General features: G+C 37.4%; 110 protein-coding genes (1 of these 110 running past the window's edge). 46 read left to right on the forward strand and 64 right to left on the reverse strand.

From position 1 onward, the window contains the following. Nucleotides 1-22 precede the first annotated feature (22 nt). From KYH19_RS02830 to KYH19_RS02875, 10 genes are all read right to left on the reverse strand, one after another. Entirely contained in the window at nucleotides 23-520 is a 498-nt protein-coding gene (locus KYH19_RS02830; protein ID WP_121282557.1) for a hypothetical protein, read from the reverse strand. 420 nt (nucleotides 521-940) lie between these two features. After that, nucleotides 941-2,293 (reverse strand): cell wall metabolism sensor histidine kinase WalK, encoded by a 1,353-nt coding sequence (locus KYH19_RS02835; protein WP_219077473.1) that lies wholly within the window; start codon nucleotides 2,291-2,293, stop codon nucleotides 941-943. After that, on the reverse strand, nucleotides 2,294-2,971 hold the full coding sequence (locus tag KYH19_RS02840) for a response regulator transcription factor (RefSeq protein WP_219077474.1): 678 nt from the start codon (nucleotides 2,969-2,971) through the stop codon (nucleotides 2,294-2,296). Between the two features lie 428 nt (nucleotides 2,972-3,399). Then, complete coding sequence (locus KYH19_RS02845; protein ID WP_219077475.1) at nucleotides 3,400-3,936, reverse strand: SRPBCC family protein; 537 nt, start codon at nucleotides 3,934-3,936, stop codon at nucleotides 3,400-3,402. 60 nt (nucleotides 3,937-3,996) lie between these two features. Next, complete coding sequence (locus tag KYH19_RS02850; protein WP_219077476.1) at nucleotides 3,997-4,392, reverse strand: group III truncated hemoglobin; 396 nt, start codon at nucleotides 4,390-4,392, stop codon at nucleotides 3,997-3,999. Further along, the gene (locus KYH19_RS02855) at nucleotides 4,376-4,816 is read right to left on the reverse strand and encodes a hypothetical protein (protein ID WP_219077477.1); all 441 of its coding nucleotides are present in this window, start codon (nucleotides 4,814-4,816) and stop codon (nucleotides 4,376-4,378) included. The genes KYH19_RS02850 and KYH19_RS02855 overlap by 17 nt, the downstream gene beginning before the upstream one ends. Before the next feature lie 64 nt (nucleotides 4,817-4,880). Next, nucleotides 4,881-5,306 (reverse strand): aspartyl protease family protein, encoded by a 426-nt coding sequence (locus tag KYH19_RS02860; RefSeq protein WP_219077478.1) that lies wholly within the window; start codon nucleotides 5,304-5,306, stop codon nucleotides 4,881-4,883. Between the two features lie 58 nt (nucleotides 5,307-5,364). Beyond that, nucleotides 5,365-7,170: a S41 family peptidase gene (locus KYH19_RS02865; protein ID WP_219077479.1), complete on the reverse strand. Its 1,806-nt coding sequence runs from the start codon at nucleotides 7,168-7,170 to the stop codon at nucleotides 5,365-5,367. A 72-nt stretch (nucleotides 7,171-7,242) separates the two neighbouring features. Beyond that, complete coding sequence (locus tag KYH19_RS02870; protein ID WP_219077480.1) at nucleotides 7,243-8,049, reverse strand: AraC family transcriptional regulator; 807 nt, start codon at nucleotides 8,047-8,049, stop codon at nucleotides 7,243-7,245. A 147-nt stretch (nucleotides 8,050-8,196) separates the two neighbouring features. Further along, complete coding sequence (locus KYH19_RS02875; RefSeq protein ID WP_132394941.1) at nucleotides 8,197-9,135, reverse strand: malate dehydrogenase; 939 nt, start codon at nucleotides 9,133-9,135, stop codon at nucleotides 8,197-8,199. A gap of 147 nt (nucleotides 9,136-9,282) precedes the next feature. Here KYH19_RS02875 and KYH19_RS02880 point away from each other — a divergent pair, with 147 nt between their 5' ends. Then, nucleotides 9,283-9,735, forward strand: coding sequence for a lipocalin family protein (locus KYH19_RS02880; protein WP_132394940.1), 453 nt, complete (start codon nucleotides 9,283-9,285; stop codon nucleotides 9,733-9,735). 582 nt (nucleotides 9,736-10,317) lie between these two features. On the opposite strand, the gene KYH19_RS02885 is transcribed toward KYH19_RS02880, so the two are convergent. After that, nucleotides 10,318-11,013, reverse strand: coding sequence for a DUF6624 domain-containing protein (locus KYH19_RS02885; protein WP_219077481.1), 696 nt, complete (start codon nucleotides 11,011-11,013; stop codon nucleotides 10,318-10,320). Between the two features lie 554 nt (nucleotides 11,014-11,567). Here KYH19_RS02885 and dnaE point away from each other — a divergent pair. Together dnaE and trxA are read left to right on the forward strand one after the other, a co-directional pair. Then, complete coding sequence (dnaE, locus tag KYH19_RS02890; RefSeq protein WP_219078861.1) at nucleotides 11,568-16,001, forward strand: DNA polymerase III subunit alpha; 4,434 nt, start codon at nucleotides 11,568-11,570, stop codon at nucleotides 15,999-16,001. Between the two features lie 155 nt (nucleotides 16,002-16,156). Continuing rightward, a complete protein-coding gene (gene trxA, locus KYH19_RS02895) occupies nucleotides 16,157-16,477 on the forward strand; it encodes a thioredoxin (protein ID WP_132394938.1) in 321 nt (106 codons plus the stop codon). A 133-nt stretch (nucleotides 16,478-16,610) separates the two neighbouring features. On the opposite strand, the gene KYH19_RS02900 is transcribed toward trxA, so the two are convergent. Both KYH19_RS02900 and KYH19_RS02905 read right to left on the reverse strand, forming a co-directional pair. Next, the gene (locus KYH19_RS02900; protein ID WP_219077482.1) at nucleotides 16,611-17,891 is read right to left on the reverse strand and encodes a PepSY domain-containing protein; all 1,281 of its coding nucleotides are present in this window, start codon (nucleotides 17,889-17,891) and stop codon (nucleotides 16,611-16,613) included. A gap of 8 nt (nucleotides 17,892-17,899) precedes the next feature. Next, nucleotides 17,900-20,422 carry a TonB-dependent receptor gene (locus KYH19_RS02905; protein WP_219077483.1) on the reverse strand — a complete coding sequence of 841 codons (2,523 nt, stop codon included), beginning with the start codon at nucleotides 20,420-20,422 and terminating at the stop codon, nucleotides 17,900-17,902. A gap of 375 nt (nucleotides 20,423-20,797) precedes the next feature. On the opposite strand from KYH19_RS02905, the gene KYH19_RS02910 reads away from it, so the two are divergent. The 5 genes from KYH19_RS02910 (at nucleotide 20,798) to KYH19_RS02930 (ending at nucleotide 26,748) form a co-directional block, all read left to right on the forward strand. Further along, on the forward strand, nucleotides 20,798-22,015 hold the full coding sequence (locus KYH19_RS02910) for a PQQ-dependent sugar dehydrogenase (RefSeq protein WP_219077484.1): 1,218 nt from the start codon (nucleotides 20,798-20,800) through the stop codon (nucleotides 22,013-22,015). A 186-nt stretch (nucleotides 22,016-22,201) separates the two neighbouring features. Beyond that, nucleotides 22,202-23,119, forward strand: coding sequence for a DUF58 domain-containing protein (locus KYH19_RS02915; protein ID WP_219077485.1), 918 nt, complete (start codon nucleotides 22,202-22,204; stop codon nucleotides 23,117-23,119). Nucleotides 23,120-23,187: 68 nt separating this feature from the next. Further along, nucleotides 23,188-23,649 (forward strand): redoxin domain-containing protein, encoded by a 462-nt coding sequence (locus tag KYH19_RS02920; RefSeq protein WP_132394933.1) that lies wholly within the window; start codon nucleotides 23,188-23,190, stop codon nucleotides 23,647-23,649. Nucleotides 23,650-23,653: 4 nt separating this feature from the next. Next, nucleotides 23,654-24,172, forward strand: a complete 519-nt coding sequence (locus KYH19_RS02925) for a thioredoxin domain-containing protein (protein ID WP_219077486.1) — start codon at nucleotides 23,654-23,656, stop codon at nucleotides 24,170-24,172. An 839-nt stretch (nucleotides 24,173-25,011) separates the two neighbouring features. Continuing rightward, entirely contained in the window at nucleotides 25,012-26,748 is a 1,737-nt protein-coding gene (locus KYH19_RS02930) for a thiamine pyrophosphate-dependent enzyme (RefSeq protein WP_219077487.1), read from the forward strand. A 232-nt stretch (nucleotides 26,749-26,980) separates the two neighbouring features. Here KYH19_RS02930 and KYH19_RS02935 read toward each other — a convergent pair whose 3' ends face one another. The 3 genes from KYH19_RS02935 to KYH19_RS02945 all read right to left on the reverse strand — a co-directional run bounded on the left by KYH19_RS02935 (nucleotide 26,981) and on the right by KYH19_RS02945 (nucleotide 30,045). Beyond that, nucleotides 26,981-27,451: a hypothetical protein gene (locus KYH19_RS02935; protein ID WP_132394930.1), complete on the reverse strand. Its 471-nt coding sequence runs from the start codon at nucleotides 27,449-27,451 to the stop codon at nucleotides 26,981-26,983. Between the two features lie 132 nt (nucleotides 27,452-27,583). Beyond that, entirely contained in the window at nucleotides 27,584-28,714 is a 1,131-nt protein-coding gene (hppD, locus tag KYH19_RS02940; RefSeq protein WP_219077488.1) for a 4-hydroxyphenylpyruvate dioxygenase, read from the reverse strand. 164 nt (nucleotides 28,715-28,878) lie between these two features. After that, nucleotides 28,879-30,045 (reverse strand): homogentisate 1,2-dioxygenase, encoded by a 1,167-nt coding sequence (locus KYH19_RS02945; protein ID WP_219077489.1) that lies wholly within the window; start codon nucleotides 30,043-30,045, stop codon nucleotides 28,879-28,881. Nucleotides 30,046-30,565: 520 nt separating this feature from the next. Between KYH19_RS02945 and KYH19_RS02950 the strand changes: the two genes are divergently transcribed. The 3 genes from KYH19_RS02950 (at nucleotide 30,566) to KYH19_RS02960 (ending at nucleotide 33,280) form a co-directional block, all read left to right on the forward strand. Continuing rightward, nucleotides 30,566-31,564 carry a fumarylacetoacetate hydrolase family protein gene (locus tag KYH19_RS02950; RefSeq protein WP_219077490.1) on the forward strand — a complete coding sequence of 333 codons (999 nt, stop codon included), beginning with the start codon at nucleotides 30,566-30,568 and terminating at the stop codon, nucleotides 31,562-31,564. Between the two features lie 198 nt (nucleotides 31,565-31,762). Further along, nucleotides 31,763-32,650 (forward strand): flavin reductase family protein, encoded by an 888-nt coding sequence (locus tag KYH19_RS02955; RefSeq protein WP_219077491.1) that lies wholly within the window; start codon nucleotides 31,763-31,765, stop codon nucleotides 32,648-32,650. 24 nt (nucleotides 32,651-32,674) lie between these two features. Continuing rightward, nucleotides 32,675-33,280, forward strand: coding sequence for a YdeI family protein (locus KYH19_RS02960; protein WP_219077492.1), 606 nt, complete (start codon nucleotides 32,675-32,677; stop codon nucleotides 33,278-33,280). Here KYH19_RS02960 and KYH19_RS02965 read toward each other — a convergent pair whose 3' ends face one another. The 13 genes from KYH19_RS02965 to KYH19_RS03025 all read right to left on the reverse strand — a co-directional run bounded on the left by KYH19_RS02965 (nucleotide 33,281) and on the right by KYH19_RS03025 (nucleotide 45,136). After that, complete coding sequence (locus tag KYH19_RS02965) at nucleotides 33,281-33,826, reverse strand: C40 family peptidase (RefSeq protein WP_219077493.1); 546 nt, start codon at nucleotides 33,824-33,826, stop codon at nucleotides 33,281-33,283. Nucleotides 33,827-33,940: 114 nt separating this feature from the next. Further along, complete coding sequence (locus tag KYH19_RS02970) at nucleotides 33,941-34,303, reverse strand: DUF4870 domain-containing protein (RefSeq protein WP_132394923.1); 363 nt, start codon at nucleotides 34,301-34,303, stop codon at nucleotides 33,941-33,943. A gap of 51 nt (nucleotides 34,304-34,354) precedes the next feature. Further along, entirely contained in the window at nucleotides 34,355-35,056 is a 702-nt protein-coding gene (locus KYH19_RS02975; protein ID WP_219077494.1) for an SDR family oxidoreductase, read from the reverse strand. Between the two features lie 329 nt (nucleotides 35,057-35,385). Beyond that, nucleotides 35,386-35,637 (reverse strand): hypothetical protein, encoded by a 252-nt coding sequence (locus tag KYH19_RS02980; RefSeq protein WP_219077495.1) that lies wholly within the window; start codon nucleotides 35,635-35,637, stop codon nucleotides 35,386-35,388. A 31-nt stretch (nucleotides 35,638-35,668) separates the two neighbouring features. Next, nucleotides 35,669-37,450: an aromatic amino acid hydroxylase gene (locus KYH19_RS02985; protein WP_219077496.1), complete on the reverse strand. Its 1,782-nt coding sequence runs from the start codon at nucleotides 37,448-37,450 to the stop codon at nucleotides 35,669-35,671. Nucleotides 37,451-37,941: 491 nt separating this feature from the next. Next, nucleotides 37,942-38,454 carry a GtrA family protein gene (locus tag KYH19_RS02990; protein WP_219077497.1) on the reverse strand — a complete coding sequence of 171 codons (513 nt, stop codon included), beginning with the start codon at nucleotides 38,452-38,454 and terminating at the stop codon, nucleotides 37,942-37,944. An 82-nt stretch (nucleotides 38,455-38,536) separates the two neighbouring features. Beyond that, nucleotides 38,537-39,226, reverse strand: a complete 690-nt coding sequence (locus KYH19_RS02995) for a CAP domain-containing protein (RefSeq protein ID WP_219077498.1) — start codon at nucleotides 39,224-39,226, stop codon at nucleotides 38,537-38,539. A 191-nt stretch (nucleotides 39,227-39,417) separates the two neighbouring features. Continuing rightward, a complete protein-coding gene (locus KYH19_RS03000) occupies nucleotides 39,418-40,182 on the reverse strand; it encodes an SDR family NAD(P)-dependent oxidoreductase (RefSeq protein ID WP_132394916.1) in 765 nt (254 codons plus the stop codon). A gap of 86 nt (nucleotides 40,183-40,268) precedes the next feature. Continuing rightward, nucleotides 40,269-40,676, reverse strand: a complete 408-nt coding sequence (locus KYH19_RS03005; RefSeq protein ID WP_219077499.1) for an AraC family transcriptional regulator — start codon at nucleotides 40,674-40,676, stop codon at nucleotides 40,269-40,271. A 141-nt stretch (nucleotides 40,677-40,817) separates the two neighbouring features. Next, a complete protein-coding gene (locus KYH19_RS03010) occupies nucleotides 40,818-41,684 on the reverse strand; it encodes a DUF6252 family protein (RefSeq protein WP_219077500.1) in 867 nt (288 codons plus the stop codon). A 353-nt stretch (nucleotides 41,685-42,037) separates the two neighbouring features. Beyond that, the gene (locus KYH19_RS03015) at nucleotides 42,038-43,681 is read right to left on the reverse strand and encodes a glycine--tRNA ligase (RefSeq protein ID WP_219077501.1); all 1,644 of its coding nucleotides are present in this window, start codon (nucleotides 43,679-43,681) and stop codon (nucleotides 42,038-42,040) included. A gap of 304 nt (nucleotides 43,682-43,985) precedes the next feature. Then, nucleotides 43,986-44,903 carry an IS3 family transposase gene (locus tag KYH19_RS03020; protein ID WP_132404431.1) on the reverse strand — a complete coding sequence of 306 codons (918 nt, stop codon included), beginning with the start codon at nucleotides 44,901-44,903 and terminating at the stop codon, nucleotides 43,986-43,988. Continuing rightward, nucleotides 44,846-45,136: a transposase gene (locus tag KYH19_RS03025; RefSeq protein WP_132404428.1), complete on the reverse strand. Its 291-nt coding sequence runs from the start codon at nucleotides 45,134-45,136 to the stop codon at nucleotides 44,846-44,848. Before KYH19_RS03025 ends, KYH19_RS03020 begins: the two co-directional genes overlap by 58 nt. Before the next feature lie 236 nt (nucleotides 45,137-45,372). On the opposite strand from KYH19_RS03025, the gene KYH19_RS03030 reads away from it, so the two are divergent. The 11 genes from KYH19_RS03030 to KYH19_RS03080 all read left to right on the forward strand — a co-directional run bounded on the left by KYH19_RS03030 (nucleotide 45,373) and on the right by KYH19_RS03080 (nucleotide 55,522). Further along, on the forward strand, nucleotides 45,373-46,293 hold the full coding sequence (locus KYH19_RS03030) for a glycerophosphodiester phosphodiesterase family protein (RefSeq protein ID WP_219077502.1): 921 nt from the start codon (nucleotides 45,373-45,375) through the stop codon (nucleotides 46,291-46,293). Between the two features lie 87 nt (nucleotides 46,294-46,380). After that, nucleotides 46,381-47,088, forward strand: coding sequence for an ATP-binding cassette domain-containing protein (locus KYH19_RS03035; protein WP_219077503.1), 708 nt, complete (start codon nucleotides 46,381-46,383; stop codon nucleotides 47,086-47,088). Between the two features lie 4 nt (nucleotides 47,089-47,092). Next, nucleotides 47,093-47,635 carry a hypothetical protein gene (locus KYH19_RS03040; protein WP_219077504.1) on the forward strand — a complete coding sequence of 181 codons (543 nt, stop codon included), beginning with the start codon at nucleotides 47,093-47,095 and terminating at the stop codon, nucleotides 47,633-47,635. A 212-nt stretch (nucleotides 47,636-47,847) separates the two neighbouring features. Then, nucleotides 47,848-48,378, forward strand: a complete 531-nt coding sequence (locus tag KYH19_RS03045) for a hypothetical protein (protein ID WP_219077505.1) — start codon at nucleotides 47,848-47,850, stop codon at nucleotides 48,376-48,378. A 205-nt stretch (nucleotides 48,379-48,583) separates the two neighbouring features. Continuing rightward, nucleotides 48,584-49,240 (forward strand): porin family protein, encoded by a 657-nt coding sequence (locus tag KYH19_RS03050; protein ID WP_219077506.1) that lies wholly within the window; start codon nucleotides 48,584-48,586, stop codon nucleotides 49,238-49,240. 432 nt (nucleotides 49,241-49,672) lie between these two features. Further along, a complete protein-coding gene (gene gldF, locus KYH19_RS03055) occupies nucleotides 49,673-50,398 on the forward strand; it encodes a gliding motility-associated ABC transporter permease subunit GldF (protein WP_219077507.1) in 726 nt (241 codons plus the stop codon). Further along, complete coding sequence (gldG, locus tag KYH19_RS03060) at nucleotides 50,398-52,083, forward strand: gliding motility-associated ABC transporter substrate-binding protein GldG (RefSeq protein ID WP_219077508.1); 1,686 nt, start codon at nucleotides 50,398-50,400, stop codon at nucleotides 52,081-52,083. The genes gldF and gldG overlap by 1 nt, the downstream gene beginning before the upstream one ends. Nucleotides 52,084-52,116: 33 nt before the next feature. Then, nucleotides 52,117-53,241 (forward strand): DNA polymerase III subunit beta, encoded by a 1,125-nt coding sequence (gene dnaN / locus KYH19_RS03065; protein ID WP_086545224.1) that lies wholly within the window; start codon nucleotides 52,117-52,119, stop codon nucleotides 53,239-53,241. A gap of 90 nt (nucleotides 53,242-53,331) precedes the next feature. Next, nucleotides 53,332-54,009 carry a DUF4397 domain-containing protein gene (locus KYH19_RS03070; protein ID WP_219077509.1) on the forward strand — a complete coding sequence of 226 codons (678 nt, stop codon included), beginning with the start codon at nucleotides 53,332-53,334 and terminating at the stop codon, nucleotides 54,007-54,009. A 59-nt stretch (nucleotides 54,010-54,068) separates the two neighbouring features. Continuing rightward, nucleotides 54,069-54,770: a DUF4397 domain-containing protein gene (locus KYH19_RS03075; RefSeq protein WP_219077510.1), complete on the forward strand. Its 702-nt coding sequence runs from the start codon at nucleotides 54,069-54,071 to the stop codon at nucleotides 54,768-54,770. Between the two features lie 65 nt (nucleotides 54,771-54,835). After that, complete coding sequence (locus KYH19_RS03080) at nucleotides 54,836-55,522, forward strand: DedA family protein (RefSeq protein ID WP_121282604.1); 687 nt, start codon at nucleotides 54,836-54,838, stop codon at nucleotides 55,520-55,522. Here the strand turns inward: KYH19_RS03080 and KYH19_RS03085 are convergent, their stop codons facing one another. The 8 genes from KYH19_RS03085 to dnaK all read right to left on the reverse strand — a co-directional run bounded on the left by KYH19_RS03085 (nucleotide 55,523) and on the right by dnaK (nucleotide 66,901). Continuing rightward, nucleotides 55,523-56,479 carry a zinc dependent phospholipase C family protein gene (locus KYH19_RS03085; RefSeq protein ID WP_219077511.1) on the reverse strand — a complete coding sequence of 319 codons (957 nt, stop codon included), beginning with the start codon at nucleotides 56,477-56,479 and terminating at the stop codon, nucleotides 55,523-55,525. Nucleotides 56,480-56,518: 39 nt separating this feature from the next. Further along, nucleotides 56,519-57,640 carry a suppressor of fused domain protein gene (locus tag KYH19_RS03090; protein WP_219077512.1) on the reverse strand — a complete coding sequence of 374 codons (1,122 nt, stop codon included), beginning with the start codon at nucleotides 57,638-57,640 and terminating at the stop codon, nucleotides 56,519-56,521. Between the two features lie 11 nt (nucleotides 57,641-57,651). Further along, nucleotides 57,652-58,872 (reverse strand): DUF3999 family protein, encoded by a 1,221-nt coding sequence (locus KYH19_RS03095; RefSeq protein ID WP_219077513.1) that lies wholly within the window; start codon nucleotides 58,870-58,872, stop codon nucleotides 57,652-57,654. Further along, nucleotides 58,862-61,240: a DUF2339 domain-containing protein gene (locus tag KYH19_RS03100; RefSeq protein ID WP_219077514.1), complete on the reverse strand. Its 2,379-nt coding sequence runs from the start codon at nucleotides 61,238-61,240 to the stop codon at nucleotides 58,862-58,864. Before KYH19_RS03100 ends, KYH19_RS03095 begins: the two co-directional genes overlap by 11 nt. A gap of 656 nt (nucleotides 61,241-61,896) precedes the next feature. Continuing rightward, complete coding sequence (locus tag KYH19_RS03105; RefSeq protein WP_193422628.1) at nucleotides 61,897-62,928, reverse strand: Atu2307/SP_0267 family LLM class monooxygenase; 1,032 nt, start codon at nucleotides 62,926-62,928, stop codon at nucleotides 61,897-61,899. Nucleotides 62,929-62,995: 67 nt separating this feature from the next. Beyond that, nucleotides 62,996-63,295, reverse strand: a complete 300-nt coding sequence (locus tag KYH19_RS03110; protein WP_219077515.1) for a hypothetical protein — start codon at nucleotides 63,293-63,295, stop codon at nucleotides 62,996-62,998. Nucleotides 63,296-63,443: 148 nt separating this feature from the next. Further along, entirely contained in the window at nucleotides 63,444-64,364 is a 921-nt protein-coding gene (locus KYH19_RS03115; RefSeq protein ID WP_219077516.1) for a M28 family peptidase, read from the reverse strand. A gap of 680 nt (nucleotides 64,365-65,044) precedes the next feature. Beyond that, the gene (gene dnaK, locus KYH19_RS03120; protein ID WP_219077517.1) at nucleotides 65,045-66,901 is read right to left on the reverse strand and encodes a molecular chaperone DnaK; all 1,857 of its coding nucleotides are present in this window, start codon (nucleotides 66,899-66,901) and stop codon (nucleotides 65,045-65,047) included. Between the two features lie 308 nt (nucleotides 66,902-67,209). Here dnaK and KYH19_RS03125 point away from each other — a divergent pair, with 308 nt between their 5' ends. Then, nucleotides 67,210-69,945, forward strand: a complete 2,736-nt coding sequence (locus KYH19_RS03125; RefSeq protein WP_219077518.1) for a TonB-dependent receptor — start codon at nucleotides 67,210-67,212, stop codon at nucleotides 69,943-69,945. Nucleotides 69,946-69,985: 40 nt separating this feature from the next. Here KYH19_RS03125 and KYH19_RS03130 read toward each other — a convergent pair whose 3' ends face one another. The 3 genes from KYH19_RS03130 to KYH19_RS03140 all read right to left on the reverse strand — a co-directional run bounded on the left by KYH19_RS03130 (nucleotide 69,986) and on the right by KYH19_RS03140 (nucleotide 75,003). Then, a complete protein-coding gene (locus KYH19_RS03130; protein ID WP_219077519.1) occupies nucleotides 69,986-71,131 on the reverse strand; it encodes a PepSY domain-containing protein in 1,146 nt (381 codons plus the stop codon). Nucleotides 71,132-71,135: 4 nt separating this feature from the next. Continuing rightward, nucleotides 71,136-73,616 carry a TonB-dependent receptor gene (locus KYH19_RS03135; RefSeq protein WP_219077520.1) on the reverse strand — a complete coding sequence of 827 codons (2,481 nt, stop codon included), beginning with the start codon at nucleotides 73,614-73,616 and terminating at the stop codon, nucleotides 71,136-71,138. 151 nt (nucleotides 73,617-73,767) lie between these two features. Then, the gene (locus KYH19_RS03140; protein WP_219077521.1) at nucleotides 73,768-75,003 is read right to left on the reverse strand and encodes a glycosyltransferase; all 1,236 of its coding nucleotides are present in this window, start codon (nucleotides 75,001-75,003) and stop codon (nucleotides 73,768-73,770) included. Between the two features lie 150 nt (nucleotides 75,004-75,153). On the opposite strand from KYH19_RS03140, the gene KYH19_RS03145 reads away from it, so the two are divergent. Further along, entirely contained in the window at nucleotides 75,154-75,735 is a 582-nt protein-coding gene (locus KYH19_RS03145; protein WP_132394891.1) for a tRNA-(ms[2]io[6]A)-hydroxylase, read from the forward strand. A 41-nt stretch (nucleotides 75,736-75,776) separates the two neighbouring features. Here the strand turns inward: KYH19_RS03145 and KYH19_RS03150 are convergent, their stop codons facing one another. From KYH19_RS03150 to KYH19_RS03165, 4 genes are all read right to left on the reverse strand, one after another. Beyond that, a complete protein-coding gene (locus KYH19_RS03150; protein WP_219077522.1) occupies nucleotides 75,777-76,871 on the reverse strand; it encodes a DUF3810 domain-containing protein in 1,095 nt (364 codons plus the stop codon). Between the two features lie 191 nt (nucleotides 76,872-77,062). Then, nucleotides 77,063-77,455, reverse strand: a complete 393-nt coding sequence (locus KYH19_RS03155) for a type II toxin-antitoxin system VapC family toxin (RefSeq protein ID WP_219077523.1) — start codon at nucleotides 77,453-77,455, stop codon at nucleotides 77,063-77,065. Continuing rightward, nucleotides 77,440-77,649 (reverse strand): hypothetical protein, encoded by a 210-nt coding sequence (locus KYH19_RS03160; RefSeq protein ID WP_207908363.1) that lies wholly within the window; start codon nucleotides 77,647-77,649, stop codon nucleotides 77,440-77,442. The genes KYH19_RS03155 and KYH19_RS03160 overlap by 16 nt, the downstream gene beginning before the upstream one ends. A gap of 82 nt (nucleotides 77,650-77,731) precedes the next feature. Continuing rightward, entirely contained in the window at nucleotides 77,732-79,066 is a 1,335-nt protein-coding gene (locus KYH19_RS03165) for a dihydroorotase (protein WP_219077524.1), read from the reverse strand. Nucleotides 79,067-79,359: 293 nt separating this feature from the next. Between KYH19_RS03165 and KYH19_RS03170 the strand changes: the two genes are divergently transcribed. The 4 genes from KYH19_RS03170 to KYH19_RS03185 all read left to right on the forward strand — a co-directional run bounded on the left by KYH19_RS03170 (nucleotide 79,360) and on the right by KYH19_RS03185 (nucleotide 82,063). Then, the gene (locus KYH19_RS03170; RefSeq protein ID WP_132394887.1) at nucleotides 79,360-80,706 is read left to right on the forward strand and encodes a DEAD/DEAH box helicase; all 1,347 of its coding nucleotides are present in this window, start codon (nucleotides 79,360-79,362) and stop codon (nucleotides 80,704-80,706) included. Between the two features lie 98 nt (nucleotides 80,707-80,804). Beyond that, the gene (locus KYH19_RS03175; RefSeq protein WP_132394886.1) at nucleotides 80,805-81,077 is read left to right on the forward strand and encodes a hypothetical protein; all 273 of its coding nucleotides are present in this window, start codon (nucleotides 80,805-80,807) and stop codon (nucleotides 81,075-81,077) included. Between the two features lie 101 nt (nucleotides 81,078-81,178). Next, nucleotides 81,179-81,514 (forward strand): gliding motility protein GldC, encoded by a 336-nt coding sequence (gene gldC / locus KYH19_RS03180; protein WP_121282622.1) that lies wholly within the window; start codon nucleotides 81,179-81,181, stop codon nucleotides 81,512-81,514. Between the two features lie 150 nt (nucleotides 81,515-81,664). Beyond that, nucleotides 81,665-82,063, forward strand: a complete 399-nt coding sequence (locus KYH19_RS03185; protein WP_132394885.1) for a hypothetical protein — start codon at nucleotides 81,665-81,667, stop codon at nucleotides 82,061-82,063. Here the strand turns inward: KYH19_RS03185 and KYH19_RS03190 are convergent. From KYH19_RS03190 to KYH19_RS03200, 3 genes are read right to left on the reverse strand one after another with little or no spacing between them, the layout of a single operon-like run. Then, a complete protein-coding gene (locus KYH19_RS03190) occupies nucleotides 82,060-82,569 on the reverse strand; it encodes a lipocalin family protein (RefSeq protein ID WP_132394884.1) in 510 nt (169 codons plus the stop codon). The two genes, KYH19_RS03185 and KYH19_RS03190, sit on opposite strands and share 4 nt — an antisense overlap. A 57-nt stretch (nucleotides 82,570-82,626) precedes the next feature. Next, nucleotides 82,627-83,016, reverse strand: coding sequence for a hypothetical protein (locus KYH19_RS03195; protein WP_219077525.1), 390 nt, complete (start codon nucleotides 83,014-83,016; stop codon nucleotides 82,627-82,629). Nucleotides 83,017-83,033: 17 nt separating this feature from the next. After that, nucleotides 83,034-83,513: a methylated-DNA--[protein]-cysteine S-methyltransferase gene (locus tag KYH19_RS03200; RefSeq protein WP_219077526.1), complete on the reverse strand. Its 480-nt coding sequence runs from the start codon at nucleotides 83,511-83,513 to the stop codon at nucleotides 83,034-83,036. Between the two features lie 362 nt (nucleotides 83,514-83,875). Here KYH19_RS03200 and KYH19_RS03205 point away from each other — a divergent pair, with 362 nt between their 5' ends. The 4 genes from KYH19_RS03205 to KYH19_RS03220 all read left to right on the forward strand — a co-directional run bounded on the left by KYH19_RS03205 (nucleotide 83,876) and on the right by KYH19_RS03220 (nucleotide 87,348). Continuing rightward, a complete protein-coding gene (locus KYH19_RS03205; protein WP_219077527.1) occupies nucleotides 83,876-84,541 on the forward strand; it encodes a heme exporter protein CcmB in 666 nt (221 codons plus the stop codon). Nucleotides 84,542-84,611: 70 nt separating this feature from the next. Next, the gene (gene ccsA, locus KYH19_RS03210; RefSeq protein WP_219077528.1) at nucleotides 84,612-85,274 is read left to right on the forward strand and encodes a cytochrome c biogenesis protein CcsA; all 663 of its coding nucleotides are present in this window, start codon (nucleotides 84,612-84,614) and stop codon (nucleotides 85,272-85,274) included. 1 nt (nucleotide 85,275) lies between these two features. Then, on the forward strand, nucleotides 85,276-85,494 hold the full coding sequence (locus KYH19_RS03215; RefSeq protein ID WP_219077529.1) for a CcmD family protein: 219 nt from the start codon (nucleotides 85,276-85,278) through the stop codon (nucleotides 85,492-85,494). A gap of 432 nt (nucleotides 85,495-85,926) precedes the next feature. Then, nucleotides 85,927-87,348 carry a Glu/Leu/Phe/Val dehydrogenase gene (locus KYH19_RS03220; protein WP_121282630.1) on the forward strand — a complete coding sequence of 474 codons (1,422 nt, stop codon included), beginning with the start codon at nucleotides 85,927-85,929 and terminating at the stop codon, nucleotides 87,346-87,348. Nucleotides 87,349-87,685: 337 nt separating this feature from the next. Here KYH19_RS03220 and KYH19_RS03225 read toward each other — a convergent pair whose 3' ends face one another. The 3 genes from KYH19_RS03225 to KYH19_RS03235 form a co-directional block, all read right to left on the reverse strand. Next, a complete protein-coding gene (locus KYH19_RS03225) occupies nucleotides 87,686-89,068 on the reverse strand; it encodes a hypothetical protein (protein WP_219077530.1) in 1,383 nt (460 codons plus the stop codon). Nucleotides 89,069-89,249: 181 nt separating this feature from the next. Next, nucleotides 89,250-91,307 (reverse strand): hypothetical protein, encoded by a 2,058-nt coding sequence (locus KYH19_RS03230; protein ID WP_219077531.1) that lies wholly within the window; start codon nucleotides 91,305-91,307, stop codon nucleotides 89,250-89,252. A gap of 62 nt (nucleotides 91,308-91,369) precedes the next feature. Then, on the reverse strand, nucleotides 91,370-92,050 hold the full coding sequence (locus KYH19_RS03235; protein WP_219077532.1) for a hypothetical protein: 681 nt from the start codon (nucleotides 92,048-92,050) through the stop codon (nucleotides 91,370-91,372). 256 nt (nucleotides 92,051-92,306) lie between these two features. On the opposite strand from KYH19_RS03235, the gene KYH19_RS03240 reads away from it, so the two are divergent. The 10 genes from KYH19_RS03240 (at nucleotide 92,307) to KYH19_RS03285 (ending at nucleotide 100,354) form a co-directional block, all read left to right on the forward strand. Next, nucleotides 92,307-92,741: a cytochrome c maturation protein CcmE gene (locus KYH19_RS03240; protein WP_132394877.1), complete on the forward strand. Its 435-nt coding sequence runs from the start codon at nucleotides 92,307-92,309 to the stop codon at nucleotides 92,739-92,741. An 8-nt stretch (nucleotides 92,742-92,749) separates the two neighbouring features. After that, the gene (locus KYH19_RS03245) at nucleotides 92,750-95,215 is read left to right on the forward strand and encodes a heme lyase CcmF/NrfE family subunit (RefSeq protein ID WP_219077533.1); all 2,466 of its coding nucleotides are present in this window, start codon (nucleotides 92,750-92,752) and stop codon (nucleotides 95,213-95,215) included. A 4-nt stretch (nucleotides 95,216-95,219) separates the two neighbouring features. Next, nucleotides 95,220-95,984 carry a Rossmann-like and DUF2520 domain-containing protein gene (locus KYH19_RS03250; protein WP_219077534.1) on the forward strand — a complete coding sequence of 255 codons (765 nt, stop codon included), beginning with the start codon at nucleotides 95,220-95,222 and terminating at the stop codon, nucleotides 95,982-95,984. 40 nt (nucleotides 95,985-96,024) lie between these two features. After that, nucleotides 96,025-96,357 carry a 2Fe-2S iron-sulfur cluster-binding protein gene (locus tag KYH19_RS03255; RefSeq protein ID WP_029275355.1) on the forward strand — a complete coding sequence of 111 codons (333 nt, stop codon included), beginning with the start codon at nucleotides 96,025-96,027 and terminating at the stop codon, nucleotides 96,355-96,357. Between the two features lie 72 nt (nucleotides 96,358-96,429). Further along, on the forward strand, nucleotides 96,430-96,672 hold the full coding sequence (iscX, locus tag KYH19_RS03260) for a Fe-S cluster assembly protein IscX (RefSeq protein WP_088300868.1): 243 nt from the start codon (nucleotides 96,430-96,432) through the stop codon (nucleotides 96,670-96,672). 74 nt (nucleotides 96,673-96,746) lie between these two features. Further along, entirely contained in the window at nucleotides 96,747-97,274 is a 528-nt protein-coding gene (locus tag KYH19_RS03265; RefSeq protein ID WP_219077535.1) for an HAD family hydrolase, read from the forward strand. 387 nt (nucleotides 97,275-97,661) lie between these two features. Further along, entirely contained in the window at nucleotides 97,662-98,492 is an 831-nt protein-coding gene (locus tag KYH19_RS03270) for a universal stress protein (RefSeq protein WP_219077536.1), read from the forward strand. A gap of 105 nt (nucleotides 98,493-98,597) precedes the next feature. Beyond that, nucleotides 98,598-98,987 carry a hypothetical protein gene (locus KYH19_RS03275; protein WP_219077537.1) on the forward strand — a complete coding sequence of 130 codons (390 nt, stop codon included), beginning with the start codon at nucleotides 98,598-98,600 and terminating at the stop codon, nucleotides 98,985-98,987. A 70-nt stretch (nucleotides 98,988-99,057) separates the two neighbouring features. Continuing rightward, nucleotides 99,058-99,624 (forward strand): nucleoside triphosphate pyrophosphatase, encoded by a 567-nt coding sequence (locus KYH19_RS03280; protein WP_132394871.1) that lies wholly within the window; start codon nucleotides 99,058-99,060, stop codon nucleotides 99,622-99,624. A 52-nt stretch (nucleotides 99,625-99,676) separates the two neighbouring features. Beyond that, nucleotides 99,677-100,354, forward strand: a complete 678-nt coding sequence (locus tag KYH19_RS03285; RefSeq protein WP_219077538.1) for a hypothetical protein — start codon at nucleotides 99,677-99,679, stop codon at nucleotides 100,352-100,354. 495 nt (nucleotides 100,355-100,849) lie between these two features. On the opposite strand, the gene KYH19_RS03290 is transcribed toward KYH19_RS03285, so the two are convergent. After that, on the reverse strand, nucleotides 100,850-101,764 hold the full coding sequence (locus tag KYH19_RS03290; protein WP_132394869.1) for an exopolyphosphatase: 915 nt from the start codon (nucleotides 101,762-101,764) through the stop codon (nucleotides 100,850-100,852). A gap of 325 nt (nucleotides 101,765-102,089) precedes the next feature. Continuing rightward, nucleotides 102,090-102,806, reverse strand: a complete 717-nt coding sequence (locus tag KYH19_RS03295; protein WP_219077539.1) for a DUF72 domain-containing protein — start codon at nucleotides 102,804-102,806, stop codon at nucleotides 102,090-102,092. Between the two features lie 501 nt (nucleotides 102,807-103,307). Here KYH19_RS03295 and KYH19_RS03300 point away from each other — a divergent pair. Further along, complete coding sequence (locus tag KYH19_RS03300) at nucleotides 103,308-104,258, forward strand: DUF3829 domain-containing protein (RefSeq protein ID WP_219077540.1); 951 nt, start codon at nucleotides 103,308-103,310, stop codon at nucleotides 104,256-104,258. Between the two features lie 65 nt (nucleotides 104,259-104,323). Here the strand turns inward: KYH19_RS03300 and dnaJ are convergent, their stop codons facing one another. From dnaJ to KYH19_RS03325, 5 genes are all read right to left on the reverse strand, one after another. Then, complete coding sequence (dnaJ, locus tag KYH19_RS03305; RefSeq protein WP_121282646.1) at nucleotides 104,324-105,487, reverse strand: molecular chaperone DnaJ; 1,164 nt, start codon at nucleotides 105,485-105,487, stop codon at nucleotides 104,324-104,326. Between the two features lie 89 nt (nucleotides 105,488-105,576). Further along, nucleotides 105,577-106,158 carry a nucleotide exchange factor GrpE gene (locus KYH19_RS03310; RefSeq protein WP_132394864.1) on the reverse strand — a complete coding sequence of 194 codons (582 nt, stop codon included), beginning with the start codon at nucleotides 106,156-106,158 and terminating at the stop codon, nucleotides 105,577-105,579. Between the two features lie 128 nt (nucleotides 106,159-106,286). After that, nucleotides 106,287-106,970: a cell division ATP-binding protein FtsE gene (locus KYH19_RS03315; RefSeq protein WP_029278680.1), complete on the reverse strand. Its 684-nt coding sequence runs from the start codon at nucleotides 106,968-106,970 to the stop codon at nucleotides 106,287-106,289. A gap of 1 nt (nucleotide 106,971) precedes the next feature. Continuing rightward, nucleotides 106,972-107,175 (reverse strand): hypothetical protein, encoded by a 204-nt coding sequence (locus KYH19_RS03320; protein ID WP_039476747.1) that lies wholly within the window; start codon nucleotides 107,173-107,175, stop codon nucleotides 106,972-106,974. Between the two features lie 68 nt (nucleotides 107,176-107,243). Continuing rightward, nucleotides 107,244-108,260 (reverse strand): acyl-CoA reductase, encoded by a 1,017-nt coding sequence (locus KYH19_RS03325; protein ID WP_219077541.1) that lies wholly within the window; start codon nucleotides 108,258-108,260, stop codon nucleotides 107,244-107,246. A gap of 79 nt (nucleotides 108,261-108,339) precedes the next feature. Between KYH19_RS03325 and KYH19_RS03330 the strand changes: the two genes are divergently transcribed. Beyond that, nucleotides 108,340-108,690 (forward strand): 4Fe-4S dicluster domain-containing protein, encoded by a 351-nt coding sequence (locus KYH19_RS03330; RefSeq protein ID WP_025143125.1) that lies wholly within the window; start codon nucleotides 108,340-108,342, stop codon nucleotides 108,688-108,690. Nucleotides 108,691-109,072: 382 nt separating this feature from the next. Here the strand turns inward: KYH19_RS03330 and KYH19_RS03335 are convergent, their stop codons facing one another. Further along, nucleotides 109,073-109,525, reverse strand: coding sequence for a universal stress protein (locus KYH19_RS03335; protein ID WP_219077542.1), 453 nt, complete (start codon nucleotides 109,523-109,525; stop codon nucleotides 109,073-109,075). Nucleotides 109,526-109,634: 109 nt separating this feature from the next. On the opposite strand from KYH19_RS03335, the gene KYH19_RS03340 reads away from it, so the two are divergent. Both KYH19_RS03340 and KYH19_RS03345 read left to right on the forward strand, forming a co-directional pair. Next, complete coding sequence (locus KYH19_RS03340; RefSeq protein WP_219077543.1) at nucleotides 109,635-110,420, forward strand: C40 family peptidase; 786 nt, start codon at nucleotides 109,635-109,637, stop codon at nucleotides 110,418-110,420. Between the two features lie 11 nt (nucleotides 110,421-110,431). Beyond that, nucleotides 110,432-110,854: a hypothetical protein gene (locus tag KYH19_RS03345; RefSeq protein WP_219077544.1), complete on the forward strand. Its 423-nt coding sequence runs from the start codon at nucleotides 110,432-110,434 to the stop codon at nucleotides 110,852-110,854. Here KYH19_RS03345 and KYH19_RS03350 read toward each other — a convergent pair. The 6 genes from KYH19_RS03350 to hisB form a co-directional block, all read right to left on the reverse strand. Continuing rightward, complete coding sequence (locus KYH19_RS03350; RefSeq protein WP_219077545.1) at nucleotides 110,851-111,750, reverse strand: WD40 repeat domain-containing protein; 900 nt, start codon at nucleotides 111,748-111,750, stop codon at nucleotides 110,851-110,853. The genes KYH19_RS03345 and KYH19_RS03350 overlap by 4 nt on opposite strands. 82 nt (nucleotides 111,751-111,832) lie before the next feature. Further along, a complete protein-coding gene (gene hisIE, locus KYH19_RS03355) occupies nucleotides 111,833-112,435 on the reverse strand; it encodes a bifunctional phosphoribosyl-AMP cyclohydrolase/phosphoribosyl-ATP diphosphatase HisIE (protein WP_219077546.1) in 603 nt (200 codons plus the stop codon). Nucleotides 112,436-112,543: 108 nt separating this feature from the next. Beyond that, nucleotides 112,544-113,299 (reverse strand): imidazole glycerol phosphate synthase subunit HisF, encoded by a 756-nt coding sequence (gene hisF / locus KYH19_RS03360; protein WP_219077547.1) that lies wholly within the window; start codon nucleotides 113,297-113,299, stop codon nucleotides 112,544-112,546. A 91-nt stretch (nucleotides 113,300-113,390) separates the two neighbouring features. Next, nucleotides 113,391-114,140, reverse strand: coding sequence for a HisA/HisF-related TIM barrel protein (locus KYH19_RS03365; RefSeq protein WP_219077548.1), 750 nt, complete (start codon nucleotides 114,138-114,140; stop codon nucleotides 113,391-113,393). A gap of 1 nt (nucleotide 114,141) precedes the next feature. Continuing rightward, entirely contained in the window at nucleotides 114,142-114,735 is a 594-nt protein-coding gene (gene hisH, locus KYH19_RS03370) for an imidazole glycerol phosphate synthase subunit HisH (RefSeq protein WP_219077549.1), read from the reverse strand. Between the two features lie 199 nt (nucleotides 114,736-114,934). Next, nucleotides 114,935-115,343 carry the 3' end of a bifunctional histidinol-phosphatase/imidazoleglycerol-phosphate dehydratase HisB gene (gene hisB / locus KYH19_RS03375; RefSeq protein ID WP_219077550.1) on the reverse strand. It continues 725 nt past the right edge of the window, so the window shows 409 of its 1,134 coding nt (coding positions 726-1,134); its start codon lies off the right edge, out of view — the gene reads right to left on this strand; it ends in the stop codon at nucleotides 114,935-114,937.

A 115,343-nucleotide genomic window follows, 5' to 3' on the forward strand; every position in this document is an offset into this window, starting at 1 on the left:
ATATAAAGTTTGAAGGTGATAATTAAGAATTTACTTCTTGCAACTGTGTTTCGTGTATTTTTGTGTCAATTAAGTTTTCGCTCGCATGAACTGTCAATGCATTTAATTGAATTACTGCACAGCCTGCCCGTTCCGTTAATATTTTAGGGTCGATGCTATATTTGTTGATTGGCGTAAAATTGTATTCTTTTAAATAGGCAATGCATTCTACATCAAAAGCTTCGATAAAGTTTTTGAAAGCCGCTACTGTACTTCCGTAAAAGTATTCGATTCCAATCGTATTAATCTGAGTAGGATACTTTGCTTTGGCTTGATTTATTTGCTGATAAAATTCGTCGCTCACATTTTCATAATCGCGGCTGCGGCGACTCAACATTAACATATCAGTGATCGAATCTGATAGTTTAAAGGCATGGACAAAAATGATGTTCAGACTTTCATTTTTTTGATGTTGAACTAACGCATCAATAATTTTAATGCTTTCTAATTTGAAGTCGGTTGGAACTAATACTGTTTTCATCGCTATATCTTGTTTAAATGAATTGAAATATTATTTATACAAGTTTAGCAGGATGTTATTATAGCGAAATAAGAGTGAGATTAGAACGAGATTAGAGTGTACTCCTTTTTGGAGTTAACGGTTTATTGGTTCATTTGTCAATAGTTCATTTGTGCGATAGAGACGCACGTGATTTTTATGATGATTGCTCTATTGATAAATTGTTCAATTGTGAGGGAGTGTGTACTTAAATACTTCCGCTCGGCTATCAGAACTAAAAACCTTAATGTTCTTAATTTCTTAATGATCAATGAATATAGGGTGAAAGGGGAATAATAACCATGAGCAACATCGAATTAAGCAATGGGCAGTGAAAAACTAAGCTATCAACCAGGAAATAGTTTACAAATGACCAATGAACTAACGAACCATTAAAACAAACTAACTCTTAATTGGCAATAAAACCTTAATCTCTGTTCCAACACCTTCTTGTGATTTAATACCGATACTGCCCCTGTGCAAACGAATGATATTGAGCGAAAGTGGTAGGCCAACACCATAACCTTTAAAATCGGAAGTGTTCGATGCCCTGTAGAAAGGTTCAAATATGTGTTGAATATCTGTTTGTGGAATACCGATGCCCCGATCGGTTACAGCAATAGAAAGCATATTCGCATTACTTTCTATACTAATGCTCACCAAATTCTCATTAGAATATTTGCAGGCATTATTTACAATATTGCTGATGGCCAGCTTTATCAGGTTTTTATTTACCCTAAGCGAAAGCAGTTCCTCATCGTCCGGAAGTTTGCTGAAATCGATCTCTATTTTACTGTTGGGATGTACCTGGTTTACTGAATCTTTAATTTCCCATAACAGTTCGTCCATTCTCACTTCTTCCCAGGGTTGGTTTTTTCCATTGAAACCAGATTGTGCCAAACCTAATAAACTGGTTAAGATATGTTCCAGCCTTTCTGCCTCATTTTTGATTTTTGCTAATGCTTTTTCCTGTTTAGCCCTATCTTCTATGGTTTTCATGGCGAGTTCTACCTCTCCACTAATGATGGTTAAGGGTGTTCTCAGCTCGTGTGAGGCATTACTGATAAAATTATTCTGCGTTTCGAAAGCTGTTTCCAAACGGTTGAGCATGTTATTGAAGGTTTGGGCCAATTGCGACATTTCATCATTTCCTTTTTTAACATCTAATCTTAAGTGTAAATTTTCAGCCTTTATTTTTTTTACACTTTTAATGATGTTTCGAAGCGGCATTAACATGTAATTGGAAAATTTCCATCCTACCACAAATGATAAGATTACAGAAAGAAAAAAGCCAATAATTAAAATTCTTTGCAGGTCTTTTAACTCCCGGAAGCCTACAGGATCATTTGCAGAAACAATAACGAGATATCCTCCGTTCGAATTTTTAAAGAATTTACCGGCATAGAAGTGATTTTCGGTGCGGTAGCGGGCTACATAACCGGACTTTATCCGATTATAAAAACTTGCGGGTAATTCGCGGTCTAGTTTATTGGTTGGTTTGCCTGCATCAATGATATATTCTTTTTCAGATGGCAAACGTTCCAGGTACCTATTGCGCATTTTTGCATACACTTTGTTGTTGTCATCTTCATATAGTTTAATTTGAGCAGCAATGTTAACCCTGGCTTCCAGGCGTTTATAAAAATCTTCGAAGGCGAAGTCGTTAGAAAAATACCAAACAAAACCACTTAATAAAGAAATAATAATTGCCGATAAAATGGCAAAGAGTAAAGTGATTTTTTTTGCTATCTCCATTTATTTTTCCCTTAATATATAACCTAAGCCTACGGCAGTATGGATAAGTTTTTGATCGGCATTTTTATCTATTTTTTTGCGAAGGTAATTAACATAAACATCAACCACATTGGTGCCAAGGTTAAAATCGATATCCCAAACGTTTTCTAAAATGTCTATCCTGGATAAAATTTTAGATTTGTTTTTGGCCATGTACTCAATTAGCCGATATTCTGTTGCTGTAAGTACAATTTCCTGTTGGTTTCGTTTTACCGTTTTTGCGCTTAAATTAATCTGGAGGTCTCCTACAGAAATAACCTGATCTTGTGAAGCCGAGCCATGATATCGCCTCAATAGCATTCTGACCCGCGCAAAAAGTTCAGCAAATTTGAATGGCTTTATTAAATAATCATCTGCACCATTATCCAGTCCGTTTACCACATTTTCGGTCGTACCCAAGGCCGTAAGCATAATAATGGGCGTATTTGGTTTTTGTTCTTTAATGATTTTGCAAAGTTCCAGTCCATTTATTCCGGGTAGCATGATGTCAAGAATAATCAGGTCGAACTGATTTTCTAAAGCCATCTGTTTCCCGATTAAACCATCAGGAGAAATACTTACGGTAAATCCCTCATCAGTTAAACCTCTCGAAATTACAGATACAACGCTCGGTTCATCTTCTACTAGTAATAAATTCATTTGTTAGCAAGTAATCTAAAAAATAGGGAATTACAAAATCTTAATAGGTAGTTAGTGGGTTTTTAATGTTTTTTAACGCAAAGCCGACACAATTGTTTGAATTATTGCAAATTGAAGCAAAAATAGCCTCTCGAAGAGAGGCTATGGATATTATTTCTCTTTTTTTTTAACCACAAAGATCACAGAGTGTAGGCACAGAGGACACAAAGTTTTTATGGTTTATTCGTCATCTTGATCCGATAGCTATTGGATCAAGTGAAGCGGAATGGAGATCTATCAAAGACAGATTTTGCTTCGCAGAGCCTTCGGGTTCTCGACTGCGTTGCACTCCGCTCGAAATGACGCCCTGCATGGGAGCTATACAGTATTTTCTACACTTTAGCCCCTGACTTCGGACGTCCGTCTTTCTGACTACTGAAAATGGAAGTTTAATCAAACCCCTTCTCTGATTTTTCTTTCAGGGATTTTAAACCGTTTTCAAAATCTTTGCCGATCATTTGATCCATAAATAAACCAAACCATTTATTGATTATTCCTTTGCTTTCGCCGCTCATTGTCCAGGTTACTTTATTTCCGTTTCCGGCTTTCTCTATATCGAAACGGGTATCTGCGATACTCTCCATGGGTTTGATAAATTTTAATTCCATATCAACCATCTTATTTGCATCTACTTTGTTAATCAGCATTTGTCCGGTGCCGCTTTTTTCTCCATTCCATTGATAAAGGTGACCAGGCTGAGCCGCAGTTCCAGTAATGGTGATCTTAGCTTGTGGATCCATTTTCGACCAGGCGTTCCACTTGTAGAATTCATTATAATCGGCAATGTTTTTGTAAATAACACTGTCTGGTGCTAGAATCGTGATCGTCCGATTAACGGAGTAATTTTTTGGTAGGAAAAAACTGCCTCCAATAATGATTATTGCCAATACGGCAATAATACCGAGTAAGATTTTGAGAAATTTCATAACAATTTAGTTTGGTTAACTAATTTATTAAGAAAGCAAGATAAATCAAAGTGAAATCAACTAAACAATTTTGATTTTCGACTGCGGGGAATTGATTTTAAAATGCATCAAATCAGCAATAGATTGGGCTTTTTGTTTAATCAGCTCTGCATTGGGACCTTCAAATAAATCGTCGACGTTATGGAAAAAGAGATTTTTCCATGTCTCAAATTGCTCGTGCTGTAGTGGAGTTCGTTCGTTCAATGCAAAATGGCTAAGCATGGGATTGCCTTTATAAATGGCCTTTCCGAAGAGAATGCTTTCCCAGAAATCGTACATTTTTGGAAGGTGGTGCGACCAATCTACCTTAGCTATGTCAGTGAATATTGGTCCAATCTGTTTGTTAAGCGCAACATTTTGATAAAACGTATCCACTAAGGAGATGATATCTGCTCTATTATCAATGTCTTTTTTCATCGTACAGTGATTTTAAACTTAAAAAACCCAAAACAATCAATGACAGGAATTTTATGGTGTCGATAATGATGTATAAAATATGGTGATAACTTTTGATTGGAGCATTACCTGCCAAAACCAGTTTTGCCCTTTCATCGAGCAATGGTAATAGCCAAAAAGTGTCTGCCATTAAAAGTATGGTAACCAGGAAAAGTAGAATACTACGGCTATTTTTTAAAGGTACGGGCAAGGAGCAGGCTAAAATGATGATAGCCAATACGATTTCAACTTTATTAAGGGCCTGGAAAACCAATTGACCGATTCCTAAACCAAGTGGAATTGTAATCCCCGGAGCCTGAAATTTTAAAGGCGCTTCCAAAAAACTAATTCCAGCGAGGAGCCCCGCCCAGAAAATAATACAGAAAATTCCAGTTAACTTTTTCATTTGATTGCAAATATCAGTTAAAGTGATACTTCAAAAATGACTTGCATCACAAAATGGTGATTTTTTACCTGTAAAGCCGCAATTGAAGTTTATTGTAATCGATAATCGCTTTGTACTGCATTAAAATATCGCCACCAATAATGCCCATAATAGGAGGGTGGCCGAACTGTTGATAAGTGTCGCTAACCGATTGCAGGTCGAAAGCAACGGTTTCGTAGGCTTTGATTTTTAAGGTGCCGATTTTTACCTCGGGTATAGTGGCCTGGATGGTTGTTGTGGTGGTGAAAAGGGTAGCTGCGTTTATCTCGTCTGATACCTGAAGCGTTTCTGATAAGTGTTGTTCAATTAAAGATTTATCGAAAACACTCCGCGATGCACCAGTATCCAGAACAGCAAGGTGTTTTTCTTTAAAAACAATAATTTCCACCAAAAGGTGGAAGCCGTCATCTTGTAAATTGATCAGTTTTAAGGGGATAGAGATGGCTTTCATAGCAAATATTTATCTGCCTAAAATAGGCTAATTACCCGAAAACCGTGTCAGAAGTTGGTTATTTGTTTTTAATGAGTTTTTTAACAAACTCCATTTCAGTATCGTAACCGTTTAAATATTCTTCAATTTTAGGCTGAACTTCGTAATCTGGCATTATACCATGACCGAATGGAATGCCGTTTTGTTTTTCTTCAACAACAAATTTAATAAGCGGAATACGGCCAGTTAATTTGGAATTAGGTAAAGTATAATGGATAAAATAGCCACTGGTATTTCCGTAATATCCACCGCCTGTTTCTTCGCCTATAAAATGCGCCTTCGTGTAGTTTTTCGCCAATGCAGCAAATTCCGAACCACCAGAAAAAGATAAACCACTGATTAGGATGTACACGTCGCCCATAAAATGATTTACCTGTGGAGTATCACTTTTATATTTTCCAGGTATGTCCAGATAACGCCCATCATTGCTGCGGTAAAATTCGCCCCTCAGTTCTTTCTCGAAATCATCCTGCGAACTTTTATCACGATATTCGGTATAATCGAGAAAGGAATAGGTAAAGGATGGAATTTCTGCATATTTGTATTTAAGATATTCTTTATCGATCAGGTACGACATCAGGTGATCTTCCATGCCTTGTGCACCGCCTTCGTTTTTCCTGATATCGACAACAAGGTGCTGTATTTTATGAGCTGCAATGTCTTGGAAACCATTTGCCAGAAATTCCTTAAAACCCTTTCTCCCGTCTTTGTAATTACTGGTCGAAAATGTATTCACCGTTAGCGTTGCTGTGCTGTTCAGCGTGTCGATCTTTAATGTGGCAGACTCTTTATAGCCGTAATTGAGGATAGATTTTGTTTCTTTTGATACAAATTTGCCATACTGTTTAAAACTCGATGCTGGTATCTGGCTAAAGCTAATCTTTTCGCTGGTTTTAGGGTTGATTAGTTCAAGATTAAATGCATTGGGCTGTTGTTCGAAAAAACGCAGGTAATATTTGGAGAAGGCCGTTTCTATCCAGCGGTATTTGCTTGTGGTATTGTAACCATCAGCTGGTTCTATGGTTAGAAATTGCTGCATGATGGTTTCAATACTATTTCCGTTAATTTTGGAAATCAGCATTCCTTTGGTTTTATAATTATCCAGATCATTCAGGATATAAACCCTTTTGTCTAGAATCTTTACTAAAAAAGGAAAGTACCTGCCGTTTTGCCTGATGTAATTATTCGTTTCCTCAGCAGGCTGAATCGCGCTATGTCCTTCTTTGGTATAGTTAACCACGGGAGCAACAAGCTGATAAAAATCCAAAGCGGTCATTTTATCCCTTATCTTGCTCTTTTGTACATTGCAGAGACTGTCGAATTGGGTATAGGTATTGTACCAAAGGCCAACATGTGTTTCTATAAAAGCATTTTTCAGGATATTAAAATCTTGCTCGAGGTCTTTGCAACTTAACTGTTTTAACTTTTTGGGCGGACTTTGAATCAAAACCGAATAATTACCTTCCTTTGCATTAGTTGTATCAGCTAAGGGTTTAACCGTGAGGGTGAAATTAGCTGTGCAATCGGGCGAGAAAACGATTTTTTCGCTGCCAAACCTGCCATTTGGCGAATCTACATCCTGTATGGTTTTTCCGTTATAATCTTTCAAACGGATTGTAACATCAATCCCTTTTTGTTCAACGGTTATCGAATAATAAAAGTCTTTCTTTAGCAGGAAACTGAATGAGGTTTCTTCGCCTTGCTTTAACGTTAAATCGGCTGTTACTTTGTCTACTTTAAGCGGAATCAGGTTTTTGCCAACCTGAGCATTTGCGGAAAGACTAAAAAATAAAAAAACAAGGATGGCGATGCTATCTTTTTTCATTTGTGTTTGATTGTGATAGCAAAAATAAAGCTTAAATGCCTGACGCTGTTGTACGATATTGCAATTGCTGGTTTAAGCCCTTTTATACTCGGAAGGTGTTACACCGGTAAAGCGTTTGAAGTGCCTTGATAGGTGTGCCACATCATAAAAGCCCGTTTCGATGGCAACATCCATCAAATCTGTTTCTTTGGTGATGAGTTTTTTACATTTTTCTATCCGCTGTAGCAGGATGTAATTGTTGGGTGTTAAACCTGTTTCGTGTTTAAATAAGCGCAGGAATTTATATTTATCCAATCCAAAACGTTTTGCAGTATCTGTTAAAGAAAATTTTTCCATCAGGTTTTCGCTGATAAAACTTTGAAACAGTGCTGTTTTTTTATATTCAAAAGGCAAGTTAATAGCATAACGCGCAACCAGTTTCTCTAAAACGCTAAGCAGTTTCTTTTCGAGGTTAACTTCCGGATTGTTAAAATGGTTGGATAAGTAATAAAAATTGCTGAAAATGTCCTGATCGTAGATGATCTTATCTTCAAAAAAAACGTCGCGGCCCTTGTTTAAGGTTTTGAGTACATCAGGCGAAACGTAGAAAGTGAAGAAAGAATTGCCCAGTTTATTATCGCAGGGAGTTGCATGCACTTCGTGTGGATTGGTGATTGAAAGTGTACCAATCGGTGCCTGTAAAAATTTATCGTTAAGTTTTGTGTAGAAAGTCTGATTTAAAATCAGTGCAATATTAAAGGTATCGTGTGTGTGGAAAGGGAAATCAATGGTGTGCTTTTTGGCGTTTAACAATTCCAGACCATCTAAAATGGGTATTTTATGGTAGGTGCTGATGTTGTGGGTATCAGCTAATATGTTATCTACACCTTTGATATTCAATTTTAAATTGTTTAAAATGAAGGGGCTTAAGATAGAATCGTCATCTCGACTGAAACGCAGTGGAATTGAGAGATCTATCTAGACGGATTTCTCTAGTTAGATTTCCCGACCTCGTTGCACTACGCTCGAAATGACGATTCTATAATGTTAAACCAGTTTCATTTCAGCCAGTACACTATTCATATTTCTTACTGCATCGGCACTTTTATTAAATGAGGCCTGCTCATCTTCTGTTAGTTTAAAATCAATAATTTTTTCCCAGCCGCTACGGCCAATAATTACCGGCACACCTAAGCAGATATCTTGTTGTCCGTATTCTCCTTCAAGCGAAACGCAACAGGTGAACAATTTTTTCTCATCACGTAAAATGGCTTCAACCAATGCGGCACCTGCAGCACCAGGTGCATACCATGCCGAAGTTCCGATTAAACCCGTTAAAGTAGCACCGCCAACCATAGTATCAGCAGCAACTTTATCGAGCGTAGCTTTATCCAACAAATTGCTTACCGGTAAACTTTGGTAAGTGGCTAAACGGGTTAGCGGGATCATGGTGGTATCGCCGTGACCGCCAATTACAAAACCCTGTAAATCGTTCGGGTTGCAACTTAAAGCCTGGGATAAATAGAACTTGAAACGTGAACTATCTAAAGTTCCGCCCATACCAATAATACGATGTTTAGGTAAACCTAACGATTTTAAGGCGAGATAAGTCATGGTATCCATCGGATTACTGATCACGATAAAGATCGCCTCTGGAGAGAATTTTAAAATATTTTCGGCAACGCCTTTAACAATACCCGCATTAATGCCGATCAGCTCTTCGCGGGTCATTCCTGGTTTACGTGGCAAACCCGAAGTAATAACTACCACATCAGAACCAGCGGTTTTGCTGTAATCGGCAGTTACCCCTGTAATTTTCGTGTCGAAGCCCAAAAGGGTAGCAGTTTGCATCATGTCGATTGCTTTACCTTCGGCAAAACCTTCTTTAATATCCAATAAAATAAGTTCGTTCGCTAATTCTTTGCGGGCAATATTATCTGCACAAGTGGCACCAACTGCGCCTGCGCCAACAACCGTTACTTTCATATATTTATATTTTTAGTGGTTTGCTATCGTTAATCTCTATCGAAGGTAGAAATAAATATAAGGTTTAAAAACGCTTTTCAAAACTTTATAATTTAATCGCGGTTTACTTAGTAAATACAAAACAGCGATTTTTTGTTCTAACAAATTATGGAAAACAAACCCATTTCTAATATCGATTACAAAGCCTTTGAGGGTAAATGGTATTCTTTATATTCTATCCCCACCTTAATGGATAAACATTGGAAGCAAACCACCGAAACTTATACGTTGGCGGACGATGATCATTTTGATGTGTACACCACTTACCATAAAGATGGAAAACCAGAAGAAAAATCGATTACTTCAAAGCTATTTTTTGACGAGGAAAAAGCTAATGGTGACATGAAAGCCCAGTTTTTATGGCCTTTTAAGATTGGTTATTGGATTATAGAACTGGCTGATGATTATAGTTATGTAGTGGTTGGGCATCCCGATGAAAAATACCTCTTTATCATGGCCCGTGAACCTAAAATGGAAGCCGATTTGTTGGTGCATATTATAGAACGATGCAGGCAGAAAGGATACGAGGTGAGTGAGTTGGTGAGCCAGGAGCACTTTTAAACAGTTTTCAGTTGGAGGTTTCAGTTTCGCATTAATAAAATGTTTGTCATTCTGAGGGATAATTTATTGGATAAAAATCAATAGAAATGACAGTATTAATCTACGCGTAAAAATCTCTCTGGTTACCGTCATTTCGAGCGGAGTGCAACGCAGTCGAGAAATCTAACTAAATAGATCTCTCCATTTCGCTGCGCTACAGTCGAGATGACGATTTTTCTATTGGGGCTGTCAATGGCAGCACAGCGAAGAATCTAATAATCATTTTAATTTCTAAAGATTTAACAATTCGGTATGGAAAGCAATTGCAGCAGCATCTAGGTTAATTCAGTCCCGCCACCGCTTCTGCCGATTGAAAAAATCGGCATCCCGCTACGGTCGGGTTTAGGTGGCGCCGACTGTGCTACTATCTGTTGTAAATAAACCCGATTGCAGTGAACATTCCGATCCTTCATCGGAATAAAACGAAAAGCGGGGCTGGAAACCGCCATGAAAAACCGAACCACTCATTTCCAAAAAATAAGAGGATAAAAAAAGGTCAAAATGATGATGAGTTCGGTACTAATGCTTTGAAAAGCCCTATCTTTAATTGGATGGTTTTGTAATTTTCTTGATCTCGTCCAGCGTATATACTTTATAAACAAAACCAAATCGCCTGGTGTTCTCTTCAACTGTTGTATCGAAACCTGCCTTCTTACGTCTTTGGTTTACATTTTTAGCATCTTTGATAGGGATAACATATTGGAAAAACTCCTTTTTACCTGTTTTGGAGTTAACAATCTGCAGAGAATAAACTTGTGTGCCATAAATCTGTTCCTTCCCTTCATTGCTTAGTTTTCTATCCAGCATCATGGCGGCATATTTAAAAGGTAATTCCCCACTTTTGCCCGCTTTTTCAATCAGCGGGTAATATTTTGGAATATTGCCAGGATTATGCTGTATTACATAAAACACTGTGGTATTTGCTGGCTCGCCAACAAGTGTTTTTCCGGGATAACCATATTTTGCAACAATGGCTTCAACTTTTTTAAGGTGAATGGAATCTATTTCCTTCATTATCATCCATTGACTTTTTTGAAGTACCTCTTTCGAAGAATTAAATAATGCTGCAATAGTGTCTTTGCTTTTTTCAGAGGTTTCTGTGTCTCCAAATTCTCTAATACCTTGATCAAGTTGTAAAATAGAATCGAGTTGCTTTTTTAATTCTATATTAATCTGCTTTTGCGCAGATGCCATTGAGATGGTTCCAAAGATGAAGATAGAGAGTAAAATGAATTTCATGGCGTATGTTGGCAATTTTGACTTTTAGTATATTCCTAAAATAATAGTTTTTTGATTGATATCTTTCTTGTTAAGCAAGTTTAACTTAATTTAACAAGCCGCTGGCATATCTTCCTCATTAAAAATGTTAAATACAAGATTAATTAACGCCCCCACTTAGATGCATTCAGGTGACTTAGGTGGTCAATATTATTTAGAAAAGACGGGTTCGGTGCTTTTAGGTTATGAAAGTCCCGCTATCCGCTTCAAAGCCTTGGCTCGTTCCTCACCTGCGGGTTTTACGCTGCTATCGGGTTTATTAAACAAAAGTCAGTTGTTTTAACATCCAGACCTCTCAAGGTTTTCAAAACCTGCGAGGTTTATTGCCTAATCCTCGTTTGCAAACGAGGACTATTTTAAGTTCTGTGTACATACTTTTGCATTGCAATAACGGAATATGTTTTCTTCTTTTCCACCACATTTTGTTGATAAAACGATGACAGCATCAACCCTCAAATTCCCTATTTTTGAAGAACCGTTATTATTCTACAACGGTTAATTCTTTGCCGCACAATATGTACTTAATTTTTGATACTGAAACCACGGGTTTGCCCCGCAATTACAATGCACCGATTACCGATACGGATAACTGGCCGCGTTGTATACAAATTGCCTGGCAATTGCACGACGAGATGGGGAGATTGGTTGAACATCAGGATTATCTGGTTAAACCAGAGGGATTTAATATCCCGTATGATGCCGAACGGATCCATGGAATCTCTACTGAACTGGCAGCCGAACAAGGTATCGGATTCGACGAAATGCTGGCCAAGTTTAACGAAGTTTTAAACAAAGCCAAATTTGTTGTAGGCCAGAATGTTGGCTTTGATGTGAACATTATGGGTTGCGAATTTCACCGTTTTGGTGTAGCCAACCGCCTGGCCGAAATGCCTGTTTTAGATACTTGTACAGAAGTTACCGCGCAGCTTTTACAATTGCCTGGAGGTAGGGGAGGTAAATTTAAACTGCCAACTTTAACTGAGCTGCACGCTTATTTGTTTGGTGCTCCTTTTAACGAAGCCCACAATGCTACTGCCGATGTGGAGGCAACCACGCGTTGTTTCCTGGAGCTGGTAAAAAGAGAGGTTTTCAAAAAAGAAGAACTGCTTGTTGATGTTGAATATTTCCCGCGTTTCAGGGAAGTAAATCCTGGCACTATTGAAGGTGTTGGTTTAAAACACATCAACCTAAAAGCTGCATCTGATGAAATCCGCAAACGCCAGCAAAAAACGGAAGGCAGCGGAATTTCTAAACAAACGCTGGCAGGTAATAAACAAGAACTTGCGGCGGCCACTTTTGTGCATTTGCATAACCACACCCAGTTTTCGGTTTTGCAAAGTACCATCAGTATCCCCGATCTGGTAAAAGCGGCAGCTGCACAAAAAATGCCTGCGGTAGCCATGACCGATCATGCGAATATGATGGGGGCTTTCCACTTTGTTAACAATGTTTTAAACCATAACAAAGCTGCCGAAGCTAAAAACGCAGCCGCTATTGAAGCGGGCGAGCGCCCAACTGAAGTAGTAATGACGCCTATTGTTGGGGTAGAATTTTTTGTTTGTAATAATCATTTAGACCGCACAGCAAAAGACAACGGTTACCAGATGGTATTGTTGGCGAAGAACAAAAAAGGCTATCATAATTTAGCTAAAATGTCGTCTATTGCCTATACCAAAGGTTTTTATTACGTTCCGCGTATCGATAGGCAGGTAATTGAACAGTACAAAGAAGATATTATTGTGCTTTCGGGAAACCTTTCGGGAGAGATTTCGAATAAAATATTAAACCTCGGCGAAAATCAGGCAGAAGAGGCTTTACTTTGGTGGAAAGCTCAATTTGGTGATGATTTTTACGTAGAGGTAATGCGCCACAACCAGGAAGATGAAGATCGTGTAAACGAAACTTTAATTGCCCTGGCCAATAAACATGCGGTTAAACTTGTAGCCACCAATAATACCTATTACATTAATAAAAAGGATGCCAACGCCCACGATATTTTACTTTGTGTAAAAGACGGTGAAAAACAGGCTACGCCGATTGGTCGAGGTCGCGGTTACCGTTATGGATTGCCAAACCAGGAATACTATTTCAAATCGGGCGATGAAATGAAGGCGCTTTTTGCCGACCTGCCCGAGGCGATCCTGAATATTCAGGAAATTCTTGATAAAATTGAAATTTACAAACTTGCCCGCGAGGTACTCTTACCGAAATTCGATATTCCTGAAGAATTTTTGGTTGCCGAGGATGAAGCCGATGGTGGAAAGCGCGGGGAGAATAAATTTTTACGCCATCTCACTTACGAGGGTGCCAAAAAACGTTATGGTACGTTAACCCCCGAAGTAACCGAACGTTTAGATTTTGAATTACAAACCATTGAAAAAACAGGTTATCCGGGTTATTTCCTGATCGTACAGGATTTTATTGCTGAAGCCCGCCGGAGAGACGTTTCTGTAGGTCCTGGGCGTGGTTCTGCTGCCGGTTCGGTGGTTGCCTACTGCCTGTGGATTACCAATATCGATCCGATTAAGTATGATCTCCTTTTTGAGCGTTTCTTAAATCCCGATCGTGTATCCATGCCCGATATCGATATCGATTTTGATGACGAGGGCCGGGGCCGCGTAATGGAATACGTAATCAATAAATACGGTTCCAGCCAGGTAGCGCAGATTATTACCTACGGAACCATGGCAGCAAAATCTTCTATCCGGGATACTGCCCGTGTATTGGATCTGCCACTTTTCGAGGCCGATAAAATTGCCAAGCTAATTCCGAATATGAAGCTGGCCAAAATCTTTACCCTTGATGAAAAGAGCTTAAAAGATGCTTTGCGCCCGGATGAATATGAACGTGTAGTAGAATTAAAAAACTTAGGCAGTTTAAAAGATTTAAGTGCCGAAACCATACAACAGGCACAAATTTTAGAAGGATCGTTAAGAAATACGGGTATCCATGCCTGCGGAGTAATTATTACACCGAGCGATATTACCAATTTCGTTCCCGTATCCGTAGCCAAAGATTCTGATCTATATGTTACCCAATTTGATAACTCCGTTGTAGAAAGCGCAGGTTTACTAAAAATGGACTTCCTGGGGTTAAAAACCTTAACCCTGATTAAGGATACTGTAAAACTGGTAAAGAAACGACATGGCATCGACCTTAATCCGGATGATTTCCCGATTGATGATGTAATGACTTACGAGCTTTTCCAGCGTGGCGAAACCATCGGTATCTTCCAGTACGAGAGTCCGGGTATGCAGAAGTACATGAAAGAGCTTAAGCCAACGGTTTTCGACGATTTAATTGCGATGAACGCACTATATCGCCCGGGACCGATGGAGTATATTCCAAGTTTCGTTCGCCGTAAAAATGGTGAAGAGGAAATTAAGTACGATTTGGATGCCTGCGAAGAGTATTTGAAAGAAACCTACGGGATTACGGTTTACCAGGAACAGGTAATGCTTTTATCGCAGAAACTGGCCGGATTTACAAAAGGTGAGGCCGACGTACTGCGTAAGGCGATGGGTAAGAAACAGAAAGACGTTCTGGATAAAATGAAACCAAAATTTGTGAAACAAGCGGCCGAAAAAGGTCATGATGCCACAACTTTAGAAAAAATATGGAAAGATTGGGAAGCATTTGCATCCTACGCTTTCAACAAATCGCACTCTACCTGTTATGCATGGATTGCCTATCAAACGGCCTACTTAAAAGCACATTATCCTGCTGAATATATGGCTGCGGTACTTTCCAATAACATGAGTGATATTAAACAGGTGGCTTTCTTTATGGAAGAATGTCGCCAGATGAGTGTTACCGTATTAGGTCCGGATGTTAATGAATCTGATCTTAAATTTTCGGTTAATGCCAAAGGCGAAGTTCGTTTTGGAATGTCGGCAGTAAAAGGTGTAGGTGAAAAAGCGGTAGAAAGTATTATTGAAGAAAGACTGGCAAATGGGCCTTACAATACTGTGTACGATTTTGCTAAGCGCTCTAATACCCGGATTGTAAATAAAAAGGCTTACGAGAGTTTTGTATACAGTGGGGCCTTCGATGCATTTGGCGGACACCGGGCGCAGTATTTTTATATCGGCCCTAATGATAAAATGAATGGCATTGAAAAGATTATTAAATATGCCAACGATTTTCAGAACAATGAAAGCACTTCGCAGGCTTCGCTTTTCGGTGGATCAAAAGCTGATCTGATTTTAGAGCCAAGTTTGCCTGTTTCTCCGGAGTGGGCTTTAATGGACAGGTTGAAATATGAAAAAGATGCGATCGGGATTTTCCTTTCCGGTCACCCGTTGGATAACTATAAACTCGAACTCGATAAATTCTGCACCCATGGCGTTAGGCAGCTTAGTATCATTAACAAGGTACGCATGGGCGATAACAATGAAGAGGTTCTGGCCGAATTCGAAAAACTTAAAAACCGTGAGCTTTGCGTAGGTGGCTTAGTGGTAGTGGCATCGCAACGCATTACCAAAACCGGTAAGCCTTTCGGAACTTTTGTTTTCGAAGACTATGAAGACGCCAGCGAAATGGCCTTGTTTGGTGAAGATTTTCTAAAATTTAAATCGTTTTTAACCGAAGGGTATTTCCTGCAAATCAGGGGAAGAGTAGGCGAACGTTTTGGAAAAGCAGGCGATTGGGAGTTTAAAATTACTGCAATCAACCTGATGTCCGAATTGCGGGATAAATTAGCGAAGAGTTTAACGATCCAGGTACCTATTGAGCGGGTTAACGATCAGTTAATGCGGGAAATTGAGGCGATATTAGCAGACAATAAGGCAAACTCCGAACAACAGAACTGCCAACTTAACTTCGCTGTTTTTGATAGCGAAAAGCAGATTATGCTCGATTTACCTTCGAAAAATTTAAAAATAAACCCCAACAACAAGTTCTTAGAACAATTGATGGGAATGAATGTTGTAAATTACAAGCTGAACTAGCGTTTGGTGTTTGGCGCTTGGCGTTTTGGGTTTATCGAACGCCTAGCGCTGTCCGCTTGGCGCTCACCGCTTTTACCAAAATAATGTCAAATTGACATTACAGATGTTATGGCATTACAATTGAATACATATATTTGAACATAAAAAAAATAATTATGGCATTAGAAATCACAGATGCAAACTTCGAGGAGCTTGTATTAAAATCAGATAAACCCGTATTAGTAGATTTTTGGGCAGAATGGTGTGGCCCTTGTCGCATGGTTGGTCCGGTAGTAGAAGAAATCGCAAAAGAATATGATGGTAGAGCGGTAGTTGGAAAAGTAAACGTTGATAACAATCCTCAAATTTCAATGCAGTTTGGTATCCGTAACATCCCGGCTTTATTATACTTTAAAGATGGTCAGGTTGTAGATAAACAAGTTGGTGCTGTTCCAAAATCAGTATTGGCTGAGAAATTAAATAAACAGATCGCTTAAGTGAGGTAAATTCAAAACCAATACTTAATATATTAAAAAACCTCGGAATCAATCATATTGGTTCCGAGGTTTTTTATTTAATAGCTGACTGAGATAGTTACAATCACTGAATATCTATCGTGCTGCTACCTGATCACACCAGTTCTTTTTCCCGATGCTGGATTTTTTTTGCCAGATCGGAAGTAAGTGATTCAGGTTGTTTTTCTTTTTTTACAGTTTTCTTCTTTTTGAATTTGCGTCCATACCACACTAAAAATCCGGTTATTGGAAGGCTCGCACCAATAAGCGTAACTAAGAACGCCAATACTTTACCTGGAAAACCTAAAATACTGCCTACATGGATATCATAGTTCATTTTACGTAGTTTTTCACTGGCTGATGCCTTTTCATAAGGAACAGAATAAGGATCTAAACGTTTAATTTGTTGAAGCGAATGCTGATCAAAACTATAACTTGCTCTATTATAAAACTGACCCTTACTCGGGTAAACTGAAATATCGATTACTGCTTTCGCATTTGAAGTATCGGGAAAGCTGTAATAAAATCCCATAGATTTAGGATTTTCCTTAATCACAATAGCCCATGCGGCATCAATAGCTTTCGAAGGCGTATAATGTTTTCCTTTTTGTAAGGAATCTGATTCTATTTTTTTGAATTCCGATAATTTTTCTCCTCCGGAAGATACCCAATAAAGGCCTTCGCTATACCATTTAATGCCGTAAACCATACCCGTAAGCGCAATTGCAGCAAGAAACAACAAAGCGTAGAAGCCCAGTACATTGTGTAAATCTAAATTTAGCCTTTTGAAGGAAGCTCCCCATTTAATTTTAAAACTTTTGTCGCGGGTTGATTTATTCCATTTTTTAGGGTACCACCAAATTAATCCGGTAATGAGTAATACCACAAAAATCAATGTGCCATAGTTAACAATTGGCCTGCCGATTTTTGGAGACATCCACAGGAAACGATGGCCGTTTAATATGAATCTGAAAAAATCAGTTTCTCCCTTTTGATGTACGGTTTTGCTAATCACCTCGCCGGTATAAGGATTGATTTTTAAAACGGTGTTTCCGCTGCGACGGTCGGTGGTGCCGGCCTTGCGTAAACTTAACGTAATTGCTGTTCCCTGTTGGTAGTTGGCATAGGATGGAACCAATTTGGGGCTAGCTTTTGCAGCAATTGCAGTGAGCTGGCCAGGTGAAAGTACTGGTTTGTTTTGCCATTTAACTTGTGTTTTTGGCTCGAGCAAACCAGTAATTTCTTCATTAAATACCCAAATACAGCCAGTTATACATACAATCAAAACGATTACGCCAGAGGCTAAACCTAACCATAAATGAAGCCAGTTATTAATTCTTTTAAATAACGTATCCTTTGACTTTTTCTTAGTTGCTGCTTGTTTGGTCGTATTCATTTTTTAGCTTATTTAAACTTATAAGTCACACTTAATCTAGCGTTTCTTGGAACTTCGTAGATGTAGGTATAGTAGGAAACAGCTGTTGCAGTAGGGGCCGCAACAGCTGTGTACGAACCTTGTGTTAACAATCTGCGATCTAGCAAATTGTTGATTAATAAGGAGATGTTAAATTTGCCTTTCTCATAACTTGCTCCGGCATCAAAACGGTAGTATTCTGGCAACTGAAAAGGAACTGCGATACTGCCTGCATTTCTTCCGATTTGAATTTGGTAACCACCATTTAAACCAAAGCCATTTAAAATGGAGCCTTGTTTTTTAAAACGATAAGATAACCAGCCATTTGTAATATGTTTAACAGAACCGGCAACAGGGCGGTCGATGTATAAAGGATTAGTATCTTCTGTTACTTTTGTCTTTGTATAAGCATAGTTAAGAATTAGGTTTAAGCCGTTAACTATCTCTCCGGCAATATCTAACTCAAAACCTCTGAAACGCTGCTCACCTAGCTGTACGCTAATGTTAGTAGGGTAATTCCCTGTTCCTGATGGAAGTGCCAATCCCCTTCTCGGATCTGCTGCAAGCACATTTTTCTTTGTAATCTGATAAATTGCAGCAGTTGCATTCCATTTGCCATCTAACCAGTCTTTTTTCAGCCCAAGTTCAATGTTATTTCCTCTAACAGGTTTAAAGGTGTTTCCTTCAAAATCCTGACCACCCTGAGGTAAAAAACTCTGGTCATAAAGCGTATATGCAGAGAAGTCCTTTAAGATGGAGTAGCTTAAACCTAATCGTGGACTAAATGCATTGTCGGAGATTTGGGTTAATGCTGTTTTTCCCACGGTAACGGCATGTGTAAAGCGGCCAGCCAGGGTTAAACGCAATTTCTCATCGAGCATTCTAATTTCGTCCTGTAAGTAAATTCCTGTGTAGGTTAAATTGGTTAAATATGGAAGGTTTGCTGGTAAACCCGAACGGACCTGAATACTTTTTGAACGATCGAATACTGGAATATTAGCAGTTGGAATGCCATAAGTTGGGTTATAAATATTAAAAACTGTGGTTCCTGCTAATTTCAAGTCAGGTTCTTGTACACTTGCAAAATCACCCCAGGTTTTTAAATTTCCAAAATCAACGCCTGTCATTACGCGGTGTATAACGGATCCTGTGGTTACATCTCCCATAATGCTTACCTGTGCATTTTTATTAATTGCCAATTCTTCACTGATGTTCAGGTATCTTTTCATGTCACCATTTGGTGCAATTGTAGATGGCCATGGTGTGCCACCTTTTAAACCATAACTAACATAAGCTACCTGAGCATTAAGTTTCCAGGTTTGATTTAACTTATGGTTAAAATATAAGGTTATATTATGGTCAGACAGTTTATTTGGGTCAAGTGCCGGATCTCCAATAAAAAAGCTGGGATCGGTATCTCCCAATCCTTTTGGCGAAAAGCCATAGGTTGAGAGGGCTTGTGCTTCAACATGTTGTGTGGTGTACTCAGCCGTAATTATGGTATTGCTATCTATTTGGTAACTGATAACCGGAGCAATAATATATTTATCGGTATAGTTATATTTGTTATAACTTCCTTTTGTTTGTGCGGCAACATTTAACCTATATAATAGTCTTCCATCTTTAGAAAGTTTGCCGTCCAGATCAACCGCCACACGGGCCAGGTTGAAACCTCCACCACTTAAGCTCACTGAACTTTTGTTTTGCCCCGTAGGTTTTTTGGTTACCACATTATAAATTCCGCCTGGCTCGCCATTGGCCATCATAAAGCCAGATGGCCCTTTAATAAATTCAATCCGATCGATGGTTGCTGCGTCATCAGCAAGCGGGCCCCATGGCATTTTCATGTTCATCCCATTTCTGAATGCTGGAATCGTAGTGCCACGGGTAGAAATGTTTGCATATTGAGCATCCCAATGGCCAGTACGTACAGTACCACTAACATTTCGTGTAACACCATCTACTATATCAAATACTTGTTGATCTGCAAGAAGTTTATCTGTAACCACCCGGATATTTTGTGGAACCTCGATTAGGGGAGACTGTAGCCTAAGTGAAGAAGACACCTTATCTACTTTATATTTTTTTGTATTGGTGTTTATTTGTACGGTCTCCAATTCTAAGCGATTTTCATTTAAAGAAAAATCAGCTACTACAACAGCCCCATCTGTTACTGTAATCTGTTTTTCTTTGGGATATAATCCAACTGCAGAAACAACGAGGGTATAAGTGCCTGCAGGAACTCTTCTAATATGGTATTCGCCGTCCTCATTGGTTAATGTTCCAAATTTTGTACCCTTCAATCCGATTGAAACCTGGGAAGCCACACTTCCATCTGATGTGGTAATTCTGCCGCGAACAGCGCCATATTTCTGATCTTCCTTTAAAATAGAAGAATGAGTGCCTTTTTTTAAATGTAGCGTAGCCTCAGATCCTGTTGAATCTGGTAAAGCGTTGGCAACGAACGCAAAAGTGCACATTGCACCAAACAGTAAAATTTTTTTAAATTGCATTACTTTTAATTGACGTTAAAGGTGTACTGGGTTTTCCTGGTCAGCTACACGGGGACCAGCCGTGTAGCTTTTTTTTGCAAAGGTAGATCTATTTAGATTAATTACAAATAAGGAGTTGTTTTTTATGGATAAAAATATGTGATATCCATAAAATTGAGCTTACACTTTAAAGATCGTCGGGTTGTAGTTAGACAAGTGTTACTGTGCTAAAATCCATATTATCAGAAAATTAAACAAGAAATCGGCTTAGTTTAAGTTTAAAAGAAGACCAATGCCTAAAGGCTTGTAACATATTTAAAACCGAAGTTCATTTGATGGATTTGGGTTTTTTATTGCAAACATAATTTTGTTTCTTTAATCAAAAAACTGACAATCATGTTTACTCACTTAGTTAAAAATAAAACTTTAGCGATTTTATTAGGAGGCCTGGCCTTAAACTGTGCAAATATTGCCTGTGTATCAGCACAAAACCCTGTTGAAACCAATGAACCCTCGGCTGATTACAAGCCTGCATTTGCCGGACAAACCAGAATTGCAGGCATAAAAACCAAAACGCCTCTGGATATTACGGTCATCAATGAAAAATTGGAAAATCCATGGGCAATTTCGGTGCTTCCCAATGGTGGTTTCCTGATCACCCAAAAACAGGGCACGATGGTAATCCTTACTCCGGAAGGAAAATTAAGTAAAAAAATCACAGGTTTACCAAAAGTAGATCCATCTGGTCAAGGTGGTTTATTGGATGTAACTTTAGATCCAAACTTTGCAAAAAATAGAATGATTTATTGGGCTTATTCAGAGCCACAGGATAAAGGCGTTTTATTGGCCATTGCCAAAGGTAAACTGGCTGCAAACGAAACTTCGATAGAAAACCAGACCATTATTTACCGTGCTACGCCTGCTTATACGGGTAAACTTCAGTACGGATCGAGAATTGTTTTTGATAAAAACGGAAATTTATTTGTAAGTACAGGCGAACGTTCTGGTAACGATATCAGGATACAGGCACAATATTTAAATTCTTCATTAGGTAAAATTTTGCACCTTACCCCAGAGGGAAAAGCGGTTGCAAATGGTCCATTTGCTGGTAAAGCCGATGCCCGACCTGAAATTTATGCCTATGGACTCCGTAACCCGGATGGTTTGGCCATTAATCCCTCGACAGGCGATTTATGGGAGGCAGAGTTTGGACCAAAAGGTGGTGATGAGGTAAACATCATTAAGCCGGGTAAAAATTATGGCTGGCCAATTATTACCTACGGAACAGAGTATAGTGGTAAAAAAGTTGGAGATGGTATTCAGCAGAAAGAAGGAATGGAACAACCGGTTTATTACTGGAATCCAAGTATTTCACCTGGTTGTATTGCGTTTTACAACAGTAATATCATAGCCGAGTGGAAAGGCAATTTATTTGTAGGTGGTTTGGGTGGTTCGCACATTATCCGTTTGGTAATTAAAGATGATAAAATTGTTGGTGAAGAGCGCTTGCTCGAAGGTAAAGGCGAACGTTTCCGCGATATGGTAGAAGGTAAAGACGGAGCGCTTTATTCAGTAACCGATAACGGACATTTATATAGGATAGCGAAGAAATAATTTTTAAGACCTATAAGATTTTAAAAACCTTATAGTCTTTTAATCGGGTTATTTAGACCTCGCAGGTTTCACAAACCTGCGAGGTCTTTTTTTATCATTTTAAATCGGTAGGTTTTGCCTTTGAAAACTTCGGAAGTCTTGGCTAATTTTCATTTTTTTTAATAAATCTTTTATTAGCTTTACGATATGCAGGCTGTAAACTACGAGAACGAAACAAGCTATGGTAATTTAGAATTGCTGGCCCAGCAAGTGGTAGAAGGTTTTATTACGGGTTTGCATAAAAGTCCCTTCCATGGCTTTTCGGTTGAGTTTGCAGAACACCGCCAGTATAATAATGGCGATAATGTTAAAAGTATCGACTGGAAATTATACGCTAAAACTGATAAGCTTTACAGCAAACGTTTCGAAGAAGAAACCAACCTGCGCTGTCAGTTTGTGATTGATGTTTCCTCATCAATGTACTTTCCCGAGCCGAAAAATAATAAACTTATTTTCTCGATACAGGCTGTGGCATCTTTAATGTACCTGTTGAAGAAACAACGCGATGCATTTGGTTTGAGTTTATTTACGGATGAAATATTGTTAAACTCTCCGGCAAAATCGACTACGGTTCATCAAAAATATTTATTTACCCAATTAGAAGAACTGCTTCACAAACCGAAGATAAGTGCACAGACTAATTTAAGCGAAGCTTTACACCAGGTGGCAGAATTGATCCATAAACGTTCGTTGGTGATTATTTTTAGCGATCTGTTTAATACACAGACCAGTGCCGATAAAACTGATCAGTTTTTTGATTCCTTACAGCATTTAAAATTCAACAAACACGAGGTTGTGGTTTTTAATGTGGTTGATCAATCAAAAGAGGTAGATTTTAATTTTGAAAACCGACCATATCAGTTTATTGACATGGAAACAGGCGAAACCATTAAAGTACATACCAATCAGGTAAAAGAGAATTATACAACTGTAATTTCCGCTTATCGTAAGCAAATTGCGCTAAAATGTGCTCAATATAAAATTGACTTAATTGATGCCGATATGAACGAGGGGTTTTTCCCAATCCTTCAGTCTTATTTGATCAAACGGCAAAAATTAGGTTGAAATTTTGTTACAAACAACGCAGTTTTAGCGATGTTTATTAAGTAATTTAAAATTTTAAACTTCCTATTATGTTAGAAAAAGGCGCAATAGCACCAGATTTCGAGTTGAATGCTACTCCCGACCAGAAAATAAAACTTAAAGATTTTAAAGGTAAAAATGTCATCCTGGCTTTTTATCCTGCAGATTGGAGTCCGGTTTGCAGCGACCAAATGGCACTTTATAACGAAATGCTAAAATATTTCAGCAAATATGATGCACAAATTTTTGGTGTTTCTGTAGACAGTGTCTGGTGCCACCTTGCTTTCGAAGAAAACAGAAAACTACATTTCCCGCTACTGGCTGATTTTGAACCAAAAGGTGCTGTGTCTAAAGCTTATGGTGTATATGATGATGAAGTTGGTGAAAGTAAACGGGCACTGTTTGTGATTGATAAAGAAGGAAAAATTGCCTGGAGTTATTTATCACCAGTAGCCGTTAACCCTGGTGCCGATGGTATTTTGGATGCATTGGAAGAACTAAGTAAGAAATAAAGCGATGAGTGTATTAAAACCCGAAATAAATAGTCAGGATCATATTCAAGGTGATGATTCGGCAAGTATTACCATTGTTGAGTTTGGTGACTACCAATGTCCATACTGTGGAGATGCTTATCCCATCATGAAGGAAATTGAAGAAACTTTTGGTCATCAGATCAGATTTGTTTTCCGCCATTTTCCTTTGACAAATGCGCATGAGTTTGCTTTTCCGGCTGCTATTGCTGCAGAAGCGGCAGGTTTACAGGGTAAGTTTTGGGAAATGCACGATGCACTTTATGAAAACCAGTATCGCCTGGACGGTGAGCTGTTCGACGAACTGGCCGAAACGATTGGTTTAGATTTAGAGCAGTTTCAGAAAGATAGTGCTTCAGAAGAGATTAAACGAAAAATAGAAGATGATTTTGACAGTGGTGTCCGCAGTGGTGTAAACGGAACACCTTCATTTTATGTAAACGGAACCAAGTTTGACGGAGGTGCAACCGATTTGTACCAGATGCTCAAGGAAAGTACAGAGTGATTTTAAAGAAGTGGCTGTCTCATAAATTGTAATTCGCTTCTAATTTGTCACGTTGAGCCAGTCGAAACGCCTTATGAGACATCTCAAATAGGTCCTTCGAATCTGCTACCATTGACGTTGTTTTACAAATTATTATTAATCAGGATTTTAACTACTTTCGCATTTCCATCCAGCTAGGCCATAGTACGGTATCTCCGTTCTACTTAAATCCGGCCTAATAAATTTTTCGGGCTGCACTGCTTAAGCCAGCCTACTAGCTTAGAAAGAAAAATTTTCAGCCGGTGTTTTTTGTTTCTTTTTGACACCAAAAAGAAAGAGCCCTTCGGCGGCGGCAAGCCGAGGCAAGACAGCGCGTAGGATAAGAAAAGACAATTGTACGTCACTCATATTGATTTTAAACAATTAACTAATCCTCAGGATGACAATTTTATATTATGATACAGCTTCGACGACTATTATTAAAAATATCTATAAGAAACCTTCAAAATATTTCACTAATTCGAACTGATGTATTGGCTAATTTAATAAAAAAACCTCATGTATTTTGCAATACATGAGGTATCAGATAAGGGTAACCGGAAAACTAAAAAACTAATTATGAGTTTTTAGAATTTAACAAAAATGAAATCGCTTCGTATTTTGTTATATCAAAGGTGCACTTCATTTATGAAGTTTTAGTGAAGAAACTTCATGCTGCTATTATAGCTTTACTTATGTTACAATTGATGATATAAAGTCTTTGCAAGGTCAGATTGGTTCTTTTCTGTTTTAGTTTAAAACAATATATCATCTTCCGCTATTTATTAGCTATATCAAATCCATCATTAAAAAATACTTTCATGGGTAAAAATGTTGCAGAACAACTAGTTGAAATGCTGGTTGAGGTTGGCGTAAAAAGAGTTTACGCCGTTACCGGAGACAGTTTAAATTATTTTAACGATGCTGTAAGAAGAAATGGCAAAATAAAGTGGATCCACGTACGCAATGAAGAGGTTGGTGCTTTTGCAGCGGCCGCCGAAGCTGAACTTGATGGCATTGCCTGTTGTGCGGGTAGCTGTGGTCCGGGCCACGTGCATTTGATTAACGGCCTTTACGATGCACACCGATCACATGTTCCGGTAATTGCCATAGCCTCTACCATACCAACAGGAGAATTTGGAATGGACTTTTTTCAGGAAACAAATACCATAAAATTATTTGATGATTGTAGTTACTATAACCAGGTAGCCACCACTGCCGAGCAAGTACCAAGAATGTTTCAAACGGCTGTTCAGCATGCCGTTCATAAAAAAGGTGTTGCCGTTTTTGGTTTGCCTGGGGATGTAGCACAACTGGATGCGGTGGAGAGCGTAACTGCTATGCAATTGTTCAACAATAAGCCAGTAATCCGCCCTTCAGACCAGGAGCTGAAAGATTTATCAGACCTGCTTAATGGTGAAAAGAAAATTATGCTTTACTGTGGCATAGGTGCCGCCGAAGCACATGATGAAGTGGTAGAATTAGCAGGTAAATTAAAAGCGCCTGTGGGGTTTTCGTTCAGAGGTAAAATGGGCATCCAATATAATAATCCTTATGAAGTGGGAATGACAGGACTTTTAGGACAGCCATCTGGCTATCATGCCATGCACGAGGCTGATGTAGTGCTTCTGCTGGGAACTGATTTTCCTTACGTGAATTTTATGCCTGTAAAAAATAAAATTGTACAGATTGATGAAAAACCCGAGCGTTTGGGCAGGAGGGCTAAACTTACCATGGGTTTATGTGGGAGCATTAGCGATTCGATAAAAGCGTTATTGCCACTTCTTACCGAAAAGAAAGATGAAGGTTTCTTAAAATCTCAATTAGAATTTTATCAGAAAGTGAAGGAAGCACAGCAGGTTTATGTTAAAGATCAGGGTGAGGAAAATAAAATCCAACCCGAATTTGTAGCTGAAACCATAAATCGTTTAGCAGCAGATGATGCCATTTTTACGGTAGATACGGGAATGTGTTGCGTTTGGGGAGCACGTTTTATAGATGGAACAGGCAAACGTAAAATGCTGGGATCTTTTAACCATGGTTCTATGGCTAATGCCATGCCAATGGCTATCGGAGCGGCATTGGCGCATCCACAACAGCAAGTAATCGCACTATGTGGCGATGGTGGCTTATCGATGCTTTTGGGCGATCTGGCAACCATTAAACAATATAACCTGCCTATAAAATTGATTGTTTTTAACAACAGGGCACTGGGAATGGTGAAGTTGGAAATGGAAGTTGATGGTTTACCAGATAATGAAACAGATATGATTAATCCTGATTTTGCATTGGTTGCGCAGGCCATGGGCTTTAAAGGAATAACCGTAGCCAAGCCTGAAGAAGTAGAAACAGCAATCAGTCATGCATTGAATGAAGATGGACCAGTTTTGTTAAATGTGATGACCAATCCAAATGCTTTGGCCATGCCGGCAAAAATAGAATGGGCGCAAATCAAAGGCATGACAGAATCCATGACAAAATTAATGCTCGGCGGAAAAATGAGCGAAGTTTTGGATACGATAAAATCGAATTATAAACATTTGGGCGAAGTTTTGTAGTTTAGAAAAGTTTCGTCATTCCCAACTTGATTGGAATCTTAATGCATGTTAATGTTTCATAAGCATTAAGATTCCCGCCTGCGCGGGAATGACGAGCTAAATAAAAAAAACGTCATCTCGACTGAAGAGCAGCGGAATGGAGAGATCTATCTAAACAGATTTAGCTTCGCTGTGCACTTTGTGGTTCTCAGCTTAGTTATATATCGCTCGAAATGAAGACATTAATTAAAAGTTATTTTCTCTTATAAAGTCCTTGCAGCTGTGTTAACGCAGCTATCAATTTCTCTTCATCGCCTGCTAAACAATAATATTTTATTCCGTTTTTATCATTATCAGGCTCTCCATCGCGTTTAGTAAAAACCGGGTAGATTGATTTAATATTTGCGCTATTCTGTTCCGGACTAACCTTGAACCCGTTCCATGTCTGTATTTGAGATGTGTAGCTATTTTCTTCTTTGGCATGATCTGAACTGGCAAATGTTTTTCCAATTGTAAAAATGCCAAAATTCATTTCCTCATCGATATAAAATGAGTTAGCAGTAATTTTAAACTCAGTCGACGTGCCGTTGTGTAAAGTAATATTCGTTCCACCGATAGCTTTTGCCAGCAGTTGGTTGATGGTTTTGACAATTTCGGCCTTTGGTTGCGCGAAGCCGCTGAATGATGCTGCCAGTAATAAAACCAGCGTGATTTTTGTTCTCATAATGATTAAGGTTTAAATATTTGTGTGTAACTAAATTTAGTTATTTTATTGGTTCAATTACATACCTAAAAATGAGTAAATAAAAAAGGCAACCAGATCACTGATTGCCCTTAGTTTAAATTACGGATGGTATTACAAATTACCCCTTAATTCCTGCTCACGCTCTAACGATTCGAATAGTGCTTTAAAATTACCGGCACCAAAACTCTGCGCACCTTTACGCTGAATAATCTCGAAGAAAAGGGTAGGGCGGTCTTCAACAGGTTTGGTGAAAATCTGCAATAAATATCCTTCTTCATCGCAATCGACCAAAATGCCCAGGCTTTCCAATAAGGCTATTTCTTCATCAATTTTACCTACACGCTGAGGCATCATATCATAATAAGCTTCAGGTGGAGCACTTAAAAATTCAACGCCACGTGATTTTAATTCTTTAACGGTTTTAACAATATCTTTTGTCGCTACGGCAATATGCTGCACGCCTTCACCCTCATAATATTCCAGATACTCTTCAATTTGCGATTTCTTTTTGCCTTCTGCTGGCTCGTTAATCGGGAATTTCGAAAAGCCGTTCCCGTTACTCATCACTTTACTCATCAAAGCCGAATATTCGGTATTGATTTGCTTATCGTCAAAAGATAGAATATTTACGAATCCCATTACATCTTCATACCATTGTACGGCTTCATTCATGCGGTTCCAACCCACATTACCCACACAATGATCAATATATAAAAGGCCAGCATCTTTAGGTTGATAATCACTTTCCCATACCCGGTAACCTGGCATGAAAGTTCCGGTATAGTTTTTACGCTCTATAAACATGTGTACCGTTTCGCCGTAAGTGTAAATACCACTCATTTTAACTTCGCCATTTTCATCAGTTAAGGTTTTAGGCTCCATGTATGGTTTAGCGCCACGTTTTGTGGTTTCTTCGAAAGCACTATAGGCATCGTCTACCCAAAGGGCCAATACTTTTACCCCATCGCCATGTTTTTTTACATGTTCTGATATTGGATGATCAGATTTTAATGCTGTGGTTAAAATCAGCCTGATTTTACCCTGTTGTAATACATACGACGAACGATCGCGTACACCAGTTTCCGGGCCGGCATAAGCCAGGCTTTGAAACCCAAATGCCGTTTTGTAGTAGTGAGCCGCTTGTTTAGCGTTGCCTACATAAAATTCGATATAATCTGTTCCGTTAATAGGCAAAAAATCCGGTGCTTTCGATATTTTTTCTGCGAATGTTTGTGTTTCCATTTGTTTGTTGTTATTTAAGTCCGAGGTCGGAGGTCCGAAGTCGGATGTGATATGTTGTTTTTAAATGTTTTAAGGTTGTAAAGTTTAAATGTTGGATAATTGCTCTTCATCTATTTCATCTGCACTTTATCTTCGGACCTTGGTCTCCCGACTTCCGACTAATTTTATTCTACGTTAATCTGCCAGCTTTTGTGGTAATTTTCATCTTCAATATCCACGGCGTCCTGTGTAAGCATTAAAGGCTTAAAAGGATCGATCATAACTGCCAGCTCATCTGTTTTTTCTTTTCCAATCGATTTTTCTACAGTACCTGGATGTGGCCCATGTGGAATACCACCAGGGTGTAGGGTAATCTGTCCTTTAACCACACTTTTACGGCTCATAAAATCACCATCAACATAATAAAGCACCTCGTCGCTATCTACATTGCTATGGTTGTATGGTGCAGGGATCGAATCGGGATGGTAATCGTATTTGCGGGGAACAAAAGAGCAAACCACAAAATTGTGTCCTTCGAAAGTTTGGTGAACCGGAGGCGGTTGGTGCAGGCGGCCTGTTATCGGCTCAAAGTCGTGGATTGAGAAAGCATAGGGATAATGGTAACCATCCCAGCCAACATAATCAAAAGGGTGCGTACCATAAGTATAGGGATAAATTAATCCCTGTTTTTTAATGAGTACTTTAAAATCGCCATACTCATCATGTGTTTGCAGGTTTTCGGGTAGTCTCAAATCACGCTCACAATACGGCGCATGTTCCATTAACTGTCCAAACTGATTTAAATATCTTTTTGGCGGTCTTAGCGGACTAAAACTTTCTACAATAAATAACCTGTTTTGTTCGGTATCAAATTCCATCTGATAGATGGTTCCTCTTGGAATGATCAGATAATCGCCATAAGCAAATTTAATTTCTCCAAATCCTGTTTTCAGCTTTCCAGAACCTTCATGTATGAAGATCATCTCGTCGGCCTGACTATTTTTGTAGAAATAGTCGGTCATAGATTTTCTTGGTGCAGCCAGAACGATATGCAGATCGCTGTTTACCAGAACGGCTTTTCTGCTTTTTAGAAAATCATCTTCCGGTTTAATATTGAAACCGATTAAACTGGTGTGTTTCAGGTGTTTTTCGCGCGCAATTTTTGGCTCAACACTATAAGGCTCGCCCAAATGTTTTACCATTGTTGGCGGGTGACAATGATAAACCAATGAATATAAACTGGAAAAACCTTCGGTTGATACCAATTCTTCGGCATAAAGATTTCCATCAGGTTTACGAAAAACCGTGTGACGTTTAGCTGGAATCTGCCCCAATTTATGATAAATAGGCATAATGATATGATGGTTAGATAAGAAAAATCCTAATGAATTAACAATTAAAACGGCAAGGCGTTTCAATTAAAAAGAAAGGTGAATGAAATTACAGTGAATACTGAGCCATGATCAGCTTGGATAGCATCTTATAGCGACGGGCTGCAATAGCGTCGTTTACCAGATTAATATGTAATGCTTTTAAGATCATGGTTTTAATGGTACTAAGGTATGTATTTTATTTAAAAGTTAAAATTTTAATGTGATATATATACACCTCAGAGAGAGCCGCACCGTTGGTTATTGCCAGAGGTTAACATTTTGTGTTGGCTGCCATAAGCGATAAATCGGTAGTGTTTATGGCTGCAAGCGCAGCAAGGGATACTGCAAGTTATTGATTGATGGATTTACGCTCACCCATAGATTTTCCATTAAATTAAATCTAATCTTCAGAAACATATCTTTTTAAAATAATAACGCTTAAGTTTTATTTTGAATAGCCTAATTGCTTAGCTTTACCGCGTATTTAACCAAATCATATATGAAACTAGTATCCTATAAAACCGAAGACAGGGAGCATCTTGGTGTGTTTGTAAATGGGCATATCTATAATTTAAATAGCTGCGATAAGCTTATTCCTGACAACATGAACGAATTTTTGCAGGGAGGAGAGGTAATAATGGAAAGGGCGAAACGCATTGATGATCAGATTAAAGAAGGAAGTCTGGAGGCCAAAGAAGAAATTTTTTATGAGATTTTGGCGCCCGTTCCACATCCAACCAGCTGTCGTGACGGTTACGCTTTCAGGCAACATGTTGCTGCAGCACGTAGAAACAGAAAGGTTGATATGATCCCTCAATTTGATGAGTATCCCATCTTTTATTTCACCAATCATAACGCTATTCAGGGTACAGGAGAAATTGAGTGCATGCCAGATCATTTTGATAAACTGGATTTCGAATTGGAGCTTGCTATTGTCATCGGTAAAAAAGGTAGAAATATTAAAGCTGCTGAGGCTGATGAATACATTGCAGGTTATATGGTTATGAATGATATGAGTGCCCGTACGTTGCAGATGGAAGAGATGCTGTTGAATTTAGGCCCTGCTAAAGGAAAAGATTTTTCTACCGTAATTGGCCCATGGCTGGTAACACCTGATGAATTATTGCAGTATAAGGTTGCTCCTAAAGAAGGACATGTAGGTAATGCTTACGATCTTAAAATGACCTGCAGAGTAAACGGTATTGAAGTTTCGAAAGGAAATGCTGCTGATATGGACTGGACTTTTGCCGAAATTATAGAACGTTGTGCTTACGGGGTCGACATCATTCCTGGTGATGTAATTGGTTCAGGAACAGTGGGTACGGGTTGTTTTTTAGAGTTAAACGGTACTGGTTTACTTAACGATCCAAATTATAAAGTACAATGGTTACAGCCAGGTGATGTTGTGGAGATGGAAATAACAGGCTTGGGTGCACTAACCAATACGATTACGAAGGCTGATACGGATTTTTCGATCCTGGCGTTGAAGAAGAATTAAAATAAAGTTGTCTCGATCCGATAGTTTCGGATTTAGTTCAAATCTAATATAAAAGTCGTCATTTCGAGCGGAGTGCAACGAAGTCGAGAAATGTATTATAAATCTCTCCATTACGCTACGCTTCAGTCGAGATGACGACATTTTTCGAGTTATAACTTCTTTTAAACTATTGCATTCAACATTTAACTCAATAAAGCCTTGCTGACCCTAAATACCTCCGATTTAACCCCTGTAGAACTACAAAACTACCTGCAGTACGCGATCGCTCCGCGACCGATCTGTTTTGCCTCCACTATTGATGCCGAAGGAAATATAAATCTAAGCCCCTTCAGTTTCTTTAATATGTTTAGTACAAATCCACCCATCTGTATTTTTTCCCCGTCGAGGAGGGTGCGCGATAATACGACCAAACACACTTTAGAGAATGTTCATCAAGTAAAAGAGTGCGTGATCAATATTGTAAACTACGATATGGTGCAGCAGATGAGCCTGGCCAGTACCGAATATGCCAAAGGCGTAAACGAGTTTGAGAAAGCAGGATTTACCATGTTGAAGTCAGATCTGGTTCGGCCGCCAAGAGTAGCCGAGGCTCCGGTACAGTTCGAATGTGTAGTGAATGAAGTGATTTCTTTGGGCGATAAACATGGTGCAGGAAACCTGATTCTGGCTGAAATAAAAGTGATTCATATTAACGAAGCTATTTTAGATGAGAATGGTAAGATAGATCAGCATAAAATCGATCTGGTAGCCCGTTTAGGTGGCGATTGGTATTGCAGAGTTACAAAAGATAATTTGTTTAAAGTGGCAAAACCTTTGGCTAAATTAGGTATTGGGGTTGATCGTTTGCCACAATCAGTCCGCTTTTCGAAAGTGTTAACCGGAAACGATTTAGGTATGCTCGGTAATGTTGAGCAAATACCCACTGATGAGGAAATTGATCTGATCATTACAAATCCCGAAGTAAAAGAAGTCCTCGATGCTACTATTGGCGACAGTACCAACCGCGAAAGAGAACTGCACGAACTGGCTAAAAAGTTTCTTTTTAATGGAGATGTAGAACTTGCTTTAAAGGTTGTTTTGCTTTAAATTTATTATCGTAATCTTTTAGTTATGCATACAATTGTTCAGGTAGACCAATATATTATCAATTCGGCTGCGTTTGCCATTCCGATTTTAGATCATTTAAGAAACCTGGTGCATAAAGCCGATGCTCGTATTGAAGAGAAAATTAAATGGGGGATGCCTTTTTTCGATTATAAAGGCACGGTTTGTCACATGGCTTCCTTTAAGAATCATTGTGCCTTTGGCTTTTGGAAAGGCTCGTTAATGCAAGATGAGTATGGCATCTTTAAAGAACATTCGGAAGCCATGGGTTTATTGGGGAAAATAAAATCTTTTGACGATTTGCCATCTGATGAAATTCTGATTGCCTATATTCAGCGAGCCATTCAATTAAATGAGGACAATATAAAACTGCCACTAAAAACAAAATCTACCGAGAAGAAAGAACTGGTTATACCTGAATATTTTATGGAAGCTTTACAAGAAGCCCCGGAAGCTTTAGCGGTATTCCAGAATTTCAGTCCATCCAATAAAAAAGATTATGTATTGTGGCTTGAGGAAGCTAAAACGGAAGCAACCAGAATAAAGCGATTGGAAACCACTTTAGAATGGCTTGCTGAAGGCAAAACCAGAATGTGGAAGTATAAAAAATAATTAAAGAATACTTACAATTTTCATGAAACGGGCTTTATAATGACCGTCAAGATCGGTAATGGTTACCTGGTGCGCTTTACCTGAAGAGGCATGAATAAATTTAATTCCGTTTTCATCAATGGAATAAACAATCCCAACATGACCGATCCTTCTTACTCTTGAATTACTGCCTGTAAAAATCAATACGTCGCCTACTTTTGCATTTTCTAAACTGGTTTCTTTACCCGCATAGCTAAACTCTCTTGAAGAACGTGGAACTTTAAAGCCAAAATTACTGAATACATAACTCACAAAACCAGAGCAATCGAAACCAACCTTCGGGTTGCTTGTAGCATAACGATAGGGGATACCTAACATACTTTTCGCAAAATCGATAAGGGTTGTGGAGCTTGTGGAAGAATTATTTTCCGTAACTGTTGTGTTTTTTGGAAGGCTTGCAACTAATTTCTTTACCAATTCCTGGTATTGCGCGGGTAAGATTGTTTGGGCTTTTCCTGCCGTGGCAGACAAAATGAAAAACAAAATCGGGACTATTATTTTCTTCATATGTTGGAGCCAAAGATATAAAAAATATCTAAAGTCGGTTAAAATGTTGAAAATGAGTTAAAACAAAAAGTCCGGGTTAGCTTACCCGGACCTAATTAAAATATTTGGCTTCGATTAAATACTTGGGAACATGGTTTGTGCTTGGTCGCCGATTAACGGAAGCGGTTTTTGTTCACCATTATTGGCACTTATAGCACCTATAATGATCAAAATAATGTAGGCAATGTAAACTACAAAACTTAAATAACCAATTAGAGCGATTGGCACAATCATGATCAATATCGTTACCGCTACATAAAGTACAATCATACCCAAATGAAGCAATAATGACTGTCTTAAATGATAGCTTGACAGCGCTGTTTTGTTGTCTTTGTACATGGCAAAGTACGATATCAACCAACCGAGTAGAAAAATGTAGCTAACAACAGCGGCATTTTTTCCACTGTCGACTGTTTTAAAAGGAGAATTTGTTTCCATAGATTTTTTTAGTTTTTCAATTACTGCCGTAAATTACTAAAAATTATCATATTATGGTGTAGTAACTGCTACTGGTAAAATTTTTCCATTAAAAAATTTATGTCCTGTTTTAGCAAAATCGGCCACATATTTCCCCATTTCAAAAGCCATAACCGGGCTTTGGTAGCCAGGGAAAGCGGTTTCGAGCATTTCTGTCTGGGCCGATCCTAATGCAAGGCAATTAATTTTAATTCCTGTTTCAGCTAATTCAAAAGCCAAACATTCTGTTAAGGTATGCAAGGCAGCTTTACTTGCCGAATAGGCAGAAAGACCAGGAAATTTAACACTTCCCTGAAAGCCACCCATACTGCCGATATTAACAATATGGCTTCCGCTTTGCATTAAAGGTAAAAGGTTCTGGATCATTCTAAAATGTGAAATTACGTTGCTCTGTAACATTTCGCCTAAATCAACCTCGGTGGTTTCTAAAAAAGGCTTATTAATTAAAGCGCCTGCATTGTTGATCAGGATATCGATTGTACCCAAACGTTCTTTTAAAAAAGGAATCAGCGCGGCATAATCATCGTTTACAATGTCGAATTCTACAGGTAAAAGGGTGCAATCTGGATTAATGCCTTTAGCAATTTCTAAGAGTTTGCGCAGCTTATCTGCTGAACGGGCAATGGCAACAATCTTGTTTTCTTTATGTAAGCTAAACTCTAAAGCCGTTTCGAAACCGATTCCGCTGCTGGCACCTGTAATTATAATGTTCATTAAAAGGAATTAAAAATTGTTGTAAAGTTAAAAGATTGAAATGTTCCGAACTTGATGAAATCAAAGTTAGGAAAAAAAGAGTAAGTCGACTAAAACCTTATTTGCGACAAGGATTAGAAATAGGAATTACATCACTTAATTTACACATTATGTGATAAATGTAGTTGTTCTCGTTATAAATGAGGATGATTGGAATTAATAAGAAATTTAAGGTATTTGAACGATAAGTTCGTCATGCTGAATTTATTTCAGCATCTATTTTGCATTAAGACCCTGAAATAAATTCAGGGTGACGACCGACTTTTAACCCCTTCATAATTTGCAACCTATCATTTAATTTCCCATTCATCTCTTAAATCACTCTGCCATTTAGATGGATCTTTAATATCCTTAAACATTAAATTGCCTTCAGTATTGTCAATTGCTTTTTTTAATTTCTGATAAGATCCCCTAGGCTCCTCAACCATATTGGGCTGATGGGTTTTGATATCAACATCTTCTACAAAAGATAATGCCTTAAGCATCTTTTCAAGAAGTGCAGCATTTTGTTCGTTATCTACTTGTACTGTGATAGTTGTCATAACGTAAAGTTAATGAAATTAAAGCGATTAATCAATCTTCCACAAGGAGCTGACTAACAGGATTTTTAATCACATGTAAGCCATCATTAATCAGTTTGGTATGGTCTAACTCTTTACCCGCTTTAATTTCAAGATATACCTGAATTTCCTTTTCCAGCTGATGGTAAATCTTTTTATGGTAAATAATCTCCAGAATTTCCAAGGCGCAAAGCCAATCCTGCCTATGGTTTGTTTTTAGCTGTAAGAAAATTTCGCCTAGCTGATCAAGGTTTTCACCACTTTCCCTAATCTCTCTAACCGTTTGGTATAAGCTGTGTAGTTTTAAGGTTTTATCGTCGTAAGTAATGTGATGCGTTTTCTCCGTGCTAATTAACGTAATCTCCTCGTAAGCATCTTTGTCGGCAGCACCATTAAAAACTGAAACGATGCTTTCGCCTATGGCCATATCATAAATTCCCCATTCTGGTTTAAATAAAATATTCCCATTACGTTCTGTAACCGTACAATCGTTAAAGGCTATTAAAATCAACTTACCCTTTTCGGTAATAATATCTTTAACTATTCCTACAACTTTAATTCCGCTTTCAAACGTAAGTTCAGTTTTCTCCCCTTTGATGATTTTTAAAGATTGTAGTTCTAATGGACTATAATCCTCAAATGGTTTTTCTGCTCCTTTTAAACGGCCAACCGGCGACGAAAAACCATCAGCATGGTAATCTTTTCCATGGCCATTTAATTGTTTTCCGTTAAACGCCAATGCCGAAGCACCAGTTGTTTTAATAAAAGTTACCTCATCTTTTGTGCCAACACCTATATCCGTAAATACACCACTTACCTGTAAGCCTGAACTATAAACAGCTGTGGCTACGTTTTTACAGGCAATTGCTTTCATAATACTTTCTGTTCCACCTTTCCTAAAGGCCATGGTATTGGCAAAAGTTTCCAAAACATCAATCAGATTTTGGAATGTTTCGGTTACAAAAAGCTGCGGTTGTGGTTTGGTAATGTCGTAGGCATAATTAATCGTATCAATGTTGTACCAAAGTTTTGCTACATCATTTTGCATGCAGGTTGCACTTTCGCCGATAGAGGAAAGCAAACCCGCGCCATAAATTTTTGGATTTTCTAACGTACCAATCAAACCATATTCAACCGTCCACCAGTGCAAGCGACCAAGTAAAGCCATTTCAGAAGGCTCGCCCATATTTTCACTAATGTAGCGCAATTCTTTTTCTGCCCTGGCAATGGCAAATTCATCAGCATTTACAGCTTCTTTCAAAATCGATAACTTCCTGATGGCTTCGTAAAGTTCAAAATCTTTCGCCGAAAACATGGCTTTTGCACCAATCGAACCAAAATAGCTTAAATAATTATTGTAGTCGGTATCGGCAATAATAGGTGCATGACCAGCACTTTCATGTATAATATCTGGTGCCGGTGTATATTCAATGTGATTAATCTGGCGGATATCTGCAGCAATTACCAGTACCCTATAGGCCTGATATTCCATAAAAGCAGCTGGCGGAATAAAACCATCAACAGTTACGGCGCCCCAACCAATCTTACCCAGATTATCGTTCATGGTTTGCAGGTCGGGAATGTGCTCAATACTTAAACCTGCTCGCTGTAAGCCTTTAATATAAGGGTAATAAGCTACGTTTTTAAGATAACTGTAATTCTGGCGCATTACATAACGCCATACCGCTTGATCGATTGGTGTGTATTTTTCGTAATTCTGGTCAACAATAAATTGTTTTAAATGATTGGGCAATTTTGCTACCTGCGCATTATTAAAATCATTAAAATGGCTCATGGTTATTTATGAAATAAGTTGGTCGGCAGCTAAGTTAGGATGTTGTTTTTATCTTATCAAGAAAGCGGCTGCATAAATTAACAGGTTAACGTAATAAAGGTTTCGGGTGGTTAAAATGATGGATTAATAATTAGGAAAGGTGCTTTAGCATTTTATTGGGAGGCTCCGGTCGGGCTGTTCGCTATATCCCCGATGAAGGATCGGGGGATACCGCTTCCATCCCGTTTAAATACGAAGGCTTGTGTTGATGAAGCTGGTTTTTTCCACAAAAACGAAAATAGAAGTACTATTTTGGCCACCTAAACCCGACTGGTGCGTAAAGCCCGAAACGAGGTACGAGTGAGGACTTGAAGCGAAGGCGGGACTGAAGAAACCCAAATGCTTGTGGAACTGCTTTCCAAAAAGAAACAAGATTAATAATTTGGAAAGGTGCTGTACCATTTTATCGGGAGGCTCCGGCCGGACTGTTCGCTATATCCGTGGAAAAATAATTATTGATCCTTCTTCCCATTTTTATCCCCAATTTTTTTTACACTAAATGTAAAGTAATGCTGGTAGAGGTAGCTGAAAAGCGCCATTAAGACTGAAACCAGTATTCTCGAAAGCATTGCCAAAGTTGGGTAATCTCTCAAAAGTTCCAGCAAAAACTTCAATAAAACATAGTTTGCCAGTATGTTTATAAACTGGAGGTTTAAAAACCTGAAAAGCTGAACCCTTCCTTTTAATTCACTATGTGTAAATATAACGTATTTATTAAGTAAAAAACTGGTTGGGATAGCAATGATATAATCAACTAATAATGAGGCCGTTTCTCTTTGCAATACGATTACTCCAAAGTTTACCTCCTCAGTTTTAAAGATGAAAAAGTAAGCAAAATAATAACTTAAAATTCCCAATAATAAAGTGCCACCACCAGTAGCCAGATACCTGAAATTATGTAAAGAAATAAATTTTTTAAATGGAGGATGAAAAAAATCTATGACGGCTAAAATGGCGTTACGCATTACTTAAAATTGTTCGTTGTTATTTTTGGTCGCAATTTACAATTAATTTTTATTGCTATGGTAATAAGATCATTTAAGCCTTTTATTGATTATTGGTGTAATAGGCCGGTTGTGCTACAAAATCAATAACGGCACACCAGGTATAAGAGGGATGTGGCTGAATGCTCACGCCAACAGTATTCAGTTTGTATTTCTGATCGAGCAAATTAAACCGGTGACCAAGCGAAGGCACACCACAATCTAACAGTAAATGGCAAACAATATCCAAACTGTTCGAGTAACCAAAATCGATATTTTCGCTCATGGCCTTATTGGGGAAATAGGTGGATAAACGTTTCGAAAACTTATCGCCGTTGCTGCTTTCGTGTGTATCTAAATTATTCCTGTTTAGATCTTGTGCATGGCTACGGCTTAAAGAGGTCAGCTTATCGTTTGGGTAAAATACCGGAAGATTTTTTATTCCCCTTAAATGCTTTAATAAAGAAGTATAATAGCTATTGTTACGGGTAATCCGCAGTTCATTATAGTTTCTATATTGCTTTACTTTGGCGTTATAGTTGTTAATATAATCTTCTAAAAACGTGTAATAAAATTTTTCGCCATCAATGCGGATCAGGTTCATATACATCACCACATTTTTCTCTTCGTTGGTTAAATAAGAAGCATTCGCTGCGGTATTGGCCCTGCGGAACTCCGCATCTGTCCATTTTTGAGCGTTTGCACCGGTAACAAAAATTAACAGTAAAAGGGTAGGTAGAAGTAGTTTAAGCATCTGATGGTTTTCATGGATAACGCCTTTTGATGCAGATTATTTTCTGGTTGTAGATTTGGATAGTGTTTAGCGTATGGCGTTTTGCGGTTAGCGTTGACGAGCTACCAAAAAAGATAACCACCAAGGAACTAAGAACACAAGAAATTAATCTTTCTGCCTTCGTGTCCTAGTGGTTAAAAAGCACGAATGGTTTATAAGAACATCCCGCCAGATGCTTCAATGCGCTGTGCATTAATCCATCTTGCATCTTCAGTACATAAAAATGCTACTACACCGCCAATATCGTCTGGTAAGCCTACACGACCCAAGGCTGTGTTGGAAGCGATTCCGGCATTGAGCTGGTCGTTATCGCGTACCATGCCACCACCAAAATCGGTTTCAATGGCGCCCGGAGCAATAATGTTAGATCTGATTCCTCTTGCACCCAATTCTTTAGCCTGATATTTTGTTAAGGTTTCCATGGCACCTTTCATCGATGCATAGGCCGCATAACCTGGGGTTGCAAAACGCGCCAATCCGGATGAAACATTAATGATTCCGCTACCATCATTTAATAGCGGCAAAGCCTTTTGGGTTAAAAAGAATGCTCCTTTATAATGGATGTTTACCAAGGCATCAAATTGTTCCTCTGTAGTATCAGCAAATGAAGCGTGAATTCCAATACCGGCATTGTTGATCAGGAAATCGAATTTTTCTGCATTAAAAACAGATTTTAGTATGCTTTTAACTTCTGTAAAAAAAGCCTCAAAAGTTTTAGAATCGCCAACATTTAACTGTATTGCTGCTGCTGGCAAACCCAGCGCTTTTATTTCATTTACGGTATCTTCTGCTTCCTCTTTTTTCGATTGATAGGTAACAATTACACCAATTCCTTTTGCGGCAATTTTTAATGCAGCGTTTTTTCCCAGTCCGCGGCTACCACCGGTTACCAAGGCAATTTTATTTTGTGTTTCCATTTTCTTTTAATTTGTTAAACAAAATTAAATGGAAATCGGCTGTAAAAATGGTGACAGCTTAAGTAAAAATGGTGACTGTTTAAGTTTTATATGGTGACAATTTCCTTATTGGTAGCTAAAGACTCGAAATAAGTCTGCCGATATTGTTTTGGTGTTTGGCCAGCGAAGTGTTTAAAAAACTTGGTAAAGTTAGATGGATCGTAAGTTAGTGTCCTTGCAATTTCGGCAATAGGCATACTTACATTCTGTAACATTGATTTCGAAATTTCCATTAAACGCTCTTCGAAAAAGAAACATGGCGAATGTCCGGTAGCGGCTTTAATCGTGTTACTTAAATGAGTAGGGTGTACATGGATTAAATCGGCAAAATCTCTTACTTCAAACATTTCTGTAGCACGGCCAGATACGATGTCGTCCAGGTGTTTATCTAATTCTTTTAAATAATCTGCCGCAATTTCATGTCGACGGGCAAAAAACTTCTGTGGAATTTTCATATTAAAGCGATTGCTGGTTAAACAAATGTAATATCCGGATAAATGAATATGAAATCTAAAAGTTATTTGTGACCGAAGAATTATTAAATGTAAAAACCATTGATTTTTAGATCAACAGCTTTAGATTTTAAAAGTTAATACTTATTTTTTGCTAAATGGTAGATCAAAAGTACCATCTGTAACCGTTACTGATGTATTAATCGTTGTATTTTCATTTAGGGCATTAAATGAAAATGTCCCTTTTAATTTATCCCCAGCTTCACTTGTAATCACCAAAGTACCACTTGTAGACGTAAATGAGCCTGTAGGTGTTTGGTCCTTCATATAAGATCCAATTCCCTCGGTTGCGAGATCATATGTGCCAATTCCTCTATAATCTATTACGGAAAGAATCATTTGTTTATCACCATTTGTAGTTGCAATCGTAAGTAAATTCCCAATAATTGGAGTGTTGATTGATATTGCTTCACCAGTAAAACCAATTGTGGTGCCATCTACCTTTGCACTTAAATTATTAGTGCTGTTATTGGTTTCTGGCAATTTAACCGGAACCAAACTGATCATAAATTGACCATCGCTAATGGTTTTGCTTGTTGAAGTGGATTGATTTTGTGCTTTAAACTCAAAACTGCCCTTGATGTATTTGTTTGCTAAATAACTGGTTATCTTTATTGTTCCTTGTGTATTGCCAATGTAGGTATCTTGTAATCCGGATATATCCAAAAGGTAAGTCGCCGTGTTATTATCCGATAAATTATAGGCGCCAACACCTTTAAAATCGCTGATCATTAAACTAAAGCCAGTAGTAGTTCCTTTTTTACCCGAGATTTGGACACTTATTTGTCCATCTACATCATAAACCTGGGCAGTAGCTAATGTACATTGCAATAAAGCACCATCAACTTTAGCACTCATAGTAGATAAATCCCATTCCTGATGATAATCAATTTCTTTTTTGCAGGAAGATGTAATTAAGAGGCATACCAGTGCCAACAGCGGTAATTTCACGAGCGTTAATTTTTTTTGGTAAATTAATATGCTAAGATAAAGAATTTAGTTAGCTCTAATGAAAAGGTATGCAGCTTTTAACATATTTCTGATCATTAAAGTAATGCCCAAACGATTATCGGCTTCAGAATCTATTAGATGATATATCTCATAATTTCTGGCAGCTATCTTAGCGATTGATTCGGTAAAAGTTTATTGTATTGTTCGCCTAAATCCATCTTTTATACACAAAAAAGTCGCAGGGGTTAACCTGCGACTTGATAAAACGGTCGTCATCTCGACTGAAGCATCGCGGATTGGAGAGATCTATCTCTCGGCTTCGTTGCTCTCCGCTCGAGATGACGGATTATAATTTATGCCAACAATGTCTTCCAACTGGTAGCCTTACCTATGATGCCAGCTAAATCGGCAATGGCTACACGCTCTTGTTCCATGCTATCGCGGTGGCGGATCGTAACGGTATTATCCTCTAAACTTTGGTGGTCAACCGTGATACAGAAAGGCGTACCAACAGCATCCTGACGGCGGTAACGTTTACCAATCGCATCTTTCTCTTCGTAAATACAGTTGAAATCGAATTTCAGTTCATCCATAATTTCGCGAGCTTTCTCCGGCAGACCATCTTTTTTGGTCAATGGGAAAATGGCTACTTTGTATGGTGCCAAGGCAGGGTGTAAACGCAATAAAGTACGGCTATCCTGTTTATCTTCTGTGCTTAAATCCTGCTCTTCAAAAGCATTAATCATGGTTAACAGGAACATGCGGTCTAAACCGATCGAGGTTTCGATTACATAAGGAATGTAATTGCCATAAGGTTTACCTTCTTCATTCAAATCGTTATCAAAATACTGCATTTTCTTACCAGAAAACTCTTGGTGTTGCTTTAAATCGAAATCGGTACGGCTGTGGATTCCTTCAACCTCTTTAAATCCGAAAGGGAATTCGAATTCAATATCCGTTGCTGCATTAGCATAGTGCGCCAGTTTCACATGGTCATGGTAACGGTATTTTTCAGGATCGGTACCTAAAGCTTTATGCCATTTTAAACGTGCTTCTTTCCAATATTCGAACCATTTTGTGTCTTCACCAGGGCGAACAAAAAACTGCATTTCCATTTGCTCAAACTCACGCATACGCATAATAAACTGACGGGCAATTACCTCATTTCTGAAAGCTTTACCAATCTGCGCAATACCGAAAGGAATTTTCATCCTTCCTGACTTTTGAACGTTCAGAAAGTTAACAAAAATACCCTGAGCGGTCTCCGGACGAAGATAAACTTCATCGCTACCTTCAGCCATGGCTCCAAACTGTGTGCTGAACATCAGGTTAAACTGACGTACATCTGTCCAGTTTGAAGTTTTAGAAATCGGGCAGATTACCTTATAATCAACAATTAAATCTTTTAGCTGTGCTAAGTTTTCAGATTTAAGTGCAAGGTTCATTTCTACTTCAAGCGCTAAACCTTTTTTTACAAATCTCCAGCTTGCCTCATCAACAAATGGATATTTTGCATTGTCTAAAATAGTCGCCTCATCTTTAAAACTTGGAATCCAGGCGGCTTGCCCTTCATCACTTAAACCCAATATCTCTTGTTGAAACTCCTCAAATCCGGCTTTGTTTTCTGCACTGAAATTGGCTAATTCCGAATATAATTCGTCAATTTTATTCTCTAATAACTGATCGGCACGATAACGCTTTTTTGAATCCTTGTTGTCAATCATCGGGTCGTTAAAACCATCAACGTGTCCGCTGGCTTTCCAAACCTTAGGGTGCATAAAAATTGCAGAGTCGATCCCCACAATGTTTTCGTGCATCTGCACCATGGCTTTCCACCAGTAGGTTTTAATGTTGTTTTTTAATTCGGCACCCAACTGGCCATAATCGTAAACAGCACTTAAGCCATCATATATTTCGCTGCTCTGGAATACAAAACCGTATTCTTTAGCGTGTGATATTACATTTTTAAATTGTTCGTCGTTATTCTTTTGAGCCATAATGCAGCAAAGATAATAAATAAGGTAAAAGGTAAGAGGTAAAAGGTAAAAGGTTTTTGATCAAGCTAAAAAGGGCTACAAATTTGAGAATGTTGGCGTTTAATTCAGGTGTCCTTAGGTGACTAAGGTGGTTAGGTGAGGCAGAGGTTTTAAAGATATAAGACTGAAGGTTTTTTATAAACATAAAAACCAACACTATCGTCATGCTGAATTTATTTCAGTGGAATTGCAATAGTCTACTGGAGATTTTTTTTTGTCATATTATTTTTATTGAGAAGCATTACTTTAGATATTTTTCTTTCTTTTAAGCTGCGATTTTAGGATTTATTGAGCTGTTTGCAAACTCTAATGGCGATAAGTACCCTAAGTATGAATGTCTTCTTTTTCTATTATACCAGACCTCTATATATTCAAAAATGGCTAAACTAGCCTTCGCTCTTGTTTTATATATCTGCTGGTATATCATTTCTGTTTTTATAGTTTTAAAGAAACTCTCTGCAACTGCGTTATCCCAACAGTTTCCTTTTCTGCTCATGCTTTGCTTTATCCCTAAGCATTCTAATTTTTTTCTGAACTCGGAACATGCATATTGTATACCTCTGTCTGAGTGAAAAATTAACTGTTGGGTAATAGGTCTATTCTTTATAGCCATTTCTAATGCCTTTATCGTGGTGTTCTCAGCTTCCATATTTTCACTTAATGACCAGCCTACAACTTTTCTATCCGCCAGATCTATAACTGTTGTCAGATATAGCCAACCTTCCCCAGTTTGTATATAAGTGAGGTCTGAAACCCATTTCTCTCTAATATTGGCGGCATAAAAATCTCTATTAAGGAAATTTTCTGCTAAGGAGTAAGTGTGCTGTGAATCTGTTGTCTGTACCCATTTCTTACGGATGGTACTCTTTATACCCAATCTGCGCATCAGCCTGGCAACTCTGGGCCGAGAGATAAAGATCCCTCTGGAACATAATTCGGCAGTAATACGCGGACTCCCGTAACACCCTTTACTCTCTGCGTAAATCTTGCTTATCTCTATCATAAGATAATTATCATCGGTAAGCCGCTTACCCTGGGGGTTTTTTAACCAGTAATAAAAACTACTGTTGTTTATTCCAAATACCCTACACATCCTTTCAACAGAAAATATCTTTCGGTAATCTTTTATAAATCCGAATATCTCCCGTCTCCCTTGGAAAAGATGCCTACCGCCTTTTTTAATATATCACGTTCTAGCTGGGCTTCTTTAAGCTCCTTTTGAAGTTTCCGAATCAATTGCTGCTCCTCGCTAAGGCTTGTAGTATCAGCTTTTGCAATTCCTTCGCGCTCTTTCCATTTACTTAAAAGGTTCGAACTTATACCCAATTCTATTGCAACATCCTTTATCGAACCCCGCGCATGGGCCAGATCCAAAGCCATTCTTTTAAAAGGCTCATCAAATATTCGTCTGCTCATATATTCAAATTTAAAGTTTAATGTTTAAATCTGACAAATAAAACCCTCCAGTCAAATGTAGCAACTCCACAGCATCCTTTATGAAAGGAATCAGATATATGACCAGTCAGCTTATATGTTCTTAAATGTCTTATGTGGTTCAAATTATTGAGAAAAGCAATAGCAGAGCGTATTGGTTTCAGATTTAACATTCCATTTTACCGCTTCCATCTTCCATTTTTTCCTACTTTTGACTCATGAAATTCCATCATTTGCTATTTTTGGTTATTGTGGCAGTTTTTACCTCATGCAAACCAGAAGAAAAAAAACATCACTATATTAAATTTAATACACCAGCGGAGTTATATCAATTCTTAAAATGGTCGCCAGAAAACCGTTTTCCATTAATCAGTGCGCACCGTGGTGGTCCAATGCCTGGTTTTCCTGAAAACTGTATCGAAACATTTGATAATGCCACTACTTATAATCCGGTAATAATCGAATTTGATATTGCTTACAGTAAAGATTCCGTAATGGTGATTATGCACGATGATCAGCTCGATCGCACTTCTACAGGGAAAGGTCTAATTGGCAATTATACCTACGAGGAATTGAAAGCCTTTAACCTGAAAGATGAGGAAGGCAAGGAAACAAAGTTTAAAATTCCTACTTTGGATAGCGTGCTGAGCTGGAGCAAGGGAAAAGTTTTGTTAACCATCGATTTGAAAAAAGGCGTTTCTTATGCAAAAGTGATTGAAAAAGTAAGGCAATATAAAGTAGAAAGTAATTCAATTATCATCACTTATACTGCCGATCAGGCAAAAGAAGTGCACCAGCTGGCGCCTGATTTAATGATTTCTGCATCTGTTCAAAAGAAAGCCGAATTGAAACGCTTAAATAATATAGGTATTCCCAATAGTCGGATTGTAGCTTTTGTAGGTGTTTCTGCTCCAGATAAAGAATTATATGAATACTTACATAATAAAGGTATTACCACTATTTTAGGCACAATGGGCAATATTGATAAAAGTGCCATTGCCAGTCCGGTAAAAAATGTTTATTATCATTTGGTGAACAACGGTGCAGATATTTTATCGGGTGATAATTTACAACAGGTATCAGATGAGTTGGATAAATTTAGGTATAATAAAAAAATAAGTTCACCGCACATTAATTAACCACAGATGGAAAGGATGCACACAGATCGGTTTAACCAATTATGAAATCTGTGTTAATCTGTGCAAATCTGTGGTAAAAAACACATAATGAGTATTTCAGTTAAAAATCTTTCTAAACATTACGATAAGCAAAAAGCGGTTGATTCCATCAGTTTTGAGGCTAAACCAGGTCGTATTTTGGGCTTTCTGGGGCCAAATGGAGCTGGTAAATCTACCACCATGCGTATGCTTACCGGTTATTTATCGCCTACATCTGGTGAGGCTGAAATTTCTGGTAAAAGCATTCTTACTGAAGCCCTTGAAGCTAAAAAGCATATTGGCTACCTTCCTGAAAATACGCCACTTTATACTGATATGTATGTAAAGGAATTTTTAAACTTTGTTGGTCAAACGTATAAACTTACCAATTTATCTGCAAGGATTGACGAAGTCATCAAATTGGTAGGCTTAACACCAGAACAGCATAAAAAAATTGGGATGTTATCGAAAGGATATCGCCAAAGGGTTGGTCTGGCCCAGGCGATCATTCACAATCCGGCAGTTTTAATTTTAGATGAGCCTACTTCTGGTTTAGACCCAAACCAACTGGTCGACATCAGGCAACTGATTAAAACCTTGGGCAAAGCTAAAACGGTGGTCATTTCTACCCACATTATGCAAGAAGTTGAAGCCATTTGTGATGACATCATCATTATTAACAAAGGTAAAATTGTAGCAAGCGATTCACTCGAGGGGCTTAAAAAAGCGCATCAACAACAATCGTTAGAAGATATTTTTAGAAAACTTACTGCTTAAATTCATGCAAAGCATAAAAATCAAAATTACGTTTATTGCCTTTTTGCTTTCAAGTCCGGTGTTTTTAAAGGCTCAAAATAGCCCGGGCATTGGCGTTGCAGCCGAAATTGGTTTACCGTCAGGTAATTTTTCTAACCTTTCAGGAATTGGATTAGGTGCATCAATAAAGGCCGATCTTCCGGTTGCAGAAAATTTTGCCATAACATTAAATGCAGGTTTTATGAACTTTTTTGGAAAAAGGAACCAACTTTTTAACGTGCAGGATTTAACCTATATTCCTGCAAAAGCCGGACTGAAATACCAATTGAGTGAAAGCTTTTATCTCGAGGGGCAGTTGGGGGCAGCTTTATCTTTAAATAAGGGACAGAAGACCTTATTTGTTTGGTCGCCCGGTATTGGCAATCAATTCAAACTTTCAGGAGGAAACAAACTCGATTTAGGGATCCGATATGAAGCATGGACAGGTAAAAGCGATATTGCCGGCTTAAACAAATCCGATAGTAAAGGTTTTGTGGGAATTAGATTTGCCTATTTATTTGGAATGTGAAACAATTATTCCAGACAATTGTTTGATTATTTCGTCAAAACTCTACATTTCCCCTTTTATTATAATTTAGTACAACTTTTTAGAATAAAATATTATTAATTTAACATTAAGTTAATCAGTTTTTTACAGTAGGTGCTTTTTGTTTGTAACTTTTTTGGCATTATGATTGTCTGAAACCTGAAATAATTAACGAATAATAAATTAAAAATCACATGAAAAAAGTATTACTATCTTTATTAATGGTTGCAGGTTTAGGCTTTGCAGCTTCAGCTCAAACAGAAGGCGCAGTTCAAAAACTAAGCATTGGCGCGGAGTTTGGTTTACCAACAGAAAAAAATTCAAATACCTTAATCGTAGGTGGTTCATTACAGTACGAACATCCGGTGGCTAAATCTTTAAGTCTAACTGGTTCGGCTGGTTATTTATCATTAATGACTACAGGAGATGCCAAAGATGCTCTTAAGGCATTAGGATTTAAAACAAGTTATGGTGTGGTACCTTTAAAAGCAGGTGCTAAATACTATTTTGGTGGAAACTTTTATGGTGCTGGTGAATTAGGTGCTGCAATTAGCACTGAAACTGGCGGTAGTACTTTCTTTGCAGTTGCACCAACTTTAGGCGCATCTTTCTCAGTAGCTGATAAATCTAGTTTAGATTTCGGTTTACGTTATGAAAACTGGTCAGGTAATGGCGGTTCTACTGGTTTTATCGGTATCCGTGCAGCATTTGCATTTGGTTTGTAGTCAAAACATAACAATATGATTATTTCAAAGCCTCCAAAAAATTGGGGGCTTTGTTATTTGTAAGCAATTTAAAAACTAGCAGTTAATAAATAATTTTGGTGATTATTTTATTAACTATCAAATTAGTTTTTTATCATTGTACGTTTTCTCCTAATAGGTGAAGGCACGGAAACTAAAAACAATTCTTAGAACAACTCTCAAAATTATGAAAAGATTAGTATTATCTTTATTAACAGTTGCTGGCTTAGGCTTTGCAGCCTCAGCTCAGACAGAAAAACCGGTAACTTTTGGCATAAAAGCAGGTGTGGCTTTCCCAAACATGACCATCTCATCTGGTAGCACCTCAGTAAGTTTTGATCCCAAAACTTCATTTTATGTTGGCGGTACAGCAGAATTTGCGGTATCGGATGTAATTTCAATCCAACCTGGCTTAACCTTTATCAGTAAAGGAACAAAATTTAATAGTAACAGCTTTGCTTTTGAAGATAGCGATTTTGGAAGCACAGAGAAAGTTACCTTAAACTTTAATTACCTCGAATTGCCAGTAAATGTATTGGCTAACTTTAAATTGAATGGTTCGGGTAAAATATTTGTTGGCGCCGGCCCTTATTTTGCTTATGCATTAAGTGCAAATGGTAAATATGGCTCAATAAAAGAGGTCATTAAATTTGGCGAAACAGACTCAGAATTTAAACGGACCGATTTTGGGTTAAATTTTCTGGCAGGCTACCAATTAAATAATGGCTTTAATATTCACGCCGGTTACGGATTGGGGCTAAGCAGTTTAGCAGATACTGATCTCTCAGATGAGATTACCTTTAAAAATAAAGTTTTTTCAGTGGGGGTAGGTTTTTCTTTCTAAACCGAACTGAAACATAAAGAAGAGATTGTATCATAAAGACAATTTCTCCTCAGATTTTGTCATGTTGAGCCTGTCGAAACACATAAAAGTTATTTAACTAAGTCCTTCGACAGGCTACCATTGACAGACTCTAATAGAGTGGTCGTCATTTCGACCGGAGCAACGCGTAGTGGAGAGATCTTTGTACCAAGTTATTGAAATCAAATTTAAAAGATTTCTCCACTGCGGTCGAAATGACGATGCTTCGAGACCATTCCATTCTGTCCATTCATATTGATTTTTATAAATAAATTACCCCTCAGGATGACAATTCGAAATTTATGATGCGGACTCTTTTTAAATTTAAATATTGCTGATTTGATAATACATTCATTTAATCAATTCCTTTAAATTTGCAGGAATAAATGGTTAACTTCGGCGTTTTAATAGCACATGTACGCAGTTTTTAAACGCGAGTTATTCAGTTTCTTAAGTTCGATGGTTGCTTATATTACCATTGGCATTTTTCTGTTGGTTTCTGGTCTGTTACTCTGGTTTTTTCCTGATACCTCGGTGCTTGATTATGGTTATTCCGAGCTTGATGGTTTTTTCAGTTTAGTGCCTTATCTTTTCATGTTTCTTATTCCAGCCATTACCATGCGCTCTTTTGCCGAAGAGCGGAGGGAGGGGACCTTCGAACTTTTAATTACCCGGCCCATCCGGATCTGGCAGATTATTGTGGCAAAATATTTAGCGAGCCTGGTTTTGGTATTATTTGCCTTAATCCCAACCTTAGTCTATTATTATAGTATCTCAAAATTGGGTTTTCCTGAAGGAAATATAGATTCAGGATCAGTTATTGGCTCCTATATTGGCTTGTTTTTGTTGGGGGCGGCATTTACCTCCATTGGTATTTTCTCTTCTGCATTAACTAAAAATCAGGTTATTGCATTTGTTATTAGTGCTGCCTTATGTGCATTTGCTTTTTTAGGCTTTGATTATAGCAGTCAGATTGCCGCATTTCAAAGTGTGGAGAATATCATTCGCAACCTGGGAATTAATGAACATTATACTTTGATAAGCCGTGGGGTTTTAGACACCAGAGACCTGATTTACTTTATTTCCTTTTCGGTACTTTTTTTATTGTTCACCAAACTAATAACAGGAGGCAAACGATAATGAAGCTAAAGAATAAATGGATTAATTTGATCATCGTAATAACGGCACTGATTATTTTAAATGTTGTTGGGCAGTATGCTTTTCATCGTTTTGATTTTACTGCCGATAAACGTTTTACACTGAGTGAGAAAACAAAAACCTTACTGCATGAAAATGAAAAACCGGTAATAATTACTGTATTTTTAGCTGGAGAGTTGCCACCTGCATTTAAACGTCTGCAAGCTGCCGTGTCGGATATTTTATCTGATTATAAAGCTTATGCTAAAACCGAAGTTAAAGTGGTATTTGTGGATCCTATAGCAGGGCTTAATCAGGCCGATCAGGATACTGTAATCAATAATTTGTACGAAAGAGGAATAGAAGCGACCAATTTAAGTGTTAAAACAGAAAGTGGGTTAACGCAGAAACTCGTATTTCCGATGGCGATGATGGAAAGTGATGGAAAGGAATTCCCTATTAAACTTTTTCAGAATTTAGATACCCGGGGCAATTACGAAGACAATATCAACCGCGCTATTGAAAATCTGGAGTATATCTTTACTTCAAGTTTAAAGAAGGTACTTTCTGGTGATAATCCAAGGATTGGCTTCTCTGAATCAAACGGCGAACTTTCTGATTTGCAACTGGCAGATGCCATTCATACCCTCTCCAACAGTTATTTGGTTGGCCGCATTGATTTAAATAGTATTGATAAGGCTGGGCTTGATAAACTGAAAATGCTCATTATTGCCAAGCCCAGGAAACCCTTTACAGAAACTGAGAAATACAAAATCAACTATTTTGTAATGAATGGCGGCAGGGTACTTTGGAGTATCGACCAGGTAAATGCCGAATTGGATAGTTTGCGTGGAAAACGTGGACAGATGGCTGTTAATAATAATCTGAACCTGGATGATATGCTTTTTATGTATGGTGCAAGGATTAATTATAATATTATTGCTGATCCGGCGAACAGTGCCGAAATCCCGGTTTCAACAGGAGTTGTAGGGGGACAGAACCAGATGCAACTATTGCCATGGATTTATTATCCTGTTTTATTGCCTGACACGACTGAAAGTGTGGTGAAAAAGCTCGATGGTGTAAAATCTGAATTTCCAAGCACGGTAGATACTATCGGGGTTAAAGGTGTGAAGAAATCGTACCTCTTGAATACCTCTCCTTATAACAAAGTATATAGTGTGCCGAAATTGTTTAGCTTGCAAATGGTAAGCGAACAGTTAGATCCGCGATCTTTCCAAAGTAAACCGCAACATGTTGGTTTGATGCTGGAAGGTCAGTTTCCGTCGGTTTTTGCCGGGCGCCCCTTACCAACTTCCATTACGCAGCCTTATACCTTACAAAGTACCAGCAAACCGGCTAAAATGATCGTGATAGGAGATGGTGATATTTTTAAGAACCAGGTATCAGCGCAAAACGGAACGCCTTTTCCATTAGGTTTCGATCGTTATTCGCAACGTACTTTTGGCAACAAGGCCTTATTGCTCAATATTGTCGATTATTTTACAGATAATGATAACTTAATTGCCCTACGGAATAAAGAAGTAAAGATCAGATTGTTGGATAAAGCCAAAATTAAGCTCGAAAAAACAAAATGGCAATTTATAAATGTTGTGGCGCCCTTGCTATTGTTAATATTCTTTGCGATTTTTCAACATTATTACCGCAAATACAAGTACGCTAAATAATTTTTATATTTTTGAAGAAGACTAAATAACATCATGAGATTTATTGTATCCACATCAACTCTATTAAAACATTTACAAACCGTAAATGGTGCATCAAGCAGCAGTACGGTTTTGCCTATATTAGAAAATTTTCTCTTCGAAATTAAAGATGGAAACTTAACTATCTCTGCTACCGATCTGCAAACCAGCATGACAACTGCTTTGGCTGTAGAATCAAAGGAAGAAGGTAAAGTGGCTGTTCCATCTAAAATTTTATTAGATACGCTTAAAACATTACCAGATCAACCGATCGCATTTAATATCGATGATAGTACTTTCGCGATCGAGATCAGCGCCGGAGATGGTAAATATAAATTGAGTGGTGAAAATGGTGATGATTTTCCGAAGATTCCTGTAGTAGAAAATGCTTCTTCTGTAAATTTACCGGCATCAGTTTTAACCGAAGCCATAACAAAAACTATTTTCGCGGTAAGTAATGATGAGTTGCGCCCGGCTATGACAGGTGTATTCTGTCAGCTATCTCCTCAGCACATTACCTTTGTAGCTACCGATGCCCATAAATTGGTGAGATATCGCCGCATGGATAGCAAAGCAGATAAAGCAACCTCATTTATTCTTCCGAAAAAAGCCTTAACATTATTAAAAGCTGCTTTACCTTCAACAGATATTAATGTATCAGTAGATTATAATGCAACAAGCGCTTTCTTTAAGTTCGAAAATATCAATTTAGTGTGTCGTTTAATAGACGAGCGCTATCCTGATTATGAGGCAGTAATTCCAACCAATAATCCTAACAAGCTAATTATCGATAGGAGTTTGTTTTTAAACACCCTTCGCAGGGTGGTAATTTTTGCAAATAAAACGACGCACCAGGTAAGATTGAAAATTAGCGGAAGTGAATTAAATATCTCTTCTGAAGATTTGGATTTTGCTAATGAGGCACATGAGCGTTTAAGTTGCCAATATGATGGTGAAGACCTTGAAATTGGTTTCAATGCACGCTTTTTGATCGAAATGTTAAGTAATTTAAGTGGTGATGAAGTTACTTTAGAACTTTCTACACCAAATAGAGCCGGACTTTTAATTCCGCAAACCAATGACGAAAATGAAGATGTTTTAATGTTGGTGATGCCTGTGATGCTAAACAATAGTTATTAAAAAACTAATTCATTAGTTTTGATGAGAAAGTGGCTTGGTTTTTGACCGAGCCATTTTTGTTTTAGCTAACCAATCAATTAACACAAACTAATGAAAATCTATAACCATCTCCCGAAATTACTGCTTTTGCTCGTTGCCTTATGCAGTACAGGTCTATCATCCTGTAAAAAGAATAATCCGGGAGAAGTAGTTAATGGCCAGGCCAAGTTAAAAATGGTTAATGCTTCGCTGGCGGAGGATCATCAGGATTTTTATTTAGATAATGAGAAACTAACCACTTCAGCTTTAGCATTTGGCGAAACAAGCGAATATGTAAAAATACCTTCAGGCAATAGAAGTGTTTCTTACACCGGAACAAATGATACGAGTATAGATACTTCATTAAACTTTACGCCATCTATTACCTATACTACCTTTTTGGTTACCAATAAAAAGGGCGAACTGGAAATTGTGAATTATGAAGATAATCTGAGTAATACAGAATCAACCAAGGTGAAAATTAAACTGATCAACCTCACACCCAGTTTTGCTACAGGAATAAACGTTATGGTGCAGGGGGGTACACAATTTGTTAACGGATTGGCCTTTAAAGAAGCATCGAATTATTTTACGGTAGATACAGGTCTAAATTTAAGATATTCAGTGGTAGGTTCTGGTAGCATTAAAACGATTGAAAATACAAATTTGGTAGGGGGTAAAATTTATACAATCTGGTTTAGTGGTACTACCGCTGCAACATTAACCGCACATATCATTACCGATAATTAATTTCAAAGTTTAATATGCTTTCTGCTATCTTTACGTTTTATTAGCATTGGCAATTTTATATGAAAAATACTGTATTGTTTTCCAAAATATTCCTTCTTTTTGCATGCGCTTTTTTAATCAGCTCTTGTATCAAAAACGATAATTTCATTAAAGGAGATGCGAAAATCCGTTTTTTTCAAGCGGCTTCCACCGATACCACTCAAAATTTTTATTTAAATGGGATACAGATTGGAACCTCGGTAGCTTATAATACAAATACAAGTTATGTTGTTATACCCGGCGATTCTGTTTTTAATATCGCAAGCAAAAACATAGGTACAGGTGTAGATGCTACTTCTTTGGCTAATCAGCAATTTAAAATTGGACAGAATTATTCTGTTTTTTATTTAAAAGAAGCAATTGATAAGCAAGCCAAGTTAAAGGTATATCAGGATGATGTAAAACCAGATCTTGATTCAGCTAAGTTAACTTTTTTGAACCTGGGTTACACACTTGGATCTAAAGTTGTGATTACAGATAGTACAAACACCGCTAAACCAATTGAATCTTTACTTGGTTATGGTGAGACTAAGACTTTTAAAGTAAAAGTCAATAACATCATGAAATATGCATTTAAACTATCTAGTCCTACAGCAACAAATCCACCACCTGTGGTAACACGTTTAGATTCTGTTACCATTAATAATGGAAGAGTTTATCTGATCTTGTTTGATGGTGACAAAAAAGGTGAGCTTAAAAATCGGATCATCTCATCTAACTAATTATTATTTGCTATTTTAAGCATTAATCCTTTTACTATTCATACTTTTGCCCAAAATCAGATAAATTGGAATTACTACATCAGCTTTTAGATTTTATTCTACACATTGACGTTCATTTAGCCGAAATTGTTAATGAATATCGTACCTGGACCTACCTTATTTTATTCCTGATCATTTTTGCAGAAACAGGTTTTGTGGTTACACCATTCCTTCCTGGCGATTCGTTACTTTTCGCGATGGGTGCATTAATTGCAGGTGAACATGAAACCGGTTTGAATATCTGGATTATGCTCCTGATATTAATTGTAGCAGCGATTTTAGGAAATACAGTTAACTATAAATTGGGAAGCGTTTTGGGCGCCGGGGTATTTAAAGAAAAAAACAAAATCTTAAAACTTAAATATTATCATCAATCGCATGAATTTTTTGAAAAACATGGTGGTAAAGCCATTATGTTGAGCCGGTTCTTGCCGATTTTCCGGACAATTGCTCCTTTTGTTGCTGGTATAGCTAAAATGCCTTTTGGTCGTTTTACCTATTATAATATTATTGGTGGTGTTACCTGGATTTTCGCTTTATTAATTGGTGGTTACCTGTTAGGTCAGATTCCGGTAATCAAAAATAACTTCGAACTTGTTATCATTTTTATTGCTGTAGTTACTTTTGTGCCTGCTATTTGGGCTGCCGTTAGAAGCCGATTAGAGCCTAAAAAGGTTGAAAAAATTATTGAAGGAGAAGATCCTAAATCGTAACTAAAGTTCCCGGCCGATAAGTTTGCCATTTTGGTATTTCTTTTCGGTTTCTTTTTCTTCTTTTTGTTCATCTGGCAATATTTCGGTTTTAACCAGGTTTTTAAGCACTGGCTGTCCGGCATCTACCCAGGCAGAATACCAGAACGAACCAGTGGTTAATATGGCAGCACGCATCTGTTTTTCGACCATATTGTCCATCTTATCGTGATAAGCCTTTGAATATTCTCTGGAGTATTGTTTGAGCACGGTATTGTTCCGTTCTGAAAAACTATACTTTTGCCCGGAAGGAAATGATGTATTTAATTCTGCTTCAAAACTTAGAACGGTATCAACCAAACTATGGGTATGTTTAAGCACTTTCCAGATTTCTTGCAATGGGTTTTCGATATAATCTGCTTGTCCTACAACAAAATTGTAATTTGTAGAAAACAGTTCTGGCAAACGGCTTTCCCAAAAAGCGTGGATGCCAACTTGATTGGTGAGTTGCCCGTTATGGTTGGCTGTAGTGTGTAAAGGAACGTGTGCATCGCCAATATAATGGCCCAGATCTGCAGAATATTTTAAGATTTTTACTGAATCGTGCATTTTAAAGGCTTTAACCAAACTAAAATAGCTACGCTGTATTTGCCAGGGAATAATACCGTCGGTGTTCAGCTTTTTCAATCCATATTTAGCCAGGGCATCATCCCATTTTTTAGGAATGCTATCAATATCTTTCTCATAATTTTCCACATCCAGGTAATGTCGTGGCGCTTCAAGGGTGTCAGCATACCTCCGTTTATCCGGGTCAACAGCATGTTCGGTAATGTATTTGATATTCTTTTTATAGAAACCGATCATGTCAGAAGGCAAAGTGAAAACAGCAAGATTATTTATCCTTTGATGTGCAAAGAAGCCCCAGGAGGTACAAAGAAATATAGGGATGATTAACGCGGTTAAAATCGTTAATCTTTTCATATCCTAAGATAAAAAAAATATTTATTATTTGTCCTGATTTTAACTTAAATTAATTTCATCACGGTCGATATTGAAAATTTCTGATCCGATGTTATTTAACTTTTCACTGAAGGGCTCAAATCCATGATCTATAATATAATTTCTTTCCTTTTCAGTAACGGGCACCATCCATAATATATTCACCTGACTATCACGGTAATTTTCAAGCTGTATATCAGGTAAGTGATTCAAATGTTTCACCAGTAATACCGATGTCATTTTTGTGCGTTCAAGAATATTAAAAGTAACGGTGTGGCCGTTCCCAAGCCAGGAAATTCTCTTCCATGGAATGCCTGCCTGCCCGCTGATCCAACTGCCAATAAGGTTAAGTTCTGCCTGAGACAAACCTGCATTTAAGAGCAAGCCCAATTCTATTCTGTTTACCTCATTAGGGTCTTCGCTATACATTTCAGCCACTGGCATAGGTAGTAACGATAGTCCAACGGTCACAAATACATCTTTAATCTCTCCTTTCTTCAAAAATAATCCTCTGGGCGGCCATTCGTTTCCATCTATTGCAAAATATTGATCACTTTTACCTAAATTGTCTTCATATTGCTGGAGCAATTGAGGTTGAATCATTTGAAATGGATTAATTTCCTGATCCCACAATTGCCAGTATTCTTTCGATTTTCTAACCCTTTCTAACAAGATATTAGAAGATTTAAGTTCCCAGCAATAATCTCCTTCGCCAACGCAGTCTCTGGCATAACCTGAGAAACCATTCATGCCAGCCCAGGATGGGATGATGGCAATAACTTCTCCCTTTTCCATTAAAGCAGCACCATCACCTTCCTCAAACCAGACAATTTCCAAATCATCTGCATGCAGAGGTGTTTGTCCTTGGGGGAACCTGCAGTATGCTTTGATTAACATTGGCGGAATCCCTTCTTCCATTTGTTTTAAATCTGCATTTATCGGGGCTTCATCCAGATTTCTGATCCAACAGGCTTTAACTCCAAAATCGGAATCTTCATCACCCCACAAATAAAAATAAGCAACTTGATTATCCTGCTCCACAATAGCAGTAATCGGACAAGCCGGACTTCTCAATTCCATGAGTACTTCTGGTTTTTCCCTTTTAGGAGCGTTTGAACCAAATAATTTTTTTAATAAACTCATCTATGTAAATCTTAATTCTTCAACATTTTAAATGAAAACCAGCCCAATAGCCCAATAATAACTACCATTAGTACCCAAAGCCAGGCTTTATTTTCGAATAATGGTTTTTCTATTTTTATGGAGTAAGCCGGGTTTTGCTGTTCCGCTCCAATGTTTACGCTGGTTAAATTAACCGGGATTTTATTTTGGAATTTTTCAATTTCATAAATCGGACTAGTTGCCTTTTCATTGCCATAATATAGCGCATATTCATTTTTTTGCTGATCAAAGCGGGCTATAATTTCATAAATATTTCCTTTTAATTGTAAGCCGCTTAAACGTAACGGCTTATTGTCGTTATTTTGAATAGTAATTTTCAATCTGGAAGCAATGGTATTTTCGAAATTGAATGCCGTTTCTTCCAAAGAACTTATTGTGCCTTCATAAAGATTCGCATAATTGTACTGAATGCCTTTGTCGGTTTTAAAACTGTCTGTTGCATATTCAATTTTGATCGGACGGTAAAAATCGAAATCGCTTTGTGCATTCAACTTTAAATAGGATAGGGGAACCGGAGTGGCTAGGGTTATATCAACAACGGTTTCCTTTTTGGATAGATCGTTTTTAACATCGAAAGATTTGTATCGAACCTCTTTATAGGTTCCCTTTATGGTATCTGTTTTGGAAATTTTTGCTTCCAATAATTCAGGCTGTATGGGACTTTTTACCGCAACCCTAAAATATTGATATTTCGAATCAGGAAAATTCAATTTGGTAAACTGGTAATCTGTATCGTTATTTTTAATGGATAAAATTCGATAGTCTGATAAGATGGCAAACCATTGTTTGTTATCATTACTCCCTTCAAGGGTCACTTTCCAATCGAAGTTGTCTTGTTTGAAAGCTAGTTTAATCTGGTTAATTAAGTTTATTCCTGGCGATTGAAAAGTATAATAATAACCATTCGTATTGGTGCTTTGGTTAATCTGTTTAAATGTAATATCATTTGTAGTTACCTTATCTGCACGCTGTTTTAACAGGTAAGGCACTTCTATGGTATCTTTTCCATTAATGCCAAAAATCCTTAAATCTTCGAAACCTGCATTTGCTTTTTTATATAAATCATCTGGCAGCGTCATTTTATGCCAGACCGTATTAACGCCGGTTATACTCCGTTTAAATTTGTATGTATTGGTTTGCGCATTTGCGATACTGGTACAAAGCAAAAGCAAGCTAAATAGTTTAATTTTCAATTTTAGCATCATCTATAATTAAATGTTTGTATTTATTGTAAAGGAAAGAAATGATAAGCAATAATACCCCTAACGACACAAAAACTATGGTTTTAGAGATTGTGCTTAAAGAATAGATGTCATAAAAGAAAAGCTTGATCAAGGTTATTCCAAATAAAACCATCGCCCCAATGCGTAAGTGTTTTTTGTTTTTAGCCAGGCCCATACTAATTAAGAATAATGAAAAGATACCCCAAAGGATGCTCAATCCCAGTTTATAACTTCCTTCTGAATGTGATAATTCTAAAATGTTGATCAATTCGCTGCTGATGATCCATAACAGGGAAAGATAAAGCAGGTAATCAAACATCGTTTTCAAATCTTTTTTCAATAGCCCTGAACGTTGCAACTGATAGCATTGTACAATCAGCAAAGCAAAAAAAGCGATTGCTACATACCTGATGCCGATATTAAATGAACCAATAATGAAATATTTACTTTCAGGAATTAAATAGGTATCTCTAAGCTCGCTTAAGTTATAAAGTCCGAATGTTAGAAACGCTATGATAACCAGAAGATTAATCAGCAGGTTAGCAACAGCAAGTTCGCTGTTTTTTAGTTTTTTAATGTTCAGATAACTTAATGCTGAGGCAAAAAACAGGGTGTAAATATAAATCCACGCTGTTTTTAAAGTCAGGTAATTATAGTTGTATTCACTGCTTGAGTCATAAAACTTTGATTTTGGATTGAGGTCAATCTTGCTCAATTCGAATAGGTTGTTAAAGTATTTAGAGATCTCGATCCTAAAGGTAATGTAGATCACAAAAACCAGAATAGCGGGAATGGAATAACTAAGTATCTGTCTCATCCAGATCCATTGTACAGGCTCGTCACTTTCTTTTTTGCTAATACTGAACATCCAGAAAAAACAGGCAATAAATATGCATGCGGTTAAAAAACCTACATTAAGGATTGGTGTGATTGTGATTGAATTCCAATTGTAGATATCATAATAAGTTGTCCAATCTTCCAGCAGACTAAAAAAGGCAAGAAATATTAATGGAAATGATAGTTTTTCGTAAATAACAATCTTTTTTACCCGAGCTAAGTAGAACAGCATTGCGGCCTCTACCACCCAGAAAATGGTAACCCAACCGCCATCTAACTGAACAGGAACAGCCATGGTAATAAAGGTAATCATCATTGCCAGGATAAGATAAAACAGGTTTTTATCAGCAAGGTTTTTCTTGTAAATAATCAGGCATACCAAAAAATGGATCACAGCATTTGCCAATGTAAACAAGCCCAGCAATTCAGCGCTGTTTTTGTTATTTGATAATATTAAATAGCCTATTCCGTAATATACGAATGAATTTAAAAGTAAGATGATTACATCGCTAAAGCCAAAAACCTCTTTTTTGCTTACTTTGTAGGCTAGGTTGGTAATGTAAAAAGTGAGGAAAAATAGCGTTGAAAATAATATTGCGAGGCTAAAATAATTGTTTGTACTGCTTAAATCTAAGCGCCAGGCACAAAAGATGATCCATGTTAAGCCAAAAGATGCATAGAACAGGGGTTTCCAGTATTTTTTGAAACTGAGTACCAGAATCCCAATATTGATAATGGCCATGTAGGTAAACAAAATACCAACTTTACCAGAGCCATCGCTCAATAAAAATGGAACAGCATAAGCGCCAACCAAACCAATATGGGCGATAACCTGTTTGTTATATTTAATTGCTGCAACAACAGTAAATGAGGTAAATACAACCATTAAAGCAAAGGCCAGTGCCTGCGGAATTAAGGAATAGAAATCGTAAGCTGCATAGGTAATAAAATACATAATCGCAATCGCACCGCTAACCAACACGGCTGAAAAATTTTCATATTTAGCTTTAAGCTTAATGGCAAAAGCCATTAAACCTACGCCAACAGAGTAACCCAAAACAATTCTTGTAAGTGGACTAATCATATCGTGATCAATGGCATATTTGGCCCCGATTGCTACACCGATAATTAAAATCAGGATACCAATTTTGCTGATTAGGTTTTCTCCTATAAACTTCTCGAAATCAGATTTAACCATGTTTTCGCGCTTAAATCTATCAGCGAAATTAGGTTGCTTTTGGTTTGCCGCAGGCGAGATAGGCGCAGGGGAAGGTTGTGGTGCAGCAGAACGTTGCGTGGCAAAGTTAGGTGGTGTATTTCTTGCTGGTGGTGTAATTATAGGCTCATGAGTTATTGTTGAAGGCATAGGCACTGATCCTGGCGTTTGCAGCGCCCTCACCTCGTTTCTTAAGGCTTGAATTTCGGCTTCAAAGCCTTGTTGCCTGAGCAATAAGTTTTCCAGCTTAATTAATAGCAAGTTTAATTTCTCGGAATTATCCATTCTATATTTTGTACTACGTATTTTTACTTTACTAATATAAGAATGTTATTTTATAAGGGGAGGAATATAATAAATGAGGTGTTTTACCGCCTTTGCCTGGCAATAGGTCGGTAAAAAATTTCCTAAAACAGGAGAGGAGTAAGAACTGCTGAGGCAAAATCAGTTCGTATTATTGAGATTTATAGTTTAACCCTTTTGCTAATTTTACAGGATAAATCAGCCTCCCTCCTTATTTTCAAGGAGGGGTTGGGGTAATGTCATTAAGTTAGGCAGCACGGTTGTCAGTCTGAGCGTAGTCGAAGACTTCTTTAGATTGATAAAATGCAAATAAATGCCCTTCGACTACGCTACCATAGACAGAATCTATCAGTACGGCCGTCATTCTCGCGCAGGCGGGAATCTTAAAGCGCTTGTATTAAGATTCCCAATCGAGTTGGGAATGACGATTCCTCGCAGCCCATAATTCGCTAAAAAATCTGTCATTCATATTGATTTTTAAACCATAAATTACCCCTCAGGGTAACATCTTTTTGCAATTTATATTATTAACTTAATGAGATTGGGGCTGTTTTTTTGGATTTTATGCACATTAAATTAATTTGCTGATTTTACAGCAAAAATTCTTTTACAGATTTTTGTAAAACAACAACGCCTAATTACTTATTCAAAGCTTCGCGTACTTTTGGCGCAATTTTGCTTCCGAATAACTCTATCGATTTCATCATTGCAGCGTGAGATGGTCCGCCAACATCCATGTGGGCAGAGAAACGGGTTAAGCCAAAAGTTTCTTCCATAGCTAAAATTTTATCTACCGATTCGTTTACATCGCCAATAATTAAGGCTCCGCTATTGCTTCGGCCAGCGTCGAACTGGTTACGTTGATAAGGTGCCCAACCGCGTGATTTACCAATCCTGTTCATCTGAGCTGAATACAGCGGGTAATAGTAATCTGCAACTTCGTTACTGTTTTCGCCAAATAAGGAATGCATATGAACACCTACTTCGAACTTGTTCATATCATGACCATAGGCCTGGTACACTTTTTTGTAATAATCAAAAAGTGGTTTAAACTGTATAGGCTGACCTCCGATAATGGCAAACATTACCGGTAAGCCTAATCTACCAGCGCGTTCTACTGATTCTGGTGTTCCTCCAACGGCAACCCATATTTTTAAGTTATTATTTACGGCTCTTGGCAACACTTCCTGATTGTTCAGTTCTGCTCTGAATTTACCTTTCCAGCTAATTTTAGTTTCCTTATTTATTTTAAGGAGTAATTCTAACTTCTCTTCATAAAGTTCGTCGTAATCTTGCAGGTTATAACCAAACAAGGGAAACGATTCGATAAAGCTGCCACGACCAGCCATTAATTCGGCTCTACCGTTTGAAATTAAATCTATCGTTGCAAAGTTTTGATACAGTTTAACGGGATCAGATGAACTTAAAACCGAAACCGCACTGCTTAATTTAATGTTTTTAGTTACTGTGGCTGCAGCGGCCAGTATAATTTCAGGGCTTGATACGGCGTAATCAGGGCGATGGTGTTCGCCAATGCCATAAAAATCTAAACCAACTTCGTCCATTAGTTTTATTTCTGCTATAATTTCCTGAAGTCTTTGCTGGGCGGGTTGAATTTCTCCTTTTGCATTGATCTGCAGATCGCCAAACATTCCGATACCTAATTCCATATTGCTAAATAATTTTAACAAAGTTAATGGTTAAGGATGAAGTGGTTTTTGATGTATGGTAAGAAATTTATGAATCGGTGAGTTTACCAAGCGTTTTTAGAATTGTTTCCAATTCGCGGTTGGGGTAATCAAAATTTGTGGATTCGATTTTAAATTTTCTACCATTTTGTAAGACAATGCTAATGAAAGAATATCTTCTACGTCCAAATGACTCATCAATAGCTTTTATTGTTTTAATTTCATTCCACTTAAAATTCCCCAGTTTTAACAATGTGATTTCATTTTCATCGGCAATAATTGCGTATTCATCCTGCTTCGCGATTAGGTTTTTAAAGTAGAAAATAAAGAACACAGTTAATATAGACATTGAGATTATAGCTGATTGCACATAACTTAGATCAAACATAAATATTGGTGCGACAAAGAATAATGGGAACATTGAGAAGATATAAATCATAATGAATATGTTGCCATTGTCTTTAACTTTGATCGATTTAACCATATTCTGGAATTTATTATGGGTTAAAAGAAATTAGTCCATTATAAACCCCATCAATTACTTTACTCATTCTTGATATATCGAGGGTTTCCATGGTATCGGTTTTTTGGTGGTAATTTTTATTCCGGTAAAAGGAGGTATCGGTAATCATCATGGCATCGTAGTCAAATTTCCAGTAATTTAAATGATCAGAAAAATCGATACCTGGAAGTGAAGTTGGGCTGGCAAATGTTTTAGTTAAGATACTTTTGCTTGCTTTAAAGTTTTTAGAAAACTGATTTACAAATTCACCAGAACCGAATTTTTTAACCAGTGTAATGTAATTCCCCTTGTTTCCATACTTTACTGATAAAATACCTAGAGGGTAGGATTGCGATTTGGTTTCATCCTTAAAATAAGCAATCATTTCGAGTGAAATCATACCAAATACTTCAGCTTTTGATTCTTTTAATGATTTGGCGTGAATGTAACTGCCCATAAATTCGGTTCTGAAATAGGGTGGTTCTTCTAAAGTATAAGCTACAAGATCAATGCGGTAATTGAGTTTTTTACCTTTAAGCAACCTGGAAAGTTCTATTAAACCAACTATACCGCTGGCATTATCATCCGCACCTTCCTGATCTCCGCAAACATCGTAGTGTGCGCCAACGATAATCCGTTTTTTATTTTCTGTACCAAAAGAGCAGATGATATTTTTATAGATTTTTTGATCAACATCATATTCTTGTACGGAAACACTATCTGATGATTTTTCAAAAATTGTTTTGATATAATCAGCCGTTAAATTGAGTTGATCGATATTGGTATGGTTACGAAATTGAGGTGTTTTGGTTAGGGTTTTTAAATAAGTTTTGATTAGGCTTGTATCTGATTGCGCAGAGGCACTACCTTGATATACAATGAAAATGAAGAGAAAGCGAATTAAGATTTTAAGCATGGGTTAAAGTATCAGGATGTTTGTTGTGATCCTTAACCGAAGATAATGATTTGGGTTTATTTTATGGGCAGATCAACCAGTGTTTTTTCGGTTAGCCCTCGCTATTAAACCCGATTATAGCGAACACGAAGTGCAACGAAGTAAAGCGTTAAGCGGGGCTTTCGGAGCCGATTAGCATTGGTATTGCTTTCCAAAAAAAAAAACGTAATGAAGATCTTAAGCAGATTTGAACCATATAAGGAACATAAGATCATATCAGCTTATGCCTGGAAAGATTCTGAAACAAGTTCAGAATGACGGATCTATCAAACAAGTTCAAGATGATGCGATTGTATTATTGCTACCTGAAACTGGCGATTGAAATTGTTTAAGCAACCTACAACCTGAGTTTTTTATACTGGCCTATTTAGTTAAACCCGATTATAGCGAACACGAAGTGCAACGAAGTAAAGCGGTAAGCGGGGCTTTCGGAGCCGATTAGCATAGGTATTGCTTTCCAAAAAAAATCGGAATGAAGATCTTAAACAGATTTGAACCGTATAAGGAACATAAGGTCATATCAGCTTATAACCTGGAAAGATTCTGAAACGAGTTCAAGATGACGTATCTATAGAAGCAAATTCAGGATGACGCAACTAGGTTAAAATCGGAACCTGTCAACTGAAAACTGCCAACAGAAATTACTCTATCTTCTTACCTTTCATTGCAGTAGAAATCGCAGCATCCATTACACGCTCAGCAAAGGGGCGGGTAAATTCATTCAATTCATCTGCTTTCTTTAAAATGGTATCTTTTTCCTGTGAGGCTAAAGCTGTTTTTAATGCTTCGATATGTGCCACGGTTTCTGCAATTTCGGTCTCGCTTAAATGTTCTGCATGTTTTTTGATAAAACCTTCAGCCGTGTAAACCAATTGTTCACCTTCGCTTCTTGCTTCAATCAGCATCCGTTGTTCTACATCGCTTTTGGCGTGGGTAATGCTGTCGATCAACATTTTTTCTACCGTATCGTCGCTCAAACCATAACTTGGCGTGATTTCGATTTCTTGTTTAACACCAGAACGTAACTCAATTGCCTGCACGGTTAAAATGCCATCGGCATTGAGTAAAAAGTTGATATCAACCTTTGGCAAGCCGGCGGGCATTGCAGGGATTCCTTTTAAATCGAATGCGGCAAGTTTTCTGTTTTCCTTAACTAAATCGCGCTCACCCTGGTAAACAGAAATCTTCATATTCACCTGTCCATCAATAGAAGTGGTGTATTGGCGACCGGCTTTAGTAGGCACTTTGCTGTTACGGGCAATAATTACATCCATTAAACCACCCATGGTTTCGATGCCCAAAGAAAGTGGGGTTACATCCAACAATAAGATATCAGAACGGTTTCCGGCCAAAACATCAGCCTGGATGGCTGCACCAAGTGCTACTACTTCATCAGGGTTGATATTATCTTGTGGTTTTTTACCAAAGAAATTCTCTACGGCCTGTTTTACATATGGTGTACGGGTAGAACCTCCTACCAAAATTACTTCGTCGATATCGGCAGAGGTTAAATCAGCATCTTTCAATGCATTTTTACAGGCTGTGATGGTTTCTTCCACTTTTGCGGCAATCAATTGCTCAAAAGTTTGTTTATCCAAAGTGCACCAGATTTCACCAACCTGTTCATTATATAAATTTTGGGTCGATAACGCTTTTTTAGCAGCTTCGGCCTGTAAACGTAAGGTTTGCATTAAAATGTTATCCTGAGCAACCACCATTACATCAAGATTGTTTTTCTCCAGCCAATAGTTTAAAATGGCCCTATCGAAATCATCACCACCTAAATACGTATTTCCGTTTGTGGCCAAAACCTCAAAAATTCCATTTTGAATCTGTAGAATAGATACATCAAATGTTCCTCCCCCTAAGTCGTAAACTGCAATCGTTTTTTGTTGCGAAGGATCTAAGCCGATTCCATAAGCTAAACTTGCTGCGGTAGGTTCGTTCACAATGCGCATCACATCTAAACCCGCTAATTTTCCTGCATCACGGGTGGCCTGGCGCTGACTGTCGTTAAAGTAAGCCGGAACAGTGATTACAGCCCTGTTAACTGGTGTTTTTAAGGCATGTTCTGCTCTTGCCTTAAGTTCTTTTAAAATTTCTGCAGATAATTCTATAGGTGTATAAAAACGGTTACCAGCCTGGATTTTTACCAAAGCATCGGTATCGTCATCGATAATTTTGTAAGAAAAAATAGCGGCGTGTTCGGCTACATCTTTATAAGATCGGCCAAGAAGTCTTTTAACCGAAAAAATCGTGTTGGAAGGATCAGTAGTTAAGTATTCTTTCGCCTCGTTACCTACAATCGCTTCATTTTGGCCATTAAAATAGACCACTGATGGTACCAATATCCCTTTGCCAGCGTCGTTAATTACCTGCGGATTTTTATCTGGATTAATAAACGCCACCAAACTATTGGTTGTGCCTAAATCTATTCCAACTATAATTTCTTCCTTCTGAAACGAACCTGTAGCAAGGTTAATTGATATTTTTGCCATAGGAGCAAAAATATGCTTTTTAAATAAAGGTTATGTCATTCATTTGTTAGCAAGAAAATATAAGCCTCAAGAATTATGATTAAAAATAGTATATAGTTTATTTCTAAAAACAAAATAATAGCGATGTGATATTTTTGAAATTTATTATTTATAATAAAATGTTTAATTTTTTCCTATCGGATCTGCTTGTTTGCTCGTTTTACGTTGTTTTTCTTTGAGTTTTAACATGTATTTTGTGTTTTAAGGTGTTTTTATATGAAAATTATCGCTACAATATTTATATTGCCTGTACATTTATCTAAATTAATATGAAAAAACATCTATTTTATCTATTGCTTGGGCTTTATTTACTCCCAATAACCTCTTTTGCGCAAAATATTATAAAAGGTAAGGTCACAACATTGAAAGGAGAAGGAATTATGGCCGCTTCTGTTAAGGAGAAAGGTACAGGAAAGGGTACTGTTACCGATCAGAATGGAGATTTTCAGATTTCAGTTTCTGATAAAGGAACCTTAGTTGTAAGTGCTATTGGATATGAAACCAGAGAAGTAGTAACAACAGCCGGACCTTTAACAATTATTTTATCTGAAAGTTCACAAAATCTTGGCGATTTTGTGGTGGTCGGAACCCGTGGTAAAGGCCGCTCTTCTATTCTTACGCCTGTTCCCGTTGATGTGATTAAAATTAATCAGGTGAACATGCCTACTGCAAAAATGGATTTAACTTCAATTTTAAATGCTGCTTCACCGTCTTTTAATTTTAACAAACAAAGCGGATCTGATGGTGCAGATCAAATAGATTTGGCTACGCTCAGAGGTTTGGGGCCAGATCAGACATTGGTTTTGGTAAATGGCAAACGTCGTCACCAAACAGCCTTTGTTGCAGTATTCGGAACCAGGGGAAGAGGGAATTCAGGAACAGATTTAAATGCAATTCCGGAATCTTCGATAGACCGTGTTGAGATTTTACGCGATGGTGCATCGGCACAATATGGATCGGATGCAATTGCAGGGGTAATTAACTTAATATTGAAAGAGGATGTTGGTGTATTAAGTGTTAATGCCGGGTATTCAGGTTATTATGATCCAAGAAACAACACCCATTATGCTAAAGAACTTGGGCAGTATCGCCACAGTGGCGCAATTGATGGGAATGCGTTTTCGTTAGGAGCCAATTATGGTGTTGCACTAGGCAAAAACAATGGTTTTATCAATTTTTCCGGGAACTTTTTTGCTAATGGAAAAACATTTAGGCAAAACCTGAATACAGATTTAAGTACCAAAGACGGCTTGCCTATTAATACTGTGAGGAGATCTACAGGAGATGGATCAGTAACCTCTGGCGGTTTAATGTATAATATGGAGCTGCCAATTGCAAATACAAAAACAGTCATTTACTCTTTTGGAGGTGGCAATATGAAAGCCTCTGATGCTTATGCATATACCAGAAATTTATCAGGGCGGCCTGAACGTTTTCCTGACGGAGTTGCCGGAAATCCTATTTTACAAACCACAATAGATGGAGAAACTTATTTTGATCCGATCATCCAGACAAAAATCCAGGATTTATCCTTTGCAGCAGGTGTAAAAGGTATCTGGGGTAAGGACTGGAACTGGGATTTAAGCAATACGCTGGGACGTAACAATTTCCATTTTTATGGCGATCAAACATTTAATGCTTCTCTTGGTGCTGGTAAAACTCATTTTGATGATGGGGGTTTTTCATTTTTGCAAAATACAGTCAACTTTAATTTGAGTAAGGCAATTCCAACTGTTGCATCCGGTTTGAATTTGGCTTTTGGCTTAGAGCATAGATATGAAAACTATAAAATTTACGCAGGAGAAAAAGATTCATATTCTAACTATAACCCAGATAAAGCTACAGGTTCTCAAGGTTTTCCGGGTTATCAGCCAGGCGACGAGGTTAATGCAGGCAGATCTAATGTTGCTGCTTATGTTGATGCAGAATTGGATGCTACCGATAAGTGGCTTATAGGTGTTGCTGTTAGGGCAGAAAATTACAATGATTTTGGCTTCACCAGTAATTACAAATTTGCGACCCGTTATAAATTAACAAACAATTTTAATGTTCGTGGATCGATAAGTACAGGTTTTCGTGCACCTTCACTACAACAAATTAATTTTAGCAATACGTTTACAAACGTGCAGGGAGGCAAGGTTTTCGAAGTTAAAATCGCACCGAACTACAGTCCAATTACAAAAGCAGCCGGAATTCCTGACCTGAAACAAGAAAAATCTGTTAATGCAAGTTTAGGCTTTTCGTGGAAACCAGTTTCTGAAATTACGGTAACCCTGGATGGCTATCGCATTAATATTAAAGACAGGGTGGTACTATCTGGTCAATTTGACGAAAGTATTCCCGCTTTAAAACCAATTTTGAATCAGTTAAATGTTGCACAGGCGCAGTTTTTTGCAAATGCAGTTAACACCACAAATTATGGTTTGGATTTAGTTGTAGATTATACTAAGCGCTTTGACAATAAAAGTATTAAGGTCTTATTTACCGGAAACTTAAATCATTTAAATATTGATAAAATTAACATTCCGAATGCTTTAAGTGGTTCTTATGAAAATCAGCAGGCATTTTTTAGTGACAGGGAGCAAGCATATATTAAAGCATCTGCTCCCCCTGTAAAACTGGGCTTAAACTTAGATTATGGGTTTGGTAATTGGATGGTTGGAACGCATTTTCTATACTATGGCAAAATTTCGATTTTAGGGTATGGTTATGCAAACACTTATCCACCATTGGTTGAACTGGATAATGATCCAAGCAAAACGGTTTTAGAACAGTTTAATTATTCAGGCAAAATGGTTACTGATGTTTATGCTTCTTACAAAATCTCGAAAAAAGTGACAGTGTTTTTTGGTGCAGATAACGTATTTAATATTCACCCTGATTATGGTTACGTACAAGGCGCAAAACTTTCTGCCTACGATGGTGAAACAGGTGGTGCATGGGATGCGGTTCAGATGGGCTTTAATGGTCGGAAACTCTTTACCAAATTGGCTTTTAATTTTTAAAAGGAACTGAACATAAATGCTAAAGAGGCTTTTGATCAGTTCAAAAGCCTCTTTTTTTTCTTTTTCCCCACCAGATCAAAAATCCGGTAGTGGGCAAGGTTGCAATAATTAACGCAGCCATAAATGCGAGTATCTTAGTAGGCCAGCCAAATAAGCCACCATCATGGATATCAAGGTTTGAATTGCGCCATTTTAAACCCAATGGCTTATTCTGATGTAACATTTGATCCGTAAGCAAACCCGTATTTGGATTGAAGTAGAAATAACTTAATCCCCGCCAGGCATCTCCTGAATGAATGATCTGAACGGTAGCCATCATACTTGCTTTTTCTTCTTCTGGATAATTTAGCAGGATCGCTGTGTAATTCCCTTTATTTAATCTGATTAGTGTATTTAAGGCCAGGTTACTAGCTAACCTGGTTTTATGTTCAGCCGGAGATTGTACATATTCTCTTAACAAAACCGGCTTTTTAGCTGTGCCCAATGATTTATAAACGCCCAGTTCCCACCATTTAAATGACCAAACCAGGCCAGTGATAACGATTACCAATGCAAATGGAATCACATAAAAACCAAACGTACTGTGCAAATCCCAGTTAAGTCGTTTAAACCTTGCATTCCACTTTACTGTTAAGCGTTGTCTGATGTTTTTTAGCTTTTTAGGAAGCCAGATGATAAAGCCTGTAAAAATAATAATCAAAAACAGGAGGACAGAAGAGCCTACGATAAAACTTCCAATAGGCTTCTTAAATAGCAAATATTGATGAATCAGTCTGACTACGCTAAAAAATTCATGTTTAATATCAATAACCCCGAGAACCTTTCCGCTAAACTGATCGATATACACATCTTTATTATATGCTACCTGACCAAGATAAAAAAATGATTTAGCCTTTTTATTGGCTTTAGAAGCTGAAAATACGTAGGCGTATTGATCTGATTTTACTTCTACACGATTAAATTTTTCGTCAACTGGAAGTGCCTTCTGTGCCTTTTCTTCTAAAATATACAAAGGCAATGGTTTACCCGCTGCCTTTGTATAAACAATATCCTGATGGAAAAAATTAAACAACTCCTCTTCAAAAACATATATGCAGCCCGTAAAGGCTACAATAGTAATGATAACACCACTGATCAGGCCAAGCCACAGGTGTATAAAAGCAGCTATTTTTTTAAATTTTTTCAAAATTTTAATTGAAAGTATAACCTAACGTAAATAAATAATTTGATGGCGTTCCCGGGAAAAGTCTTAAGTAATCGTATCCGCCAACCCAGTGCACTTTATTCGTAATATTATTCATGTTAAACTGTACTTGTACCTTACCAACATTATAATAAAGTGCCGCATTGAATAAAGTATAGCTTGGAATCGTTTGATTAAAATTCAAAGATAAAATTCTGGAATCTACATAATTTGAACCAGCGCCAATGCCTAGTCCTTTCAAAATACCATCATTGAAGTTATATTTTGCCCAAATATTGGCGGTATGATGAGGCGCATTTGGTTTCTGTATACCAACTTCTGATGCAATAGGACTATCCGTAATCATTGCCTGATTATAAGAATAAGACGCCAGTATACTCAATTGAGGAATAATGCGACCAATAATATCGAATTCAATCCCTCTTGAACGTTCTTCTCCTACAGCACGTAAAAGATCTGGTTGGCCTTCAACATTTGCAGGATAAAGCACATTGGTTTGTTTAATCTGGTAAATGGCTGCAGAGGCTGTTAAGTGATCATCCAGCCAACTGGTTTTAGCACCAAATTCAATCATATTGCTTTTTAAAGGATCAAATGGTCCACCGGCATTTGGGTTGGAAATGGCCGAAGCGGTTTGTGGCGTGTAACCCATTACATAAGTTCCGTAAAGGTTAATGTTTTGTGTGGCTGAATAAACTAAACCAAATCTTGGTAATAATGCTTTAGAATGTGCTTTTGCTTCAGTCGGTTTAAGGTAATTGGCGAAATCGGTATAATACTCGTAGCGTAGTCCAATCAAGGCCTGTAATTTACCAAATTTGATATTGTCCTGTACGTAACCGGCATGCAGAAAATAGTATGTTGGATCATAAGCCGCCTGGGTAAAAAAGTTTTTGCTGTCATCCTGCATGCGTTGTGACCCCATTACATCATTCAGGTTGAAAGATGGTACATTCGGTACCAGCAAATTATTTACCACAAGGAAGCGCTTGATATAATTGGTAGGATCCTTATCATAATCAGCTTTCACGAAATTTAAAGAACCCGTATTAGCCGCATTTCTATAAGATAATGCGGTTAATTGTGAGGCGCCAACAGGTAGTTTCTCGCTGGCGAAATCATATCCGGCAACAATAGTTTGTTCTATTTTACCAGTTTTAAGCTTGTAGTTAATAAATCCAGAGAAGTTATCAATATATCTTTTACGGATTCGGTTAAAAATCTGCATGGCAACTAAATTGGTATTGGCAACTCCTGATGCATTGTAAACATAGTCATTGGCACTTCTGTGCTCATACAAATCTTCGCTGTATCCTGTCTTCATGTAAGAAGCTGTAAAATTCAGGTTCTCACTAAAACGGTGATTTAAGGAAAGTGCAACATTATAAGTTTTCTCATTCAGCCGATCGTTCCCTGTATTTAGTGAAGTTGATTGTGGCGTAGAATACAGGTTTCCATTCCCAAAAACGGATTGTCCACGATCTAAACGGCTTTTTGAATCATTGTAAACCAGGTCGAAGTTTAAACTGGTGTTTTTCGAAGGTAAAAACGTGAGTGATGGTGCAATAACCACATTTTTATCAAATTGTAAATCGCGGAATGAATTTGCATCCTCATAACCAAAGTTTAAGCGGTATAGTAACGTACTATCTTTATTTGCAGGTCCGGTAACATCGGCAAGCGCACGGAAAGTATTGTAACTTCCCATAGAAAGGCTCAATGATTTACGGGTTTCTGCCAAAGGTTTTTTGGTTACACGGTTGATCACACCACCCGGACTCGCATTGCCATAAAGTGCTGATGACGGGCCTTTTAATACTTCAACACGCTCCAGGTAATTGGCCAGGGGCTGTTTCCAGAAACCAGTGCTGGTACGCATGCCGTTGATTAACTGGGTATTGCTGCCGCCATTAATTCTGAAACCACGAATAGTGATGTCATCATAAAATGTGAACTGATTTACGCCGCTGAAGTTTTTAACCACTTCACCAACCCGTACAGCACCCTGATCTGCAATTAGTTCTTTACTTGCATAAGAAACCGATTGTGGTAAATCTTTTAATAAAATTTCTGATTTACTTCCAATAAATGTGGCGGTATTTTTATAGGTTTTCTCTTTCCTGCCGGTTATTTCAACCTGTTGTAAATCTGATTTTGTTGGAGATAAGCTCACATTAAAAGTGATTTTATCACGATTCAGATTAATATTTCTGCTGGTAGTGATGTAACCAACATAGCTGAATTTAATTGTCGATGTGGTTTTGCTCACAGATAAATTAAAATTTCCTTTTTGATCGGTGATTGTTTTTTCATTTCCATGATCAGCATATACATTAACTCCAGGGATTACTTCACCGGATTCATCGGTTACTTTACCATTTATGGTCACCACTTCCTGGGCTGAGGCAAGGGCATAAATACCCGTAAAAACAATTAGAAATAACAGTTTCTTATAAAGATTAGACATTGAAATTTGTTTGGTTTTTATTTAGACTTATTTTAAATAATGCGCAAATCTAATATATTTCTGAAATGTTACAAAAGGAAAATAAAATAATTGGAGGCTTTTGTGGGTTGGGAAGATGAGTGGTCGGTAAGATATAAGATATCCAAATAGACTATTTCTTGTTTTTTTCTTCAATCCACAAGCTCATGTATTTTGTACTCAGTACCGTGTGATGATTTAATATCTGTCCGAAAAAGTTATTTTGTCGGTGTGTAGTTAGATCTGAAGCTAATCTTTCGATTTCTTTAATGAACTGATCAGCAAAATATTTTGCTGAATATCTTTGGTTAATGATTTGTACACCGTTCTGCTGTGCAACTTGCCAGGCATTTTTATCCTGATAAAGTTTTACAGCTTCCTCGATAAAAAGTTCCAGATCATCTTCAGTGCTACCATTCCAATCTAAATCACCTTTCATGGCTTCTGCGCCAACAGATGTAGTTACCGACGGCGTGCCAACCTGCATGGCATCGATAAACTTACCTTTTACACCCGCACCGAATTGAATAGGGGCAAGTAATATTCTGTGTTTGGCAATAGTTTCCCTAGCATCTAAAGCTCTTCCTTTAATTAAGAACTTTTCGCCTTTATTATCTAGTTGCAGCACTTTTTGCGAGGCATAAGATCCAAATATATTCAAATTTGCACCTGGAAGCCTTTTTCTGAGTATTGGCCAGACTTTGGTTTTTAAAACCTGAACGGTATTCCAATTGGGCTCATGAAGGAAATTGCCAATGAAAACAAAATCTGCCCGATCTTCAAAGGAATTCCATTTTTCGATCACCTGCTGATTGATTTCTTCTTCCAGAAATGGTAAATAATAAATCAGTGAAGGATCAATTTTGAATTGATTTTTCAGGATATCCATCTCCACTTCCGAAATGATTAAAGATAAATCGCATCTTAAAATTGAAGCAATTTCTCTTTTAGCAGTGTCAGAAAAGAAATCTAAAACTTGTTTTTTTTTATCGCTTTGCTGGCGCGCACTTCTAAGGCAATGTAAATCTTCTGTATCTAAAATCCTCAATGCATCAGGGCATTCCTGCTGAACCCGCCAACCATATTGTTCCTCTACCATAAAACGGTCGAACATGACAATTTCAGGGTTTAGTGTTTTTAAAAATGAATTAAAGCTTTCATCATTCAGCTTTATTTGCTGCTCAATAACAGGAGTTTGTGTGAAATCATAACTGAAATCGCTTTTTGATGCTGCAGAGGCAAAAGTGATTTCGTAATCTTTGTTCAAAAATAAATCGACCAGTTGAATCATCCGTGTTCCCGCTGCCGAAGAAGTGGGTTCGGGCCAGACTAATCCAATAATCAATAATTTTTTTACGCTTCTACTCATTTTCTACAAAATAAGCTCTTTTTTTTTGCTCCCGCATATAAATGTGATTTTTGCAGATTAAAATCTAGATCTGCGATTATCTACTAAATCTGCGGGATATATAAACGTATCTTAAATATTCTTAATTTTGCAACTCAATTACACCACCACATGTTAGGATTAAAATTGTTGACAGACCCACGTTGGGCAAATATTGCGGAATCGAATTTAGAAGAAATTTTATCTGACCATGCCTGGTGCGAACAAAAAGCGGCTACCAATGCCATTACCTTGATCACTCAAAATTCTGAACATCAGGATCTGGTAGATGAACTAACCGCCATTGCCATTGAAGAGATGCAGCATTTCCAGATGGTTATTGAAATTATAAAAAAACGAGGTTACACCTTAAGCCGCGAACGGAAAGATGATTATGTTGGTCGTTTGGTGAAATTCAGTAAAAAAGACGGAAGCCGGAATATGGCTTTTATTGACAGGTTATTGTTTGCTGCAATGATTGAAGCCAGAAGTTGTGAACGGTTCAGGGTACTTTCGTTAAATATTAAAGATGCTGAACTGGCTAAGTTTTATCACGAACTGATGGTTTCAGAAGCAGGACATTACACGACATTTTTAAACTTTGCCCGTAAATACAGTACGGATGTAGATGTAGATAAACGCTGGAAAGAATGGCTGGATTTTGAAGGCGAATTGATTCAAAGTTTCGGAACTAAAGAAGCGATACACGGGTAAATGATGTAAGATGTTTTATGGGAAATGGATGATGGAGGTATTTATCGCTTGATCTTCTGACTTTCAGATCCCTGAATTTCCGACTTATGAATATTCCACAGCCAAATAACGATATCCTGATAGCTATCGATACCTTTTTTCTGGTTGTTCAGTTTTAAGAAACGATCGAAAGCGGCATCCATATAACCGAACATATCACCATTGTATTTTCTCCAGAATTCTTTTTCAATTTTAAAATCAGCTAAAACCCGAGGTGAAAGTTTTAAATAAAGTAATTTATAGTCCTCTGGTGATTTCATCCGGATTTCGAATAAGATATACCGCAACATTTCATAATTGGCAGAATATTGGTAATTCACATCAGGACTGTTTCTTGCGGTCAGGTATCCCAAAAGATTAGCTTCATCTTCGTAAGCAATGCCTAATTGGTGCCCAATTTCGTGGCAGCTTACATAGGGTTTAACGAAATCTGGCAAATTCATATTCATATTAGCTTCGCCAGAAAGCGGTGCATAATAACCCTCGATGCCGATTTTACTGATGATCCATGAATTTAAAACCCATTTTAAGCAAGGATTGGAATATCTGAATACTGAGTTTTTTTTCTCCATAAATGAGTAAGCAGCGGCAGATTTTGATTCGAGCTCATTAATCGTGTAAGCGGGCACTTTATTTTGCCTCAATTTTAAGGCATTGGTTTTATCAACGAAATAATTGCACAGAACAACTAATTCTTTAACATTATATTTTTCGTTGCCAATTCCTAACTCCTCGCTAATACTTGGTCGGCTATAATTTAAACCCCATACGATTTTGAAAATGATATAGAGAATTAAGAAAAAAATTAAAATTTGTAAGGGGACAACAATTCTATCCTGTTTTTTTAGTGATTTACGTCTTTTGTAAAACCTTACGATTTTATAAATTACAAAGCCAATAAGTAAAACATATATCATATCTCCAATAGCAAAAGGAAACAGAGCAGAAATAAACCTTAATGCTGAAGAAATGTAAGGATAAAAAGCTGTTGAATAATATTTTTGGACAAGGGTAGGGAAGAAGCCAAAAAGGTAGATCAGCAAAGCAATTATTAAAACTGCAATGAATTTTGAATAGATAGATTTATTTTTTCGCATTTTATATTACCAGCTAAAAATAACGACTATCATCAGGATAACAAATATAAATATCGGTCTTAACAATTGTTGCTGGTTTGCTTTTCTTTCGAAACCATCTTTTCTCAATTTCCAGGAAACCATAATTTAAAAAAGTGTTGTTAGTGGACTAAATATGAAATCTTAAATAGAGTATGACTCATATGCCGTAATCATTGTTTAAATAGCTTCAAATCCTCAATATTCTCGAAATGTTTGTAATTAAGTGTATCGAAATATAAATCGTGGGCAATAGCTGTCGCTGCAATGAACAAGTCAGCTTTATCGATACTCTTGCGATGCCTTTTTAGTTTATTTTGAACTTCTACTGCCATCAAAGCTGCATCACTATCGAATGGAAATACAATAAAACCAGACAGCATGGCTTTCCAGAAATCTGCCTGCTCACCTTTTGCACCTGTATAAATTTCAAATTCAGTTATACTGGATATGCACAGGTTTTCTGATTTTTGAGATAAATCAAATAATCTGGTTTTTGATTTATCCTTTTTTCTGAAATAATCAATCAAAATAGAAGTATCAACCATTATTATTTGGTCCGCCATTCATTGATTGATTTTCTTGCTTCATCGATTTTTTGAATTTGTGTTTCAGAAAATACCGGGCCATTTAATAAAAGATCTGAAAATTTTGTGCCATATTTTACAGCAGGCTCTTCAACTTTGTTGTCAGAAATTATATTTCTATTTTTCGCTTTTTCTTTCAACTGAGCAACAAAATCAGAAACCTCCTTCTTCATGTTTGAAGGGAGGGCTGAAATCTCCGAAAATAACTGTAAATCTGTCATTGCTAATTTCTTAAGCTAAACAAATATAACAAATCTATCTCACAAATGTCAAACGTTTTCCGATCTGATCGGTCGTGAATTTACCACTTTGGTAAGCCAGGTTGCCTGATACAAAGGTATGTGTAATACTTGCCTGGAAAGTATCTCCGTCAAACGGACTCCAGCCACATTTATAGAAATTATTCAATTTGGTTACTTTCCATGAATCTTTGAGGTCTACCAGCACTAAATCTGCCCAGTAGCCTTCGCGGATGAAACCACGTTTCTCTATGTCAAAACAAATCGCCAGATTATGAGCCGTTTTTTCGACAATTTTTTCTAAAGAAATTTTACCTTGTAAATGCATTTCTAATAATGCCGGTAAGGCATGCTGTACCAACGGGCCGCCAGATGGAGCTTGAGCGTAAGGCTGCTGCTTTTCTTCCAATGTATGTGGGGCGTGATCTGTGGCAATCACATCAATATAATCTTCAAGAACGCCTTTAAGCACACCTTTTTGATCATCTTCGGTTTTTACTGCAGGATTCCATTTGATGAAATTTCCTTTTGAAGCGTAATCTTTATCGTTAAACCAAAGGTGATGTACACAAGCTTCTGCCGTGATTTTTTTATCCTTTAGCGGGGTAATATTATCAAATAAGGCTATTTCTTTTGCTGTAGAAATGTGCAGGATATGCAAACGCGTTTGGTAAGTTTTTGCCAGTTCGACCGCTAGTGATGATGATTTATAACAAGCCTCTGCACTGCGGATTAAAGGGTGCATATCGATTGTTAAATCGTCACCATATTGCGACTTAAACTTAGCTAAGTTTTCGCGGATGGTTGCTTCATCTTCGCAATGCGTAGCTACTAATATTGGCGCTTTACTAAAGATATTTTCTAAGGTTTTTTCATTGTCAACCAGCATATTCCCGGTTGATGAACCCATAAAAACCTTAATTCCGCAAACATTTTTAGGATCGGTTTTTAAAACTTCTTCAATATTATCATTACTGGCACCCATGTAAAATGAGTAATTGGCCAGTGAAGTTTGAGCTGCAATTTCGTATTTATCAGCCAGTAAATCCTGTGTTAAGGTATTGGGTACCGTATTGGGCATTTCCATAAAAGAGGTAATCCCCCCAGCTACAGCAGCCATACTTTCGGTAAAAATATCGGCCTTATGGGTTAATCCCGGCTCGCGGAAATGGACCTGATCGTCAATCATCCCTGGTAAAAGGTATTGTCCTTCTGCATTAATTTCCTGGGCATCAGGTGCGGATAAATTTTGACCAATTTTGGCAATTAATCCATCTTTTATCAATACATCAGCAACAATTTTTTGTCCTTCATTTACAATTGTCGCAGCTTTTATCAGGTAAGTATTCATGGTTTCAAAGGTAAAAATAGATTTGAGAAGTTAGATATGAGATTTGAGAATTTTGACCCACCAGGTTAGCGGATGAAAGGTGCAAAACTGAGTTTAACGTTACTGTTTTGAGTGAAATAAACCCGACAGGAGCGGGCACGAAGTAAAGCTGATGGCGGGGCTTGCTGAAAGAAGAATCACTGAACTTGCTTTTCTACTAATTCTTATAAAAGAAACCTTGTTTTTTAGATGTTACTGAAACCTTCTGCCTTACACCTTCAAACCCTCAACCTTAATCACTATCTTTGTGCGCTATGGCAAAATCGTTCGAAGAATTTAAGTTAAACAGGCAAATTTTAAATGCAGTTGCCGATGCAGGTTATACCGTTGCCACGCCGATACAGGAAAAAGCAATCGCTCCAGTGTTATCTGGACAGGATATTTTTGGTATTGCCGAAACTGGTACAGGAAAAACTGCTGCTTTTGTTTTGCCAATTTTAATGCAGTTGAAATATGCTCAGGGCGATCATCCAAGAGCACTGATTTTGTCGCCAACACGCGAACTGGCCATGCAGATTGCAGAACAGGTGAAATTATTTTCTACTTATACCGATTTACGTTCTTTAGTGATTTTCGGCGGAATCGGTCCGAAAACACAGAAAGAGCAAATTGCAAAGGGCGTTGATATTTTGATTGCTACGCCGGGAAGATTTTTGGATTTGTATTTAGCCGGCGATATTAACACACAGAGTTTGAAATTTTTGGTGTTGGATGAAGCGGATAAGATGATGGATATGGGTTTTATTGGCTCTATTCATAGGATTTTAGAAATTGTTCCGCGCAAACGCCAAAATTTGTTGTTCTCGGCAACCATGAGTGATTTAGTGCAGAAAATTGCCGGCGATTTCTTGAATAACCCGCTGGTAATTGAGGCATCTGCGCAAGCAACCCCTGCTGCAAATGTAACGCAGACTTTATATTACGTTCCCAATTTTAAAACGAAAATTAACCTGTTGCAGCATTTGTTGAAAAATGATGAGACTTTTAACCGTCTGATTATTTTTTGTAAAACCAAAACGGTTGCCGATAATATTTTCAGTTTTATTGAAAGAAGATATGGTGCTGAAAATGTTCGTGTAATCCATGCGAATAAAGGACAGAATACCAGGATTAACTCTATAAATAGTTTTAAAGAAGGTAATATCAGGGTGCTGGTGGCTACAGATGTGGCGAGTAGAGGTATCGATGTGAGTGATGTGAGTCATGTGATCAATTTCGATGTGCCTATCATTATTGAAGATTATGTACACCGTATCGGCCGTACCGGCAGGGCTTTTTCCAAAGGTGATGCAATTACCCTTGCTACTGATGCCGAAAAATATTATATCCGCAAGATCGAAAAATTGATCCGTCAATATATTCCTGTGGCCGAAATTCCGGAAGGTGTATTCATTGATGAAACCCCTTACGAAGAACGCCAGCATATTGCAAAAGAAATCGATATGCAGAAACGTAAGGAAGATCCTGATTTTCAAGGAGCTTTCCACGAGAAAAAACATGCCGCGGCAATAGAAAAAAAGGTGAGGGAGAAAGCTAAAGCAAAGGCTGGTAAACAGATAAAGAGTTTTAAAAAGGGCAAAAAATTTGATAAGAAAAAGTAATGAACCCGACACAATTAAAATAATTATTAATTTTCTAAATAATTATTTCAATTGTCAAAGGCTCCATCTGACAATTGAAAACAAATAAATAAACACAGATGAACTTTAGGATTACGCCATTAAATATTGTAAGTGCCATTGGTTTGGGCTTGGTGGTTGTAAATCTCTTTTCGGAGAAAAGTACGGCACCACGTCATGTAAATATGGATGGTTTTTACCTTCTTGTTTTAGGTTGCCTGATTCTTGTAACCTTTATTACAGATATGATTTTTCGCTTCACTTTGAAAGATATTAAGCGTATTTGGATAGTAGAATTGATATTTATCTTTATTGCAGCAATCTTGATGTTAATATTACAAAAAGTAGTTTAAAGCTTCGATGAAGTAAAACTAATATTAAGCATCTTTGCATCCGTAAAAATTAGTCGGTCTAAATCAGAGGAATCTGTTAAATCGATGAAATCAATATTAATATGAAAAAAGCAGAAATAAAAATAACCGTTGAGTTAGATGAAGGCAACAACCCGGATAACATACTTTGGGAAAGCACAGATTCTGGTAACGCTGATAAAGTACCTGCAAAGGCGATGTTTTTATCCGTTTGGGACCACAATTATAAAAATACCCTAAAGATAGATCTTTGGACAAAGGATATGCCTGTTGATGAAATGAAACGTTTCTTCTACGAAACTTTGCAAACCATGGCCGACAGCTTTTTAAAAGCCACAAATGAAACTTTAATTGTTGAAGATTTACGCGATTACTGTGCCCACTTTGCAGATAAGATGGGGATTATTGAAGGGCAGTAGTTTAGTCATTAGTCATTAGTCATTAGTCATTAGTCATTAGTCATTAGTCATTAAAAAATACCAGGTAAGTTAGCGATTAAACCATTAAATTCTATTACAAACAATTGCCAACCGGCGGAATCGTTAAAATCAGTGTAATCATTTTTAACTATGTTAGTATTAAATAAATTCAGGGCCTGGTTAGGCATATTGTTATGCGTTATTGCAGGTTTCTGCCCCATGCTAAAAGTGCCCATTAAAGGCAATTGGAACTTGTATCAATCAGATGCGCGTTTGTTTTTGATCACTTATGCTATTATAGCCATTTCGGTATTGGTTCTATTTATCAGAAAAGTAGGTGCCTTTAGGTTTATGAGTTTTGTAATGGCTATCTGGTATGTGTTAGCTGTAGTTGCTGTTTACTTTACAGCAAACAATTACACTAAATATGGCTTCGCAAATAAACTTATCGGTAAAGTTGTTCATTTCCAATGGGGCTGGATTGTACTTTTGGTAGGTGTTGTATTTATGCTTTTTAGTGTTAAACGCGGCGAAAAAATTACAGCTTAATCTTTTTCATGTTGTTGCGAGGTTAGTCTACTTACCTCATACCCTTTAGCTTTACATCTGGCTACAATTTCATCATGGGTTTTCTTCGGCATCGTCTGATTGCGGCTCATGATGAACAAAAACTTATGTTCGGGATGACCCACCACTACATAAGAATAATCGTCTGCAAGTTCGATAATCCAATAATCGACTTTGATCGGCCAGATAAATTGTGCCTGTAACTCCCCTTTATCACCATCTTCTGACGGAAACATTTTTGAAGTTCTGGAGTAAATCTTATCATCTCCAGGTTTTTTATAAGTGGTGAGCACGTTGTAATAACCATCTTTATTCAAAGTATACCTGGTAGTTGTTTCACGACTCCCTTTATCAAAAATGGTAGGAATAGAATATAGTGAATACCATGTTCCCGAATATTTTTTTAGGTCTAACTTAGTCACCGGAACATTTTTTTCCATCGGCAAATAGGTAAAAAGAACAAATAGGAGGGAACAGACTGTTTTCATAATATCATCGGTTTTGATATGACTTACGAAATTGGCCTAATCTTGGTTTTGAGGATCTTAATCTGCCATAAAATAATCATCGGTATCTTCTTCCAGTGGAATATAGATCCTTTCCCATTCACTGCCATCTATAACTTCCCAGGTATGTCCTTCTCCGGCAGTATCGTTGGCAATAAGGACAATCCCAGGTTCAATCATAAAAGTTTCGCCATTGCTTACTGTAAACCGGAGTTTACCCTTAAGCGTAATTACATATTGCCTCCTCGGTGCAGGGTGGGGGATTTTCTCTAAAGTTGATACATCAGTTTGGGCGAAAAAATAGTTCGCATTAATATGTTGGCGGATCGGGATTTTACCCGTTTCAAAAGCGCATTTGTTGCCCTCAATGTTGATTAATCGTATTGCTTTTAGATAATTATTTGGTGTTCCGGCTTGATCGTTATTCATCTGCTAAAATTATGGTTTTAAAATTTTAATTCGGTTTGTCCTTTTTTTGCAACCTCACTTTCATGTTGTAGCAGCCACTGTTTACGCCACAATCCACCCACATACCCCACCAGTTTACCACTACTGCCAATTACCCTATGGCATGGTACTGCAATGGCAATATTGTTTTTTCCGTTTGCTGCTGCAATAGCCCGTATCGCTAACGGATTGTGCGTAGAAAATTTTGCGTATGAGGTGGTTTCGCCAAAAGGAATCGTCAATAAATTCTGCCATACTTCCTGTTGAAATTCGGTTCCTTTTTGTTTCATTGGAAAATCGAAATCCTGAAGCTTTCCATTAAAATATGCTTTTAATTGGTTGGCAACTTTTATGGTCAGTTCGTTTTCTATCAAACCAGCTATATCCTTTTCTTCAAAAGTAACGGCATGCACAAAATCCTCATCAGCCAGGATGCTTAATCTGCCAATAGGCGTTTCTATAACTGATGCATAGTTCATACTTTTTACCACAGATACACACAGATGAACACAGATCTTTGTGCATATTGTTTTTCTTAGTGTTTTCTGTGTCTACGTGTTTAATTAAATTTTAAATGCCTTTAACCTCGTTTATGCTACTCGAAAGAATAGCATCTGTGGTTAATAGTCTTTCTCCGTGTCTTCTGTGCCTCCGTAGCCAATAAAATTTAAATGCCATTAATCCCGATTATACTGCTTTAAAAATGCCATCCGTGTTTATCCTTTTTGTCTGTTGTTTAAATCTTTCTCTGCGTCCCCTGGCTAAATAGTTTCCTAACAAAATTACAACAATACAACAATTTAAGCATGCAATATTTATCAATAAAAGTATCTTTGCGGTTATGCAATTGGCCAAAGAGGTTAAATATTTAATTCACAAGGAAGTATCGTTGGAGTGGCGCTCCAAATATACCATTAACGGTGTATTGCTCTATGTGGTTTCTACCATTTTTACTTGTTACCTGTCATTTGTAAGCCTTGGTGATAAATTAACCTGGAATGCCTTATTCTGGATTATCATGCTTTTTGCCTCTATTAATGGTGTATCAAAAAGTTTTTTACAGGAAACCAAAGGTCAGCAGTTATACAGTTATATTTTGGCCAGTCCCGCTGCAGTTTTAATTTCAAAAACTGTTTACAATACCATATTAATGCTGGTGCTTACCACAATTGCTTTAGGTTTTTATACACTCGTTTTCGATTCTTTTACCCCGCCCGATTTAATCATGTATTACATCGCCGTGGTGTTGGGCAGTATCAGTTTTTCTACTGTATTTACCATGGTTTCGGCAATAGCCAGTAAAGCTGGTAATGGTGGCATGTTAATGGCGATATTAAGTTTTCCGATCATTATTCCTGTATTGATCTTGTTAATTAAACTGGCCAAAAATGCGGTGGATGGCTTGCCATGGGAGAATAGTTACGATGAAATTGCGATGTTACTAGTAGTGAATGTACTGATGGTGGCAACGTCTTTATTGTTATTTCCTTACCTTTGGAGAGATTAAATATGGAAGATGGAAAACGGATGATGGAATCTACATTCAATACTCAATCATTCAATAATTAAATATAAATATGCATAAAACCTGGTGGAAAATTTTAGGTTCAATTCTGGTGATTTATACTGCAATCGCGGGTTTATTACTTCACGTACCTCGTTTACCTATATTAAATGAAACAATCCGGAATCTGTACTTCCATGTTCCGATGTGGTTTGCTATGATTGTGCTGTTTTCGATTTCTGTTTTCTATAGTGTGAAGTCACTGAGTAGCAAGAGTGAAATCGACGATATGAAGGCTGTGGAGAGTGTAAATGCCGGAATTATTTTTGGCCTTTTGGGTTTGGTTACCGGTGCCATCTGGGCTAAATATACCTGGGGACAATTTTGGAGTTTCGATCCTAAACAGAATTTCGCTGCCATTTCAATTTTGCTTTACTTTGCTTATCTCATTCTCCGGAATGCAATTGATGAAGAACAAAAAAGAGCAAAAATTTCTGCTATTTATAATATTTTTGCTTTCCCAATGATGGTGGTGTTGCTTTTTGTGTTGCCACGTTTAAAAGATTCATTACATCCTGGCAATGGTGGTAACCCAGGTTTTAACAGTTACGATTTAGATAGCCGCATGCGCATGGTGTTTTATCCTGCATGTTTAGGCTGGATATTAATCGGTTACTGGGTGTACACTATCCGTTTTAGAATTCGCAATATTGAAAACAAACAACAACATAACTAAAATGAAGAAGATATTTTTATCCCTGATCTTAATGATGGCCACCATGCAGTTATTTGCACAAGATAATGGCGTGGAAATGGCTGATAGCCTTCGTAGCAATGGAAAGATATATGTTGTGGTAATATGTATCGTAATTATACTGGTTGGCCTCTTGGCTTATCTTTTCTCAATTGATAAAAGATTGAAGAAAATCGAAAAAGAAAACCACATCAATAAATAAGACGAGTCGTAATAGCGATAGTCTGGATTAAGTTTAACGGAGATCAAAATTATATTGATCTCCTTTTTTATGCCTTATTTCTGATGCAAAATTTATGATATTCGTAATTATTGTAGCTTTTTTGTCTGTTGATTAATCAGTATCGTAATAAAATGGTCTTGTGGATATTTTTTTTATAATTTTTTTTCATCAGAATAAGCAATCATAAAACTTATGAAAATGGTCGTTTTAATCGGGTTGAGGAGTCAGGATATCCCTGTTTAAACCTGTTTAAATATTGTTTTTGAACAGTTTGGTATAAACGGTATAAAACCTGTTTTAAAGGCTGAATAGGGTGGTGTTAGCTATACACTAAGTATTTTTGCATTTGGATATGTGAAGTTTTTTTAGGCAATTTTGCACCGAAAACTTATTCAATATAAAAAATAAATAATGGCTAATCTAGCAGACGAGAACAAGTTCTTTGCAGATGTTTGTAAGAACTTTGACAGTGCGGCTCAATTCACCAATCATCCGGAAGGTTTATTGAACCAGATTAAAACATGTAATAGTGTATATCGTTTCCAATTTCCAATCCGCCGCGGAAACGGTTTTGAAGTAATTGATGCCTGGCGTGTTGAGCACTCTCACCACATGAGCCCTACAAAGGGTGGTATCCGTTACAGTGAAATGGTTAACGAAGATGAAGTGATGGCGCTTGCTGCCTTAATGACTTACAAATGTGCTATTGTTAACGTTCCGTTTGGCGGTGCAAAAGGTGGTATCAAAATCAATACGAAACAATACAGTGTTGCCGAACTGGAAACCATCACACGTCGTTATACCACAGAATTAATTAAGAAAAACTTTATTGGCCCTGGTATTGATGTTCCTGCTCCTGATTACGGATCTGGTGAACGCGAAATGAGCTGGATTGCCGATACTTATATGACCATGAACCCAGGTCAGTTAGATGCTTTAGGCTGTGTAACTGGTAAGCCAATTGCTTTACATGGTATTCGTGGACGTAAAGAAGCTACAGGCCGTGGGGTTGCTTACGCCGTACGCGAATGTGTTGAAGTAGCAGAAGATATGGCTAAAATCGGCTTTAAAGCTGGCTTAGGCGATAAAAGGGTAATTGTACAGGGATTAGGTAACGTAGGTTATCACTCAGCTAAATTTTTAGCCGAATTTGGTGCTACAATTGTGGGGCTTTGTGAGTTTGAAGGTGCTATTTATAACCCTAATGGATTAAACGTTGATGAGGTTTTTGCACACCGTAAAAACACAGGTTCAATTTTAGATTTCCCTGGTGCTACCAGCTTTAAAAATTCGATGGAAGGTTTAGAGCAAGATTGCGATATCATTGTTCCGGCAGCATTAGAAAACCAGTTTACGGAGCTTAATATCCGCAATATCAAAGCAAAAATTATTGCTGAAGGTGCAAACGGACCAACAACGCCAGAAGCTGAAGCCATTTTTACAGAGATGGGCGGTATCATCATTCCTGATATGTATTGCAATGCAGGTGGTGTTACGGTTTCTTATTTCGAATGGCTGAAAAATCTTTCACATGTGGCATTTGGTCGTATGGAGAACCGTTATGCAGCTAACTCAAATGCCAATCTGATCAATACTTTAGAGAACTTAACCGGTAAAACCATCCTTCCGGAGCACCGTTTAATGATTGTTAAAGGCGCATCAGAAATGGAATTGGTAAACTCTGGTTTAGAAGACACGATGATTCATTCTTATCATGAAATTCGCGAAACATTGATGAACAAACCAGGCACGCAAACCTTAAGAACTGCTGCTTTTGTAAATTCAATTGATAAAATTGCCGTTTCTTATATGAATTTAGGCGTTTGGCCATAATAAGGCCTGGGGTAGGAAGGCAGAAGGTTTAAGGCTTTCCCTCAACGGTAAATAAAAAAACCTTACAGTTCTAAAATCTGTAAGGTTTTTTTGTTGCCTAATTTCGTTACTGCGAAGCCATCTTAATCTTGCAAATGTTAGCTTATGAGGGTCGTCATTCCCAACTTGATTGGGAATCGTAATGCAAGCGCTTTAAGATTCCCGCCTGCGCGGGAAAGACGACCACTCTATTGAAATCTGTCAATCGTAGACTATCAAACGACTTGTATGATTTATAAGAATAACATAAAAGATCACAATACTCTGCGTAAATCACCTTGAATCTGCGGGAAATACTCTACTTGTTTGCCGGAATATTAAAATTTAACGAGCTGTTGAATCCATTTTTAAATGTTCTTAAAAGTTGAATCAAGGCGTTACGATCCTCATTCAAAAATAAAAGTTCCGATTCTAGTTTGATTTTGTCTTTTTCTATACTTTTTGCTTTGATCTCCAGTTGACTAAAAGTACCCAGTTTATCCGCAATTAGGGGTATTGTTGTTTGTTTGATCAATTTTTTAAAATCAACTTTAAAATAAAAGAAGTCGTCAGATGATGCTCTTTTCAAATCGGGTTTAGCGCTTTGAACTGTACTTAATTGAACATTACCATTATTGCCTTTAAAATAAAACTGGTATAAAGGAATCATTGCGCTGCTAATCTTTCCGGTAGATTGATCTAATGCACCTAGTGATTTAAGATAAGTATTCATTGCTTTATCGTCGGCATTTAGATTTATAGTAATCGAGGGAATCTTCCGGTCTTGAAGTATTTTTTTCTCCACCTGCTCAAAGTCGTCATTGTACTCGTAGCCAACAATGGTATCTACCTGCGTAATAGTGTTTGTCCATTCAAAATCCACGTAATCTTTGTAAAATCTGAAAAAACTATCTTTTGAAAGTAGGGAAAGACTTTCAGCTGCATTTTTTTTAGACAAAGTAGGTTTAAACTTCCCGTTTAACCACATACTCACTGTACTTTGGGGATTTAAAGTCCGATGCTTAGGTTCAGCAGCAGGTTCTATCCATCTATTCACTAATTCACTGTTAAAATCAATTTTTCCATCCGTAAAATTAACTTTGCTTAAAGTTTCTTCATTTTGAAAAGACAGGTGATCGGAAAAGCTGGCCATTTGCTCAAACTTGCTATCGCTAATTTTAACCATGTTCTTTTGAGATTGGATTTCGTCCAGTATATTTTTTACCGGCTCCTTTTTCAGAGTAAATGCCAGACTTACCGTTTTATTGTTAAACAGAAGGCAAAATGTTGAATCTGCAGACTGGAAAAAATGAGCTTCCTTTTTGATTAATGCAAGCTTTTTCAGAATAAAGCGGTTAAATGCCAAGCTATCAGCTATTTCGAAACACGAGAAAAAAGTATTTTTAGCCTTTCCTTTTAACGTGTATATGTAAATGTTTGCAGGTATTTTTAAGCCTGTGTTTAAATCGGTTAACCTTTCTTTGATCCCTTTCTTGTCTGCTCCTGAATATTGACCAGGATGTTTCAGATAACTAATTGCAATAGTTTTGTATAGTTCATCAACATTAATTTTAAACAAAGCATTGGTAGAAACAGGGATGGATATCTTATTGGCCTGGATTTGCCTGTATTTGAAAAAGCCGAAATAACAAAGCAGCAGCAATATTACTATCGCTGCTGTTATTTTTAAAAATTTCTTCATAGAGAATGGTTCATTGGTTCATTTGTCATTCGTTCATTGGTTATTGCGAACTAGTGATTGTTTAGTAGTTCACTGGCCATTAGTTTATTGGTCTATTGCAAATTAGTTATTTTAACTTTCCAGCATTATAACCTTCTGGCACTTTGCAACCTTCTCCAAACTAAAAACTCCCAACTTCGAACTATTTAGCTGCATTTTCAATTAGCGAGAATAAATACTTCAATGCATTTTCATGCCCGTTTGGAATTTCGGCGCTAATATCTGCTGAAACCAGTCTGCCCTTAATCGGGTTCGATTTCATGTACACATTACCCATTTTTTCTAAAGTACTGTTAAATTTCTTAGCGGTTTCTTCACCACCAATTTCCGAATCTGGCACTTTTCCTACAAGATTTTTAGCATTAAACAGGAAGCTGAAATTGTTTTTGCTCAACAGGTCTTTGTGCAGTTTGCTGATTTTGTTGTTGTATTGATTTTTACTGATGCTTTGCATCTCACTTAAAGAATTGCCAAAAAACACAATTCCGTCTTTAATCATAAAGTAAATATCAATCGGGCTTTTCTTCTCCTGGATTTTATAGATATTATTTTCAACCGTTACCATATTTTTATGAATACCATATTTAATCAATTTATTGATCAACCTGGTATCTTCAGAAGAGAACATGAAAAGGAAATCAGGTAAAGTTTCATTTTTGGTTTTTGTTACCTCTTTCTGATTATAATCATCATCATACTCATAAGTGGTATAAGTAACTTCTTTGGTTTTTAATCCATTGATTACGAATAGCGCATCACCTTTGATTACTTTGCTTACTGCTTCTTCATCAAGCAAAAGACTGAATAACTCAGTTCCTAGATCAATTTCCTCTTCCATTTTACCACCCAAAAATGAACCGTAAGTTTGTTTCATTAACTTTGGGAATTCTTCTAAATAGGATTTAGTATCAATAGAATAGCTCATAAAACCAAGGGCTTTTTCGCTGTCTACATATTTCAGAAAGTTTTTGTTCAACTTCCTGTTCATAATTTTTTTATAAGCATCGGCTTGTTCCTGGGCCAGCTCTAAACCCGTAGAAATACGGAAACTTTTGTTATCCATAAAAAGTTTGGCGTTTAAACTACCATAACCTTTCATGAGACCTGCTTTGCCATAAGTTCCAAATTCTGGCGCAATTGAATTGTAAACATCCTGCAGGCTCGATACCCAAAGCTCTGCAATGGCTTTGTTGTCCAAACTTGAGGTATAAGATTTATTTGTCTCAATAGATTGGTAAGTGCCGTTGAAAATATTATCGGCCTGAGCAGTCATCCAGGTAAAAGCCAGTCTTTTTTTCTTGGCATCCTGTTCTGCCAGTTCTTTCTGGTACTCTTGATAGTGCTTTTCATCACCAGCCTGATTATAATTTTCAGCGTCCGCTACATCGCTTGAAACATAAGCTACAGCACTATCCCTTACCGCATCATCGGGCATGTCTGGTGATATTCCATCATAAATAAAGCCATCACTAACTGGCTTTTTCTTTTTACCAGCAGTAGATTTCTTTAGTGTTTTACCTTTAGTGGCTTTTTTTGATGATTTTTTCTTTTTATTAGTGGTTTTTGTCTTTTTAGAAGATTTTACTTTAGCGGGAGTATTAATCTCTTCAGGATAAGCAACCGTCGCCACCGAATCTACAGCCACAGCAGCACTATCTAATCCTACTGTATCCCACCCATATTTTGTATATTTAATCCCATAACGGGCAGATTTAACAGAATCGGCAAAAAACGAACTTTTAATGCTTCCTGTTACAAAATAAAGCATGTTGTTGTTCCATTTGATGATACTCGTGCTATCAGGTAAAACCATTGTACGGATATCGCCCTGTTGGGTGAATTTTTTCTCTTTGTTTTCAATTAAACTTTCAAATTTTTTGGCATCTTTTATCGGGATCAAAAAACAGTTGTAGGTAATACTATCGCTCAACTGGTTGAAGTAATACATGTTTTTCTCCAGGTTGATGCCAAAATCTTCTATACTAGTGAAGTTTTTATCCAGAGATTTAGAGGTTTCCGTTAATAATTTCTTGCCTACAAAAGATTCGTTAAAATCTTTTACAAACATGAGCTTAAAAACATTATCGCCTTTTATGGTAGCGACTGTGAAAGCATTTGATGGGATTTTTTTGGCTAAATCCTGTGCCTGCGCAAAGTTTAGCGATAAAAATAGGGAGATGGCAATTAGAATTTTTTTCATTTAGATAGATTTTTTAGAGATAAGGATCATGTTTATTTTACCATTGAGGCTATATGCATGATTTATTTAGATATTTGTATAGTGTTTGATACGTTAATTTTTCCGTTAATTAAATCCATAATGCTGCTTTTTAACATCACGGCTTTTTTGGATTTCGACACGTTTGATGCCGGATTGTTGCTACTTGTTACAGGAGATTCGAAACGATAGATGCTGGTGTAGGTAGCACCGTTAAAAACCGCCTTGTCTTTTGCTTTTAATTTACTGAATTCTGTTTTAGCGGTACTGATTGCCTGGTATTTTCGGCTAAAGGTTTTGGTAGCCTTGTTATAGGTGTAGGATGAAGTATTGGTTGCCTTAATTTTTTGCTGGGCAAGAATATTTTTGGTGATGTTGTTGATATTCGAAACGTCTTTAAAAGAAAAGCTGATGGTTGCGATGTAATTATTAAAATCATTCGTGCTTTTTACATTCGAAATTCCTTCTGATTTTCTCAGATAGGCCACTGCTTCATTTAATTCTTGTTGAATTTTCTGTTTACTGGGAACTTTATAGCCCTGTACACTATCTAACAGCATTACAGAAGCCACCTTTGTTTTACTCTGACTTAAGTTTATGGTGAGGATAACATCACCAGTACCATTGTTTTTCATCGAAATTTCTTCAATTACCTCAAAGCAGGAGCTTAAAATTGGTATCAAAAAGATAAATAACAATAACTTATAAAACTGTTTCAAGTTCATATTAATCCGGTTTATGTTTGCTGTGTGGAATGTAAAAAAGGGACAATTATCTGACGGACCAAACTTAATAATTTCAAGCCGAACTTTTAAGCGATTTAAGATATTACTTAAGATCGGTTATAAATAGGGATTCAGGACAAATATTTCCCCTTCAAAAATCAGGTGATTGTCAATATAAAGACAAGAAAAATGTAAAAGAATGCTGGCTAAGCCGATTTTTCTATCTTTGTTGCCAGCTTTTACAACAAGTATAACCATGAAGAAAAGTGCAATCATTGGGTTGATTACCATCGCAATTTCCGTAGGGATTTTATTTAGCTTAAATGCAAATACCGACACCTACTCTAATTTCAAACAAGCAACTCTTTCTGAGAAAGAAGAACATGTTATGGGCTATTGGGTAAAATCAATGGGTACTTATTACGACGCCGTAAAAGACGCGAACCATTTTTCATTCCACATGAAAGATGAAAAGGGAGAAGTGAGAGAGGTAATTTACGCTGGTACCAAACCGCAGGATTTCGAAAAATCAGAAAAATTAGTGCTTATCGGTAAAATGGATAAGGACAAATTTTACGCATCGAAAATTTTAATGAAATGCCCATCTAAATATAATGATAACCTGGTAGAGGTTAATAAGGATGGCAAAGTCGAACAAGTAAGCAAAGACGGCGGGAAAAAATATAACTAATTTATTTAATGGATATTCAATTTGTAGGCGAACACCTGTTACCAGGTAAAATCGGACAGTTTTTTATTGTTCTGGCATTTAGTGCATCATTACTATCAACTATATCGTATTTTTTTGCCAGCCGCGATAAAAAATTAGAAGAAAAATCCTGGAGAAACTTAGGCCGGATTGGATACCTGGTTAATTTTGCCAGTATTATCGGTATTGGTGCCATTTTGTTCTATCTGGTACTCGGCCATTATTTTGAGTATTATTACGTTCAATCTCACTCATCAAAGCAACTTCCGGTATACTATATTATATCTTCTTTCTGGGAAGGACAGGAAGGTAGTTTTTGGCTTTGGGCTTTCTGGCAATCATTTCTTGGCACGTTGTTGATTTGGAAAGCAAAATCATGGGAAAGCCCTGTAATGACAGTTGTTGCCTTTTCTCAAGTGTTTTTAACCTCAATGCTTTTAGGCGTCGAGATTTTTGGAGAGCGTATCGGAAGTTCACCTTTTATACTTTTAAGAGATGCGATGGATTTAAAAGCACAGGCACCTGTTGTTTTTGCAAATCCAGAAAATTATAAAAATTACCTTAAATTCATCACAGATGGAAAAGGATTAAATCCATTGTTGCAAAACTATTGGATGGTAATCCACCCACCAACCTTGTTTTTAGGTTTTGCCAGTATGGTTGTGCCTTTCGCTTATGGCATTGCGGCTTTATGGCAAAAAAGATATAAAGAATGGATCAAACCAGCTATGCCATGGACACTTTTTGCGGTAATGGTTTTAGGTACAGGTATTATTATGGGGTCTTTCTGGGCTTATGAAGCGTTAAATTTTGGCGGTTTCTGGGCTTGGGATCCTGTAGAAAATGCATCTTTAATACCGTGGTTAACCTTAATTGGTGCCGTACACGTAATGATTGCGTATAAAAATACGGGGCATGCCTATTTTACAGCCATTGCATTGGTATTCTTAAGTTTCTTATTGGTGCTTTATGCATCGTTTTTAACACGAAGCGGAATTTTGGGCGATACATCTGTACACTCGTTCACTGATATGGGAATGTTTGGTCACCTAATATTGTACAACGTAGTTTTTGCAGTTTTGGCCATAACGTTGATTGTAGTACGGTGGAAAGAATTGCCGATTACCACCAAAGATGAAGAAACCTATTCTCGCGAATTCTGGATGTTTATTGGCGCTTTAGTGGTAACTATCGCTTGCATCCAGGTCATATTCTCCACTTCGGTTCCTGTATTTAACAAAGCCTTTGGAACTAATTTTTCGCCTCCAATCGATGCCGTTAAATACTATAATCAATGGCAAGCCCCATTTGCGGTATTAATTACCTTGATTTCGGGTTTCTCTCAATATTTAAAATACAAAAGAACAGATCCTCGGAAATTTTATAGCAGTTTAATCTCTGCGATTTTGTTTTCGATTGTTTTAACCGCAGGTTTAGTGTATGTGGCTGGGATTTACACCAACACCATGTACATCCTCATTACTTTCAGTTGTTTGTTCGCTGTTCTTTCTAATGCTGCAGTATTATATCAGGCTTTTGGTGGCAAGGCTAAATTGGCTGGATCTGCAATTGCACACATTGGTTTTGCTTTCTTGATCTTAGGTGCTTTAATTTCTGCCGCTACAAACAAACCTTTATCAATTAATGCCAGTAAATTTATTCCGGTAGAAGGTTTCGAGAAGGCGGAAAAACCTGGTGAAAACATCATGTTATACAAAAACGAACCTAAAAAAATGGGTAAGTATACCGTAACATACATCACTGATACAGTAGTGGCACCCAATACCATTTATACCCTTAATTTTAAAGTTTTAGATAAAGAAGGGAAAGTGAAAGAAGATTTTAATTTGCATCCACATGTTCAGGACAATGAAAAAATGGGTTTGATTGCCTCTCCTGATACCAAGCATTATTTAACCTACGATGTGTACACTCACATTACCAGCGCCCCTGCTAAAAAAGAATCGCACGATGATCACGAAGGGCATTCGGATGATGAAAACTATAAAGCACCACGTATTGTTAAAGTTTCAGTAGGCGATACCATCCATACTTCTAGCGGTGTGATTACGGTGAAAGATTTAGATCGAAAACCTACTGCTAAAGATTTAGCACTTGCGCAAGGCGATTATGCGGTTGGTTTACCATTAGAAATTAATGCAGCTGGTAAAGTTTACAACACGGAGCCTATTTTCTTAATAAAAGGTAATAATACTTTTGATTTCGCCCGTAAAGTGGATGAATTGGATTTGAAATTCCGTTTTTCGAGGGTTTTACCAGATGAGAAAAAAGTAGAGCTTCAGATTTTTGAAAAACCTCAACAAGCTAAAGATTGGGTTGTTTTTAAAGCAATTGAATTTCCTTTCATCAATTTATACTGGGCTGGTACCATCGTAATGGTTGTGGGTTTCTTAATTTCAATTTTTAGAAGGAGAAAAGAGGCCAAAGTCGCATAAAATCATGAAAATTGTTTTATTAGGTTCTGGAAATGTTGCTACACACTTAGCAAAAGCTTTAAAAAGCAAGGGCGAAGAGATCGTGCAGGTGTACAGTCAAAACCTGGATAATGCAACCTTACTGGCACAATCGATTGCAACTGAAGCCATCGATGATTTAAATAAAATTAAGCAAAATGGTGATTTATATATCATCTCGGTAAAAGATGATGCGATTGAAAGCGTTGCTAAATCATTGAAAAATGTAACTGGTCTGGTGGTACACACGTCTGGAACTACAGATATTAATATTTTATCATCACAAGTTACTAAAGCGGGCGTTTTTTATCCTTTGCAAACTTTTTCAAAAGAAAAAGAGGTTTCATTTGAAAATATTCCACTTTGTATTGAAGCGAACGATGACAGTCAATTAACGATTTTAAGCAATCTCGCTGCTAAAATTAGCCGGGAAGTATATAAGTTAAATGGCGAGAAAAGAAAAGTATTACACCTGGCAGCGGTATTTGCCTGTAATTTTCCGAATCACCTGTATGCTTTGGCAAATAAAATTTTAAGTCAGAACGATTTGGATTTTGAAATCATCAGGCCATTAATTGCCGAAACAGCCGATAAGGTAATGAGCAACCTGCCTGAAAATGTGCAGACTGGGCCAGCAGTCAGGGCTGATGAAAGCACTTTAAATAAGCATTTGAGCATGTTAACCGATATGCCTGAAGTGCAGAACATTTATCAAACATTAAGCGATAGCATAAAATTAACGCTGAGATAGCATAATTACGGCTTCTGCTTAGTACTTTTGCAAAATAATTATGAGCATTTTTAAACTAAAAATAAATTTTGAAGAAGCAGATCACGAATCTATTGAATTACCAATAGCAGCCGGCGAATCTGTTTTAGATGTTTGTCTGGATAATGGAATCGAATTACAGCACAACTGTGGTGGTGTTTGTGGTTGCAGTACCTGCCATGTGTACGTAACAAAAGGTATGGACAATATCGAAGAGATTTCTGACAAAGAAGAAGACTTTATCGATAGAGCAGTCCGTCCGAAAATTACTTCCCGTTTAGGTTGCCAGTGTGTGGTGATTAACGGCGATATCGAAGTAACCATACCAGACCAGTCTGATTTTATGGGACACTAGGTTTAGTCCTTAGTCCAAAGTCCTTAGTCGGGAGTCGATTAACCAATTTCAACAATTAACCAACAAAACAACATGAACAACGATAAATTTGCTTTACCTTTTTATTGGAACGACTACGAAGATATAGCAATGTCTTTATATGAGAAATTTGGTGATGATTTTACAGAAGCCAAAATTTACCGTATCCGCTTTACCGAACTTTTAGAATGGGTTTTAGAATTGCCAAACTTTAAAGGTACTCGTGAGGAAAGCAGTGAAGGCCATTTAGAACAAATTCAATCTGCCTGGGTATACGAGTGGAGAGATAATCAGTAACTACTAGTCCTGAGTTCGGAGTCCTCAGTCATGAGTCGGCACCGAGTGCTTAACCCTAAACGCCAAACGCGCCAATGTTTCTCCAGAAATTAAAAGAGATTACCACTTTCATTTTTGATGTAGATGGTGTGCTTACCGATGGATCAGTTCAGGTTACTGATAATGGCCAGTCGTTGCGCACTTTTAACATTAAAGATGGCTATGCCATGCAATTAGCCGTTAAAAAAGGATATAACATCTGTATTATATCTGGTGGAGATGGTATTGCCATGGGCAAACGATTTTTTAATCTGGGCGTAACAGATGTGTTTCTCGGAACAGGAGATAAGGTTGGCATTTTCAATCAATATCTTCAAGATAAGGGCATTACTTCAGGAGAAGTGCTTTATATGGGCGACGATATCCCTGATTTAAAAGTAATGAAACTCGTAGGGCTCCCAACGTGCCCGGCGGATGCCGTAGAAGAGATAAAAGCAATTTCTACATTCATTTCTCCCTACAATGGAGGCAAAACTGCTGTGCGTGATATTATCGAAAAAGTAATGAAAGTACAGGGCAGGTGGCACGATGAAAATCCAAATGCTGCCGATTCGGGTAATTAGGTTCATTAGTTCACTGGTCATTGCTAGTTGACATTACCCTAACCGCAATTGTCATCCTGAGCGTAGTTGAAGGATCTCTCCACACGCATTTTGAAGAAATAACTTAGTAATAGATTTCTCCGTTTCACTTCTTTAAAGTCAAGATGATGATATAAGTTATGACTATTGATCATTGTAAATTGAACATTGGTCATTGTGCTTTCCATGATTGTCATCCTGAGCGTAGTCGAAGGATCTTTAGCTACGTACCACCTACCAGAATGACGTTCCGATTATAAATATTCAACTCCAAAATTTGCATACAATAAGATTATATCCGAAATTTACATCAATAAATTAATCAATCGATTGATTAATTTATTGATGTAAAAACATAATTTTAATCATATGAGTACATACCTTGTACCTGTCGATTTTTCTAAAACAGCTGATCATGCTGCGAAATATGCGGCCAGGTTGAGTTTCGCTATGACGAACTCAAAAATTATACTGCTTAATGCTTATTACGTTTCCGAATACGAGAGCATTCTTCCTACCCCTGATATGCTCATTACTACTGATGAAAATATCGCCGACGAAATTACCAAAAGGCTCGAAGCACTCGAAAAACTGAAGTCAAAAATGCTGGAGATTAATCCCAAGGCCGAAATAGAGGTTTCTCTAACAAGGGAAACCTTATTAAGATCAATCATTGATCGGGTAAATAGGGAAGAAATCGAAGTCATTATTATCGGAAGTAACGGTAAAAAAGCGAAAGACGAAAGTGATATCGGTTCCAATGCGATCAAAATTTCTAAATCAAGTCCGGTGCCGGTTTTGGTTGTTCCGCCTAAGGCCGACTATCAATCGATCCGTAAAGCCATTTTAGCCTGCGATTTTAAAAAAGTTAAAGAGGTGATTCCTATGCACGCACTCAAAAATATCCTGAGCAAACATGTCCTCGAACTTTTGGTGCTCAATATTAATTCCGGTCATAAGATCGATTCCCAGGAAGAACATTTTTTACATGAGATGCTTAAAGATTTTTCTCCGGCTTATCATTATTCCGATCATCCCGATACGATTAAGGGGATCGTAAAATTTGCCAAAAGCGAAGAAGCCCAGTTGATTATTGCACTTCCAAAGAAGTATAGTTTTTTTGAAAGCTTATTGCACGAAAGTGTATCTCAAAGGTTAACGATTAAATCGCATGTGCCGGTATTATTGTTGAAGGATTGATATTTACTCATTTTGCAACGGCTTAGTTACATGGTGCCTTTAAACTTTCATTTTCTTTTACACTCCAATAAACTCAATTTGGACCAAAAACAACAAAAGAACAACATGAAAAAATTAATGATGATTTGCGGATTAATGCTAGGTATAGCTGGTTTAGCTAACGCGCAACAGGGTGGCGGACAAGGTAGAATGATGATGAAACCTGAAGAAAGAGTAAAATTGCTTGACGAAAAATTAAAGTTATCTGATGATCAGAAAACAAAGTTAACCACCGTTTTTACTGAGCAGGCCGAAACGATGAAAAAAATGCGCGAAGAAATGCAAGGTGGTGGGGATAGAGATGCGATGAGAGAGAAAATGCAAAAAATGCGTGCTGATAACGACGCAAAAGTTACTGCGGTATTAACTGACGATCAGAAAAAAGCTTACGAAGCCTGGCAAAAAGAGCAACGTGCTGAAATGGAAAAACGTAGACAGGGTGGTGGAAACAACTAAATCTTGTTAAAATATCAAATAAGAAAAGCGGCTTTATGTCGCTTTTCTTATTTTAGCAAAAAAATAAAATATGCCTGCAAATTTTCCTCCTATCGTTCTAGCCTCTAAATCACCTCGAAGACAAGAACTTTTAACGCTTATGGGTTTAGATTTTAAAGTCGAGTTAAAGGATGTTGATGAAAGTTACCCTTTAGATTTAAGTCCGGCAGAAATTGCCGTTTACATTTCAGAACAGAAGGCCAGGGCTTTTACTGCTGATGGTGAAATAGTGATTACAGCAGATACCATCGTTGCCTTAAACGGAGAAATTTTAGGTAAACCAGAAAATAGGGCACATGCTCAAGAAATGTTAAAAAAACTCTCCGGCAGTAAACACGAGGTTTTTACAGGTGTAACACTTGTTAAAGGCGATAAAATTCATTCGTTTTATGATAGGACAGAGGTTTACTGTAAACCTGTTACAGCTGATGAAATTGATTTCTACATTGATAATTACAAACCCTTTGATAAGGCCGGAAGTTACGGCGTGCAGGACTGGTGGGGCATCGTAGTGGTACAACGGATTGAAGGCTCGTATACTAACGTAATGGGCTTGCCAACAGAAAAGCTGTATAATGAACTATTGAAGTTTATTTAAAACCTCTTGTGGAATTCTCTTAAAAGTTTCATCATCTCTAAAAACAACCACGATGAAAACGAGAATTAAGGAAGTTACCATAGCCGAGCCATGTTTACAGAACTGGGATGAAATGGATAAAAGAGAAGGTTTCAATTTCTGTAAAGCCTGTAGCAAAAATGTAATCGATTTCTCTGGCTATACCAATGCAGAAATCATCAATGTATTGGCAAATGCAGGTTCTTCTGTATGCGGCCGCATGAGTCAAAGCCAATTAAACCAGCTCAACTATCATCTGGCTATTGTTCCAACAAACAATAGAAACTGGATGAAGTACCTTGGTGTACTGGCTATAGGCATGAGCATTTTTGTGATGGATGCCAGGGCCGAAAATTTGAAGGAGCCCATTGAAATAACTAGAAGCATAAATAACAAAACCGCCGATAAAAAACCAGTTGTACCAAAAAAAGTATACGGTTATGTTATCGGAACAGATAATAAGCCGCTTGCTGGAATAAGGTTATTCGTTCTTGATACTAAATATGTTACTTTGACTGATAAAAACGGTCGGTATGAAATTCTTTTGGATAATAAGTTTGATTTCAGTAAAAACCAACTGATGGTTGAAAGTATCCGTTATTCAGCCTTTTTAACACTCGATTTTTCTAAAGAGAAACAAAATAACCTCAAACTCAAAAAAGCTGAACCCATGATTATGGGTAGAGTGCTGATTGCGTCAAAAAAGAAATAATTCTAAATTAATATACGCAAACTCTCGGTGAGGCTGTATCATCAATATACAATTGTCATCCTGAAGGATAATTTATTTATAAAAATCAATATTAGTGAAGTACAATCGTTTTCCCTTGTCCTACGGCTCGGCCTTGCCTCGGCTCGCCGCCGCCGAAGGGCTCTTTCTTTTTGGCATCAAAAAGTAACAAAAAATGCCGGCTGAAAATTTTTCTTTCGAAGCTAGTAGGTTGGCTTAGGCAGTGCAGCCCGAAAAATTTGTTAGGCCGGATTTAAGCAGAACGGAGATATCGTGCTATGGCCTAGCTGGGTGGAAATACTAAAGTAATTAAAGAATTGATTAGTAATGACTTATGAAATAACGTTAATGTGGCTTGTCGAAGGGTCTGTTTAAATGTCTTACAAAGCGTTTCGATACTTCGTCAAGCTCAGTACAGGCTGAGCTCAACGTGAAAAATGAGAAGTTAAATTACAATTTATGATACAGCCTCATTTTTTATATCAGGCTGGCCAGTACGCCCATTTTCAAATCGTAAGTGGAAAGCGTTAACCTGTTTATCTTCGATCTGCCCAAAACGTAATTAGTAATTAAAGCAGCAATTACAATCATATCAACTCTTAATGGAATTATTCCGGGCATTTCAGTCCTTTCTTTATGTGTAGCATTGAGTAGTTTTATCGAGGTTGCAATATAGTCGTCAAAGTTAAATTCGAAAGTTTTGGTGGTATTTATATCTGTTTTCAGTTTGTTTTTTCTGATGATGAGCTCCGCAAAGGTTTCGAATGCTCCGGCAGATCCGATCAGCACTTTGGGCTGATGTTTTTCACAGATGTCGAAAAGATCGGTGAGTTGGTGTTGTATGTGAAATAAAATGGCGTTTTTATCCCCGTCATTTATGGGGTCTGATTTGAAAAATTGTTGCATTAAACGAGCTGCACCAATATTGTAACTTTTCTTCCAGATCAGGTTTTCAGTATCGCAAAGAATAAATTCTACACTGCCGCCACCAATATCCATAATCAACGAAAGATCGGTAATGGCCCCACTCAGTTTTACTCCCCTGTAAATTAATTCAGCTTCTTCATCACCGCTAATCGTTTCAATGTTTATTCCAGTTCTTTCATTTACTGCATCAACGAAATCTTTGCCGTTTTCTGCGCTCCTAACGGCAGATGTTGCCGTAGCTCTAACCTTATCAACCTGGTAATCACTAATAATTTGACTAAAATCCTTAAGACAATTTATCCCTCTTTCAAAGGCCGCTGGAATGATAATGTTATCGTTAATTCTTCCTTCGCCCAATTTAACGGGAACATTGGTTTTGTATAAAATTTCCGGCTGGTTCCCTGTTGTCTTCGCAATAAGTAAGTGGAAGGTATTGGTTCCAAGATCAATAACAGCAACACGCATATTTTTTGTTTATATTTTTTTGGAAAGCAGAAGCAGTGCTTTATCGGGAACTGCAGTCCTGCTATCCATTAAATTTCGTTAATGTTGGTGCTAAATTAAAGCAAGTTCACCGAAATATCATTGCTATCAGGTTTATTTTTAAACGTTAGCACTTTTTGCAAATATAGCGAAGGGCATAATTATACTATGGCCGGGCCCCTTAAATAGTACCGATAACCTTTCTTAATAAACGGGATAGTAGTGGCAGCCTCAGATTTTTTCAATCTGAGCTATAACGTATAGCCCGGCTAGCATTAAAATAATCACTGCAATTGCTTTTCTAATCCTATTTCATTAAATCCTGCAATTGTTTCGCATTATGTAATGCTCCAATGCCCCAGGTATTGTTAAAGTATACAAAAGCTTCACTGACGCTATCTTCTATTTGGCTTTTAAGGTCTTTAATTACTTTAATATCATATTCAGATTTATACAACACAGGCTTCCCATGAAAGCGGTAATAGACAGTTTTGTTATTTTGAATTACATCATCGGGTAGGGCAGATGGGTAGCTTTGTCCGCTGAAAATGATGTTTTTTGTGGATAGCTTTCTGTAAATATCTTCATCAAACCAGCTGATGTGGCGAAATTCTACCACGTTTTTAAAATCTGGTCTTAAATTTTCAATCAATAGATTTAACCGTTCAGCATTATAATCGAACTTCGGTGGAAACTGAAAAAGTACACAGCCCAATTTTTCCTTTAGTCCGGTTTGAATAGCCTCGTAAAAATCGTTGATCAGTTCTTTGCAATCTTTAAACTGCTTGTAGTGTGTAATTAAACGCGGGGCCTTAATTGTAAACAAAAAGTCGTCGGGACTTTCATTGTACCATTTATCGAACGATTTTTGCGTTGGCATTTTATAAAAAGTAGAATTAAGCTCTATTGTATTAAAATGCTCGCAATAATACTTAAACCAATCTTTTTGTGCTAAACCTTTAGGATAGAAAACTTCTTTCCATTCGCGGTAATAGAAACCTGAACAACCAATTCTCCATTTCATGCATAGAAAACAGGTTATAGAGGGAAAGGTTTATCATCTGTTATAGATTGCACTAAAAATAATCAACGAGATACCAATGTAACCCGATAGTTTTATATACACCTTGTTTTTATTTCCTGTAAACCCTAATGTCAACATCATTAACAAATAAAAAATTGAAAGTGTTAAAAAGCTTGTATAAGGAGAGTGGAGGTCTTTTTTATATTGCAAATTTTCTGTTGGAGCGGCAAAAAATATGGTTATCAGGACTGGAGAAATCCAACCGACACAATAGCATATAAATATCATCCAAGTGATAGGATTCTTTTTAAAAGCGTCATTGATTTCCTCCATACGCTCATTAATACCTTATTATTGAAGTTGTAACCCTAAAGAGGACAATATTTATTAAAAATAACCATGTTGGCGAGCACCTTCCACTAAGAACCCTTTAATCGCTACAACTTTTTGGTTTAAAAATTGCTGTGATGGAACATCAGATTTATGAAAAAATAAAAAACTATGAAAACAATCTTAAAATTAACTGCCCTTGCACTTGTATTGTCGGTTACAGCATGCAAAAATGATGGTAAAAAAGACAGTAGTGCTAAAACAAGCTATGCTGAAGCTGATGAAAAAGACGTAAATGAGATTATTGAGTACAATAACGCTGTGGTAAGCTTTACGGATAAAAACAATGATTATATTAAGCGTATAGAAGGTAATATTATTAAAATTGAAAAAGGTTTAGGAAACCCAAATGATCACTTCGCTTTTATCGGTTTAATCACGCCGTTTTCTATGAGTACAATCAGCAGTAGTAAAATGAAGCCAGATACACCTCCAAGTGCTTTAAGTAGCGATGATCAAAAATTTTTCAAAGAAAATGTAGTATCCATGACAGGGGTACTTGACAAAATTAAAGAAACATATAAATCTTTAGATGAATATATCAAGGCAGAAGATTGGAAAGATGACAAAGGGGTTAAAGGAAAAGCTTTAGTAGATTCTATTTACAGTATGGGTAAAAAATATTATGCTTATGATGAACAGGTTATGGCTAAATTAAATATAATTGGTGATGATGCAGAACGTGTAATTTTAAAAACCCACCCACTAAAAGAGTATATTTTTGCATTAAAGGATGACAGGAGCAAAGTTGCCGAGTTTACTAAATTATTGGCAGGGAATAAAAATTATAAAACCATTGAGGCCAAGGCTAAATCTGCTTATCAGATCCTGGAAGATCAGCATAATAAACATGTAGCCATGGCTGCGCCCGATGCAGGCAAATTTCCTGGCAAAGACGGTTATTTCAAAAATTTTAACGATCGGTTAAATGATTATTTAATTGCAGCGAGAAAAATGATGCGGGATGCATCTGCTTCTGGTAAATTGACAGAATATAATATTGACGAATTGGTTAGGAAGCAGGATAGTATGAGATCGGCTTACAACAATTTTGTTGACTAATATTTAATAGAAAAAACCGATGCTTGCGACATCGGTTTTTCAATTTATATTTAATTAATTACAAATTACTCAAAGTATTCTTTCATTCTTTCGAAGAAGCTCTTATCATTTTTACCTGGTTGAGGCTTAAAGTTCGGCGATTCACGTAATTTCTCTAAAGCATTACGTTCGTCGCTACTTAAAGCTTTTGGGGTCCAAATGTTGATGTGAATAATTTCATCACCTCTATGGTAAGAATTAACTTCTGGCAAACCTTTACCTTTTAATCGTAATAACTTTCCACTTTGGGTACCTGGTTCGATTTTAATTTTGGCTTTACCATCAATGGTTGGCACTTCGATGCTCATCCCTAAAGCAGCATCAACAAAGCTTAAATGTAAATCGTAAACAATATTATTTCCTTCACGTTTTAAGGTTTCGTGAGGTGTTTCTTCAATTAAGATAATTAAATCGCCGGGGATGCCGCCATTAGGTGCTGCATTACCTTTTCCACTCATGCTCAATTGCATACCTTCACTTACGCCTGCCGGAATATTGATGGTAATGGTTTCTTCACCACGTACAACACCATCTCCATGACAAACATTACATTTAGCGGTAATTTGTTGACCGCTACCGTTACAGGTAGGGCAGGTAGATGCCGTTTGCATCTGGCCCAAAATCGTATTGGTTACTCTACGCACCTGGCCGCTGCCACCGCAGGTACCACAGGTACTTACCGATGATTTATCTTTTGCGCCAGAGCCGTCGCAGGTTTTACAAACGATTAGTTTATTAACCTTGATTTTCTTTTCGGCACCATGTGCAATTTCTTCAAGTGTTAATTTAACCTTTATACGTAGGTTAGTGCCTTTTGCAACACGACGACCGCCACGTTGCTGGCCGCCACCTCCGCCACCAAAAAAACTTTCAAAAGGATTGTGACCACCAAATACATCGCCGAAATTGCTAAAAATATCGTCCATGTTCATTCCGCCACCGCCATAACCGCCACCACTTGCGCCTCCAACACCAGCATGACCGTATTGGTCATAGCGTTGTTTTTTCTCAGGACTGCTTAAAATTTCGTAAGCTTCAGCAGCTTCCTTAAATTTATCTTCAGCAGCTTTATCGCCAGGGTTTTTATCCGGGTGATATTTAATCGCCATCTTGCGATAAGCTTTTTTTATCTCATCGGCGGCTGCGCCCCTGGTTACGCCTAATACGTCGTAATAATCTCTTTTACTCATCTTTATTTATAAAATGATTAAATGATTGAGTGATGGAATGAGAGATGTTAATTCAATCATTCAAAATTCAATCATTCAATAATTATTTCTTACGCCCCAACTACAACTTTAGCAAAGCGGATTACATTATCATTTAAGGTATAACCTTTTTCCACCTCATCGATCACTTTCCCTTTAAGGTCTTCGCTAGGAGCAGGGATATTGGTAATTGCTTCGTGGAAATCGGTATTAAAAGGTTGGTTAATGCTTTCTACATCTTTCAAACCTTTTTGCGCCAAGGTGTTTTTCAGTTTTGTGCTTACCAATAATATACCTTCTTTAACCGGAGCTACCTCAGTAGCCGTTTCCATTGCTTTTAATGCACGGTTAAAATCATCTAAAACAGGTAAAAGTGAAACAATTACATCCTTACCGGCAGTTTGCAATAATTCTACACGTTCTTTTTGTGTACGACGTTTATAATTATCGAACTCAGCGTATAAACGTAAATATTTGTCATTAAGTTGCTGAACTTCTCCTTGCAATTTTTCTTCTGCAGATAATTCAGGTGCCTGCTCAGTTTCAACTGCAGGAGCATCAGTATTCTCTACATTCTCAGCAGTATTTTCTGATGTATTTTCAGGATTCATTATATTTTCTTCTTTATCGTTATTTTTCTTCTTATTAAACATAATACCGGGCTGAATTTTTTTGTGTTAATCTCAACTATTTTGCCATAAACGGAAATCAGCCAAGCTGTCAGATTTCTTTGTATTTATCTGAACAGATTGGCTGATTAGCTGACGGATGTCAGAATTTTTTATACAATTTGTGCATCTTCGTGCACAACTCCATTCTCACATTTAATAATGCGCGAGGGGAAAGTTCGGATGATGTGGTAATCGTGCGTAGCCATTAATACTGCAGTTCCGGCCTGGCTGATCTGTTTTAAAAGGGTTACAATTTCTTCTGATGTTTCCGGGTCTAAGTTGCCTGTAGGTTCATCCGCAAGGATAATTTCCGGATCGTTTAACAAAGCCCTTGCAATAACAATACGTTGCTGCTCGCCACCAGAAATTTCATGTGGCATCTTTTTGATTTTAGAACGTAAACCAACTTTGTCTAAAACATCTTTAATGCGCTCGTTAATTAGTTTTTCATCTTTCCAGCCTGTTGCCTTAAGCACAAATTCAAGATTTTTTTCAATCGTTCTATCAGTAAGTAATTGAAAATCCTGAAAAACTACACCCAATTTGCGGCGTAAAAACGGAACCTGACTTTCTTTTAGGTTTTTAAGGTCGAAACCAGCAATATTGCCTTCGCCATTGCCAATATGTAAGTCGCCATATAATATTTTAAGCAAACTGCTCTTACCTGAACCTGTTTGACCAATAAGGAATACAAATTCATCTTTTTCGATATGTAAATTTACGTTTGAGAGCACTAAATGTTTCTGCTGAAAAACATCAACATTACTTAAATGAATTACTGAGTTGCCTGCCATATTATATTTCCAATTTTGCAATCTGCCCGAAAGGCAAATCTTTAACCATTTCCATAATGTAATCTTGCTTGTCGCCAAGTCCGAGCTTTTCCAGCGATTTATCAGGTCTGTCTACCCTAAAATAAGCTAAAAGTGTAAACTTGTCATCTCTCAACTGCACGTAATCTGGAATTTTGGCTATGCCTTTAACTTTAACGATATACATTGTGTCCAAAAATAGCTATTTAAGCTGAAAGCCCAAAGGAGAAAGCTGAAAGACTAAAGTTGAGAAATTCAATTAAGGTTGTTTAAGAACTCAATGGTATTCACATTATCGGCATAATCCCAAAGTTTTGGGTGCTGACTTTTGCCAAAATCAAAAGTGTTAAAACTTAATGGTGTTTTGGTAATAATGCATTGAATATTTTCTGATTTATCTTTTAACTTATTTTCTACCTCCTGCAGATTATCATATTCCTCGTAAAAAATGACCGCTAAGGGAGAGGTTAAGCTTTCATCTTCTTTTAATAACAAAAAGCCATTATCGAAGTGTTTAGCCGCATTAACAAGGTAAATAGATTTGTTATAATCGTAATTGTTATTGTATTTAAAGTGATTAATAATGGGTTGAAAACTCTCTATACCTTCGTAAAAATTGGCAATATCGTACCCTTTAGGAAAATAAAGTTTAGAAACGTTTCTGCAACCCAAACCAAAATAATCAAAAATATCATTGCCAAGGTGTTGAATATCTTCAAAACTTTCGGTACCATCTAAAACCGCCACGCTGTTCCTGTTTTTACGGATGATATTTGGAACTTTACTGAAATAATAATCAAAATAACGGGATGAATTGTTGCTGCCAGTAGCAATAACGGCATCAAAATCTTTTAAGCGCTCTACATATTCTATTTGACCTTCAAAAGCGGGCTCTATTTTAATCAGTTCAGCAATTACAGCTTTAATCAATTGATCATCAGCGGAAGAAAGTTTAATCAGTGCAATGTTTCCGGTAGCCAATACACTTAAAATGTCATGTAAACCCACTAATGGGATATTGCCCGCCAGGATTAAACCCACCTTTTTTGGCGATGTACTAAACTTAACTGATTCGAACCAAATGGTCAAATCTGCCTCATTTAACATCTCGGTGAAAGATAAAATAGATTTTTTTATATTTTCTGCAGTAAACCATGCATTTGTACTTTCAGCACTATAAAACGCATTTCCTAGTATGTCAGTAGGCTTTGTAAGCAATAAGCCCAGTTTGTTAAACGCGATTATTACTTTTTCTTGAGTTAATGCTGACATATTTAGAATTATTATTAAGTGATTATATCTTATATTTGCAAGCGCAAAGGTAAACTAAGCAAAAGAATTAGACGAAAACATGGCGATTAAAATAACAGATGAGTGTATAAATTGTGGGGCTTGCGAACCGGAATGTCCAAATAACGCAATTTACGATGCCGGTACTGCATGGCGTTTTTCTGATGGTACAAACTTAAATGGTATCATTGATTTTGGTAATCAACAAATTGAAGCTGATGCTGCTCAGGAAGCAGTTTCGGATGAAGTGTATTATATTGTATCCGATAAATGTACAGAGTGTAAGGGCTTTCATGACGAGCCTCAGTGTGCTGCAGTTTGCCCGGTTGATTGTTGCGTAGATGACGAAGATATCCGCGAAACGGAAGAAGAATTATTGGCTAAGAAAGCCTGGTTACACCAGGAAGGATAGTCTTAATCAGATATTAGAATTAAAGTCTCGCTTAAAGTGAGACTTTTTTGTTTAAAAAAGATTTCAGTTGACAGTTTTCAATTACCAATTAACAAGTTTTCAAACATAAATAAATCTATATCTCCTCATCCTAAGTTTCGTCATTTCGACTGTAGCTCAGCGAAATGGAGAAATCTATCCAGGTACATTTTTCCACTGCGGTCGAAATGACAATACTTCAAGACAACGGTGTTGATATTGGCGTTTTTGTAACGATTAACAAATTTAAACAGTTACCGGTTAACCAGCAAGATAGCGGTTTTCATTGACCAATAGTTTTCTGCCACAGATTGTCAAGGATGTATTTTGCATCATGCTAACTAATGACTATTGAACCAATGAGCTAGTCTACCTCACATTTATTAGGGATAATCAGAACCGGACAAGCCGATTTTCTCGCTACGTGTTCGGCAACGCTTCCCATTAAAAAATGGTATAATCCAGTGCGGCCGTAAGTGCCTATTACAATTAAATCAGAACCCCACTCGTCTGATTGTTGGATAATGCCATGTGCAGCAGTATCAATAATGCTTAAATAGGTGGTTTTTATGCCTTTTCCGTATTTTGTCTCCATTTCTTTCAATAAGATCGGACTATTTTCTTCACTATTATCGTAAGTTTCTAAAAACACGGGTGCTAATGTTAAATCGGGGTTTACATTAGCTGGAACGGGCTCGATAATATTGACCAGTGCTACTTCTGCACCAAATTTTTCAGCCATGTCGTAACCGGCTTTTGCTGCTTTTTCTGAGCAGGTGCTATTATCAACGGCAATTAATATTTTTTTAAAATTCATGGCGCGTATATTTGAAATTGAACATCATAAAAATAACAATTTTGTATTCAAAATGTTAGGCAATGAATGTATTTTATTAGTTTTACAATAGTTTAACGAGCAAGTTTAGATGGAAAATCAATACGGTATTTGTAGGATTGCTGTGGCACCTTTAAGAGCAGATGCATCAGATAAAGCAGAAATTGTTTCACAACTTTTATTCGGCGATCATGTCGAAATTATTCAGAAAGAAGACCGGTGGTGGCTGATCCAGAATGGTTATGATGGTTATGAAGGCTGGATGGACTTCAGGCAATTGGCGCCGATTACCCAAAATCAGTTTGCAGAAATGCACGATTGTAAATTACTTGCTCCACTCAGCTTCAATAATGTGTTAACCGCGGTCGATGGAAGTTCCTATCATTTAAGTCCGGCCAGTAACCTTCCTTTTTTAAAAGATGGTTTTTGTTATGCAGGTGAAGAAAAGTTTAAACTGAATTTCGAAGCATACGATAATAGTGTCGTAAATTTTATGGATCAGGTTAGCGCAACCGCTAAGTTTTTTCAAAATATCCCATATCTATGGGGAGGAAGGCATTTGTTTGGTTTAGATTGCTCTGGTTTTGTACAAACCGTATTTAAAATGTTAGGTATCAAGTTAAACCGCGATGCATCACAACAAGCCGAACAAGGAGAGCTAGTTGGTTTTCTGGCTGAGTGCAAAGCTGGTGATGTTGCCTTTTTTGATAATGATGAAGGCCGAATCACTCACGTGGGCATTATGCTGAGCCCGAATGAAATTATCCATTCCTCAGCAAAAGTAAAGATTGATCCGATTGATGATCAGGGGATTTTTAATAAAGAACTGGGTAAATATTCGCATAAATTGAGAATTATCAAACGTTTTGTGGATTGACAATCTAAACAATGAAAGAACGTTTTCAGGATCAAAATTTTAGATTAAGTCATTTTCAAACAGATGTTTGGATCATTTGCCCAAGTTGCGTGAAAAAAGCAACAACCAAAGTAGATTATGAGGGAACGTATGCAAAATTAACTTGTTTGCATTGTGGCTGTAATAAGGAAACATCAACAGGTGATTTGTACATGGCTGCTCATGGTTATTTTGGAGCAGAACTATGGTTACAGGCGCCATTTAAAGATGAAGTATTTTGGGCCTTTAATTTTGAACATTTACTCTATTTGGAAAGTTATATTTCTGCCAATCTTCGCGAGCATAAAGACCGATCACATTATACGCTCTTAGAAAAACTTCCGAAATTTTATCATTTAGCAAAAAATAGGGAAGCACTTTTAAAGTTAATTGAAAAGCTGAAAAATAAAAACTAGCTTTCCATCTCCCAAACCATTACCTGCCGGTCATCACCTGTAGAAATCAAATATTTGCCATCATGGCTCCAGATAATTTTATTGATGGAATGGCTATGACCAACCCCTGCTTTCTCTAGACTTAAAATTTTATACAATTTAAAATTTTCTGCATCCCAGAGTTTAATGCTTTTATCCTGACTACTTGTAGCAAAATAAGGAAGGGTAGGGTGAAAGGCAATATCATACACGGTAAACATGTGTGCCGGAACGGTTTCCCTAAGTTCGTAATTCGGCTGATTCCATATTTTTAGTTGTGCATCCCTGCTGCCTGAAATCAAATATTTGCCAGTTGGATGATAAGCTAATGAAGTCACAGGTAAGGAATGGCCTTCTAGGGATTGTTTTAAACTATAATCTGCAAGGTTGTAAATCCTGATCAAATGATCTTTGCAACCAAATGCAACTTCGTTTTCGTTGGGTGCAATTGCAATGGTCCTAACGGTATCGTAAGCCACCTGGAAACGGTAAATTTCTTTAAAATCATTCAGTGACCAAACCGCAACCGTACCATCTTCGCCAGTAGTTAAAAGCTCATTTTTACTTTTTACTGTTTGTATATTGAAAATAGGTTTGGTATGCGCATTAATCCTTAAAATTACCTTTTGTTCTTTCAGGTCGTAAACACTAAAAGCGCCACTGCGTTCTCCAACAAACAATTGCTCATTGTAGTAATGAAGGCAATAAACAGAGCTTTGTACCGGCATTTTCACCTTCACAAAAGCCATGTTAAGTAGCGACCATTCTACCACGCCCTTATCATTTCCAGCACTGAAAAATATGTCGTCTTCACCAGCATTTGCTAAAGCGTAAACAGGGTTTTGATGTCCGGGTAGGGTGTGTAGGTGTTTGAGCATTTCTTGAGGTTTATGGGTTTAGGGTTTAGTGTGCAGGGTTAGGCACATAGCACCTTAAACCTTCAGCCTTTTACCTTAAACCTTATTTGTGTCTTTTCTCTAAATTTTTGGCAATATCCTGGATAGATAAGCCTTTTTCTTTCAATAAAAACAACAGATGGAAGACAAGATCTGATGCTTCTCCAATAAGTTCTTCTTCCGATTCTGCCAATGCAGCAATTACCGTTTCTACACCTTCTTCTCCAACTTTTTGCGCAATTTTATTTAAACCTTTGTTACGCATTTTGTTGATGTAAGAACCCTCAACAGGATTTTTATATCGATCATTAATGATGTTTTCGAGCTCGAAAATAAAGTTTTGGTTAAAATCTGTTTTAAAACAGCTGCGGCTACCGGTATGGCAGGTTGGACCAACAGCATCCGCTTTGATCAGAATGGTGTCGTTGTCACAGTCTACAAAAAGTTCTTTAACAAACAGAAAGTTATTGCTGGTTTCTCCTTTGGTCCAAAGGCGGTTTTTAGAGCGCGAAAAGAAAGTTACTTTGCCTTCTGCCTGCGTTTTCTCCAGTGCTTCAGCATTCATATAACCCAGCATTAAGACCTCTAAAGTTTTGTAATCCTGAATAATTACAGGGAGTAAGCCAGCTGTTTTATCCCAATCAAGGGTTGATATATTAATGTTCATATTTATGATGTTTCCATCATTGCTACTACGGAGCAACCTTACAACTTTTGCAGGTTTCGAACCCATATCATTAGGATTGCTTCGTGCCTCGCAATGACGAGTTAACTATTATATTCTAACAGGAATATGATTTCTTTTTAATTCTTGCTTTAAATCAGGAATCAGGATTTCACCATAATGAAATACCGATGCTGCAAGTGCGGCATCAACATTGGCTTTTTGGAAAACCTCCGTAAAATGCTCCATGCTACCTGCTCCACCCGATGCAATAATCGGGATATTAATCATTCGGTTTATTTTGCTCAACAATCCACAATCAAAACCTGCTTTGGTGCCATCGTGATCCATCGAAGTTAACAAAATCTCTCCTGCGCCTAAATCTTCTGCCTGTTTAATCCAGTTTTCGGTTTCTAGTTCGGTAATTAACCTGCCGCCATTTAAGTGAACCATGTTTTTGCCGTTTACATGTTTAGTATCGACTGCTAAAACCACAAATTGTACCCCGAAGGTTTTAGCCAGGTCTTCAATTAACTTCGGATTTCTAACTGCTGCTGAATTGATACTGATTTTGTCCGCACCAGCATTTAATAAGGCTTCTGCATCCGCAATTTCAGTTATCCCACCACCAATTGTAAAAGGAATATTTAATTGGCGGGCTACTGATTTTACCATTTCAATCATCGTTTTCCGACGCTCATGAGTAGCTGTAATATCCAGAAAAACCAGTTCGTCGGCGCCTTGCTGCGCGTATTGGGCGGCAAGTTCAACCGGGTCACCAGCATCGCGTAAATCAACGAAGTTTACGCCTTTTACCGTGCGGCCATCTTTAACGTCTAAACAAGGGATTATTCTTTTTGAAAGCATATTTTGTTTGGTTGTCATGCTGAGGAACGAAGCATCTTTTTCATCGGGTGCAGATCCTTCATTCTTCAGGATGACATAAATATTTATGGAATTAAATCGAACTCAAGGCCTTCAAATTCCACTCTTTAATTTCTTCGATGGTAATACGGTCTTCGTAAATCGCTTTTCCTACCACCACACTTCTAATCGGGTATTTAGCCAGTTCGTAAATATCACCCATCGAACTTACACCACCTGAAGCAATTAGTTTGATCATCGGTGAGTGTTCCAGTAGTTTTTGGTATAACTCAACAGCTGCACCACCTAATTTTCCATCCTTACTGATATCGGTACATAAGAAACGGAAAAAACCAAGTGAAAGACATTTATCAACGTAATCCATCAGTTTAATTGGTGAGCTTTCCATCCAGCCCGAATATTTAATTACTTCATCCAAAACGTCTATTGCAATCACAATGCGATTGGCATAATCGTCCTTTTTAGCAAAAGCTTCGCTCAATTGAGGTAAGAATTCAGGATTGGTAATGGCCTGTGTACCCACAATTACACGGTGGATTCCCGCATCAAGCAAATTGGTAACCTGCTCAATGGTTCTGATCCCTCCGCCATATTGCACTTTCATATCTGTTTTTTTGATAATTTCGAAAAGTGCTTTTTGATTGCTAAAATCACCTTTAGCTCCATTTAAATCAATAATATGGATGAAATCTGTACCATTTGAACGATATTTTTCTATCATTTCGGGAATAGAAACATCATATTCTGTTTTTTGGTTATAGTCGCCTTCACGGAGACGGACAACTTTTCCATCCAAAATATCAATAGCGGGTATTATGTACATTTTATAAGCTTAAGTTTGAAAAATTTTTTAATACTAGTTCGCCGGCTTTTCCCGATTTTTCGGGGTGAAATTGAACGCCGTAGAAATTATCTTTTTGCACAGCTGCCGAAAACTTCAAACCATAATCAGCAGATGCGATGTCAAAAGTAGGGTTATATTCAATAAAGTACGAATGCACAAAGTAAAATTGTGTATTATCTTCAACACCTTCAAATAATGAATTGTTTTTCGGGCTAACCGCATTCCAGCCCATGTGTGGTATTTTGATATTCAGTGACTTATCGAATTTTTTGGTTTTAACCGGAACGACATTCAATAGTGCGGCATCACCCTCTTCTGAGTGTTCCGTAATGAGCTGCATGCCTACGCAGATACCAAGAACGGGTTTCGTCAGTTTTTTAATGGCTTCAACCAGGCCCGTTCCCTTTAACTTTTCCATGGCGGCACCGGCATGGCCCACACCAGGAATGATGATGTGGCTATATTTTTCGAGGTCACTTTCTATATTTACCATGCCGTAGGTTACATTTAAGCGATCTAGAGCTGCGGTAAGGGAGAAGATGTTACCTGCTCCGTAGTTTATAATTCCAACCATAGTTTTGTATTTCAGATTCCTTTTATTTATGAGGTTTGAAAATGAAAGTCAGCTTTTCATAGGGCCTGTAGTCCCGCTATCGCTTATAGTCCTCTCCCGATGAAAAATCGGGATGCGGGCTATTCCGCTCTATCGGGTTTAGTTAACGACGGATGGGCGTCAAAACCCTCCGCCATAAACCTTTCAGCGTTCCACCTTCTTATAACATTCCCTTTGTGCTCGGTAACACCATTTTCTCCGCATCACGTTTGATTGCCATTTTAATGGCTTTGGCGAATGCTTTAAAAATGGCCTCAATTTTATGATGTTCGTTATCGCCTTCTGCTTTTATGTTTAAATTGCATTTTGCAGCATCACTGAACGATTTAAAAAAATGATAGAACATCTCTGTAGGCATATCGCCGACCTTTTCGCGTTTAAAATCAGCATTCCAAACAATCCAGTTTCTTCCTCCAAAATCAATGGCCACCTGTGCCAGACAATCGTCCATTGGTAAGCAAAAACCATACCTTTCAATGCCTAGTTTGTTGCCTAATCCTTTAGCAAATGCTTCGCCCATGGCAATCCCGGTATCTTCTATCGTGTGGTGTTCGTCAATATGTAAGTCG

Source organism: Pedobacter sp. D749 (genome assembly GCF_019317285.1).
Classification (GTDB): domain Bacteria; phylum Bacteroidota; class Bacteroidia; order Sphingobacteriales; family Sphingobacteriaceae; genus Pedobacter.

Excerpts from the sequence above, each read along its gene's own strand:
- hisF (WP_219077547.1), bottom strand. The coding sequence starts at position 113,299 with ATGCTTTCAAAAAGAATAATCCCTTGTTTAGACGTTAAAGATGGCCGC.
- KYH19_RS02965 (WP_219077493.1), bottom strand. The coding sequence starts at position 33,826 with ATGAAGAAAATAATAGTCCCGATTTTGTTTTTCATTTTGTCTGCCACG.
- KYH19_RS03335 (WP_219077542.1), bottom strand. The coding sequence starts at position 109,525 with ATGAATTTTAAAAAAATATTAATTGCCGTTGATAATAGCACCTGCTCA.
- hisIE (WP_219077546.1), bottom strand. The coding sequence starts at position 112,435 with ATGAACATTAATATATCAACCCTTGATTGGGATAAAACAGCTGGCTTA.
- KYH19_RS03315 (WP_029278680.1), bottom strand. The coding sequence starts at position 106,970 with ATGGCAGGCAACTCAGTAATTCATTTAAGTAATGTTGATGTTTTTCAG.
- KYH19_RS02845 (WP_219077475.1), bottom strand. The coding sequence starts at position 3,936 with ATGAAATTTCTCAAAATCTTACTCGGTATTATTGCCGTATTGGCAATA.
- KYH19_RS02945 (WP_219077489.1), bottom strand. The coding sequence starts at position 30,045 with ATGCCTATTTATCATAAATTGGGGCAGATTCCAGCTAAACGTCACACG.
- KYH19_RS03150 (WP_219077522.1), bottom strand. The coding sequence starts at position 76,871 with ATGCGAAAAAATAAATCTATCTATTCAAAATTCATTGCAGTTTTAATA.
- KYH19_RS02865 (WP_219077479.1), bottom strand. The coding sequence starts at position 7,170 with ATGAAAAAAGATAGCATCGCCATCCTTGTTTTTTTATTTTTTAGTCTT.
- KYH19_RS03340 (WP_219077543.1), top strand. The coding sequence starts at position 109,635 with ATGGAAAATCAATACGGTATTTGTAGGATTGCTGTGGCACCTTTAAGA.
- KYH19_RS03035 (WP_219077503.1), top strand. The coding sequence starts at position 46,381 with ATGAGTATTTCAGTTAAAAATCTTTCTAAACATTACGATAAGCAAAAA.
- dnaE (WP_219078861.1), top strand. The coding sequence starts at position 11,568 with ATGTACTTAATTTTTGATACTGAAACCACGGGTTTGCCCCGCAATTAC.
- KYH19_RS02975 (WP_219077494.1), bottom strand. The coding sequence starts at position 35,056 with ATGAACATTATAATTACAGGTGCCAGCAGCGGAATCGGTTTCGAAACG.
- KYH19_RS03345 (WP_219077544.1), top strand. The coding sequence starts at position 110,432 with ATGAAAGAACGTTTTCAGGATCAAAATTTTAGATTAAGTCATTTTCAA.
- KYH19_RS03015 (WP_219077501.1), bottom strand. The coding sequence starts at position 43,681 with ATGGCTCAAAAGAATAACGACGAACAATTTAAAAATGTAATATCACAC.
- KYH19_RS03115 (WP_219077516.1), bottom strand. The coding sequence starts at position 64,364 with ATGCTTAAAATCTTAATTCGCTTTCTCTTCATTTTCATTGTATATCAA.
- KYH19_RS02925 (WP_219077486.1), top strand. The coding sequence starts at position 23,654 with ATGAGTGTATTAAAACCCGAAATAAATAGTCAGGATCATATTCAAGGT.
- KYH19_RS02905 (WP_219077483.1), bottom strand. The coding sequence starts at position 20,422 with ATGCAATTTAAAAAAATTTTACTGTTTGGTGCAATGTGCACTTTTGCG.
- KYH19_RS03190 (WP_132394884.1), bottom strand. The coding sequence starts at position 82,569 with ATGAAAACAGTCTGTTCCCTCCTATTTGTTCTTTTTACCTATTTGCCG.
- KYH19_RS03270 (WP_219077536.1), top strand. The coding sequence starts at position 97,662 with ATGAGTACATACCTTGTACCTGTCGATTTTTCTAAAACAGCTGATCAT.
- KYH19_RS02835 (WP_219077473.1), bottom strand. The coding sequence starts at position 2,293 with ATGGAGATAGCAAAAAAAATCACTTTACTCTTTGCCATTTTATCGGCA.
- KYH19_RS03280 (WP_132394871.1), top strand. The coding sequence starts at position 99,058 with ATGCCTGCAAATTTTCCTCCTATCGTTCTAGCCTCTAAATCACCTCGA.
- KYH19_RS03330 (WP_025143125.1), top strand. The coding sequence starts at position 108,340 with ATGGCGATTAAAATAACAGATGAGTGTATAAATTGTGGGGCTTGCGAA.
- KYH19_RS03215 (WP_219077529.1), top strand. The coding sequence starts at position 85,276 with ATGAAGAAGATATTTTTATCCCTGATCTTAATGATGGCCACCATGCAG.
- hisH (WP_219077549.1), bottom strand. The coding sequence starts at position 114,735 with ATGGTTGGAATTATAAACTACGGAGCAGGTAACATCTTCTCCCTTACC.
- KYH19_RS02860 (WP_219077478.1), bottom strand. The coding sequence starts at position 5,306 with ATGAAAGCCATCTCTATCCCCTTAAAACTGATCAATTTACAAGATGAC.
- KYH19_RS03325 (WP_219077541.1), bottom strand. The coding sequence starts at position 108,260 with ATGTCAGCATTAACTCAAGAAAAAGTAATAATCGCGTTTAACAAACTG.
- KYH19_RS03175 (WP_132394886.1), top strand. The coding sequence starts at position 80,805 with ATGAACTTTAGGATTACGCCATTAAATATTGTAAGTGCCATTGGTTTG.
- KYH19_RS03045 (WP_219077505.1), top strand. The coding sequence starts at position 47,848 with ATGAAAAAAGTATTACTATCTTTATTAATGGTTGCAGGTTTAGGCTTT.
- KYH19_RS03250 (WP_219077534.1), top strand. The coding sequence starts at position 95,220 with ATGAAAATTGTTTTATTAGGTTCTGGAAATGTTGCTACACACTTAGCA.
- KYH19_RS02830 (WP_121282557.1), bottom strand. The coding sequence starts at position 520 with ATGAAAACAGTATTAGTTCCAACCGACTTCAAATTAGAAAGCATTAAA.
- gldF (WP_219077507.1), top strand. The coding sequence starts at position 49,673 with ATGTACGCAGTTTTTAAACGCGAGTTATTCAGTTTCTTAAGTTCGATG.
- dnaJ (WP_121282646.1), bottom strand. The coding sequence starts at position 105,487 with ATGAGTAAAAGAGATTATTACGACGTATTAGGCGTAACCAGGGGCGCA.
- KYH19_RS02840 (WP_219077474.1), bottom strand. The coding sequence starts at position 2,971 with ATGAATTTATTACTAGTAGAAGATGAACCGAGCGTTGTATCTGTAATT.
- KYH19_RS03145 (WP_132394891.1), top strand. The coding sequence starts at position 75,154 with ATGTTAGGATTAAAATTGTTGACAGACCCACGTTGGGCAAATATTGCG.
- KYH19_RS03235 (WP_219077532.1), bottom strand. The coding sequence starts at position 92,050 with ATGAACTTGAAACAGTTTTATAAGTTATTGTTATTTATCTTTTTGATA.
- KYH19_RS03255 (WP_029275355.1), top strand. The coding sequence starts at position 96,025 with ATGAGCATTTTTAAACTAAAAATAAATTTTGAAGAAGCAGATCACGAA.
- KYH19_RS03000 (WP_132394916.1), bottom strand. The coding sequence starts at position 40,182 with ATGGAAACACAAAATAAAATTGCCTTGGTAACCGGTGGTAGCCGCGGA.
- KYH19_RS02970 (WP_132394923.1), bottom strand. The coding sequence starts at position 34,303 with ATGGAAACAAATTCTCCTTTTAAAACAGTCGACAGTGGAAAAAATGCC.
- KYH19_RS03245 (WP_219077533.1), top strand. The coding sequence starts at position 92,750 with ATGGATATTCAATTTGTAGGCGAACACCTGTTACCAGGTAAAATCGGA.
- KYH19_RS03025 (WP_132404428.1), bottom strand. The coding sequence starts at position 45,136 with ATGAGCAGACGAATATTTGATGAGCCTTTTAAAAGAATGGCTTTGGAT.
- KYH19_RS03300 (WP_219077540.1), top strand. The coding sequence starts at position 103,308 with ATGAAAACAATCTTAAAATTAACTGCCCTTGCACTTGTATTGTCGGTT.
- KYH19_RS03195 (WP_219077525.1), bottom strand. The coding sequence starts at position 83,016 with ATGAATAACGATCAAGCCGGAACACCAAATAATTATCTAAAAGCAATA.
- trxA (WP_132394938.1), top strand. The coding sequence starts at position 16,157 with ATGGCATTAGAAATCACAGATGCAAACTTCGAGGAGCTTGTATTAAAA.
- hppD (WP_219077488.1), bottom strand. The coding sequence starts at position 28,714 with ATGGAAACACAAACATTCGCAGAAAAAATATCGAAAGCACCGGATTTT.
- KYH19_RS03285 (WP_219077538.1), top strand. The coding sequence starts at position 99,677 with ATGAAAACGAGAATTAAGGAAGTTACCATAGCCGAGCCATGTTTACAG.
- KYH19_RS03050 (WP_219077506.1), top strand. The coding sequence starts at position 48,584 with ATGAAAAGATTAGTATTATCTTTATTAACAGTTGCTGGCTTAGGCTTT.
- KYH19_RS03240 (WP_132394877.1), top strand. The coding sequence starts at position 92,307 with ATGAAGAAAAGTGCAATCATTGGGTTGATTACCATCGCAATTTCCGTA.
- KYH19_RS03005 (WP_219077499.1), bottom strand. The coding sequence starts at position 40,676 with ATGAAAATTCCACAGAAGTTTTTTGCCCGTCGACATGAAATTGCGGCA.
- KYH19_RS02880 (WP_132394940.1), top strand. The coding sequence starts at position 9,283 with ATGGAAAACAAACCCATTTCTAATATCGATTACAAAGCCTTTGAGGGT.
- KYH19_RS03275 (WP_219077537.1), top strand. The coding sequence starts at position 98,598 with ATGAAAAAATTAATGATGATTTGCGGATTAATGCTAGGTATAGCTGGT.
- KYH19_RS03160 (WP_207908363.1), bottom strand. The coding sequence starts at position 77,649 with ATGAAGAAGGAGGTTTCTGATTTTGTTGCTCAGTTGAAAGAAAAAGCG.
- KYH19_RS02935 (WP_132394930.1), bottom strand. The coding sequence starts at position 27,451 with ATGAGAACAAAAATCACGCTGGTTTTATTACTGGCAGCATCATTCAGC.
- KYH19_RS03125 (WP_219077518.1), top strand. The coding sequence starts at position 67,210 with ATGAAAAAACATCTATTTTATCTATTGCTTGGGCTTTATTTACTCCCA.
- KYH19_RS03185 (WP_132394885.1), top strand. The coding sequence starts at position 81,665 with ATGTTAGTATTAAATAAATTCAGGGCCTGGTTAGGCATATTGTTATGC.
- KYH19_RS02855 (WP_219077477.1), bottom strand. The coding sequence starts at position 4,816 with ATGAAAAAGTTAACTGGAATTTTCTGTATTATTTTCTGGGCGGGGCTC.
- KYH19_RS02915 (WP_219077485.1), top strand. The coding sequence starts at position 22,202 with ATGCAGGCTGTAAACTACGAGAACGAAACAAGCTATGGTAATTTAGAA.
- KYH19_RS02900 (WP_219077482.1), bottom strand. The coding sequence starts at position 17,891 with ATGAATACGACCAAACAAGCAGCAACTAAGAAAAAGTCAAAGGATACG.
- gldG (WP_219077508.1), top strand. The coding sequence starts at position 50,398 with ATGAAGCTAAAGAATAAATGGATTAATTTGATCATCGTAATAACGGCA.
- KYH19_RS03265 (WP_219077535.1), top strand. The coding sequence starts at position 96,747 with ATGTTTCTCCAGAAATTAAAAGAGATTACCACTTTCATTTTTGATGTA.
- KYH19_RS03040 (WP_219077504.1), top strand. The coding sequence starts at position 47,093 with ATGCAAAGCATAAAAATCAAAATTACGTTTATTGCCTTTTTGCTTTCA.
- KYH19_RS03135 (WP_219077520.1), bottom strand. The coding sequence starts at position 73,616 with ATGTCTAATCTTTATAAGAAACTGTTATTTCTAATTGTTTTTACGGGT.
- gldC (WP_121282622.1), top strand. The coding sequence starts at position 81,179 with ATGAAAAAAGCAGAAATAAAAATAACCGTTGAGTTAGATGAAGGCAAC.
- iscX (WP_088300868.1), top strand. The coding sequence starts at position 96,430 with ATGAACAACGATAAATTTGCTTTACCTTTTTATTGGAACGACTACGAA.
- KYH19_RS03350 (WP_219077545.1), bottom strand. The coding sequence starts at position 111,750 with ATGCTCAAACACCTACACACCCTACCCGGACATCAAAACCCTGTTTAC.
- KYH19_RS02980 (WP_219077495.1), bottom strand. The coding sequence starts at position 35,637 with ATGACAACTATCACAGTACAAGTAGATAACGAACAAAATGCTGCACTT.
- KYH19_RS03290 (WP_132394869.1), bottom strand. The coding sequence starts at position 101,764 with ATGCGTGTTGCTGTTATTGATCTTGGAACCAATACCTTCCACTTACTT.
- KYH19_RS03365 (WP_219077548.1), bottom strand. The coding sequence starts at position 114,140 with ATGTACATAATACCCGCTATTGATATTTTGGATGGAAAAGTTGTCCGT.
- KYH19_RS02910 (WP_219077484.1), top strand. The coding sequence starts at position 20,798 with ATGTTTACTCACTTAGTTAAAAATAAAACTTTAGCGATTTTATTAGGA.
- dnaK (WP_219077517.1), bottom strand. The coding sequence starts at position 66,901 with ATGGCAAAAATATCAATTAACCTTGCTACAGGTTCGTTTCAGAAGGAA.
- KYH19_RS02885 (WP_219077481.1), bottom strand. The coding sequence starts at position 11,013 with ATGAAATTCATTTTACTCTCTATCTTCATCTTTGGAACCATCTCAATG.
- KYH19_RS03165 (WP_219077524.1), bottom strand. The coding sequence starts at position 79,066 with ATGAATACTTACCTGATAAAAGCTGCGACAATTGTAAATGAAGGACAA.
- KYH19_RS03090 (WP_219077512.1), bottom strand. The coding sequence starts at position 57,640 with ATGAGTTTATTAAAAAAATTATTTGGTTCAAACGCTCCTAAAAGGGAA.
- KYH19_RS03320 (WP_039476747.1), bottom strand. The coding sequence starts at position 107,175 with ATGTATATCGTTAAAGTTAAAGGCATAGCCAAAATTCCAGATTACGTG.
- KYH19_RS03030 (WP_219077502.1), top strand. The coding sequence starts at position 45,373 with ATGAAATTCCATCATTTGCTATTTTTGGTTATTGTGGCAGTTTTTACC.
- KYH19_RS02850 (WP_219077476.1), bottom strand. The coding sequence starts at position 4,392 with ATGAAAAAAGACATTGATAATAGAGCAGATATCATCTCCTTAGTGGAT.
- KYH19_RS03205 (WP_219077527.1), top strand. The coding sequence starts at position 83,876 with ATGCAATTGGCCAAAGAGGTTAAATATTTAATTCACAAGGAAGTATCG.
- KYH19_RS03105 (WP_193422628.1), bottom strand. The coding sequence starts at position 62,928 with ATGGAATTAGGTATCGGAATGTTTGGCGATCTGCAGATCAATGCAAAA.
- KYH19_RS02920 (WP_132394933.1), top strand. The coding sequence starts at position 23,188 with ATGTTAGAAAAAGGCGCAATAGCACCAGATTTCGAGTTGAATGCTACT.
- ccsA (WP_219077528.1), top strand. The coding sequence starts at position 84,612 with ATGCATAAAACCTGGTGGAAAATTTTAGGTTCAATTCTGGTGATTTAT.
- KYH19_RS02985 (WP_219077496.1), bottom strand. The coding sequence starts at position 37,450 with ATGAGCCATTTTAATGATTTTAATAATGCGCAGGTAGCAAAATTGCCC.
- KYH19_RS03100 (WP_219077514.1), bottom strand. The coding sequence starts at position 61,240 with ATGGATAATTCCGAGAAATTAAACTTGCTATTAATTAAGCTGGAAAAC.
- KYH19_RS03140 (WP_219077521.1), bottom strand. The coding sequence starts at position 75,003 with ATGAGTAGAAGCGTAAAAAAATTATTGATTATTGGATTAGTCTGGCCC.
- KYH19_RS03230 (WP_219077531.1), bottom strand. The coding sequence starts at position 91,307 with ATGAAAAAAATTCTAATTGCCATCTCCCTATTTTTATCGCTAAACTTT.
- KYH19_RS02990 (WP_219077497.1), bottom strand. The coding sequence starts at position 38,454 with ATGCGTAACGCCATTTTAGCCGTCATAGATTTTTTTCATCCTCCATTT.
- KYH19_RS03200 (WP_219077526.1), bottom strand. The coding sequence starts at position 83,513 with ATGAACTATGCATCAGTTATAGAAACGCCTATTGGCAGATTAAGCATC.
- KYH19_RS03070 (WP_219077509.1), top strand. The coding sequence starts at position 53,332 with ATGAAAATCTATAACCATCTCCCGAAATTACTGCTTTTGCTCGTTGCC.
- KYH19_RS03295 (WP_219077539.1), bottom strand. The coding sequence starts at position 102,806 with ATGAAATGGAGAATTGGTTGTTCAGGTTTCTATTACCGCGAATGGAAA.
- KYH19_RS03310 (WP_132394864.1), bottom strand. The coding sequence starts at position 106,158 with ATGTTTAATAAGAAGAAAAATAACGATAAAGAAGAAAATATAATGAAT.
- KYH19_RS02930 (WP_219077487.1), top strand. The coding sequence starts at position 25,012 with ATGGGTAAAAATGTTGCAGAACAACTAGTTGAAATGCTGGTTGAGGTT.
- KYH19_RS03220 (WP_121282630.1), top strand. The coding sequence starts at position 85,927 with ATGGCTAATCTAGCAGACGAGAACAAGTTCTTTGCAGATGTTTGTAAG.
- KYH19_RS03225 (WP_219077530.1), bottom strand. The coding sequence starts at position 89,068 with ATGAAGAAATTTTTAAAAATAACAGCAGCGATAGTAATATTGCTGCTG.
- KYH19_RS02875 (WP_132394941.1), bottom strand. The coding sequence starts at position 9,135 with ATGAAAGTAACGGTTGTTGGCGCAGGCGCAGTTGGTGCCACTTGTGCA.
- dnaN (WP_086545224.1), top strand. The coding sequence starts at position 52,117 with ATGAGATTTATTGTATCCACATCAACTCTATTAAAACATTTACAAACC.
- KYH19_RS03110 (WP_219077515.1), bottom strand. The coding sequence starts at position 63,295 with ATGTCTATATTAACTGTGTTCTTTATTTTCTACTTTAAAAACCTAATC.
- KYH19_RS03155 (WP_219077523.1), bottom strand. The coding sequence starts at position 77,455 with ATGGCGGACCAAATAATAATGGTTGATACTTCTATTTTGATTGATTAT.
- KYH19_RS02950 (WP_219077490.1), top strand. The coding sequence starts at position 30,566 with ATGAAACTAGTATCCTATAAAACCGAAGACAGGGAGCATCTTGGTGTG.
- KYH19_RS03085 (WP_219077511.1), bottom strand. The coding sequence starts at position 56,479 with ATGAAAAGATTAACGATTTTAACCGCGTTAATCATCCCTATATTTCTT.
- KYH19_RS02960 (WP_219077492.1), top strand. The coding sequence starts at position 32,675 with ATGCATACAATTGTTCAGGTAGACCAATATATTATCAATTCGGCTGCG.
- KYH19_RS02995 (WP_219077498.1), bottom strand. The coding sequence starts at position 39,226 with ATGCTTAAACTACTTCTACCTACCCTTTTACTGTTAATTTTTGTTACC.
- KYH19_RS03075 (WP_219077510.1), top strand. The coding sequence starts at position 54,069 with ATGAAAAATACTGTATTGTTTTCCAAAATATTCCTTCTTTTTGCATGC.
- KYH19_RS03170 (WP_132394887.1), top strand. The coding sequence starts at position 79,360 with ATGGCAAAATCGTTCGAAGAATTTAAGTTAAACAGGCAAATTTTAAAT.